Origin of the sequence: Micromonospora sp. NPDC004551 (assembly GCF_040609975.1) — a bacterium.
In the GTDB taxonomy this organism is placed as follows: Bacteria; Actinomycetota; Actinomycetes; order Mycobacteriales; family Micromonosporaceae; genus Micromonospora.
This window is the reverse complement of sequence record NZ_JBEXLM010000020.1, coordinates 1-111,127: the sequence shown is the minus strand read 5'-3', so window position 1 is coordinate 111,127 and position 111,127 is coordinate 1. Positions and strand designations below refer to the sequence as shown.

Sequence of the window (111,127 nt, the reverse complement as noted above, 5' to 3'; positions counted from 1 at the left end):
GTTGCCATTCCATGCGGCGATGGTGCCGCACGGGTACGACGTCAGAGGTCCGTGACGCGGATGCCGGCGTGCGCCTTGTAGCGCTTGTTGATCGCGATGAGGTTGGCGGTGAACGCCTCGATCTGGTGGGCGTTGCGCAGCCGGCCGGCGTAGATGCCCCGCATCCCGGGGATCCGTGCGGCGAGCGCGGCGACCACGCCGACCAGCTCCCGGTCCTCCGTGCAGATGAGCACGTCCAGATCGATGCGTTCGACCTCCGGGTCGGCCAGCAGCGGCGCGCTCACGTGGTTGAACGCGGCGCACACCCGGGAGTCGGGCAGCAGCCCGGCGGCCTGCTGCACGGCGCTGCCCTCGGCGACGGTCAGCGCGTACGGGCCCTGCTTGTCGAAGCCGAGCGGGTTGACGCAGTCGATGACGATCTTGCCGGCGAGCGGGCCGGCCAGCGCTCCGACGACGGCGGCGTGCCCGTCCCACGGCACCGCGATGATCACCACGTCGCTGCGGCGGGCGACCTCGTCGTTGTCCGCGCCGGAGACGGCGGCGCCGGCCGGCACGCCGGGCAGGGCGGCGATCTCGGCGGCGGCCTGGGCGGCCCGGTCGGCGGCGCGGGAGCCGATCAGCACGGTCTGCCCGGCCCGGGCGAACCGGTAGGCGAGACCCCGCCCCTGGTCGCCGGTGCCACCGATGATGCCGACGGTCAGCCCGGAGACGTCGGGCAGCGTGGTCGCGTCGTAAGCCATACGGGTCATCCTCGCAAAGGTCACCGCGCGGCAGCGCGGCCGGGCGCTGTGACAATCCCCGCGCGCCGCCTCACGCCTTCTCGAAGGCGACCTTGCGCTGCGCCGGGTCGGCGACGGTCAGGCGGACCCGGACGCGCTCGCCGAGCGGCAGGTCGCCGGTGCAGCGGGCGCGCACCGGCGGCTCGTCCACGGCGACGGTGCCGCCGGGCGGTCGCCCCGGCCGGCCGTTGCCCGCCGGCCGCGGCTCGTCCACGTCCAGCACGGCCGCCTCGAAGGTCTCCCCCACCCGGTGCGCCAGCAGCACCGCCTCGGCCAGCTCCACCGCGCCCCGGGTGGCCGCGGACGCGGTCCGGTCGGTGGTCGCCATCACCTCGGGCAGCTTCGGCAGCGCGGCGCGGACGTGCTCGGGCACCTCCCGGCCCTCGTGCAGGGCCAGGCAGACCTCGGTGGCGTACCGGTCGGCGAGCCGGCGCAGCGGCGCCGTCACATGCGCGTACGCGGCGGCCACCCCGCCGTGCTCCGGCTGCTCGGGCAGGTCCCCGTCGAACGCCGTGTACGCGGCGCCGCGCATCAGCTCGGCGGCCTGGTCCACGAAGGCCGCCGCGCGGGGCTGCGAGGCGTCCAGCCCGGCGAGGACCGTGCCGACCGTGGCGCCGGCCGGCCAGGGCACCCCGAGCGGGCCGGCGGCCAGCCGCAGCCGGTCGACCGCCTCCGGCCGGGGCGGCGGCATGGTGCGCAGCAGGCCGATCCGGCCGGCCAGCATGAGGTCGGCGGCGGCCATCCCGGTCAGCAGGGAGATCTGGGCGTTGTGCTCCTCCATCGGGCCGGGGCCGCGCAGCACCAGCCGCCAGCCGTCGCCGTCGGGCTCGACGTCCTGCTCGGGCAGCGGCAGGTTGATCGCCCCCCGGAGCAGGCCACGGGCGGTCAGCAGGGCGCCGATCTCGGGCAGCAGGGCGATCGGCTCGGGCAGCCGGCCGGCGTCGGCGTCGCGCTGCACACCGGAGTAGTCGAGCTTGGCCCGGCTGCGCACCCGGGCCCGTTCCAGCGTGACGGCGACCGTGGCGCCGTCGCTGTCGAGGTCGATGGTCCACAGCACCGCCGCCCGGTCGGCGTCGGGCAGCAGGCTCGCCGCCCCCTCGCTGAGCGTGTGCGGGTGCAGCGGCACGTTGCCGTCGGGCAGGTAGACGGTCTGCCCCCGCCGCCAGGTCTCCGCCTCCAGCGCCCCGCCGGGACGGACGTGGGTGAACACGTCGGCGATCGCGTACCGGATGCGGAAACCGCCACCGGGACGGCGGGCGAGGTGCATGGCCTGGTCGAGGTCGCGCGAGGTCGCCGGGTCGACGGTGACGAACGGAACGTCGGTCCGGTCGGCGACGGCCGGCAGCGGCGCGGCGGCGGCCGCGTCGGCCTCGCGCTGCGCCGCGACCGGGAAGTTCTCGGGAAGTCCCAGCTCGCGGCGCAGCGCGCCGAAGTCGATGCGGGGCGCCAGTACGCGTCGGATCACCACGGGGTCAATCCTGACAGCGCCCCGCGTGATCCGCTCACCGGCGCGCGCCGGTCAGCGGCGAGTGGCCGCCGTCAGGCGGTGGCCTTGCGGGCCGGCGCCTTGCGCGCGGTGGTCTTCTTCGCGGCCGTGGTCCTCTTGGCCGGCGCCTTCTTCGCCGCGGTGGTCTTCTTCGCGGTGGTGGTCTTCTTGGCGGTGGCCTTCTTCGCGGGCGCCTTCTTCGCCGCCGTCTTGCGCGCCGCCGGGCGCGTCGAGGCGGTGGTCTTCTTGGCGGGCGCCTTCTTGGCGGCGGTGGTCTTCTTCGCCGCCGTGGTCTTCTTGGCGGGGGCCTTCTTCGCCACCGTGGTCCGCGCCGCCGCGGTCGTCGTCTTCCGCGCCGCGGTGGTCTTCTTCGCCGGCGCCGTCGTCTTCTTCGCGGCGGTCTTCTTCGCCGTGGTGGTCTTCTTCGCCGTGGTGGTCTTCTTCGCCGTGGTCTTCCGGGCCGGCGCCTTCTTGGCGGTGGTCTTCGTGGCCGGCGCCTTCTTCGCGGGCGCCTTCCGTGCCGCCGACACCGCCTTCCGGGCGGTCGCCTTCTTCGCGGCGGCCTTCTTCGCCGGCACCCGGCCGGCGCCGGCGCCGGAGGCGTTCGGGGACGCCTTGGTGACGGTCGTCCTGCCCGCGGTGGTGCTCTTCGCGGTCGTCCGTTTCGCGGCCGGGCGGGTGGCCTGCTGTGCTTCGGCCATCTCGGTTCCCTTTCCTGGGGACGTGCTCTCGCCCTCGCGGAGCACGGATCACCTCGACGCGGGCCGTCCCGCGCCGTCTACCTGTCCTCCCCGGCCCAACGGGCGTCCTCGGCGTCCCACGCTTCGTTGCGCTCCCGCACCTGCTGCAGGGCGTTCTCCGCGTCGGCGGCAGAGGCGTACGGTCCGAGAACGTGCTTCGCGGGACACACGTCGGCATCGGTCTCGACCCGGTGGTGTCGGGTGCACCAGTAGTAGTGCCCGCCACCACGTCCGTCGTCGCTCATGCGATCACTGTGCACCGCGAAGCGCCCGGCCGCCACCGGAACGCCGTAAATAGTCGCCGATGTCCTCCACAGTAGACCTGGTCAGGGCGGTTCTGGGCCGGAACCGCGGAATACGGGGCAGCCGGCAGCCGGGTCGAGGGCGCACAATCCCGGGGTGCGGTTCGGGGGCGGACGGTGGGCAGGCCGGCGACGGGGGCTGGTGGCCGGCATCACGCTGGCCGGCCTCGTGGCGGTCGGGTTGGCGTTGGCGGTCCCGCTGCTGCGCGACCGGTCCCAGCAGCGGCTGGAACGCCGGGCCGACCGGGAGGTGACCGCCACCGCGCAACGCACCCGGGCCGCCCTGCTGGCCGAGCCGTCCGCGCGGGAGGCCGACCTACGGCTCGCCGCCGACACGGTGGACGGCGTCGAGGTCCTCACGGCGGCCGCGGGCGCCGCCGAGGTCCGGCTGGTCTTCCGGGTACGCGTGGCGAAGACCGCCGCGTCGGTGTTCGGCTGGCAGCGGGCCGACGCCACCGGCTGTTTCGCCCAGGTGGTGCGCCCGGGAACCACACCCGCGCCGCTGGAACGGCTGCCCTGCCCCCGCTGACCGGCGCTGTTCGCCACCCATCCCCCGCCCGGCCTGCGCGACCGGATGCTCACCGCACGGTCCTGGCAGGACCCCGCCGTGGTGCTCACCGGGTCCCGGGCCGAGCGGATCGACGCGGAGCTGGCCCGGCACTACGAACGGGCCGGCCGGGCCATGAGCTGGACCGGCTGACGCCGCCCGGTGCGGCTCCTCGCGGGGCGCCCGGCTGGCGTCGAACCGGGCCGGCCCGTCACGCGACGGGCCGGCCCGCGCGGCGTCAGGCGGGTGCGGGCACGGGTTCCGGCATGGGTTCGGCGGCCGGCGCCGGCCGGGCCGCCGCGACGGCGTAGGCCACCGCGTACGGGGTGCAGGCCAGGTAGAAGACGGGCTCGACGAGCACCCGGTCGGTGATCAGGAACCGTTCCCAGGCGGTGGGCCGGGGCAGCCCGAGCGACGAGTCGGTCCAGCAGGTGAGCAGCCACAGCGGAGCGGACACCCGGTCCACCGTGTCCGGCGGCGCCCCGTCGGCGACCGGCCCCACGGGGACCGCCGGGATGGCCGAGACCACCGCCAGGACGACCGCGGCGTCAGCCGCGACCAGCGCGCCGAGCACCCCGACGGCCCAGGCGAGCCGGGTCCGGCCCCGGCGGGCCAGGATGCCCGCGCCCCAGAGGGCCGGCACCAGCAGGGCGAGCCAGAGCAGCAGCCCGGGAACGGTGCCCGGCAGGCCCTGCTCGCCCCGGCCGGCGAACGCGGCGACCACCACCGTCACGGTCAGCCCGATCGGCAGCACGACGCCGAGCGCGGTGGCCAGGGGCCCGGTGCGTACGGTCCGCCGGGCGGACCGGGTGACGAGGAGGGCGAGCAGCGCGCCCGCCCCGGCCGTGAGGCCCGACAGGAACGGCATCTGCAGCGCGGTCGCCCAGGCGACGTGGGCGCCGAGTGCGGCACACGCCAGGCTCGTCAGAGCGGCGAGCACGACGATCGCGGCGCACGCCGGCGGGGCGAGCAGCAGCACCCCGGCGGTACGCCACAGCCGCCGGTGCAGCACGCCCCGGTCGACCACCGGCGCGCCGGCACGGCGGGCGGCGAGGCTGGCCGCGAAGCCCAGCATCCGCCACCGCTCCCCACGCCCGGCCAGGACGTGCAGCTCGGCGTCCCACTCCCGGATCAGCTCGGTGCGCAGCTCCGCCGGCCAGCGCCGCGCCGCCGCGCGCAGCAGGACTCCGGCCAGCCGCGTCACCACGCCGGGGCCCCCGTCGGCTCGGCCCCGCCCCGGGACCCTCCGCCCTCGGGGGCGAGGGCACGCAGCTCGGCCAGCGCGAGCCGGGCGGCACGCACCCCCTCGCCCGTGAGCCGGTAGTACCGGCGCGCGGGCCGTCCCGCGGCGACCGGGTCGACGTCCTCCCAGTCGGCGGCCAGCCAGCCGGCCGCCCGGAGCCGGTGCAGGACGGGATAGAGGGTGCCGCTGGGCAGGCCGGTGAGCTTGATGAGGTCGAGCCCGTAGCGCGCGCCCTCGGGGTCGGCGAGGAGCGCGGAGAGCACCTTCGCCACCGGAATCGTCAGCCGCATGAGAGGGACTATATCGGAACTCTACATAGGTTGCACCGGCCCCGGCGGTCAGCGGAACAGGCCGAGCGCGGCCGCGGCGTCGACGGCCACCACGAGGTCGGCGACGCCGAACGACAGGACGCCGAGCAGCCAGAGGCGGTAGGACGACAGCCGCGCCCACCAGGGCTGGTCGGCCCCCAACCGGACGATGGCCGCGGCGTGCGGCGCCGTACCCAGTCGGCGGTCGAGGCCCAACTCCTGCTCGATCCGCTCGGCCAGCCGGCTGTCGCTGGTCTCCAGCCGCCGGTGCTTGGCCATGAGCTGGGCGCAGAGCCCCGCGAGGGCCGCGCCGAGCAGGGCCGCGACGGACCGGGCCGGACGGCTGCCGTCCGGCCCGAGGGCGATGGTGAGCAGGAACGCCTGCGCCGCCGTGGCCTGCCACATCATCGTGTCGAAGGAGGTCCGGCGCGCGCCGACCAGGGCGTACGCGGCCAGCACCGCCTCCGTCGAGGCGGTCGGGGCGAGCGGGTCGGCCGGTGGGACTGACGCCATGCGGCCATCGTCCCAACCGGCCGCCAGGTGGCCTATCCGACGACCTGGCGAAGGAAGGCGGCCAGGTTGGCGGCGGTCCGGTCGATCTTCTCGGCCAGCGTGATGGACTCGTGGATGCGCCGCCCGGCGTTCTTCCGGCCCCGCAGGTAGAGCGAGCAGGCGAGGTCCGCGCAGAGGTAGCTGCCGACCGAGTTGCCCGCCCGCCCGTCCGGTCCGGCCTTGCGGGCGGTCATCAGCGAGACACCGTCCCCGGTGTGGGTGGTCAGGCAGAGCGAGCACATGCTCCGCCGGACCCGCCCGGTCTGCGAGGCCACCCGCAGGGCCACCCCGAGCAGCCCGGTGCCGGACTCGGCGACCAGGTACGCCCGCTCCGCCGCGGCGGGGTCGCGCCAGCCGAGGAAGTCGAGGTCCGCCCAGGGCCGTTCGGCCAGGTCCCGGGGCAGGCTCAGGCGCTTCACCTCGCCCTTGGTGCAATTGACGAAGGACGCCCGGATGGCGGTCTCGGTGAGGGGTGTCATAGGCGCTAGTCTAGACCCCCTAGGTAAAAAGCTAGAGCGACGAGACGTGGGGTGGAGCACATGGCCCGGACGGGGTTGACGGTCGAACGCCTGACCCTGGCGGCCGCCGAGATGGCCGACGAGGTCGGTTTCGAGAACGTGACCGTGTCGGCGCTCGCCCGCCGGTTCGGCGTGAAGGACGCCAGCCTCTACTTCCACCTCAGGAACGCCCAGGAGCTGCGCGTCCAGGTGGCGATGCTGGCCTTGAAGGAGATGGCCGACCGGGCCGCCGACGCCCTCGCGGGGCGGGCGGGCAAGGATGCGCTAATCGCCTTCGCCAACACCTACCGCGACTACGCCATCCGGCATCCCGGCCGGTACGCCGCCGCGCAACTGCCCCTCGACCGGGAGACGGCCGAGGCGAGCGCGGCCCGGCGGCACGCGGAGATGACCCGGGCCATCCTGCGCGGCTACCAGCTCGCCGAGCCCGACCAGACGGACGCGGTACGCCTGCTGGGCAGCACCTTCCACGGCTACGTGACGCTGGAACGGGCGGGCGCCTTCCGCCACACCCCGCGTACGACGGACGCCACCTGGTCCCGCACCCTGGACGCGCTCGACGCCCTCCTGCGGAACTGGCCGCCGGGGTGACGACGGGTCAGCGCGGCAGCCGGCGGACGGCCAGCAGGGCGATGTCGTCGGCCGGATGCTCGGTGTCCAGGGTGGCCATGACCGTGGCGGCCACCGTGTCGACGGGAGCCAGCGGGACGGCCGCGGTCAGCCGGGCCACGCCGGCGTCGAACAGCTCCCCCCGCCGCTCGACGAGCCCGTCGGTGTAGGCGACCAGGACCGCCCCGGGCGGGAAGTCGACCGTCGTGGTGTGCCGGGCCGGGCTCCGCCGGCCGGTGCCGAGCGGCGGATCGATGTACGCGTCCAGCACGGTGTTCGGGTGGCCGGGCAGGGCCAGCACCGGGCGCGGATGACCGGCCACGGAGACGTGCAGGGTCGCCCGGTCGGGGGAGATCATCGCGTACAACGCGGTGGTCAGGCTGCCGGCCTCGAAGTGGACCACCTTCCGGTCGAGCAGGGTGAGCGCCTCCGCCGGGTCGTCGGCGACCAGGGCGTAGGCCCGCAGCGCGCTGCGGACCCGGCCCATCACCACCGCGGACTGGAGCCCGTGCCCGGAGACGTCGCCGACGACCACGCCCAGCCAGCCGGACGGCAGCGTGAAGACGTCGTACCAGTCGCCGCCGACGCCGGAGGCGTGGCCCGGGACGTACCGGCCGGCCAGTTCCAGGTCGGGCAGCTGGGGCAGTTCGGCGGGGATCAGGCTCCGTTGCAGGGCCAGTGCGGCGGTCTGGTCCAGCGTGTTCGCGCGGGCGCGGCTGGCCAGGCTGACCCGGTCGGCGACCAGTTCGAGCAGGCGGACGTCGTCGAGGGTGAACTGGCGGGGTGACAGCGTGCCCACGTGCAGCACGCCGACGAGTGCGCCCTGGGCCATGATCGGCACGCCCAGGAGGGACTGCACCCCGGTCTCGATCAGCACCGGGTTGACCACGTTGTCGGTGGTGACCGTCTGGAGGATCACCGGCTGCCGGGTGAGCGCGACCTGGCCGGCGAACCCGCGGCCGACGGAGACCCGGAAGCCCTGCCGGACCTCCTCCTCCAGCCCCCGGGCGGCGGTGGCCACCAGCTGCTGGGCGCGGACGTCGAGCAGGAGGATCGCGGCGGTGTCGACCCCCAGCAGATCACGTACGCGGTCGAGCAGCTCGTCGAAGAGGTCGGCGACATCGAGTCGGGACAGCGTGGCGTCGGTCACCGCCTCGACCCGGCGCAACCACTGGTCGTCCCGCAGGACCTCCGCCCGAACCACCCCACGATCCTAGTTGCGCACCGGCAAGTTCCGCTCGGGGCGACCCTTGGGACGGCCGTCTCAGCAGCTGGTCGGAACCGGACATCCGGCGCGGTAGGCGACGGACGAGTCGACCGGTACGCCGGATTCTAGTCCCGGAGCTGGAAAGGTGTCGCCGCCGACCATCTTCTTTGCCGAGGATCGGCCGTGCCGGGTCCCCTCAGCCGGCGCGGGGGGCGTACATGATGACGGCGACCCCGACGAGGCAGATGGCGGCGCCGACGAGGTCGTAGCGGTCGGGCCGGAACCTGTCGACGACCACGCCCCAGGCGAGGGAGCCGGCGACGAAGACGCCGCCGTAGGCGGCGAGGATGCGGCCGAAGTTCGCGTCGGGTTGGAAGGTGGCCACGAAGCCGTAGAACCCGAGCGCGATGACCCCGGCCGCGATCCAGAGCAGCCCGCGGTGTTCCCGCCAGCCCTGCCAGACCAGCCAGGCGCCACCGATCTCGGCGAGCGCGGCGAGCAGGAACAGCAGGATCGAACGGGCAACCGTCATGCGTCGGACCGTAGCGTGACCACCCGGCGGTCCCTTCGGTCACCCGGTTCGCAGGCGCAGTCGCCGCCGCCGCAGCCGCTGGTGTGGCGGCGCCTGGTGGCCCACCACCAGGAAAGGCCGGCCAGAACCGCGAGGGCGACCGCGATGCCGGGCATGAGGCGGTTGGCCGCGGCCCAGCCGGCGCCGCCCAGGACCCCGGCGGCCAGCAGTCCCGGCAACACGCAGCAGGCGGCGCAGGCGGCTCCGGCGAGTCCGGTCAGGCCGGAGGGCAGCAGTCGGCGCAGGCGGTCATCAGGTGTCGGCACGGTCGGTCCTCTCGGCGAGCTCAACGAACGGCAGGGGGCAGCAGGCGCTGCCGGCGCAGGCGACCAGGTCGTCGCAGCCGGCGGAGATGGCGGCGCGCAGGGTGTCGCGGATGACGGTCAGGTCCGCCAGCCTCCGTTCCACCTCGGCGAGCTTCTCCCCGGCTCGTGCCTGGAGGCCGTTGTCGCGTCGGCGGTGTCGGTGGCGGCCGGCGTCGAGCAGGCCCGCCACCTCGTCGAGGGTGAACCCGAGGCGCTGCGCGGTCTTGATGATCCGCAGCAGGGTGACCGCATCGGACGGATAGAGCCGGTGCCCGCCCGGCGATCGTTGCGGGGAGGCGAGCAGTCCCCGGCGCTCGTAGTAGCGCAGCGTCTGCACGTTGACGCCGGCCGCGTCGGCCAGCTCGCCGCTGCGCAGTCCCGATCCGGTCATCCCCGGCCCCGGGCGGACGTCGCCCGCGCGGCGAGGGCGTCGAGCACGTCGACGTACGCCGCCGGCACGCGGACGTCCAGCGTCAGCAGGTCCGGGCCGGGCCGTGCGATGTCGAAGGCGAAGAACGAGCAGCAGGAGGACTCGCGGGCGGTCAGCTCCCGCGCGGTCTGCTCGACCTGCGTCGCGCCGTCGAGCCGCAACCGCAGGTGCTGTGCCGACAGTCGGTCGGCACCCCGCACCGCGGCGCGGAAGAACCCGTCGAACTCGGCGAGCCGCAGCGGCCGCTCGGCGGTCGGCAGGGTGCACACATCCGGCACCCAGGAACCGCTCGTCGTGATGTGGTCGTCGCTCATACTCCGACGGTAAGCCCGTACCTTGGTACCGGATGCAAGCCCGGACGGCGGGCGGTTCCTCGGCCGCGCGGTCCTCCAGCCGGCCGTCAGTTCGAGATGTGGGCTTCGATGCCGTCGACCGCACCCACGCCGATCCTCGCGCCCTGATCGCCGGGCGCGGCCGAGCCTGTCGGAGACCGGTCTGTTGTGCGCACGGTGCGGGTGCGCTGGATCAGCACGACGCAGGTCAGCACGACCAGCGCGACCACGATGGAGGCAGGGGTGACGGTCTCTGCGAGCAGGAGCGCGGACCAGAGCAGGGTGAGTACCGGCTGGGCGAGCTGGATCTGGCCGACCTGGGCGATGCCACCCAGGGCCAGACCGGTGTACCAGGCGAAGAAGCCCAGGAACATCGAGATCGCGGTGAGGTATCCGAACGCCGACCAGGCGACGGCATCAGCGCGCGGCGGGTGAGCCGCCGCGGCGACGAGCGTGATGAGCAGGGTGACGGGCAGCGAGAGGAGCAGCGCCCAGCAGATCGTCCGGGCGCCGCCCAGTTCCCGGGCGAGCGCGCCGCCCTCGGCGTATCCCAGTCCGCACAGGACGACCGCCGCGAGCAGGAACAGGTCGGCGGCCGACAGCGCGCCGTGCACCGTGCCGCTGGTGATGAGGAAGGCGAGCACCGCCAGCAGCCCGCCGAGGCTGGCGACCCAGAACAGCAGCGGTGGGCGCTCGCCGGCCCGCAGCACCGCGAACACGGCGGTCATGGCGGGCAGCACGGTGATGACGACCGCGCCGTGCGCGGAGGTCTGGGTGGTCAGCGCCAGAGAGGTGAACAGCGGGAAGCCGACGACGACGCCGAGGGCGACGACCGACAGCCGCCGCCACTGGCTCCGGGTGGGCCGCGGCGAGCGGGTGAACCGCAGGTAGGCACCCGCCAGCAGCGCCGCACCGACGGCCCGGCCGAAGGCCACGAACCACGGGTCGAGCTGCTGCACGGCGACGCGCGTGGCGGGCAGCGACATGCTGAAGGCGAGCACGCCCAGCGCGCCGAGGGCGAGGCCGAGAACCCGATCCGCCGTTACCGTGGTGGCGTCAGTAGCGCTACTCTTACTCGTCATGGAAAACGGTAACGCAGTGGACCGCGTTATCCAAGATCTGCGCGGACTGGTGGCCGGCTCATCCCCTGGAACACGGCTGCCGTCCGTGCGCGAGTTGACCTCCCGGCACCAGGCCTCGCCGGTCACCGTCGCCGAAGCCGTCCGACAGCTGGTAGCGCAAGGGCTGATCGAGACGCGACCGGGTAAGGGCACCTTCGTGGCCGCCGCACCACACGAGCGGCGCCCACCCGACCTGTCGTGGCAGACCGTCGCGCTCGGCCCCCGCCGATCCGGCGAGCAGGAGATGCAGGCGTTACTGGCGTTACCCCCTGCGGGAGCGATTCCGCTGTCCGGTGGTTACCTGGACGCGGACCTGCAGCCGGCTGCGGCGCTCGGTGCCGCGCTCGCCCGCGCTGCCCGGCAGCCGGCGGCCTGGCTGCGCGGGCCGGTTGAGGGGCGTGCGGACCTGCGCGCCTGGTTCGCCCGTGAGGCGGGGACCGGGCTGCGCGCCGACGACATGGTGATCTGCCCGGGCGGGCAGGCGGCACTGTCGTCCGCGTTGCGCGCACTCGCCGCGCCCGGCGACACCCTGCTCGTCGAGTCCCCGACCTACCTGGGGGCGCTGGCCGCCGCCCGGGCGGCCGGGCTGCGGGTGGTACCGGTGCCCGCCGACGCCGACGGCGTACGCCCTGACCAACTCGCCGCCGCGTTCGCTCGCACCGGTGCGCGACTGTTCTACTGCCAACCGCTCTATGCCAACCCGACCGGTGCCACCCTGGCAACCCACCGCCGAACCGAGGTCGCCGATGCCGTACGCGACGCCGGAGCGTTTCTGATCGAGGACGACTACGCCCGCGACCTCACCATCGACGGCGAGGCTCCGCCACCGCTGGCCGCCGACGACCCGGACGGGCATGTGATCTACCTGCGCTCACTGACCAAGTCGGCCGCCCCCGGCCTGCGTGTTGCCGCGATCGGCGCCCGCGGCCCGGCCGGTGCCCGGCTGCGCTCGGCCAGGGTGCTTGACGACTTCTTCGTCGCCGGCCCGCTGCAGCAGGCCACGTTGGAGTTCGTCACCACTCCGGCCTGGGCACGCCACCGCCGCGCTCTGCGCACCGCGCTGCGGGCACGGCGCGAGGCGTTGCTGACCGCGCTGCGCCGGCACCTGCCGGGACTCGTCCCCCAGGCGATCCCCCGCGGTGGCCTGCACCTGTGGGCTCGCCTGCCGGACGGCGTCGACGACGTCACGCTGGCCGCCGCGGCTGCCACCGAAGGCGTCATCGTCTTCCCCGGCCGCCCCTGGTACGCGGCCGAACCCCCGGCGCCGCACCTGCGCCTGACCTACGCCGCAGCCCCACCCGAGCTCATGGACGAGGCCGTCCGCCGCCTCGCCCGCTCCCTCGCCCTGGATGCCCCGATGCTGATCGGCAGCGAAGGTTGACGAAGCGGTCTGACGTGATCGGGTCTTGGAGGCTGGCCTGGTGGGCGACGGACGAGTCGACCTGTACGCCGGATTCTGTGACCGGCTCGCCCCGGAAGGCGGGCCGGCGGCGGCCATCCATCTCGGCCTACCGTCGCCGGCAGGCTCCAGCGGCCTACCCGCAGACATCGGGCGGGCCGCCCTCAAGCGTCTGCGCGGACCGTCATCTTGCGGTGACGACCCTTTCTTGGCCTTGCTCCGGGTGGGGTTTACCGAGCCATCCCGGTCACCCGGGATGCTGGTGGGCTCTTACCCCACCGTTTCACCCTTACCGTCCCGTTTCGGGGCCGGCGGTCTGTTTTCTGTGGCACTGTCCCGCGGGTCACCCCGGGTTGCCGTTAGCAACCACCCTGCCCTGTGGAGTCCGGACGTTCCTCGGCGGCGGGCCGTGAGCCCGCCGACGCGACCGCCCGGTCGACTCGTCCGTCGCGCCACTCATCCTAACGACGGCGCCCGCGCGCTCATTTCCACCCCGTCAGCGGTGTCGACCAAGAGGTTTGCGTCGTGACGGGGTCGGATTCCGACGCAAACCCCTTGATCAACACGCCCGCAGCCGCCGGCAGCTGCCGAGGGCCGGTGGAGGTGGGTCTGCGCGGGCGTGGAGGGCGGGCTAGCCTGCGGGATCATGGAGCTCGCCGACGTCGCATTGCTGATCGCCGCCGGTCTCGCCGCGGGCACGGTGAACGCGGTGGCCGGAGGCGGTTCCCTCATCACCTTCCCGGCCCTGATCGCGATCGGCCTGCCCCCGGTGCCCGCCAACGTCAGCAACTCGGTGTCGGTCTTCCCCGGCTACGCGGCCAGCGTGGCGGGCAGCCGGATGGACCTGCCCCGCGGGCGGGCGCTCTGGCCGCTGCTGCCCACCGCCGTGGCCGGCACGGTCGTCGGGTGCGTGCTGCTGCTGGCCACCCCGGCGCGCGCGTTCGAGCTGGTGGTGCCGTTCCTGGTGCTGGGCGCGACCGCCGTGCTGGCCTTCCAGGATCCGCTGCGCCGGCTGGTCGGCCACCCGGCGGACCTCAGCCCGCGCCGCCGTACCGTCACCGTGCAGGCCATGGTCGCGGTCGGGACGGTGTACGGCGGCTACTTCGGCGCCGCGCTCGGGGTGATGCTGGTGGCCGGCCTGGCCCTGGTGCTGGACACCACGCTGGCCCGGGTGTCGGCTGTCAAGAACCTGCTCTCGGCCGTCGTGGGCCTGACCACGCTGGTGGTGTTCTCGCTGTTCGGCCCGGTCAACTGGGCCGCGGTGGCGGTGGTCGCACCGGCCACGCTGGTCGGCGGGTACGTGGGCGCCCGGCTGGTCCGCCGGCTCCCGCCGGTGGTGCTGAAGACCCTCATCGTGGTCTTCGGCACGGTGATCGGCCTCTACCTGCTCTACCGCGCCCTGGGCTGAGCGGCCGGGAGGGGCCCCCTCCGGTAAGGGGGCCCCGCACCTCAGTACGCCTCGCCGACCGGCTCCTCGGGGGCGTGCTCGTTGCGCCGGGCGGCGGAGTTCCACCGGGACCAGAGCACCCGCTCGCCGTAGCCGGCGGCCATCACGTGCGCGAAGGCGAGGTAGACCAGCACGCCGACGGCGAGGACCCCGAAGCCGACCCAGAACGGCAGGGCGAGCCCGTGCTCGGCCAGCTTGCCGGAGATGATCGGGGCCGGCGCGGCGGCGCCCCAGCGGACCAGGTTGAACGCGCCGGTGGCGACCCGGCGGTCGCTGGAGCCGAGGCCCAGGGCCAGGTCGGTGAGGTTGGCGTTGGCCAGGCCCATGAACAGGCCGGCGAGGACCAGGACCACCAGCGACATGGCGGTGCCGGTGGAGGTGGCGAAGAGGACCATGCAGACCAGCAGGCCGGCGATGGCGACGCCGACGGTCTGCACGGCGCCGATCCGGTGCGCCAGCCGGTGGCCGACCAGGAGGATGCCGGCGGCCAGGCCGAGGCCCCAGCCGGTGAAGGCCAGGCCCAGCGGGATGACGTCGAGGTGCAGGTAGAGCGGTGTGTAGCCGAGCACCACGAAGAAGACGAAGTTGTAGGCCGCGGTGACCACGCAGAGGGTGATGAACGCCGGCTTGCGGTAGGTCGAGAAGATCGCGCCGAGGCGTACGGGGGGCTGCTTGCGGGCCGGTTCGCGGAGCTTGCGCGAGGCGACGGCCAGCGCCAGCACCATGAACACGCCGCACACGAAGAACGGCAGCCGCCAGGTCACCTCGCCGAGCAGGCCGCCGATCAGCGGGCCGACGGCGAAGCCGAGACCGAGCGCGGTCTCGAAGAGGCCGACCACCCACTCCCGGTCGTTGGCGAGGTTGACCAGCACCACCATGGCGGTGGCGAAGAACATGGCGTTGCCCAGGCCCCAGACGCCGCGCAGCACGGAGAGCTGCACGATGTCGTTGCTGAACGACGCGAGGATGGCGGCCAGGCCGACCACCGAGACACCGGTGATCAGCACCGGCTTGAAGCCGAACCTCCCGCTGGCCAGGGTCGCCGGGATCATGCCGACCGCCATCACGGCGATGTACGCGGTGAAGAGCAGCTCGACCTGCCAGGCGGTCACCCCGATGGCCTCGCCGATGGCGGGCAGGATCGGGTCCACCACGGCGATGCCGGCGATGGCGAGGAAGGCCACCAGGGTGGTGGCGTAGATGGCACTGCGGTTGGGTTCGGATCGCCGATCCACTCCGCGCCTCCAGACAGATAGCTGTATCGTACAGGTAAATCAGTTGTATCATACAGCTATGAGCGACGACGCCAACGCGGAAGAAGTCACACTCGGCAAGATCGAGACCGAGGTCGCGCTGCTGATGCGCCTCGGCGAGGCGACCCGCCGGGCCAGCGGCACGGCCGAGCACCGGGTGCTGGACCGGGCGGCGTACGTGATCCTGCGGCACCTGGCCGCCGCCGGCCCGCAGAACGTCTCCGCGCTGGCCACGAAGCTGAACCTGGACGGCTCCACGGTCACCCGTCAGGTCTCGGCCATGCAGCGCGACGGGCTGATCGCGCGTGCCCCGGATCCGGCCGACGGGCGCGGCACGGTGATCTCGCCCACCCCGGCCGGCCTCCAGCGGATGGCCGCGGTGCGGGCGGCCCGCACCCGGCTCTACGGCGACATCCTGGCCGCCTGGTCCCCCGACGACCGGGAGAGCCTCGCGGACCTGCTGCACCGGCTCAACGAGGCCCTCGAATCGCGCCCCCGCCGCCGCTGAACGCACGGCGGGGCCCCGGCCGCCAGCGCGGCGACCGGGGCCCCGGGGCAGCTCAGGCGACCGGTTCGGGGGCGGCGTCCGCGTCCCGCTCCACGCCGGGGGTGACCCGCGGGTCGCCCTCGTCGGCGAAGTAGTCGTCCGGGGTGGTGCCGTCCACCCCCTCGGCCACCTTCGCCGCACGCAGCACCAGGGTGAGCAGCGCGGCCACCGCCAGGTTCACCAGCACCGCCACGATGCCCACGTAGATCGTCTTCTGGGTGTCGAAGCCGAACTTCTCCAGCGGGAAGGCCGAGCCGGCGAAGTGCTTCTTGCCGGTCGCCGGGTTCCCGATCTGGTAGAGCATCCACATGCCGAGGCCCATGCCGGCCACCCAGCCGGCGATCAGCGCGCCCCGGTGGAACCAGCGGGTGTAGAGGCCCAGCGCCACCGCCGGCAGCGTCTGGAGGATGATCACGCCGCCGATGAGCTGGAGGTCGATGGAGAACTGCGGGTCGAGGAAGACGATGCAGGCCACCGCACCGACCTTCACCACCAGCGAGGTGATCTTCGAGACGTTCGCCTCCTGCGCCGGGCTGGCGTCCCGCTTCAGGTACTCCTTGTAGATGTTGCGGGTGAACAGGTTCGCCGCCGCGATCGACATGATCGCCGCCGGCACCAGCGCGCCGATGCCGATGGCCGCGTACGCCACCCCCGCGAACCAGTCCGGGAACTGGCTGTCGAACAGCAGCGGCACCACGGTGTTGCCGTCGACGCTGCCGGCCTTGGCGCCGGGCAGCGGCTTCACGCCCGCCGCGATGGCCATGAAGCCGAGCAGCGCGATCAGCCCGAGCAGCAGGCTGTACGCCGGCAGCGCGGACATGTTCCGCTTGATCACGTCCCGGTTCCGGCTGGCCAGCACACCGGTGATGCTGTGCGGGTAGAGGAAGAGCGCCAGCGCCGAGCCGAACGCCAGGGTGACGTACTGGAGCTGGTTGTTGGCGTTGAGCAGGATGCCGTCACCCGGTGCCGGTGACGCCTTGAACTTCGCGTCGGCCGCGTCGAAGATCTCGCCCCAGCCGCCCAGCTTGTACGGCAGGTAGATGACCGCCACCAGGATCACGATGTAGATCAGCGAGTCCTTGACGAACGCGATCAGCGCCGGCGCGCGCAGCCCGGACTGGTAGGTGTAGGCCGCCAGGATCGCGAAGGCGATGATGATCGGCAGGTGCCGGGCGAACGCGTTGTCCCCGGTCACCCCCATCGTCTTGAGCACCGCCTCGATGCCGACGAGTTGCAGAGCGATGTACGGCATGGTGGCCACGATGCCGGTGATCGCGATCAGCAGCGCGAGGATCGGCGAGTCGAACCGGTTGCGGACGAAGTCGGCCGGGGTGACGAAGCCGTGCCGGTGCGAGACCGACCAGAGCCGGCAGAGCACCAGGAACACCAGCGGGTAGATGACGATCGTGTAGGGCACCGCGTAGAACCCGAGGGCGCCGGCCCCGAAGATCAGCGCCGGCACCGCCACGAACGTGTACGCCGTGTAGAGGTCACCGCCGACCAGGAACCAGGTGATCCAGCCGCCGAAGCTGCGCCCGCCCAGGCCCCACTCGTCCAGGTGCGCCATGTCGCGCGGTGCCCGCCAGCGGGCCGCCACGAAGCCCATCGCGCTGACCAGCAGGAACAGGAACGTGAAGATGATGATCTCGGTCAGGTGGTCGCGCCACATCAGCGGTCACCTCCCCGCTTCTTCGTCATCTGGTAGACCAGCGTCGTGGTGGCCACGCCGAGGACGATCCAGGCCAGTTGCAGCCAGTAGAAGCGCGGGAAGCCGAACAGCCGGGGCGAGTCGGCGTTGAAGAAGGCCGGGATCAGCGGCACCACGATCGGTATGAAGAGCAACCAGTTCCAGGGGCTGTGGTCCTTCGCCCTGGATCGCGCCGTTGTCGGCGCCTCCGGTTCTGGTGCTGCCATGTGACACACCTCCGGGAAGTCGTAACTTGCCATGTGACGGCCGGAGGCTACGACCCTGTGAACGCGGTCACGTTCTCCCGGAGGACGGCGGTGCGCCGAGCGGCTCCCGTCGTGCGCCGAATGGCGGGACGAAAGCGGTGGGGGTGGTCAGAGGTCGGACAGGTGGGCGGTGTCGTTGACCGAGCGGACCGCGACGCCGCCGTCCGGGTAGAGGTCGAGCACCGAGACGCCCGCGGTGTCCAGGTAGAGCCGGTGCAGGAAGGCGTCGCCGGCCGCGAGGGCGTCGCGCAGCACCAGCTTGATCGGCGAGACGTGGGAAACCACCACGACGGTCTCCCCGGGGTACGCCGTGCGCAGCCGGTCGACCGCCCGGCCGGTCCGCTCGGCGACGGCCGCGAACGACTCGCCCTCGGGCGGGGCGATGCTCGTGGAGGCCAGCCAGGCGTCCAGTTCCCCGGCCCAGCCGTCGCGCACCTCGGCGAAGGTGCGCCCCTCCCAGACCCCGAAATCGCACTCGATCAGGTCGTCATCGGGACGTACCGGCGGGTTGCCGACCAGTGCGGCGATCGCCTCGGCGGTGGCCGTGCACCGGGCCAGCGGGGAGCTGACCACGGCCGCGACCGAGGGCGCGAGGGCGGCCACCCGGACGGCCGTGGCGCGGGCCTGGGCCCGCCCCCGGTCGGTCAGCGGCACGTCACCGCGCCCGGAATAACGCTTCTGCACCGTCCGCTCGGTCTCGCCGTGCCGGACCAGGATCAACCGGGTGGCCTCCTCGGTCGGGCGCGGCTCCCAGGACGCCGGGGTGGTGGCCGGGTCGGTGCCGGTGGCCCGGCCGGTCGCGGCCCGGGCGGCCACCTCGCGCACAGCCGGCTCGGGGGCGGCGAGCTTCCGCGGCGACTCCGCCACCGGCCCGGTCGGTGCCAGGCCCGCCGCCGCGTCCATCGCCGCGTTGGCCAGCGCGTCGGCGTGCTTGTTGCGCTCCCGGGGGACCCAGCTGAACCGTACGCTGTCGAACCGGCCCACCAGCCCCGCGGCCTGCGCGGCGAGCGGCCGCAGCCCGGGGTTCTTGATCTGCCAGCGGCCACACATCTGCTCGACCACCAGCTTGGAGTCCATCCGGGCCTCCACCTCGGCCGCGCCCAGGTCGGCGGCGGCCTCCAGCCCGGCTATCAGGCCCCGGTACTCGGCCACGTTGTTCGTGGCCGTGCCGATGGCCTCGGCGCGCTCGGCCAGCACCTCGCCGGTCGCCGGGTCCCGGACCACCGCGCCGTAGCCGGCCGGCCCCGGGTTGCCCCGGGACCCGCCGTCGGCCTCGACCAGGACCGCGCGCACCGCCACGACGGCTACAGCCCCGACTCGTTGGTCCGGACCATGATCCGCCGGCACTCCTCGCAGCGGACCACGTCGTCCGGGTCGGCCTTGCGGATCCGGGCCAGGTCGGCGCCGGAGAGCTCCAGGCGGCAGCCACCGCAGCGGGCGCCGGTGAGCAGCGCCGCGCCGAGGCCGGTGTCCGTGCGGATCCGGTCGTAGAGGGCGACCAGGTCGGCCGGCAGGTCGCCGGCCAGCGGCTGGCGGGCGCCCCGCTTGAACTCCTCCTCCTTGGCGATCTCGGCGAGGCTGTCGTCGCGGCGCTGCTCGGCTGCGGCGCGCCGGTCCCGGGCCTCGGCGATCCGCCGTTCGACGCCGTCCAGCACGCCCTGCGCGGTCTCCCGCTGCTCCATCAGCTCCAGCTCGGCGTCCTCCAGGTCGCTCTGCCGGCGGTTCAGCGAGGCCAGCTCGTGCTGGAGCGCCTCCAGCTCGCGGGCCGGCCCGGTGCCGGCGGCCAGCCGGTTCTCGTCCTTGGTCTTGCGGGCCCGGACCTGGTCGACGTCCTTCTCCAGCCGGGCGATGTCCCGGTCGAGGTCGTCCACGGCCACCTGGGCGCGGACCCGCTCGTCCTCCAGCGCGGAGAGCTCGCGCGCCAGGGCCTCCAGCTCGGCCAGCTGGGGCAGCGTCCGGCGGCGGTGGGCGAGTTGGGCGAGCGCGGTGTCGATCGCCTGCAGGTCGAGCAGGCGGCGCTGCACCTTCGGGTCAACCTTCACGGTCGGGGCTCCTTGTCGTCCGGTCGGGGCGCGGCGGCGTGCACGGTCCACGGGTCGGTGTCCAGGTCGGACACCACGGTCTCGACGCCCAGCTCGTCCCGCAGCCGGGCGGCCAGGTCGTCCAGCCAGGGTCGCTCGGTCGCCCAGTGGGCGGCGTCCAGGAGGGCCGGCCCGCCGGCGGCGAGGTGCTCGCCGGCGGGGTGGTGGCGCAGGTCGGCGGTGAGGAACGCATCCACTCCGGCGGCGGTCGCCTCGGCGAGGAAGCTGTCTCCCGAGCCGCCGCTGACGGCGAGGGTACGAACCATACGCCCGGGATCCCCGGCGGCGCGAACTCCCCACGCGGTGACGGGGAGCACGGCGGCGGCGTGCCGGGTCAGCTCGGCCAGGCTGAGCGGGGTGGGCAGCTCGCCGATCCGGCCGATGCCCCGGCCGGGGCCGGCGGCGGGCGAGCCGGGGCGGGGCGGGTGCAGCGGGCGCAGCCCGGTCAGCCCGAACCGGGCGGCCAGGGCGTCGGACACCCCGGGGTCGGCGACGTCGGCGTTGGTGTGCGCCACGTACAGCGCCACGTCGGCCTTGATCAGCCGGTGCACGATCCGGCCCTTGTACGTGGTGGCGGCCACCGAGGAGACGCCGCGCAGCAGCAGCGGGTGGTGCGCGACGATCATGTCGGCCCCGGCGGCGAGCGCCTCGGCCACCGTCTCGGGCACCACGTCGACCACGCAGGCGACCCGCCGGACCGGGACGTCGGGCTCGCCGAGCACCAGACCGACCCGGTCCCACTCCTCGGCCCAGGCAGGCGGGTAGCGGCGGTCCAGCGCGGCCGCCACGTCGGCGACCGTGGGCGGCGATCCGGTTGTGCTCACGGCCGGCCAGCTTACCGGCGTCCGGCGACCCGCAGGGCCGATGGCGGACAGGAGGGGCCCTTGTGCGACGGGACGCGTCGACAACGGGCCCCTGCCCGCCCCTCAGCCGACCGGGGCGGCCGGGCGTGGAGCGCCGCGCAGCGCGGCCAGGCCGGCTGCCCAGGGGAAGCCGTCCAGGTGCCGCTCGCCGGTGCCCGGCGGATGCAGCGGCACCACGTGGTCGCCGAAGACCACCCGCACCCCCCACTCGCGCAGCCGGGCCAGGCCGGCCCGGAACGCCGGGTGCGCGGCCATCGCCACGTTGGTGTACGGCACGGCCGCGATCGGCACCCCCATCCCCTGCCCCTCGATCAGCAGGCCGAGGGCGAGGGTGTCGGCGATGCCGGCGGCCCACTTGTTGACGGTGTTGACCGTCGCCGGGCAGACCAGCATGGCGTCCGCCGGGGGCAGCACGTCCGGGTCGCCCGGGTTCTTGTAGTGGGTGCGGACCGGGTGACCGCTCTGCCGGGCCAGCGCCGTCCGGTCGACGAACTTCGCGCCGTCCGGCGTGGTCACCACGCAGACCTGCCAGCCGTCCTGCTGGGCGAGGTCGACCAGCCGGCCGACGTGACGGGCCAGCGGCGAACCGCAGGCGATGACGTAGAGCACCCGACGGTGCCCGTTGCTGGTGTGCGGACCGCTCATCCGACCCGACCTGCGCTCATACTCCGACTCCCATGTGCACAGCCAACTCCGCGATCGGCGGAGGCGGCGCACCCCGTGTGCGACGGAGCACGTCCGACATCACCTCGTGGGCGATGGGCCGGCATCGGATCTCGGAGGGCGCGAGCCGGTCGCCGCGGAGCAGCATGTCCCCGGCGTTGGCGACGTCGCCGATCTGGGCGAAGCCGCGGGCGATGTCGAGCAGGTGGTGCGCGCGCCGCTCGGGCAGCAGCGCGTTGAATGCGGGCTCGGCGAGGCCGTGGTGCGTCTCCACGGCCCGGCCGCCGTCGCCCAGTTCGACGGCCGCGGCGGCCCGGTGCAGCTCCAGGTTGGTCGGGCCGAACGAGGTCCAGTAGTGGTTGTGGTCGCCACCGAGCAGGGTGGCCGCCTCGGCGGCGCCGGACAGCAGGTCGTCCACGGTCGCCGAGTCGCCGATGCGGGCGGCGGCCATGGCGCCCTGGAGCAGCAGCATGCCGTAGACGGAGAGGCGCTCCGGCCGGGCGTCGTTCTCGCCGCCGGGGGCCAGCCGGTTGGCGATCCGCACGTTGAGCTCGAGCGCGGGGCGGGGGCGGCCCATCGCGACGAGCGCGTTGCAGACCCGGGTGGTGGCGATGCCGGCGAGCAGGGGGTCGTCGGCCCGCTGGGCGACCGCCATCGAGCGGTCGGCGGCCAGCCAGGCCAGGTCGCACTCGCCGAGCTTGCGCAGCACGGAGGAGGCGATCTGGTAGACCTGCCCGAGCACGTGGGCGGCCTCGCGGGCCTGATCGCCGTGGTAGCCGGCGTCGGCGGCCTGGGCGTCGCGCAGCAGCTTGGGCAGGGCACGGGTGAGCATCCCGTAGCGGCCGTACTGGTAGGTGAGCCAGGCGTGGTTGACGGCCTTGCGCATGTCGGCCAGCGGCGGGGGGTAGGGCGCCGCGTCGAAGTACGCGCTCATCGAGTCGTAGCGCTCCAGCGCCGCCCGGATCTCCTCGACCTCGACCTGGTCGATGCAGTTGAGGGCGTCGGTGCGCCGCTCCGGGTCCTTGCCGAGCAGCAGTTGCACGTCGACCTGGAGGATGTCGGCGATCTCGTAGACGACGGAGAACTTGTCCAGCCGCCGGACGCCACGCTCCACCTTGTCCACCCAGCTCTTGGACTTGCCGAGCCGGTCGGCGAAGACCTGCTGGGACATCTTGCGCCGACTCCGCCAGTAGGCGACCCGTCGGCCTATGGGTAGCTCGTCCATCTGACCATCCCTCCCCCTGCCCGCATCCGGCTGATCCCCCCGGTCGACCAATTGCGACGGTCCTTCGGTTTTTAGGTTTCGCTGGTCGCACAGTCTGTACGTCGGCCGTACGGCCAGTTCTCCTAGTTTTCGTGCAAGTTGCATCAGCCGTTCGTCAGCACAACGAGTGTGGGTTACGGCAGTGACGGCATTCGACGTGTGGTGTGTGGACGGTCCGGGCCGGCGAGAGGGGATGGGACACATGTGGGGAATTGTCGGACCGCGCGTGGCTCACCTGTCACCGCTGGAACGGGTCCGGCTGCGCCGGATCGCCGTCCGGTACGCCGCGCACGGCTGGGCCGTGACACCCGGCGCCTGCCTGGCCAACAGCCGGTTCGTCTGCGGCCGAGCCGGCTGTCCCACGGTCGGCTGCCATCCCGCCCTGGAGAACTGGGAGCACGCGGCCAGCGCCGACCCGGCCCGGGTGGCCACCTGGTGGCGCAGCCGCCCCCACGGCGTCCTGCTGCCCACCGGGCGCGCGTTCGACGTGCTGGAGGTCGCGGCCCACCTGGGCCGGCGGGTGCTCGACACGGTCGCCACCCATCCGGCCGGCTTCGGCGTACGCGGGCCGGTGCTGGTCACCCCCACCGGCCGCTGGATGTTCCTGGTCCGCCCCGGCGACCCGCTGCGCCCGGAGCTGGAGCACTGCTTCCAGGTGGTCCGGCACGGTCCCGGCTCGTGGATCCCGGCCCCGCCGACCCGGCTGCCGGAAGGGACGGTGCGCTGGGCGGTCGCGCCCGAACAGGCACGCTGGCGGCTGCCCGACTCGTACCTGGTCCAGAACGCCCTGATCGTGGCGTTACGGGCGGCCGGGATCACGCTCACCTCCGACCTGCTCCCCGGTCAGCTCCCCCTCCCCCGGCGCGGCTGCTGACCGGCAGCCCCTCGCAGGCAGCGACCTCACCGGCGTCGCACTCGTTGTGCCTGCTGAGAGGCGCAGGAGCGCGCCGGAGCGGGGGTGGAGGATGTCCGAGGACGACGCGGCCCGCCACAGCGGCGGCACCGAGCCACCGCCGCACCGGCGCCGCCCGTACCGCTGGGTCTTCACCCGCCCGTGGGGCACCCGGCCCCGAGGCTCACGGCCCCGCGGCTCCCGTCCCGCCACCACCCACCGCCCGCTCCGCTGACCATTCGCCAGGCGCGGTCAGGGCGCCAGCGGGAGGCCACGGGAGTGCAGGAGGCGGGCGTCGTCGGTGACCACCGCGTGCCGCCACGGGGCGGGCAGGCGGTCGAGCCAGCCGATGCCCGGCTCACCCATGGCCACGGCGGCCGTGGCGTAGGCGTCGGCGATGCCGAGGTCGGGGCCGACCACGGTGACCGAGCGCAGGCCGGCGGCCGGGGCGCCCCGGCGGGGGTCCACGACGTGGTGGCCGCGCTCGTAGACGCCGGAGGTGGCGACGGCCAGGTCGGTGCCGGTCAGCACGAGGCAGGTGGCGGCCGGGTCCCAGGGGTGCCGGACCCCGATCCGCCACGGGTCGCCGGCGGCCGCGTGGCCGCGTACCCGGACGTCACCGCCGGCGTTCAGGCAGTGGTTCGGTGCGCCGGCCGCGACCAGCCGGTCCGAGGCCACCTGCGCCGCCCAGCCCTTGACATAGCCCGACGGGTCGAGCCGGCCCGTGGCGTACGCGTCGAAGAAGCCGTCGGTGCCGGTCCAGAGGTCGGCGCAGCTCTCCAGCACCGTCCGCAGGTCGGCCGACGCCTCGGCCGGCGGCAGCTCGCCCCGGTCCAGGCGGCACACCTCGCTGTCCGCCCGGTACGTGCTGAACCGGGCGTCCACCTCGCGAAGCCAGGCGAAGGTCTCCTCGGCCAGCCCGTGCAGGGTGGCGGCGGGCAGGTCGTCGGCCAGGTCGAGGCTGATCGCCGTACCCATGATCTGCTCGACCCGGCGCAGGCCCGGCCGGCGCACGGCGGTCACCAGGGTCACGCCTTGTCCAACGCGGCCTGGAGCGACTGCTTGTACGCCGTGCTGGTGTAGGTGGCCCCCGAGACGGTGCTCAGGTTGGCGCTCTGCTTGGCGACCACCTCGCCCGAGCTGCCGCTGTAGCGGGCCTGCACGTCGTCGCTGCGCAGCCCGGACTGCCCGTCCAGCGGCATGCCGAGGCCGGTGGCGTCAACGATCCGGCTCCCGCTCAACGTGATCCGCACCTGGAGCGAGCCGTACCGGTAGCTGACCACCGGACCGGTGACCGTCCGGGTGGTGACCTTCGGCGCGCTCGTGGTGGTCCGCGGCGCGGCGGTCGTGGCCCTGGGGGTGGTCCTGACGGTGGCGGTGCTCCGGGTGCCGGGGGTGCGGCCGGCACCGGGCCGGGCGCTCGGCTTCACCGACCCGCTCGGCCGGGCGGCGGGGGTGACGCCGCCCGGGGTCGCGTCGGGGGCCGCCGGGCCGCCGGGGGCGACGGGGGCCTGGGCGACCGGGCGGTCCGGTGCGGCCTGGCCGGTGCCCGGGGCGCCCTTGAGCACCACCAGCGCGGTGGTGCCGGCGGCCAGGCCGGTGATCGCGAGGAGCGCGCGGCGCATGGGCGGAGCCTCTCTACAGCTCGAAGGTGGCGAGGTGGATCTGCCGGCGCGGCACCCCGGCCCGGCGCAGCGCCCGGACCGCCTCGTCGACCAGGCCGCCCGGGCCGCAGAGGTAGACGTCGCGCCGGGTCAGGTCGGGCACCAACCGGCGCAGCCCCTCCGGACTCATCACCTGGCGGGGACCGGGGTCGTCGCGGGAGCCGACCACGTACCAGACCGAGGTGCGCCGGGCCTGGGCGAGCCAGTCCAGCTCGTTGTGCAGCAGCACGTCGGCCGGGGTGCGGGCGCGGTAGATCAGCGCCGCCCCGGGCGGCAACTCCTCCAGAATGGCCCGCAGCGGGGCGATGCCGCTGCCCCCGGCGATCAGCAGGGCGCGTTCCCGGGTGCGGTGCGCCGCCGTGAAGGTGCCGGACGGCCCCTCGGCCCAGACCCGGGTGCCCGGGGTGAGGTCCCGCAGGTCGGCGGTGTGCCGGCCGACGACCTTCACGGTGAGCCGCAGCCAGCGGCCGTTGCCCGCCGCGGAGAGCGAGAACGGGTGCGACTGCCACCAGCAGCCGGGATTGAGGAAGCGCCAGCGGAAGTACTGGCCGCCGAGCAGGTCGATCTGGTTGAGCCGGTGCCCGGTCAGGTAGATCGAGACGGTGTCCGGACTCTCGGCCACCACGTCGGCGACGCGCAGCCGGTGCCGCAGGTTGAAGCGCAGCGGCGCGATGAGCCGCCCCCACACCAGCGCGGCCACCACCAGCACGTACGCGGCGATCCAGCCGGTGCGCACCGGGCCGGGCTCGTAGAGCTGGGCGCCGTTGCTGAACTGGTGCCCGTAGCCGAGCAGCAGGGCGAGATAGCTGGTCAGGTGCAGGTGGTACCAGAGCTCGTAGGGCAGCCGCCGGCGGACGCCCCGGACCGCGGTGAACCCGACGGCCACCATGATCCCGGCGGCCACGAACGCGGAGACCATGTCCTCGTAGTGGGTCAGCAGGGCACCGACCTGGGCGAGGATCGAGTTCTTCTCCATCCGGGCGTAGCCGACGACCAGCAGCGCCAGGTGGGCGAGGACCGCCACCAGCAGGGTGGCGCCGAGGTCCCGGTGCACCCGGGACAGCCGCTCGCCGCCCAGCCGGCGCTCCAGCACGCCGAGCCGGCTCATCATGAACACCTGGACCAGCAGCAGGTAACCGGCGACCAGGCCGGTGATCCGGCCCGCCGCGGTGAGCACGTCGGTCGTGTCGGCCAGCGACCCGGGCGGGGTGGCGAGCCACCAGGGCAGCACGGCGGCGACCAGGCCGAGCCAGAAGGCGGCGGCCAGCGCGCGCCGCCCGCCGGGCCCGCGGCGCGGCCGTCCCGGGGGTACGGGGGCAGGCGGACGGCCGCCGTACGGGGCGGATGCCCCGCTGCGGCGGCCGGCGGCCCGGGTGTCCTGGTATGTCACGCGTACAGCTTCATGGGGGCGTATTTCTGCCGCGGGAAGACCTTGTCCACCTGCGCGGTCGTCAGTCCGAACCGTCCCTGCGCGACCGAGCCGTAGACGTTGAACATGTTGTTGTACTCGGGTACGTCTCCGCTGTCGAGATCGTTCAATCCGTTCCAGGTACCGAGGAGCGAACCGGCGAGCTTGCGCCCGGACAGGATGGTGACCACCCCGCCGTGCCCGTGGTCGGTGCCGCCCTGGTTCGAGGCGACCCGCCGGCCGAACTCGCTGGACACCATGACCGTCACGTCGGCGGCCCGGTCCCCGAGGTCGGTGAAGAACGCCGCCATGGCGTTGGCCAGCTCGTTGAGCCGGCGCCAGAGCTGGCCGCCGTCGCGGGTGCCCTGGTTCTCGTGGGTGTCGTAGCCGCCCATGCCGACCGTCGCCACCCGGACGTTCGCCCCGCCCTTGATGAGCTGCGCGAGCTGCTGGAAGGCGTTGCCGACGCCCTCGTACTTCACCCCGGCGGCGGCCGCGTACGGCTTCGCGGCCAGCTTCTGCGCGGTGGCCAGCGCGCCCATGCCCTCGATCACCGCCTCCTCCACCGGGTGGTTGATCCCGGTGAAGAGGCCACGGATGGCCTTCTCGGTGGCCGCGCGGAAGCGGTCGTCGCCGTTGAGCCGCAACTCCCCGACGCTGTTCAGGGAGATCGCGCCGTTCACGCCGACCAGCGAGCGGGGCAGGGTGCTGCCGATGCCGACGCTGCGGAACGCGGTGCCCTTGCCGAGGGTGTCGACCAGGCTGTCCAGCCAGCCCCGGCCGCCGGTCTCGCCGGGCAGGCCGCCCAGGTTGCAGGCGTCGGCGGCCTGGAAGTGGCTGCGGGACAGCCGCGGGTCGGAGACCGCCGGCACGAAGCCGAGCTGGCCGGCCGTGAGCCACTTCTCCAGCGGGGCGAACGCGCTCGTCAGCTTGAAGCCGCGGCCGAGGGCCAGCGAGTCGTTGCCGAGCAGCAGATCGGGCCGGGTCCGGGTGAGCACCGGGTCGTCGGCCGGGGCGACCAGGCTCAGCCCGTCCAGCCCGCCGTAGAGGAACACGTGGATGAGCGTGCCGGTCTTCGTCGCCGCGAACGACGCCGAGGTGGTCACGAACTGGGCCGTGGCCAGGGCGGTCGCGGTCGCCGCGGCGCCGGCGACGAAGGTCCGCCGGGTGACGCCCCGGCCGTCCTGCTGCGCCTCCTCCAGTTCCTCCAGCCGGCGGTACCGGTCCGCCTCGGCGGCGTTCTCGGCCGCGACGATGTCGGCCTCGGCGCGCAGCAGCGCCTCGGCCGGGTTGTCGGCCAGACGCCGCAGGTCGGGGCATTCGGGGTCCAGGGGGTACGGGTTCACGGTCATCTCCATCGAATGCCTCACCGGAGGTGGTGCTGGGGGGACGCGAGGATCGTCCGCGCGACCGCGGCGATGGCCCCGTTGAAGGTGGCGTCGACCCGGGTGCCGGCCGACACCCCGGCGACGCCGAGCACGAGGGCCTTCTCCTTGGCGCTCAGCTTCTGGTGCACCAGCCGCTGGGCCAGCGCGTCCACGTACGCCCCGGCGGTCGCCGGCGGCTTCGCCACCAGCTTCTCCGGCTTGACGTAGGTGAACTGCTTGCGCCAGCCGCCCACCAGGTCGCCGGCCTCGTTCCAGCCGTCGACCATGGTCCCGGCGGAGGTCCAGGCCACGTAGACGTCGGCGTAGCCGTCCGGGGTGGGCTTGCCCATCGGGTAGTGGCCCAGCTCGCGCATCTTGTCCTGGATCTGCCGCAGCCCCTGGGCGAACGGGGTGCGCCGCTTGTCGCCCTCGAAGCCCGCGGACGCCTCCGGGCCCACGCCCAGGGAGCGGTAGGTGGCGACCAGGTACTCCATCGGGCGGCGGACCTTCTGGCCGACCGAGGCCCAGAACTCCGAGGAGCTGAACAACGTGGCCAGCACCGGCCGGATCTGGCCCTTGTTGGTGGTGTACGCCTTGGCCAGCCGGTCCACCAGGGACTTCGGTGGCGTGTCGGAGACGAACCGGGTGGCCAGGTTGCGGGCCACGTACCCGGCGGTCGACGGGTGCAGCGCGATGTACCGGATGTAGGCGTCGATCACCTTGTCGGCGGCCTTCGGGTCGGCCGAGTTGTTGGCGTGGCTGAACCCGAGGATCTTCACCTTGCCCAGGTAGTGCCGGTCGGCGTGGAAGACGTACTTCCCGTCGGCCACGCCCCGGCCGGTCTGGAGCAGGGCGGCCTGGCGGACGTCCTTCTCGGTGTAGCCGCCGTCCACCCCGACCGAGTAGAGCTCCAGGTTCTCCCGGGCCAGGTTCTCGTTGACCGCGTCCTTGCGCGAGTCGGTCTGGTTCAGGTAGATGAGCAGCGCCGGATGCCTGTTGGCGGCCACCAGCATCTCCGGGTAGCTGCCGAGCGCGTGCTTGCGGATGACGTCCTGGTCGAAGGAGTTGCGGTAGATCTCGCCGCCATCGAAGTCGGCCGCGACGTGCAGGAAGTCGTTCCAGAAGTCGACCATCACCTCGAAGAGCTGGCGGTCGGACCAGATCTGCCGCGCGATGGTGGCGTCCACCGTCTCCCGCTCCGGCTGGGCGCCCCGCTCGTTGAGCTGGTCCCGCTGGTCGCGCAGCTGGGTGGGGCTCAGCTTGAGGGTGGGGAGTTCGGCCAGCTTCAGCTCCGCCTTCGTCGGGGCGATCTTCTCCGGCTGGAGCTGCTCGCGCAGCCAGTCGTCGATGCCGAGCCGCTTGATGTCGGCGAGCACCCGGGGCGTCGGGCCGAAGGTGACCCGGCTGGCCAGGTGGCGGATCGGGTCCTTGGCGAGCACCGTCTTGACGGTCACCTGGGTGGCCGCCGCGGCGGCCGCCGGGCTGGCGAAGATCCGGCCGCCGGCCGGGGCGTTGCGCTTGAGCGCCGCACCGGCCCGGGAGCCCATGTAGCTCTCGTTCTGCTCGGTGTAGGTGCGCACCGTGCTGGGCTGCTGGCCGCTCGGGCGCGCGGCGGTGCCATCGGTGACCACCGTGCCGGTCGCGTCGCCGGCCACCGGGTCGTCGGAGAACAGGCCGCGGATCTGCGGGGACAGGCCCAGGGCGGCGCCACCGGCGACGACCGCGGCGCCGCCGAGCGCCACGAGGGCGCGCCGCCGGCCGCGGCGCGGCTCGTCCTCGTCGTCCAGATTGGGCAGTCCGGGGCCGGGCGGCGGGGCGTATCCGCCGGACGGCTGGGGGTAGCCGCCGGCGAAGCCGTCGGGCCCGACCCACTGCGGGCCGGACGCCGCAGGCGCCGGGGCGGCGTAGCCGCCGGGACCGGCGTACGGCATGGCGTTGTCGCGGTACCCGTCCGGATGGGGGTGCGGGGATCCGTCCCAGCCGCGGTCGTCCCGAGGTCGACGCGGTGGCACGTTCAGGTCGGCCATGTAGCTGTCCCGTTTTCTTCGAGCGCCGGCACGCCTGCCGCCCAGGGGGGTGGGCGGAGGGGCGGCGACGGTTGCCGGAGGAGTTGCTACGGGAAAGTAGCCACGCGCCTCCGGGCGCTCAAGACGCGCCGGCGGCGCCCGTGAGGGCACTTAAGACGGTGCTCAGGCCGGGTTTCCGGGGGCCGGTGGGACGGGACCGGGGCGGCGGCCCCCGGAGCAGGGGCGACCCGGGCGGTCCCCGCCCCGACGTAACGTTTTGGCCCGTCGCAGCGCTGTTCGCGGCGTTCAACCCCTCAGGGAAACTTAAGTCACGGATAAGCCCGCGCTGAGGTCCCCGACCGGTGCCGCCGGGACCGTCCCACTCGCGGAAACCAGCAGCGGCGGGGCGCGTGACCCGCCCCCGATCCGGGTATGCCGCCGGACCGCTGAAGCCGTGAGGGGAAGGCACCGCCATGCTCAGCAAAGAGGATCAGCGCAGGTTCGAACAGATCACCCGCCAGCTGCGGGAAAGTGACCCGCAGTTCTTCGCCCGGCTCGACCACCGGGCCCGGGGCCGCCGAGGCCGGTACCTGATGCTGCTGACGATCGTGCTGTGGGCCTCGCTGCCGGCGATGACCGTACTGGCCGGGCGGCTGGCGGGCGCGATCTGCGCCGTGGTGCTGCTCGCCAACGCCGGGCTCATGTGGCGGTTCCGCCGACGCTGGCTATGACCCCGGTGACCGCGGTCAGCGCGGGTCGTCCTCCGGCCCCGCCGCCGCTTCGCGGCCGAACTCCCGGTACGCCCGGCGCAGCCGCTCGACGAGGCCCGGGCCGCCGATCGAGGCCCCGGGCGGGCCGAGCTGGCGCAGCAGCAGCTCCGGCCCGGTGGCCAGGGTGGGCGGCCGGTCCGGCAACGCCACCGGGGACACCCAGAACCGGTCGACCTCGTCGTCCGGCGGGACCGCCGGGAGCCCCACCAGCACCCGTCCCGCGCCGGCCACGGGCCGCGCCGACCCAGGCCCCGCGTCCGCCGGCGCGACCGGCCCGTCCAGGGCCGCCTCCGGGCCGGCCGGTGCGCCGCCGGGGGTGGCGGCGCCGCGCAACGTACGCAGCCGGCCGAGCAGGTCGCCCCGGGCTCGCCCGCGCCAGTGCAGGAGCTGGAACGGGTCGGCGTCGAACGCCTCCGCGAGCAGGTAGAAGGTGGCCGCGAGGTGCTTGCACGGCACCGCGAAATCGGGGCAGCCGCAGTGCTGGTCCAGCTCGCCGACGGCGGCCGGGAAGAGCGGCGCACCCGCCGTGGCGAACAGCTCCTCCAGCTCCGCCGGCAGGTCACCGGCGAGCAGGCGGGCGCTGAAGAACGCCTGCCCGGCCAACTCCGCCTCGATCCGCTCCCACACCTCGTCCGGATACGCGGCCAGCCCGATCCGCACCGGGTAGGGATCCGGCCGGGATCCCTGCACGCTGGCGGTGACCAGCCCCGGGGTGACGTCGAGCCGAAGCACCTGCCCCCGGCGCGCGTACGCCCGGCCGCGGGTGAGGCGGGTGCCGAGGGCGAAGGACTCCAGCACCTCCAGGAAGCGGCGGGACCACCAGGAGCGCCCGATCGCGCCCCGGGTGCTGCGGGCCTTCAGCCCGCCCTCCACCCGCCGGGGCGGCCCGAACTCGGCGAAGCGCGATCCTCCGTCCGGTGTGGTCACTCGACCACCGCCCCGGACTCCAGCGCGAACAGCTCGCGCAGCGTGTCGGTGGAGAGTTCGGTGACCCACTGCTCGCCGCTGCCCACCACCCGCTGGGCCAGGCTCCGCTTGTCGGCGATCATCGCGGCCACCTTCTCCTCGACCGTGCCGGCGCAGACGAACTTGCGGACCTGCACCCGGCGGCGCTGGCCGATCCGGAACGCCCGGTCGGTGGCCTGGTCCTCGACGGCCGGGTTCCACCAGCGGTCCACGTGCACCACGTGGTTCGCCGCGGTCAGGGTGAGCCCGGTGCCGCCGGCCTTGAGGGAGAGCACGAACAGTGGCGGGCCCGCCGGGGTCTGGAAGCGGGTCACCATGGCGTCCCGTTCGGCCTTGCCCACCCCACCGTGCAGGAGCAGCACCTCCCGGCCCGTACGCGCCGACAGGTGGCCGCGCAGCATCCCGCCGAACTCGGCGTACTGGGTGAAGAGCAGGGCCTTCTCCCCCGCCGCCAGGACCTCGTCGACGATCTCCTCCAGCCGCTCCAGCTTCCCGGAGCGGCCGGGCAGGGCGGAGCCGTCGTGCAGCAGCTGGGCGGGGTGGTTGCAGACCTGCTTGAGCCGGGTCATGGTGGCCAGCACCAGCCCGCGGCGCTCGATGCCGTCGCTGGACTCGATCTTCGCCATCATGTCGTCGACCACCGCCCGGTAGAGCGCGGCCTGCTCGGCGGTGAGGTTGCAGAGCACCTCCATCTCCAGCTTCTCGGGCAGGTCCGTGATGATCGTGGGATCGGTCTTGAGCCGGCGCAGCACGAACGGGCCGGTGATCCGGCGCAGCCGCTCGGCCACCTCGGCGTCGCCGTGCCGCTCGATCGGCTCGGCGAACTTCTTCCGGAAGGTGGCGGCCGGGCCGAGCAGGCCCGGGTTGGCGAACTGCATGATCGACCACAGGTCGGCGAGCCGGTTCTCCACCGGCGTGCCGGTGACCGCGACCCGGTGCCGCGCGGGCAGCGACCGCACCGCCTCGGCCTGCCGCGTCGAGGCGTTCTTGATCGCCTGCGCCTCGTCCACCACCACCCGGTGCCAGTCGATCCCGGCCAGCTCGTACGCGTCCCGCGCGGCCACCGAGTAGGTGGTCAGCACCAGGTCCGCGGCGTGCACGGCGGCGGTGAACGCCTCGCCCCGGGCCCGTTCGGCGCCGTGGTGCACGTGGATCCGCAGGTCCGGGGCGAACTTCGCGGCCTCTCGCTGCCAGTTGCCGACCAGCGACATCGGACAGACCAGCAGCGTGGGCCCGGCGGCCGGCGGGTCACCGGCCAGCAGCGCGAGCAGCTGCACCGTCTTGCCCAGCCCCATGTCGTCGGCGAGGATCCCGCCCAGCCCGAGGGACTGGAGGAAGGCCAGCCAGGCCAGCCCGCGCCGCTGGTACGGCCGCAGCGTCCCGGCGAACCCGGGCGGCGGGTCGGCCGGGGTGAGCCGCCGCTCCGCCTCGCCGGCCAGCAGCTCGCCCAGCGCGCCGTCGGCGACCACCTCCAGGACCGGCAGCTCACCGGCACGGTCGGCCCCGGAGAGCCCCATCCGCAGCAGGTCGGCCACGGTCAGCTCGCCCGACGAGCGGAGCAGCCGCAGCCCGGCTTCGAGCCGCTGCGGGTCCAGCTCGACCCAGCGCCCGCGCAGCCGCACCAGCGGCGACTTCAGGTCGGCCAGCGAGGCCAGCTCCTCAGCGGTCAGCGGCTGGTCGCCGAGCGCCACCTCCCAGCGGTAGTCGACCAGGGCGTCCAGCCCGAGCCCGCCGGCGGCGACGGCCACCGTGCCGGGCGCGGTCCGGCCGCGCGCCCGCAGCCGCGCGCCGAGGCGGGACGACGAGCGCCGCCACCACGAGGGCAGCAGCACTCCGAAGCCGGCCGCGTGCAGCACCGGCGCGCCCTCCCGGAGGAACCGGTGCGCCCCGTCGGCGTCCAGCTCCATCCCCTCCGGGGCGGCGGTGCGCAGCGCGGCGTCCAGCTCGGGCCAGAGCCGGCTGGCCCGGCCCAGCTCGGCCAGCAGGGTCTCCTGCGGGTCGACGCCGCGGGCGGCGAGCGCGGGCGCGGGCCGCTGCCAGATGTGCGCGGCGTCGACCACCAGCCCCGGCTCGTCGGTCGGGTGCAGGCCGAACTCGACCCGCCAGGCGCCGCCCTCGACCAGTTCGGCCACCGGGTCGACGGCCGGCTCGACCAGGCGGAACGCGGCCCGCACCGGGCCGCCGGCGGCGTCGCGCTGCCAGACGTCCAGCTCGGCCCGCAGGGTGTCCAGGGCGGCCGGCTCGGCGGCGAAGGCCCGCTCCGGGCCGGCGAGCGCCGCCAGCCAGGCCGGCACCGGCCCACCTGGGCGCATGCCCCGGGGCAGCCGGGTGTCGGCGAGCGCGGCCCGGGCCGCGGCGTCGACAAGCGTGTCCAGCGCCTCGGCCACCAGGTCCCCGGGTTCGACGCCGCCCCCGGCCGCCACGCCTCCCGGTTCCACGCTGCCCGCGGCGTCGGCGCCCCGGGCCGCCCCGAGCCGCGCCGGGGCGGCCGGGCTCGCATCTGTGGGTGCATCGGTCGCCGCCCGGGCGACAACCGGTGCACCCGCAGCGGAGGCGACCGGGTGCCATTCGCGCGCGGCGCGGGCGGCCGGGGGCAGAGCGAGGGTCAGCGAGCGGGCCCAGGCCGCGTCCGTGCCGGTGAGCAGCGGACGCCAGAGGGCCCACGCGGTGACCACGTCCGAGTCGTCCACCAGCCGCAGGCGCGGTCGGCCTTCCGCGACGCGGATGGCCGGTTCCGTGCCCCGCCGCCCGTCGGCTCCGCCCGGACTCCGCGCTTCCGCCAGGTCGGCGCGGGTCGCCGGGGCGGCTCCGGTGGCCACGGCGGTCGGGCCGGGATCGGCGACTCCGGGCAGGACCCGGCCGCGGGTGACCAGGTCGGCGGCGAAGTCGGCCAGCTCGGCCAGGTGGCGCAGGCTCGCCCCGGCCACCGCCTCCCCCGGTTCGAGCGCCCGGAGCAGGGCGAACGCGTCGTCCGGCGCGTACACCAGGGTGGGGACCCGCCAGCCGGCGCGGGTGACCCGGCCGCGGGCCGGTTCACCGGCGGCGGTCCGGACCAGCTCGGGTGAGTCGAGCGGCGAGCCGCCCCGGGTGGGCAGGTCGAGCAGGACGGCGGCCGGCACGCCCGGGGGGCCGCCGAGTGCGGCGGCCAGGGTGGCGTGGTCGGCGGCGAAGGGGTGCGGCCGTTCGCGCGGGGCGCGGCCGGGCCGCCGGGGCGCGGAGGCCGGCAACCGGCTGTCCTCACCCCAGACGGCGAGCCCGCGGCCGGACAGCCACAGCCCGTGGATGACCAGCACGCTCTCCCCCTCGACGACGCCCGGGGCCAGGATAGGCGGCCGGCGCGGACTACTGTCGGCGCCATGGTCGATCTGCTCGTGATCGGCGGGCTGGGCGTGGACATCCGCGCCCAGGTGCCCGCCCTGCCGCTGCCCGCCGCCGACTCGCTGGCGGTGCCGCCGATCGAGCTGCGGATCGGCAACACCGGTGCCGGGGTGGCGCTGGCCGCGCACGCCCTCGGCCTGCGGGTGGCACTGGTCGACGTGCTCGGCGCCGACCCCGCCGGCGACGTGGTCCGGGCGGCGCTGGCCCGCACCTCGGTCCGCGCCGTGCTGGCCGACGCGCCCGCCGGCACCCGTCGCTCGGTGAACATGGTCGACCCGGGGGGCCGCCGGATGTCGCTCTACGACCCGCGCCCCTGGTCGGGCCCGGCGCCGTTCGCGGAGGCCGAGCTGGCCGCGCTGGTGCGCGAGGCCGCGCACGTGCACGTGTCGATCATGGACTGGGCCCGGGACGCGCTGCCGGTCCTGCGGGCGGCCCTGCGCGCCGGGGTGCCGCTCTCCACCGACCTGCACGACTGGGACGGCGAGAACGACTACCACCGGCCCTTCGCCGACGCGGCCGACCTGGTCTTCGTCAGCGACGTGCGGCTGGGCGACCGGGCGGGGAAGGTGGCCGCCGGGCTGGCGCCGCGGACGGTGCTGGTGACCGGCGGGGCGGCGGGCGCCACCCTGCACGGTCCGGACACCCCGCCGGTCCACGTGCCCGCGACCACGCCGCCGGCCGCCGTGGTCGACACCAACGGCGCGGGCGACGCGTTCGCCGCCGGCCTGATCGCCGCCCGGCTGCGCGGGGCCACCCCGCTCGACGCGGCCCGTCACGCCGCCCGGGTGGCCGCGGCGGCCTGCACCCACGACGGCATGGAGTATCCGGCGGGCCTGCTGCCCCGGGACTGAGCCGGGTCAGATCGCCCCGGTCTCGCCGTCGGTCAGCTCGCGCAGGATGTCGGCGTGCCCGGCGTGCCGGGCGGTCTCCTCGATGAGGTGCACGAGCACCCAGCGCAGCGACACCTCGCCGAGCTGCGGGTGCGGAACCACGTGGTCGAGGTCGAACCGGGCGGCGACGGCGCGGGACCGGTCGCAGGCGGCCCGGTAGGCCGCGGCCACCCCGTCGACGGTCTCGCCGGGATCGAGCACGAAGCTGGCCTCCGCCTCAGCCTCGCTCGTGAGGTAGACGTCGCCCGGTTCGGGGGCGAACAGGCAGGGCAGCCAGTTGCGCTCCACCAGCGCGAGGTGTCTGAGGAGCCCGGCGAGGGTGGTGCGGGTGGGCACGAGGCGCCGGGTGGCCTCGGCGTCGGAGAGGCCACGGGCCTTGCGCAGCACCGTGGCCCGGTGGAAGTCCAGGAACGATTCGAGGATCGCCCGTTCGTCGCCCGTGCGGGCGAGGACCGGACCGAGGGTGGGGTCGATCGTCGGTTCCGCCATCCCCGGACCCTAGTCGCCGGGACCGCCTGCCCGCTGCCCCGCATCCCGCTGCGCGGCGGCGATCTCGGGGGCAGGATGGGCGCATGGCATCCACGGTGCAGATCCCTCTGGTGGGCGGCACGGCCGACGGTGAGACCGTCACCGTCGAACTGGACACCAACGGCCGGCCCCCGCTGACCCACCACCACCTCGGACCCGAGGGACTCGCGCACGCCCAGATCTACGAGCTGCAGACGGACGACCAGCGCGAGGGCACCTGGGTCTACACCTGGCGGGGTCCGGCCGCCTGACCGCCGCTCAGGCCGTGGCCCGGGTCAGCGTCCGCGACCGGATGCTGTCCAGCACTCCACGGGTGACCTGGGAGGTGCCGTGGGCCTGCTCGCACACGGCGGCCACCCGCCGGGCGGTCTCGTCGGCCCGCGCGTCGCGCTCGTCCCACAACCGGTCCACCTCGGCCAGCAGCGGGCCCTCCACCTCGCGCTCCACGCCACGCAGCGCCGGCACCCCGAGCCGCTGGGCCAGGTCGAAGACCTTTCCGGCGTACGGCAGGGGCAGGAACGGGGTGCCCATCATGGCCGCGAAGATCAGGAAGTGCAGGCGCATGCCGACCGCGAGGTCGAAGTGCTTCATGAGGCCGAGCACCTGCCGGGGCGAGTAGTCGTTGTGCAGGATCCGCCCCCGCTCGGCGGCGACCATGTGCGACATCACGCCGTGCGAGTGCCGGATGTCGTCGCGTTCCATCGGCACGAAGAGGACGTACGCGTCGATCCGGTGCACCAGGAAGTCGCTGATCTGGGCGAGCAGCCGGTGGTAGCCGTCGACGTCGAGGCGTTCGGCCGCCCGGCCGGGTTCGCGCACGCTCAGCCCGACCAGCTGCTTGCCGGCCGGCACGCCCTCCTCGCGCAGCCAGCTCTCCGGGAAGTCCTCCGGCGTGAGCAGGAACGCCGGGTCGGCGGTGACGGTGATCGGGTTCAGCAGCCCGGCCTCCTCCAGCACCATCCGGGACTCCTGGTCCCGCACGGTCACCTCGGTGGCCTTGCCCAGGGTCTCGCGCACCATCCCGGTGTCCACGCCTTCGCTGAGCGGGCCGACCCCCACCGCGTACGTGAGCAGGGGCAGGCCGCGCTCCTGGGCGACCCGGACCACCCGCAGGTAGCGCCGGGCCTCCTTGTCGTAGAGGATCCCGCCGCCGCCGAGGACGAGCAGGTCGAGCTGGGCCAGGACCGCCGCCGAGTCGACCCGGCTGACGCCCTCCCAGGGCACGGCCTCCACGTCCGGGTGCTCCAGCGCCGTGTGGGCCGGGTTCCGGGAGAAGACGATGATCCTGGCGTTCGGCTCCTGCTCACGCAGGTCGGCCAGGAGGCCCGTGAGGATCGCCTCGTCACCGAGGTTGCGACCGCCGTACGAGCCGAGCACACCGATGGTCAGTCCGGTGCCATCCGTCATCGTCGCTCCTCCCCAGGTGCGTCCCGGTCCGCGTTCCCCGTGGGCTGGGGTACATGCCTGGGGCCGCCCGTGCCGAAACCGGACAGCCGGGCGGCAAGTTCTCGGCTAGCGTTTGCGCCCGCGGCGCGGTTCACGGCGGGAACAGGGAGAGCGGAATGGCAAGGCTGTCGGCCTCCGGTCTGCGCCAGGCGCGACTCTGGTTGCTGCTGGTCGGTGTCCGTAGTCGGTGGCAGCTGCGGCTCGCGCTGGCCCGGCACCGGTGGACCTGGTACGCGGCCGTGGTCAGTTTCCTGCTCGGCCTGCTGGGGCTGGTGTCGACTCCGCTCGGCTCGGTGCCGGCGTTGCTGGCCGGGCTGGCCGGTGTGCTGCTGTCCGTGCTCCTGCTGGCGCCGGAATGGGCGGCCCTCCGCCGGGGCAGCGTGGCGCTCGTGCGGAGCCGGACGACGACCACACCACCGGTGGCGGCCCCGGCCGGCCTGGTCCGGCTCCCCACCGATCGGAGCGAGGTGGCCTGGTGCCGGCCCGACGTGGACGAGGCACTGCGCGACGCGCCGGCGGCCGGTCGCTGGTCGGGCGACCGCCACGTGTTGCCGAAGCGGGTGGCCGCGCACAGCGCAGCGATCCTGGCCGCCCGGGTCCGCCGCGGGACGACGTTCAACGGGCGGCTCGTACGCCAGGACGACGAATTGACGCCGGAGCTGCTCCGGAGCGGCGAGGTCCGGTTGAGCGGCACCGACTACTACTCGCTGATCTGCTCCAACTACCTCTTCGGGTGGCGGGTGGTGGACCGCCGGACCGGCACGGTCCACCTGGACGGCAGCCGACTGCCCTACGCGGAGGACGGGCGGCTGTTGACGCTCTCCGAGAGCAGGCTGGCGAACGTCATCGGGGTCTCCACGCTCGCGGTGACCTCCGACCGGAAGCTCGTGCTGGGTTGGCAACAGCCGAAGGCCGCGGTGAGTGGCGGTGGGCTCGCCGCGCCGGCGGGCTCGGGCTCGGTGGATCTGACCGATGTGCACGACCGGCCCCCGGGCGAGACCTTCGTCGAGTTCCTTGCCGCCGCGATGCGCCGGGAGCTGATGGAGGAGAGCCATCTCGCCCCGCACCAGCTCGGGCGGACCTGGGTGCTGGGGTACTTCCGGTGGCTCAACCGGGGCGCCAAGCCGGAGTACGTGGGCCTGACCATGCTCGACGTCTCCTCGGACGATCTCCACGGCACGGACGTGCGGCTGGTGGAGACGCCGTACGTCCAGCGCCTGACCGTCGACTGCGAGGTGGACCTCGAACGGCTCCGCCATGATCCGGACTCGCTGGACTGCCTGCCGGAGGACGTTGCGGCCGCCGCTTCCATGCCGCTCTACATGGGTCTGCGGGCCCTCGGCGCGGCGCTGCACCGGAGCGACGATCTGGCCCGACACCTGCTGGGGCCGTCGACCGGGACGCGGACCAGCGAGCCGTCCCGCGACGCCGGCTAGCCCGGGCGCCCGGCCGCGCCGACCAGACGGGAGACCAGGGCGGACACGACCTGATCGGCGTCGAACCCGGCGTCGATCGAGGTGGTGAGCAGGTCGAGCAGGAGCCCGTCGACCGCGTAGTGCAGCAGGGCGATCTCGAAGGCGCCGCCGGGCAGCCCGGCGGCGACGTGGAAGGCGACGTCGTCGGCGTACCCCCGGCGCAGCACGTCGCCGAGCGCGGCCCGCAGCTCGGGGCGGCGGGACGCCTCCAGCCGCAGCTCGAACAGGGCCCGGGTGAGGTCGGGCTCGCGGGTGGTGCGCTCGACGATGTAGCGCAGGTAGTCGGTGACCAGCGCGAGCGAGGGCTCGCGCCGGCCGAGGTCGGCCAGGACCGCCGGGTCGGGCGCCATCCGGTCGAAGATCCGCTCGGCCAGCCCGGCGAGCAGCGCCGCCCGGGACGGGAAGTAGTTGGAGGCGGTGCCGGTGGGCACGCCCGCCTCGGCGTCCACCGCCCGGTGGGTCAGGCCGCGCGCTCCGGCGGCGGCGAGCACCCGCAGCCCGGCGTCGGCGAGCAGGGTACGGCGTTCCGGGTTCCTGGCCATGGCAGCACCCTAGCAATAACCACGACAGGTGTTGTACATTCGCTCTCGACCACGACAGCCGTCGTGGTTGATCCCGGACATCGGAGTCGGTTTGCGCAAGCTCGTGTACTACGTCGCCAGCACCCTCGACGGCTTCATCGCCGCCCCCGACGGGTCCTACGACTTCCTCCCGCTGGAGCCGGAGGTGGCGGCCTACCTGACCGCCGAGTGGCCCCAGACCTTCCCCACGTTCACCCACGCCCAGTTCGGCATCGCCTCACCGCCGCCCGGCCGCTTCGACGCCCTGCTCATGGGCCGGGCCACCTACGACCCGGCGCTGAAGATCGGCGTGACCAGCCCCTACGCGCACCTCAAGCAGTACGTCTTCAGCCGCTCGCTGCCCCCGTCGGACGACCCGCAGGTCGAGATCGTCGCCGGCGACCCGGTGGCATTCGTCCGCGAGCTGAAGGCCCAGCCGGGCGGCGACATCTGGCTCTGCGGCGGCGGCCAGCTCGCCGGCCAGCTCCTGGACGAGGTCGACGAACTGGTGGTCAAGCTCAACCCGGTGGTGGTCGGCAGCGGCATCCCGCTGGTCGACCGGGGCTTCGCGCCGACCCGGTTCACCCTGACCGAGACCCGGCCGTTCGACGCCGGCGTGGTGGTGCTCCGCTACACCGCCGGGGCGCGGTAATCGGCTTGCCGTGGCCGGGCGGGGTCGCGCACGGTGGGTCGGTGACCAGCCTGACGAAGAGCCGGATCCGCTGGAGCGACCTGCCCGGGCCCGTCCGCGCCGCGGTCGAGGAGATCCTCGGCGACCGGGTGGTGGCCGCCGAGTCACAGCACGGCGGCTTCTCCCCCGGCACCGCCGACCGGGTCCGCACCGCCGGTGGCGGGCGGGCCTTCGTCAAGGCGGTCAGCCCGGCGCAGAACGACCGCAGCCCCACCCTGCACCGGGCGGAGGCGCGCAACGCGGCCGCGCTACCGCCGGCCACGCCGGCGCCCCGGCTGCTCGGCAGTCACGACGACGGCGACTGGATCGCGCTGGTCTTCAGCGACGTCGAGGGCCGCCATCCGGTCACCCCGTGGGAGGCCGGCGAGCTGGCCGCCGTGCTGTCCACCCTGGAGGTGATGGCCGGGGTGCTCACCCCGGCCCCCGCCGCGGTGGTCGCCACCGCGACCGAGCAACTGGGGTACGACTTCGGCGGCTGGCGGCGGCTCGCCGACGACCCGCCGGCCGACCTGGACCCGTGGGCTGCGGCCCGGCTGCCCGAGCTGTGCGCGGCCACCGACCGGGGGCTGGCCGCGCTGGCCGGCGACACCCTCTGCCACGTCGACATCCGGGCCGACAACCTGCTGATCGGCCCGGACGGCAGCGTCACCGTGGTCGACTGGCCCTGGGCCTGCCGCGGGCCGGCCTGGCTGGACAGCCTGCTGGTCCTCGTCAACGTGCAGGTGCACGGCGGTCACGACCCGGAGGCGCTGCTGGCCGCCCGGCCGCTCCTCGCCGGAGTGGACCCGGCCGACCTGACCGGCGTGCTGGCCGGGTTCACCGGTTTCTTCCTGGACGGCGCCCGCCAGCCGCCCCCGCCCGGCATCCCGACGGTCCGGGCGTTCCAGCGGTTGCAGGGCGACGCGCTACTGCCCTGGCTCGCCCGCCGACTCGCCTGAGGACCGCCGCGTAATCCGGCCCGCTTCGCGAAATGACCGCCTCAACCATCCGTCGGGCGGAGCGCGTTCCTAGGGGGCGAGGGGGTGGGTGGGCATGTCGGAGACGTTCCACGAGTTCGTGGTGCAGCGGTCGCCCGCGCTGTCGCGGACCGCGTACCTGCTGACCGGCGACCACCAGCACGCCGAGGACCTGTTGCAGAGCGCGCTGGCCCGGACGTACCGGCACTGGCGGCGGATCCACGACGGTGACCCGGAGGCGTACGTGCGCCGGGTCATGTACCACCAGCAGGTCTCGTGGTGGCGCCGTCGGCGGCTCGCGGAACGGCTGGACGCGACGCCCGTCGAGCGTGGCGGCGGCGACCACACCGAGGACACCGCGCTGCGGCTCAGTGTGGTGGCGGCGCTGCGCCGGCTCACCGCCCGGCAGCGGGCCGTGGTGGTGCTCCGCTACTACGAGGACCTGACCGAGGCGCAGGTGGCCGAGGTGCTCGGCTGCTCGGTGGGCACGGTGAAGCGGCACGGGCACGACGCCGTGCGCCGGCTCCGCGACCTCGTCCCCGATCTGTGGGAGCCGACGCGGGAGAGGAGCGGGCGATGAGCGTACGGCTGCGGGAGGCGCTGCGGGAGGCGGCGGCCGAGGTGCCCGCGTACCCGGTTCACGACCGCGCGGTGCGGACGGCGCGGCGCACCCGGCGGCGGATGGCGGCGGCGGTCGCGGCTCTGCTGGTGCTGGTGGCACTCGTGCCGCCTGCGGTACGGGATGGCGGGCCGGCTGCCCTCGCCCCGGCCGGTGTGGACGATCCGGCGCTGCCCGACCGGATCGGGCTGCCGGCGTGGGGCTCGTTGCGCGCCACCGACCGGCCCCGGCTCGGTCCGGCGTCGGTCGTGTTCAGCGGGCAGGCGCGGGGGCTCACCGGGCTGATCGACGAGGACGGCACCGTGGGCATCGTCGGCGCCGACGCCGACCGCTACCGGACCTGGACGGTCGGCCACGAGGCGCCGGCCGGTGAGCAGGTGCTGCTGTCCCCCGACGGGCGGCGGGTGGCCGTTCCGGCCGGTTCCAGCGAGCACCCCCGGGTCGATCTGGTGGACCTGGTCGACGGGACGGTCGGGCGCCTGGCGAGCACGGTGCCGGGCAGCGTCACCAGCGAGCCGGCCGGCTGGGCGCCGGACGGGACCGCGCTGGTGGTCCGGGACACCACGCCGGCCGACCCGGAGGGCAGCGCCTACGTCAACACGCTCAGCCTGGTCCGGCTGGACACCGGCCGCGCGGTGCGCCTGCTCGAAACCGACCAACTGCCGATCTTCGGCACCCCGGTCGCGTTCACGGCCGACGGGTCCCGGCTGGCCTACCAGGTCGGCGACAAGGTGCTCGTGACCAGCGCCGACGGGCAGTCGATCACGTCGTTCCCGCTGCCGCCGGAGAGCGGGCTGGCCGGCAAGGGGGCCTGGCTGCCCGACGGGACGCTGGCACTGGTCAGCCACGAGCCGGGCAGCGACCGGTGGCGGCTGCGGCGGGTCGACACCACCGGGAAGGACCTCGGCGCGCCGGCGCTGCCCGACGTCGCGGGCGTCACCACGATCCGGCTGCTCGGCTGGCAGGCGGACGGGACCGCCGTGGTGGTCGGGTACCGGCCCGAGCCGAACGCCCCGGCCTCCTTCGAGGGACCGCTGGAGATGGACCAGCGGACCGCGTACGGGAACGTGCGGACGATCCGGGTGCTGGGCCTGGCCCCGGGGGCCGCCGCACCGACCACCCTGCTCACCGCACCGGACCAGGTGCTCGCCATCGACGTCGCGGACGAGGTGGTGCGTGGCGGGCGGGTCCGCGCGGCGGATCCGCCGTCCGGACCGGGCGGCCGGGTCTGGTGGGCGATCGGTGTGGTGGCGCTGATGCTCGGCGGCCTGGTGGCCGGACGGGTGCTCCGGCGGCGACGGGCACGCCGGGTCACCCGGGGGCCCGCACCCCGTGGGTGAGGAAGGGCAGCACGGCCGCGGGCAGGGCGGGTGAGCCCACGATGTCGTAGTGGGTCAGCCCGGGCAGCACGGCCAGCCGGGAGGCCGGCCGGCCGGTGCCGTCCCCGCCGGGGTCCCGGCGGCCGCCGCCGAGCAGCCCGAAGAACTCGGCCGCGTGGCGTACGGGGATCGAGTCGGCGTCGGCGAAGACCAGCAGCACCGGCATGGGCAGGGCGGCCACGTCGGCGGACCAGTCGTACTCGCGGCGCAGCAGCTCGCCGGTCTTCGCCCAGAGGGTCGGCCAGTCCTGGGGGCGGGGCGCGACCCGCTCGTAGCGCTCGTGCGGCGGGGTTCCCCGCATCTGCTCGGCGACCCGCTCATCCTGGGCGGCCATCGCGGCCAGCACCTCCGGGTACCAGCCCTGCCGCCGGTAGGGCGTGGAGACCAGCACGAGGCGGCGGACCAGGGCCGGGTGCTGGATCGCGGCGCGCAGGGCCACCCCGCCGCCGAGCGAGTAGCCGAGCAGGTCGGCCGCCGGCAGGCCGAGGTGCCGCAGCAGGGCCGCGATGTCGTCGGCCATCGACTCGTAGCGCAGCGGCCGGTCCACGTCGGCGGTACGGCCGTGGCCCTGGAGGTCGACCGCGACGACCTGCCGCCGCGCGGCGAGGTCGGGCAGGACGGGCGCGAACATCTCCGTCGAGCCGTAGCCGCCGTGCAGCAGGACGAGCGGGCGGCCCGTGCCGTGGATCTCGTACCAGAGCCGCACCCCGTCGACCTCCGCGTAGCTCACGCCCGTTCAACGACGAACGGCCCGGCGGCGGGTCGCCCCGCCACCGGGCCTGTTCGGCTCGGGCGCTACCCGGCGACGTACCGGTGCAGCAGCCCTTCGTCGCTGTCGACGGTGCCGTCCCGGCGCAGGCCGGCCTTCTCCAGCACCCGCACCGACGGCACGTTGGCCGGGTCGACGGTGGCGAAGACCTCCGCCACCCCGGGTACGGTGCGGGCGAAGGCGACCAGCGCCCGGACGGCCTCGGTGGTGTAGCCCCGGCAGCGCCGGGACGGGGCGACGCCGTAGCCGAACTCCACCGCACCGTCGGCGGCCGGCAGCTTCAGCCCGATGGCGCCGACGGTCAGGCCGGTCTCCCGTTCCATCATCAGGTAGTGCCCGTGCGGCTGGTCCGGGTTCCCGGCGATGATCCCGGCGATCATCCGGTCGCCCGCGGCGGGGAAGTCCGCTGCCCAGTGCGGGAGGCGCTCACCGGCGACGACGGCGGCGGCCTCCTCGGCCGGCCAGGGACGCAGCACGAGACGGTCGGTGGTCAGGTCAGGAAAGGACAACGCGATTCTCCAAGGTCGTGGAGTGACCCGGGCCGCGGTGAGTGCTCGGTCAGGAAGCGCGACCCGGAAGAGGGCATGGCAGGGGAAGCTGACGGCGATCCATGGCCTCATCCCCCTGCGCCCACGACGGTCGCGTGTCCGCGCCCCGGCACTCTAGCCCATGATCCGGATACGCCGCGCCCCCGTTGCCTCGGGCCAACGGGCAACGGGGGCGCGGCGCAGGACCGGTCAGCTGACGCCGGTGACGGCCTTGACCAGGTTGATGGCGAAGTAGACCACGAACGCGACGGCCACCGCCCACATGAGCGGGTGGATCTGCCGGGCCTTGCCCTGCGCCACCCGGATCGCCACCCAGCTGATGAAGCCGGCGCCGATGCCGTTGGTGATCGAGTAGGTGAACGGCATGAGCGTCATGGTCAGGAAGGCCGGGACGGCGACGCCCACGTCGGTGAAGTCGATGTCCTTGACCTGGCGGATCATCAGCGCGCCGACGACCACCAGCGCCGGGCCGGCGGCCTCGCTCGGCACCAGCGACACCAGCGGGGTGAGCAGCAGCGCGCCCAGGAAGAGCACGCCGGTGACCACGCTGGTCAGGCCGGTCCGGCCGCCGTCCGCGATGCCCGAGGAGGACTCGACGTACGTGGTGGCCGACGAGGCGCTGCCCGCGCCACCGGCGACCGCGGCGACGCCGTCGACGAAGAGCACCTTGCCGAGCCGCGGCATGTCGGTGCCGTCCTCGGTGGCCAGGTTGGCCTGCTTGGCGAGGCCGACCGTCGTGCCCATGACGTCGAAGAAGTCGGCCAGCACCAGGGTGAAGACCAGCAGCAGCGCGGTCATCAGGCCGACGCTGGCGAACGCGCCGAACGACACGTTGCCGAGCAGGTGCAGGTCGGGCTTCTGGACCAGCGGGTCCGGCAGGGTCGGCACGTTGAGGCGCCACCCGTCCGGGTTGGGCTTGCCGTCGACGAGAGCGCCGCCGGGCTTGGCGAACGCGTTGACGATCACCGCGACGACCGTGGTGGCCACGATGCCGATCAGGACGCCCGCCTTCACCTTGCGGGCCACCAGGATGCCGGTGACCAGCAGGCCGACCAGGAAGACGACCGTGGGCCAGCCGTGCAGCGTGCCGTTGCTGCCCGAGCCGAGCTGCAGCGGCACGCCGGTGCCGGCCCGGACCAGACCGCCGTCGACGAAGCCGATCAGCGCGATGAACAGGCCGATGCCGGCCGCGATGGCCGCCTTCAGCTCGGCCGGGATGGCCCGGAAGACGGCCTTCCGGAAGCCGGTCAGCACCAGCACGGTGATGATCAGACCCTCGATGACGACCAGGCCCATGGCCTCGGCCCAGCTCATCTGGGACGCGACCGCGTACGCCACGAAGGCGTTCAGCCCGAGGCCGGTGGCCACCGCGAACGGCACCCGGCCGACGATGCCCATCATGATCGTCATGACCGCGGCGACCAGCGCGGTGACCCCGGCGACCGCCGGGATGCCCAGCGTCTTGCCGTCGGCGTCCGGCGCGGTGCCGATGATCAGCGGGTTGAGCACGACGATGTAGGCCATCGTCGCGAAGGTGGTGAGCCCGGCGAGCACCTCGCGCCGGACCGTCGAGCCCCGGCGGGTGATCTCGAAGAAGCGGTCGAGGCGGCTCTGCGCGGCGGGTTCCGCCGGCTCGACCGGGGCAGCAGGATCCTGCGTAGACACGCTCATGGCGTGGCCTTACTCCGTTCCGGGTTGGCCCAGCCGGACACGCCGGCCGGGCGGTGGGGGTGCAGCCGTCCCGTTGCGGTTGGCCCGGAGAACGTCGGGACGGCTGGGCTCCACGGATCCCGTGAAGCACTACGAAGCCGCGCCCCGGGGTCCGGGGAAGCGACTTCGCGAGGCCCACCTTAACCGCCGGGTAACGGCAGGTGACCTGCCCCTGCGCGGGGAGACGGCGCAGGGGTGGCCAAGGTCACTTCCGGGCCCGGCCGATCAGCCTTTTTCCGCGGGGCGGGGGCGGGCGCGGAGGTGGGCGCGTTCGCCCTGGGCACCGAAGAGGCTGAGGAACTCGACCGCCTCGTCGTCGGCGCGGCCGAACCAGTGCGGCACCCGGGTGTCGAACTCCGCCGCCTCGCCGGGCGCGAGCACCAGGTCGTGCTCGCCGAGGACGAGCCGCAGCCGCCCGTTGAGCACGTAGACCCACTCGTACCCCTCATGGGTCTGCGGGGTGGGCTCGGCGGGCCGCCCGCCGGCCGGGATGACCAGCTTGTACGCCTGGATGCCGCCGGCCCGCCGGGTGAGCGGCAGCATGGTCATGCCGTGCCGGGTGACCGGCCGCAGGTGGATGCGCGGGTCGCCGGTGGGCGGGGCGCCGACCAACTCGTCGAGGGTCACGCCGTGCGCCCGGGCCAGAGGCAGCAGCAGTTCCAGGGTGGGCCGGCGGCTGCCCGACTCCAGCCGGGACAGGGTGCTCACCGAGATCCCGGTGGCGGCCGAGAGCTCGGCCAGGGTGGTCTCCCGTTCGCGGCGCAGCGCGCGCAGCCGGGGGCCGACCGTGTCGAGGCCACGGTCCAGGTCGTCATCCATCACCCTAGTTTGCCAGAACAGCAACGAAGTTTGCGGTTACAGCCAGCACCGCCGCATCGTTGCGGCAGGAGGTGGTCAGGATGACCGAAGGGTACGAGGTAGTGGTGATCGGCGGCGGCGCCGCCGGGCTGAGCGGGGCGCTGATGCTGGCCCGGGCACGCCGGTCGGTCCTGGTGATCGACGGGGGCAGCCCCCGCAACGCACCGGCCGACGGGGTGCACGGGCTGCTGGCCCGGGACGGCATGCCCCCGGCCGAGCTGCTGGCGCGCGGCCGGGACGAGGTGCGCCGGTACGGCGGGCACCTGGTGGAGGGCGAGGTCGACACGGTGACCCGCGACGGCGAGGGCTTCACGGTGGCGCTGGCCGACGGCCGCCGGGTCCGAGCCGGCCGGCTGCTGGTGGCCACCGGCCTGGTCGACGAGCTGCCCGAGCTGCCCGGGCTGCGCGACCGGTGGGGCCGGGACGTGGTGCACTGCCCGTACTGCCACGGGTGGGAGGTGCGCGACCGGCCGATCGGGGTGCTGGCCACCGGGCCGCTGTCGGTGCACCAGGCGCTGCTGTTCGGCCAGTGGAGCGACGACGTGCTCTTCCTGCGCCACACCGCGCCGCCGCTCACCGACGAGCAGGCGGAACAGTTGACGGCACGGGGCGTCACCGTGGTCGAGGGCGAGATCGCGTCGGTCGAGGTCGTGGAGGACCGGCTGGCCGGGGTACGCCTGCGCGACGGCCGGCTGGTCGCGCGCGAGGTGCTGGTCGCCGGGCCCCGGATGGTGGCGCGGGCCGGATTCCTGGCGGCGCTCGGGCTGCGGGCGGTGGCGCACCCGTCCGGCGCCGGCGAGCACGTCCCCGCCGACCCGATGGGGCGTACCGATGTGCCCGGGGTGTGGGTCGCGGGCAACGTCACCGACCCGGCCGCCCAGGTCGGCGCGGCAGCGGCGGCGGGCGCCCTGGCGGCGGCCGCGATCAACGGCGACCTGGTGGCCGAGGAGACCCGCCGGGCGGTCGAGGCGCGGCGGCGGGACGTGTTCTCGGCGGAGACCGAGGCGCGGGTGAGTGAACTGGTGGCGGGCGACCGCCGCCACGGACTCGGCTGAGCACGCGGAGGGGTGGCATTCACGAATACGACTTACGTGGCCAAAATTGCCCTTTAGGTTACTGCGGGAGGGTGCAGTCGAAACGGGGGGCGACGTGAGCGAGTATCCGCCGATCGAGGATCACGGGCTCATCGGTGATCTTCAGACCGCCGCCCTGGTGACCTGCGACGGGACGATCGACTGGTTCTGCGCGCCGCGCTTCGACTCGCCCAGCATCTTCGCCAGCCTGCTCGACCACGAGCGCGGCGGCTTCTTCCGGGTCGCCCCCCACGAGACCACGTACGTCACGAAGCAGCTCTACCTGCCCGGCACCCCGATCCTGATCACGCGCTTCATCAGCGCCGACGGGGTCGCCGAGGTCCAGGACTTCATGCCGGTCACCGGCGAGAAGGCCACCGACGTGCACCGCCTGGTGCGCATGGTCACCATGGTCCGGGGCAGCATGCGGTTCCGGCTGGAGTGCCGGCCCCGGTTCGACTACGCGCGCGAGCGGCCCCGGCTGGAGCGGCACCGCAACGGGTACGTCTTCCGCGGCTCGTCCGCCTCGCTCACCTTCAACCCGGTCCAACCGGTCCGCCGCCTCATCGCCGAGGAGGACATGCACCTGGAGGACGGCGACCTCATCGGGTTCGGCACCCTCAACGAGGGCGACACCGGCGGGGTGGTGCTGGAGACGAACTCCCCGATGGAACCCCGGGCCGTCCCGCTCGAAGAGGTGCAGGGGATGTTCGAGTGGACGCGCGACTACTGGCGACGGTGGGTCGAGCGGTCCCGGTACACCGGCCGGTGGCGGGAGATGGTCGAGCGGTCGGCCATCACGTTGAAACTCATGACGTACGCGCCCACCGGCGCGATGATCGCCGCGCCGACGGCCGCGCTGCCCGAACTCGTCGGCGGCACCCGCAACTGGGACTACCGCTACACCTGGGTCCGGGACACGTCCTTCTCGGTGCACGCGCTGCTCGGCCTCGGCTTCACCGAGGAGGTCAGCCGGTACATGGACTGGCTCGACGAGCGGATCCGCGAGGCCGGCGACCACCAGGCCCCGCTGAAGATCATGTACCGGGTCGACGGGTCGTCCGACCTGCACGAGGAGGTGCTCGACCACCTGGAGGGATATCGCGGCTCCCGGCCGGTCCGGATCGGCAACGGCGCCGCCGACCAGCTCCAGCTCGACATCCACGGCGAGGCCCTCTACGCCATGCACGTGGCCGACGAGCAGGGCATCCGGGTCTCCCACCAGGTGTGGAAGAGCACGGTCCGGCTCATCGACTGGCTGTGCCACAACTGGGACCAGCCGGACGCCGGCATCTGGGAGAGCCGGCACCATCCCCGGGACTACACGTTCGGCCGCGTGATGTCCTGGGTCGCCCTGGACCGGGCCATCCGGCTCGCCGCCCGCACCGGCCGCCCCGGGGACGTCACCTGCTGGACCAGCCAGCGGAACCTCATCTACGACCAGGTGATGGCGCGCGGTTACCACCGGGGACGCGGGTCCTTCGTCCAGGCGTACGGCGAGAACGTCCTGGACGCCGCGCTGCTCTCCATGCCGGCGGTCGGCTTCGTGACGCCGTCGGACCCGATGTGGTGCCGCACCCTCGAAGCCATCGAGCGGGAGCTGGTCTCCGACAGCCTGGTCCACCGGTACGACCCGGTCCACTCCCCCGACGGGCTGCCCGGCCACGAGGGCACCTTCAACATGTGCACCTTCTGGTACGCCGAGGCGCTGGCGCGCTCCGGCCGCCTCGACGACGCCCGGCTCACCTTCGAGAAGATGTTCACCTTCAGCAACCACCTCGGCCTGTACGCCGAGGAGATCGCCGCGACCGGCGAGCAGATCGGCAACTACCCGCAGGCGTTCAGCCACCTCGCCCTCATCAACACGGCGCTGGCGCTGAACGGGATGCTCGAGATCGAGGCCGCGGCCCGGCAGCGGCGGTGACTCCTCCGGAACGCCCGCGGGGTTAGCCGACGGCAGGCCGGGTAGCCACACGCGCTGCGTGTGCAGCCCGTTGGACCGGCCTTGCCTGCCGACGACCCAGCCGAGAGGAACGACGGTGTCGCACGAGTACCGGAAGAACCCGGAGGCAGTTTCCCGGTTGTCGCCCGAGCAGTACCGGGTCACCCAGGAGGGCGGGACCGAGCCGGCCTTCGACAATCCCTACTGGGACAGCAAGGATCCGGGCATCTACGTCGACGTCGTGTCCGGCGAGCCACTGTTCGCGTCGGTCGACAAATTCGACAGCGGCACCGGCTGGCCCTCCTTCACCAAGCCGATCGATCCGCGCAACGTGGTCGAGGTCCGGGACGCCACCCTCGGCATGGTCCGCACCGAGGTCCGGTCGGCCCACGGCGACAGCCACCTCGGGCACGTGTTCGACGACGGCCCGATCGCCACGGGCGGCCTGCGCTACTGCATGAACTCCGCCGCGCTCCGGTTCATCCGGCGCGACGACCTGGAACGCGAAGGATACGGCGAGTACCGCGCACTGTTCGAGCACCCGGACGGGGGGCGAAACGATGAGTGACACGACGGAGAAGGCCGTCCTGGCCGGCGGCTGCTTCTGGGGCATGCAGGACCTCATCCGGAAGCGGCCTGGCGTGGTGTCCACCCGGGTCGGCTACACCGGCGGGGACGTGCCGAACGCGACGTACTACAACCACGAGGGACACGCCGAGGCGATCGAGATCGCGTACGACCCGAACAAGCTCTCGTACCGGGACCTTCTCGAGTTCTTCTTCCAGGTCCACGACCCGACCACGAAGAACCGGCAGGGCGGTGACGTCGGCACCAGCTACCGGTCCGCCATCTTCTACTGCAACGACCAGCAGCGGAAGGTGGCCGAGGACACCATCGCCGACGTGGACGCCTCCGGCCTCTGGCCGGGCAAGGTCGTCACCGAGGTCACCCCGGCCGGCCCGTTCTGGGAGGCCGAGCCCGAGCACCAGGACTACCTGGAGAAGCATCCGGGCGGCTACACCTGCCACTTCCCCCGGCCCGACTGGAAGCTCCCCCGCCGGGGAGCGAGCCAGAGCTGATCGCACCCGCCGCCGACCAACTCCGAGGAGAAGGAGGCCCACGTGGCCGTCAAGACGCAGACCCTGGCCCGCGCCACCGACATCCGGCCGTTCACGGTGGAGATCCCCGAGGCGGATCTCCAGGCGCTGCGGCAGCGGATCGCGGCCACCCGCTGGCCCGAGAGACAGACCGTCGGCGACCAGTCGCAGGGCGTACCGCTCGAGACCAGCCAGGCCCTCGCCCGCTACTGGGAGAAGGAGTACGACTGGCGCAAGGTCGAGGCGAGACTGAACTCCCTGCCGAACTTCACCACCGAGATCGACGGCCTGGACATCCACTTCATCCACGTCCGGTCCCAGCACGAGGACGCTCTGCCGCTCATCGTCACCCACGGCTGGCCCGGCTCTGTCATCGAGCAGCTGAAGATCGTCGGTCCGTTGACCGACCCCACGGCACACGGCGGGTCCGCGTCGGACGCCTTCCACCTGGTGATCCCGTCGATGCCGGGCTACGGCTTCTCGGGCAAGCCGACGGAACCCGGCTGGGGCCCGGAACACATCGCCCGTGCCTGGACCGAGCTGATGAAACGCCTCGGCTACGACCGGTTCGTCGCCCAGGGCGGCGACTGGGGCGCGCTCATCACCAACGTGCTGGGTGTGCAGGCGCCACCGGAGCTCGCCGGCATCCACACCAACATGCCGAGCACGGTGCCGCCCGAGCTGGACGCGCTGTTCCAGTCCGACATCACCGGGATCAACAACGCGATGTCCAAGCTGCCGGCCAACCTCTCCGACGAGGAGCGGCGGGCCTGCGAGCAGCAGGACTTCTTCTGGAAGCACGCCGCCTACGCGCTCATCATGGCGACGCGCCCCGAGACGCTGATCGGTCTCGCCGACTCGCCCGTCGCGCTGGCGAGCTTCATGTGCGACCACGACGCGGCCAGCCTGGAGCTGATCTGCCGGGCCTTCGACGGGCAACCCGGCGGGCTCACGCGCGACGACATCCTCGACAACATCACGCTCACCTGGTTGACGAACACGGGTGTCTCCGGCGCTCGGCTCTACTGGGAGAACAAGCTCTCCTTCCTCGGCGCCAAGGACGTCTCCGTGCCGGCCGCCGTCAGCGTCTTCCCCGACGAGCTCTACCAGGCGCCGCGCAGCTGGGCGGAGCGGGCGTATCCGAACCTCATCCACTACAACCAGCTCGACCGGGGCGGGCACTTCGCGGCGTGGGAGCAGCCGCAACTCCTGTGCGACGAGCTTCGCACCGCCTTCCGGTCGCTGCGGTAGATGGCCGTCTCCGAACGGCTGCGCCTGCCCTCGCTCGACGGGGCAACCGGGTGGCTCAACTCCGAGCCACTCGGTCCCGCCGAGCTGCGGGGGCGCCCCGTCCTCGTGAACTTCTGGACGCTGACCTGCATCAACTGGCTGCGCCAGGAGCCGTACGTCCGGGCGTGGTCGCAGGCCTACCGGGACGACGGCCTCGTCGTCGTCGGCGTGCACACGCCGGAGTTCTCGTTCGAGCACGACATCGACGCGGTGCGCGAGGCGGTGCGGGCGCGGGGCATCGACTACCCGGTCGCGGTCGACAGCGACTACAGGGTCTGGAGCGCGTTCGACAACCACTACTGGCCGGCGCTCTACTTCGTCGACGCGGACGGCGTCATCCGCGACCACCACTTCGGCGAGGGCCGCTACGAGCGGTCGGAACGCGTGATCCAGCGGCTGCTCGGCGTCGACCGCGACCTCGTCCCCGTGGCGGGGCGCGGGGTGGAGGCCGACGCCGACTGGGACCACCTGCGTACGCCCGAAACGTATCTCGGCTACGCGCGCTCCGAGCAGTTCGCGTCACCGGACGACGCCACGTACGACGCGAGCCGCGCCTACGAACTCCCCGCGAGCCTGCCCGCCGACCACTGGGCGCTCGGCGGCGAGTGGACGATCGGCTCCGAGAAGGTCACGCTCGACCGGGCCGGCGGCACCCTCGCCTTCCGGTTCGAGGCCCGCGACGCGCATCTCGTGCTGTCACCCGGTACGCGGGGCCCGATCCCCTTCCGCCTCCTCCTCGACGGCGCGGCACCCGGCCCGGCCCACGGCGACGACGTCGACGAGGACGGCAACGGCCTGCTCCGCGAGGGCCGGCTGTACCAGCTCGTCCGCCAGCGGGAGGGAGTCCGGGAGCGGACCCTGGAGCTCACGTTCCGCGAACCCGGCGCCGAGGCGTACGTGTTCACCTTCGGCTAGTCGTAGGCTGCATCTCGCAGGTGACGGGCGGGAGGCTGAGGTGGCCGAGACGACGGTGGCCGAGGTGATGGCTGAGCTGGCCGCGCTCGAGGACCCGAAGGCACGCGCGGTGAACGAGCGGCACGGTGACGATCACGGGGTGAACCTCGGCAAGCTGCGCGCACTCGCGAAGCGGCTGAAGACGCAACAGGACCTCGCGTGCCGGCTCTGGAAGACCGGCGACACCGCGGCCAGACTGCTGGCGCTCCTGATCTGCCGCCCCAGGGCGTTCGGGCGGGACGAGCTGGACCGCATGCTCCGCGAGGGGCGCACACCCAAGGTGCACGACTGGCTCGTGAACTACGTGGTGAAGAAGAACCCGCACGCCGAGGAGCTGCGCCTGGCCTGGTCCGCCGACCCGGATCCCGTGGTCGCCAGCGCCGGGTGGGCGCTGACCACGGAACGCGTGGCCAAGAGGCCCGAGGGCCTGGACCTCGCCCGGCTGCTCGACGTCATCGAGGCGCAGATGAAGGACGCCCCGGACCGCCTCCAGTGGGCCATGAACCACTGCCTGGCGCAGATCGGGATCTCCGACGCCGCGCTCCGCGCCCGCGCCATCGACATCGGCGAGCGCCTGGAGGTGCTCAAGGACTACCCGACTCCCCCGGGCTGCACGTCCCCGTTCGCGCCGGTCTGGATCACGGAGATGGTGCGCCGGCAGCACGCCGGGCAGGCGTGAGCAGCCGACGCACCATCAATCCGTCATGCCGGTTCAACCGGTAGCCACAGCTCGCAGGTCGCGGTGCTGAAGTCGTCCGCCCGGTCGAGGACGGCGACGATCGAGGGTCCGGGCCGGAGCCGCCACGGGTTCGAGGGGAACCACTCGGTCGCGGTCGCGGCCCAGGTCTCCTGAAGCACCTGCGGGTGCGGCCCGGCGGTGCGGAAGACCGCCCACCTGCCGGCCGGCACCTCGATGGCGTCGAGGTCGTCGGGGGCCGGCGTGTCCCCGGAGAGAGCGACCCCGTGCAGGTACGTCAGTTCGCTCCCCTCGGTGCCGTCCGGGTCCAGGTCGTCGCAGACCTGCAACAGGCCCCCGGGCTCGGCGTCGCCGAGGCTCTTGAGCCGGCCGTGCTCCTCCATCGGCAGCGCGGCGATGTGCTGCTGGATGTGCGGGTTGACGCCGTGGTGGATCAGCGGAACCCGGGCCGCGTGTCCGACCAGCCGGAACGCGGGGCGGTCGACGATGCGGGTGTTCATGGGGTTGCTCCCTTCGACGGTCAGGCGGAACCTGAGCTGCGGTTGTGTGCGAAGGGGGCCTCCGTCGCGGCGGACCTCACCCGGCCCGGCACCGTGGACTGCCCGGAACGCGCGCCCGAACGCCTCGGTCGAGCCGTACCCGTGCCGGACGGCGATGCGCAGCAGGTCGTCCTCGCCGCGGACGACCTCGGCGGCGGCGAGGGTCATGCGGCGCCGGCGCACGTACTCCGACAGCGGCATGCCGGCCAACGACGAGAACATCCGCCGCAGGTGGTATTCGGTCGTGCCGACCGCCCGGGCCAGTCCGGTGACGTCGAGTTCCTCGGTGAGGTGCTCTTCGACAAGGTCGACAAGCCGGTTGAGTGCCGAGATCACGAGGGCCTCCCTTCGACGTCAAGCCTGGCCGGAACGACCCCGGCCGCGCCCGACCGCTGTGGCCCGGTTCGATCGGGTCCCCGGGCGCGTGGGGTTTGCCGGCTGCAGCGGCGGGAAAGGCCGCCGCGCTGGAGTCAACCATTTCCACGCCGAGGAGGCCCGAGGTGGCTCGTGGGAAGGTACGAGTAGGTCCGCCCAGGCAGGCCGGAGGGCGACGGTGGAGGTCCCTCGCCTCCCGTCGCCGCGCCACGAGTGACGCCTGACCAGTCGGGCGAAGCGCATGCCCTGGTCTCGCAGCAGCCGTCCGGTGGGTGCGGAGCGGGACCCCGGTCGGGTCGTCACCTTCAGCGACGCGGTCATCGCCATCGCCGTCACGCTGCTCGTCCTGGAGATCCGCCCGCCGGAGGACACTGAGCACCTGTGGACGGGCCTCCGTGAACTCTGGCCCTCCTATGCGGCCTACTTCATCACCTTCCTGCTCATCGGCCAGATGTGGGTGAACCACCACGTCATGTTCGACCACATCCGCTCCGCGGACCGCCTGGTCCTCCTCCTCAATACCCTCCTCCTGATGGAGATCGCGTTCCTGCCGTTCGCCTCGGCCGTCCTGGCCGGCGCCTTCGAGTCGGGTCATGGAAAGCGGACCGCCGTCGTCTTCTACGGGATCTCCTACGAGGTGGCGGCCATCCTGTTCAACGTCATCTGGGAGTACGCGCGGCGCGGCCGCCGCCTGCTGACCGCGACGACCGACGCGGCCACGGCGGCGGCGATCAGCAGGCGCTTCCATCCGGCGCCCGTGTGGATCGCCGCCGGGACCGCGTTGGGCGCCTGGCATCCCGTTCTCGGCGTGGCGGTGCTCGCCGCGTTCGTCCCGTTCTACTGGTGGCCGATCAAGGGCGAGATCGCCAGCCTGAGACGCACCCGCGAACGCGCGGAGAAGTCCGCCCCCTGAGGACAGGAGGGCGTCAGCCGTGAAGCACCTTGCACACCGTGGGGTCCACCCGGGGGTGGAAGGACAGCCGGGTGTCGTCCACCCGTTGATCAACCCTGCGGTCGACGACCGAGCGGGTCCGCCGTTCCTAACATCCATTCAGCAACATGCGATCGCAATCGCGAGACGCAAGCCAAGGAGGAACGACGTGCGGATTTCCCTCTCCCGTATCGCACTCATCACCGCCATCACCGCCAGCGCACTGGCAGGCCTCGGCGGACCGGCCCACGCGGCCGATGCGGGCACGACCGCGACCAGTACGTATTGCGCTGGCCTGAAGGCGAAGTACACCAGCGACTTCAACATGTATTTCAAGTACTACACGTTGTCCTTCAGCAGCACTACCGACCCGGCACTGCGCCCCTACTACGGCAGCTTGGCGAGCCGCTACCTGCTGAGTTACCAGCAGGGCCTCGCCCTCTACCAGGCCAACTGCTGACGCCGGCGGTGCGGACCGAACCTCTGAAGGTCAAGCTCCGTCGGCCGTCCCGCCGCCGGAGCTTGACCTTTTCGTCGCGCGAAGGAACGAGCAACCGCCGATCAGCTGCGCGAGGAGCTGCGCGGACCGTCGAGCGTCAGGCGTATGAACGGGTCCTAAGACCCTGCTTGCGGCCTGGCTGAAAGGCCCCACAGCTCAACGATGCGATCGTCTTCCACGGTGAACATCTCCAGCATGGTTGCCGTCGAGCCATCGGCGAATCCGACCATCTCGGTCCGGGTCGCCACGCGTTGGTCGGCCGCGACCAGATCCATGAGGTTCACCTTCAGGGCCGGATGCTGGTCCCACATACGCTGCCAGGCGCGCTGCACGCACTCCCAGCCGCTGGCCTTCAACGGATGGCTGTAGAAGTCGCTGGCGAAGATGTCTTCGGCGGCACCCGCGTCCCGGCGGTTGAAGGCTTCGTACATTCGCTCAGCGATCCGACGTCCTTGATCCACAGAGCGAGTATGGCGGCCCCCCACGACATCATCTGCGGTCCCGATGTGACCGTCGCGTGCCGTCGTCGTTGCGTCACCGCCCCGAGGAATGATTTCGCGGGGCGGTTTTCGCTGCTGGGTGGTGGGCGCGGCAGGTTTCGAACCTGCGACCCCCCGCTTGTAAGGCGGGTGCTCTCCCACTGAGCTACGCGCCCGGAACGCCCGTACGGCGGGCCGGAGCGGCAAGCTTACCTGCCGGGCTCCGACCCGGTCGAACGACGTGCCCGGGGTGGATCAGGCGGCGACGGCCTCGGCCAGGGCCTTGCGCCAGCCCTGCTGGTCCCGCGCCTCGCCGGGCATGTTCATCTCGGCGAACCGGACCACGCCCGCCTTGTCGATGACGAAGGTGCCCCGGTTGGCGATGCCCGCGACGTCGTTGAAGACGCCATACGCCTGGGCGACCGCGCCGTGCGGCCAGAAGTCGGCCAGCAGCGGGAACTGGTAGCCCTCCCGGTCGGCCCAGATCTTGTGGGCGTAGACCGAGTCGACGCTGACCGTCAGCACCTGGACGTCGTCGTTGACGTACTCGTTGAGGTTGTCCCGCACCTCGCACAGCTCGCCCTGGCAGATGCCGGTGAAGGCGAGCGGGTAGAAGACCAGCAGCACGGTGCGCCGGCCGCGGAAGTCGGCGAGCCGGACCTCCTGGTTGTTCTGGTCCTTGAGCACGAAGTCCGGCGCCTCGGCGCCAACCTCGATGGGCATACGAGCTCCTTGGATCGGGTCTGGAGATGATCAGCCTGCCACACCCGGCGACACCGGCCGCCGGGCGAGCAGCCCCGCCCTACTTCTTGCTCTTCGACCCGCGCCGGAGCACGAGGCGGGCGCCACTCCAGTCGCGGCCCGCGTTGATCGTGGAGGTCTGCTGGAGGCCGGCGGTCTGCGCGCTCTCCGCGACCTCGCTCGGCTCGACGTGGCCGTCCCGGCCGGCCTTGGGCGTCAGGAGCCAGACCACGCCGTTGTCGGCCAGCGGCCCGAGGGCATCGACGAGGAGCTCGAAGAGGTCGCCGTCGCCGTCGCGGTACCAGACGAGAACCGAGTCGACCACCTCGTCGGTGTCCTCGTCGACCAGCTCTCCACAGCGGTCGGTCAGGGCGTCCCGGAGATCCTGGTCGACGTCGTCGTCGTACCCCATCTCCATGACGACCATCCCCGGCTCGATCCCGAACCGGTCCGCCAGGCTGCGTACCCCGTCGGCGGCCTGACCAGCGGTCGCGCTCACTGTCGCGTGCCTCCTCATCTCATCCCTGCTCGTGGCGTCGTCCGACGCCGTCGGGCCCAGTCCACACAGTTGTGGCTCCCCGCGCAAGTGGCGCACCGGGTGGAACGGAATTTACCGTGCCAGCAGCGTACGGGCACCCTCGGTAATGGCTTCCTCGGAGACCAGAACCTGACGTGCCGCCGGACCTAATGGTACAAACGAGTCAAGTCCGGCCACGCGGCGCGCCGTGCCGACATAGCCGGCGTCGACCAGCGCGGCGATCACGCCCTCGCCCACCCCGCCCGAGCGACGGGTCTCGTCGACGACCAGCACCCGGCCGGTGGCCGAGGCCTCCCGGATGATGTCCGCCACCGGCAACGGGGCCAGCCAGCGCAGGTCTACCACCCGGCTGCCGACCCCCTCGTCGGCCAGGGTGGCCGCCGCCCGCAGCGACATCCGGACGCCGTTACCGAAGGTGATGATGGTGAGGTCCTCGGCCGAGCCGACCCCGTACACCCGGGCGCGGCCGATCGGCACGTGGCGGGTGGCCCAGGCGCCGGGCTCGGCGTACTCCGCCAGCCACTCGCCGTCACCCTCCGTGTAGAGGTCGCGGGTGTGGTAGAGCGCGATCGGCTCCAGGAAGACGCTGACCGCGCCGTCCACCGCCGCGGCGGCCAGGCAGGTACGCAGCATCGGCGCGGCGTCGTCCGGGCGGGCCGGCACCGCGATGACCAGCCCCGGCACGTCGCGGAGCACGGCCACCGAGTTGTCGTTGTGGAAGTGCCCGCCGAACCCCTCCTGGTACGCGAGCCCGGCCACCCGGACCACCATGGGGTTGCGGAACGCGCCCCGGGAGAAGAAGCGCATCGTGGCCGCCTCGCCGCGGAGCTGGTCCTCGGCGTTGTGCAGGTACGCCAGATACTGGATCTCCGGCACCGGCAGCATCCCGGCCAACCCCGCGCCGAGTCCGAGCCCGAGGATCGAGGTCTCGTCGAGCAGGGTGTCGAACACCCGCGCCGCCCCGAACCTGTCCCGCAGCCCCTTGGTCACCCCGTACACCCCGCCCTTGGCGGCCACGTCCTCGCCGAAGACGGCCATCCCGGGGTGGCCGAGCATCCCGTCGGCCAGGGCGGCGTTGATGCTCTGTGCCAGGGTGAGCGGCCCGGCCCGCTCCGGCAGCTTGCCGCCGAACACCTCCGCGCGGGCGCCGGCGTCCGGGCCCGCCGCCCGGGCCCCCGCGTCGGCGACCACCCGCGAGATGCGGACCGGCCGGCGCGGGGCCAGCTCGGCCACCACCTCGACCGGCGAGGCCAGCTTCGGCTCGTCCAGCACCTCCTCGGCGAGCCGGCGGATCTGCCAGCCACGCTCGTCGTACCGGGCCAGCAGCTCCTCGCCGGTGGCGTAGCCGGCCTCCACCAGCCGCCGGGCGGTGGCCAGCAGCGGGTCCCGGGCCACGTCAGCGGCGATCTCGGCCGGGCTCCGGTACGCGGTCTCCGCGTCCGCGCCGGCATGCCCCATGAGCCGCACGGTGCTCAGGTGGAGCACGGCCGGCCGCCGGTGCCGGCGCACCCAGGCCGCCGCCTCCCCCGCCACCCGGTACGCCTCGGCCACGTCGGCGCCGTCGGCGGCGAAGTAGCGGATCCCGGGCCGGGCCCGCAGGGTCGCCTCCACCCAGCCCTGGGGCGAGCGCACGCTGATGCCGAGCCCGTTGTCCTCGCAGACGAACAGGACCGGGATGCGCAGCCCGGTGTGGTCGTACCAGCCGGCGGTGTTGAACGCCGCCGTCGCGGTGGCGTGGTTGACCGAGGCGTCGCCGAACGAGCAGACCACGATGGCGTCCGGCGGCCAGGCTGCGGCGTCGGGGCCCCCGTCGGCCCGCCGGCCGCCGCGGCGCAGCCGTTCCAGCGCGAGCCCCAGGCCGACCGCCCGGGGCAGGTGCGAGGCGATCGTGGAGGTGGTGGGGACGACCGCGAGGTCCGCCCGGCCGAAGACCTTGTGCCGGCCCCCGGCGATCGGCTCGGCGGCGGAGGCCACCATCCCGCGCAGCACGTCGCGGGCCGCCGCCGCGTAGGCGTCGTCGGGGTCGAGGCCCGGAAGTTCGGGTACGCCGGCCGTCGCGGCCCCGGCGCTGTCCACGGCCACCGCGGCACCGGCCGGCAGGCTCGCGGCCTCGTCAGCGGCTGGCGGGGACCCGCCCGGCGTGACCGGGCCGACCGCCGTCGCTGGGCCGTCCGTCGCGGACTCGTCCGACGTCGCCGGGCCACCCGGCGTCACCTGGGCGTCCGTTGCCGAGGGATCGTCCGGCACCGCTTCCAGCGGCGGCGTCGCCGCGCCACCGCCGAGTTCGCCCGGGTCACCGGCCGGCCGCCCGGACTCCGGCGACCCGTCCGGCCGGTCGGCGTCCGCGTCCACGGCGCCCTCGGCGGGGGTACGCGGATCCGGGATCCGGGCCGTCGGGGCGTCCTCGATCGCGTCCGGCGCGTCGGCGTCGGTGTCGGGCACCGCCGGGCCGGCCGGGAAGGCGCCGGCCGCCTGGGCGGCACGGAGGCAGTAGAAGGCCCCGGAACGGTAGTGGAGCAGGGCGGGGTCGGTCGGCCGCAGCGCGGCGGCCACGGTCGCGTTGCCCTCGTGACCGGCGGAGCCGATCGTGTAGTACCCCTCGCCGAAGCTGCGCAGCCAGCGCCCGGCGAGATCGAGCAGCCGGCTGGTGAGCTGGGCGTCGAACAGGGCCAGTGCCTGCGCCCCGGTCAGCGGCGCACCACCGGGCAGCGGTTCACCCAGGTCACGCCGCGAGGCGGGGGCGCCGAGCGCGGTCAGGGCCGCCCGGAACCGGTCGTCGAGATCTTGCGGGGTGGTCACGTCGGACAGCATTACCGACCGGAGGGCACCTCGCCCAGTCGGACACGTTCCGGCCGGACCCCGTCAGGCCTCGTCGCACTCCTGCGGGCAACCGCCGTCGGAGACCTTCCAGACCAGCTCACGCAGGGTGGCGAGCTCTGCCGTGGTGAGCCCGCCGAGGAGTCGGGAGTCGGACATCACCCGCCGGACCCGGTCCCGGACCCGCCGGCCCTCCGCGGTCACCACGAGCGTCTTCTGCCGCCGGTCGGCCGGGTCGACCCGCCGCTCCACCAGCCCGGCCTGCTCCAGCTTGTCGACCAGCGCCGTGACGTTGGAGCGGTCGCACGCCAGCCGCTCGGCGAGGTCCCGGGCGGGCAGCGGCCGGTCGGGGTCCAGCTCGTGCAGGGCGCGGGCGGCGGCCGGGGTGAGCCCCAGCCCCGCGATCTCCTCGTCCTGGTAGTGCCGCATGGCCGAGGCGATGTGCATGATCCGGCGCACAGCGTCCCCGGCCAGGCCGGAGCGGTCGCCGGCCTCGGGGGCGGGGGGTCGCGCCATGCCTCACATCGTACGTGCGAAGGCGATCATCTCCGGTGCCGGCCGCGTGGCCACCCGGGCGGCGACGGCGCCCGTCAGCAGCAGCGCGGCGGTCAGGAGCGCCGGGGGCAGGGTGAGCGCCGACCCGTGCCGGCCGGCCGCGGCCAGGGCGAGATACAGGCCGCCGACCAGGGTCACCCCTAGCACGGCCGCGAGCAGCGTGCCGGTGGAGACGGCCGCCGACAGCGCCGCGGCCGCGCCGGCCGGCACCACGCGGGCGAGCCGGGTGACCAGCGGGCTGAACGCCGCCGCGTGCGCCGCGCCGCCGGCCACCAGCAGCGCGCTTCCCGCCGGCCACGGCCAGCCCGCGGCGGCGAGCCCGGCCACCGCCACCACGACCGTCGCGAGCACAGCAGGCCCGGCGACCGGCAGCACCGCCCGCACCCGCTCCGGCAGCCGCGCCACCGCGAGGCCGCACAGGGCGAAACCCGACGCGTACGGGAGGAAGGCCAGTCCTGCCGCCAGCGCGGTGAAGCCCAGCCCGTCCTGGAGCCGCAGGGTGAGCACGAACAGGAAGCCCGCGTAGCAGCCCATCACCACGCAGCAGGCGAGCAGCCCGGCCGGCACCCCGGGGTGGCGCAGCACCGTCACGTCCAGCAGCGGGGCGGCGTCGCGATGCGCGCGCCGGACCTCGTACCCGAGGAAGAGCCGCAGCCCGGCGGCGCCGGCGGCGGCCGCGGCGGCCCGGACCCACCCGGGCCAGCCGAGGTCCCCGCCGAGCACCAGCGGCACCACCAGGGTGAGCATCGCGGCGGCGAGGAGCAGCACGCCCGGCAGGTCCAGCGGCTCGCGGCGGGGCGGGTCGGCCGGCAGGCCGGCGAACGCCCGCCGCCCGACGACCTGGAGCACCACGCCGACCGGCACGTTCACCAGGAACGCGGCCCGCCAGGTGAGGCCGCCCAGGTCGAGGGTCACCAGCAGCCCGCCGAGGACCTGGCCGGCGGCCACGCCGAGGGCCAGCACCATCGAGTACGCGCCGATGGCCCGCGCCCGGGCCGCCGCCGGGACCACCGCCTGGATCAGCGACAGCACCTGCGGCACCATCAGCGCGCCGGCCGCGCCCTGGACCACCCGGGCCAGCACCAGCGTGGCCGGCCCCGGGGCGAGGCCGCAGGCCAGCGAGGCGAGCGTGAACCCGGCCAGGCCGAGCAGGAAGACCCGGGGGTAGCCGTGCCGGGCGCCGAGCCGCGCCCCGACCACCACCAGCACGGCGAAGGTGAGGGTGTAGCCGGCCAGCACGAGCTGCTGCACGGTCGGCGGTCCGGCCAGGTCGGCGCGGATCGCGGGCGCGGCCACTGCCGCGATCGAGGTGTCCATGGAGGCCATCGCCTGCCCGGTGAGCAGGACGGTGAGCAGGGCGGCGGTCCGGCGGGTCGACTCGGTCACGGCCGCCACCCTGCCCGCTTCGGTGGCCCGCGGTCTTGTCGATCCTTGCGGGGCGGTCGGGTCGGCCGGTGGGCCTACGCTGACCGGCATGCGTACCGCGACACCGCTGCTGGCGCACCCCGACTTCGGGATCAGCGCGGTGCGGTGCCGCGACGACCACACCGGCTGGTCCGCGCCCGAGCCGGCCACCGCGTATGGCCTCGTGCTGACGCGGCGGGGCGGCTTCCGCCGGGCCGGGCGCGGCGGCGCCGAGTTCGTCGAGCCGACCGTGGCCTACCTGACCGTGCCGGGTGAGGAGGAGCGCTTCGCCCACCCGGCGGGCGGGGACGACTGCACCTCGCTGCGCCTGTCCGAGCGGCTGTGGCGGGAGCTGTTCGCCGACCGGCCGGTGCCTGCCGTGGTGCACGTCGACGCCCGGGTGGACCTGGCCCACCGGCTGCTGCTGCGCGCCACGGCCGACCCCGACCACGCCGCGGCCGAGCGGCTGGTCCGGCTGGTCGGCGCGGCCACCGGACCGGCGGCCGGCGGAAGCGGGCGGGACCGGCGGCTGGTCGAGCGGGCCCGGGCCGCCCTGCACGACGGCGCGCCCGAGGCGGCCGGGCTGCTGCCGCTGGCCCGGGCGCTCGGCGTCTCGCCCTATCGGCTCAGCCGGGAGTTCCAGGCCCGGGTCGGGGTGCCGCTGACCCGCTACCGCAACCGGCTGCGGGTCGGGTGCCTGCTCGACCGGCTGGAGGAGGGTGCGGACAGCCTCGCCGCGCTCGCCGTCGAGCTGGGCTTCGCCGACCAGGCGCACCTGACCCGCACGGTCCGCGCCCAGCTGGGCCACACCCCCGGCCAGCTTCGGCGGCTGCTCGGCTGACGGCGGCACTGGGTCTCCACCGGGGTCCGCTGCTCGGCAAGGGGTCGGCCACGCCCGCGCCGCGCCCGCCTCAGCCGGGGAGGAAGGAGAAGCGGACCTGCCGTTCGGGGTTGTCGCCGTTGGTGTCGACCAGGCAGAGCGACTGCCAGGTGCCGAGCTGAAGCCGCCCGCCGAGCACCGGCAGGGTGGCGTACGGGGGGACGAAGGCGGGCAGGACGTGGTCGCGGCCGTGCCCGGGTGAGCCGTGCCGGTGCCGCCAGCGGTCGTCGGTGGGGAGCAGGTCGTCGAGCGCGCGCAGCAGGTCGTCGTCCGAGCCGGCGCCGGTCTCGATGATCGCCAGGCCGGCGGTGGCGTGCGGCACGAAGACGTGCAGCAGGCCGTCGCCCTCGCCGGCGACGAACCGCTCGGCCTCGCTCGTGATGTCCCGGACGGTCGGCCGGGACCCGGTCCGGACGGTGATCACCTCGCTCCGCATACGGCGCATTCTGCCGGAGCGGGACGCCCGAGCGCCGCCGGTGTGGCCGGACGGCCGCCGGCGGAGCCGGTGATCGCACAAAGTTACCGGCGAGTACCTGTGTTCAGCATCGCGTCTGGGGGAGGGAGACGTGACGACATGCGCCACCAGGGGGCAGGATGGCGCTAGAGACCTATCCCACACAGAACCGAGGGAACGCCTGTGGCTACGGAACGCAAGCGCCCGGTGATCACCGCTGGTCTGCCGAGCCAGCTTCCGGACATCGACCCTGAAGAGACCAGCGAATGGGTCGAGTCGCTTGACGGTGTCATCGACGAGCGCGGAACCAAGCGCGCCCGCTACGTCATGCTGAGCCTGCTGGAGCGGGCCCGCGAGCGCCAGGTCGGGGTGCCGTCCCTGACCACCACCGACTACATCAACACCATCACGCCGGAGCGCGAGCCCTGGTTCCCCGGTGACGAGCACATCGAGCGCCGGCTCCGGGCCTACATCCGGTGGAACGCCGCCATGCTGGTGCACCGGGCGCAGCGGCCCGAGATCGGCGTGGGCGGCCACATCTCCACCTTCGCCAGCTCCGCGTCCCTCTACGAGGTGGGCTTCAACCACTTCTTCCGGGGCAAGGACCACCCGGGAGGCGGCGACCACATCTTCTACCAGGGCCACGCCTCCCCCGGCATGTACGCGCGGGCGTTCCTGGAGGGCCGGCTCAGCGCCGACCAGCTCGACGGCTTCCGGCAGGAGCTGTCGCACCCGGGCGGCGGCCTGCCGTCGTACCCGCACCCGCGGCTCATGCCGGACTTCTGGGAGTTCCCCACCGTGTCGATGGGCCTCGGCCCGATGAACGCGATCTACCAGGCCCGGTTCAACCGCTACCTGCACCACCGTGGCATCAAGGACACCTCCCAGCAGCACGTCTGGGCCTTCCTCGGCGACGGTGAGATGGACGAGGTCGAGTCGCTCGGCGCGATCGGCGTGGCCGCCCGCGAGGAGCTGGACAACCTCACCTTCGTGATCAACTGCAACCTGCAGCGGCTGGACGGCCCGGTGCGGGGCAACGGCAAGGTCATGCAGGAGCTGGAGGCGTTCTTCCGGGGCGCCGGCTGGAACGTGATCAAGGTGGTCTGGGGCCGCGAGTGGGACCCGCTGCTCGCGGCGGACACCGACGGCGCCCTGGTCAACCTCATGAACACCACGCCCGACGGTGACTACCAGACCTACAAGGCGGAGTCCGGGGCGTACGTCCGGGAGCACTTCTTCGGCCGCGACCCGCGGACCCGCAAGATGGTCGAGCACCTCAGCGACGACGAGATCTGGAACCTCAAGCGGGGTGGCCACGACTACCGGAAGCTCTACGCGGCCTACAAGGCGGCCATGGAGCACACCGGCCAGCCGACGGTGATCCTGGCCAAGACCATCAAGGGCTGGACGCTGGGCTCGCACTTCGAGGCCCGCAACGCCACCCACCAGATGAAGAAGCTGACGCTGGAGGACCTCAAGCTCTTCCGCGACCGGCTCTACCTCGACATCCCGGACAAGCAGCTGGAGGACAACCCGTACCTCCCGCCGTACTTCCACCCGGGCGAGAAGTCCGACGAGATCGAGTACCTGCACGAGCGGCGCAAGCAGCTCGGCGGCTACCTGCCGACCCGCCGGGCGACCGGCAAGGCGCTGCAGATCCCGGGCACCGAGCGCTTCTCCGACGTCAAGCGCGGCTCGGGCAAGCAGAAGGTCGCCACCACCATGGCCTTCGTCCGCCTGCTCAAGGACCTGATGAAGGACAAGGAGTTCGGCAAGCGCTGGGTGCCGATCATCCCGGACGAGGCCCGCACCTTCGGCATGGACTCGCTCTTCCCGACGGCGAAGATCTACTCGCCGCACGGCCAGCGGTACACCTCGGTGGACCGGGAGCTGTTCCTGTCGTACAAGGAGGCCACCACCGGCCAGATCCTGCACGAGGGGATCAACGAGGCGGGCTCGGTCGCCTCGTTCACCGCGGCCGGCACGTCGTACGCCACGCACGACGAGCCGATGATCCCGCTCTACATCTTCTACTCGATGTTCGGGTTCCAGCGGACCGGCGACGGGCTCTGGGCCGCGGCCGACCAGATGGCGCGGGGCTTCCTGCTCGGCGCGACGGCCGGCCGGACCACGCTCAACGGTGAGGGCCTCCAGCACGAGGACGGCCACTCGCTGCTGCTCGCCGCCACCAACCCGGCGGTGGCCGCCTACGACCCGGCGTTCGCCTTCGAGATCTCGCACATCGTCGAGAACGGCCTGCACCGGATGTACGGCGAGGCGCAGGAGAACATCTTCTACTACCTGACCGTCTACAACGAGCCGATCTTCCAGCCGGCCGAGCCGCAGGGCGTGGACGTCGAGGGCATCGTCAAGGGCATCTACCGCTACTCCCCGGCCCCGCAGGTCGACGGGGACGCGCCGAAGGCCAACATCCTGGCCTCCGGCACGGGCATGCAGTGGGCGCTCAAGGCCCAGAAGCTGCTCGCCGAGGACTGGGGGGTGGCCGCCGACGTCTGGTCGGTGACCTCCTGGACCGAGCTGCGCCGGGACGCGGTCGAGTGCGAGGAGCACAACCTGCTCAACCCGGGTGGCGAGCAGCGGGTGCCCTACATCCAGCGGAAGCTGGCCGACGCCGACGGGCCGAAGGTCGCGGTGAGCGACTGGATGCGCGCGGTGCCGGACCTGATCGCCCGCTGGGTACCCGGCGACTACACGTCGCTCGGCACCGACGGCTTCGGCATGTCGGACACCCGGCACGCCCTGCGCCGCCACTTCCACGTGGACGCCGAGTCCGTGGCCGTCGCGACGCTGCGCCAGCTCGCCCTGCGCGGCGCGGTGCCGGCCGACGTGCCGGCCGAGGCCGCCAAGAAGTACGCGCTGGACGACGTCAACGCCGCCCCGGTCGGGGAGACCGGCGGCGACAGCTGACCCATCGGGTACGACAGGGGCCCGGCGCGCGAAGCGCCGGGCCCCTTCGCCGTCTTCTGCCGTGACTCACGCCGGCGCGCGCGCCGGGGTGAGGGCGGCGACGAAGGGCTCGACGGCGGCCCGCCAGCCGGCGGGGTTGTCGTAGTGCAGGACGTGCCCGGCGTCGGGGACCAGTGCGAAGCGGCCGTCGGGCAGCAGCGCGGCCATCTCCCGCTGCCGGTCGACCGGCTGGTCGCTCTGCGCTCCGGCGACCACCAGCGCCGGGCAGCGCACGGCGGTCAGTTCGGGCCGGTGGTCGCGGTCCGCCCAGTGCGCCAGGGAGGCGAGCAGGTGCTCGGGGCGGGCCAGCGGCCGCCACCCGTCCGGGGCGCCGGCCATCACCTCCACGAAGGAGTCCCCCTCGGTCCGCCGCTGCACCCCGAAGAAGTCCCGCACGTCCGCCAGGGTCGGGAAGGGCACCGGCCACGTCGCCAGCCAGTGCCGCCACCGGTCGACCAGATCGGGCGGGGTCACCGGGTTCATGTCGGCGATCACCACGCCCCGGACCAGATCCGGCCGGGCGCCGGCGAGCTGCCAGGCGGTGAGCCCGCCCATCGAGTGCCCGACCACCAGCGCCGGCGCCAGATCGAGCGCGTCGATCACGGCGACCGCGTCACCGACGTACGCCGGGCGGTCGTACGGGCCGTCGGGCTTGTCGCTGTGGCCGTGCCCGCGCGCGTCGTAGCCGACGACCCGGCCGTAGCGGGAGAGCCAGCGGGCGGTGGCCGTCCAGTTCGCGGCGCGGCCGGTGAGCCCGTGCAGCAGCAGGATCCCCGGCCCGTCGCCCCCGAAGTCGACCACGTTGAGCCCGGTCCCACCGTGTCCCATGACGCGCATGCGATCCTCCTGTACCTCGAAACGAGGTACACCGTATCGAGGTACCCGGACGGCGGGCAAGGCAGAATGCGAGGGTGCTGGAGTTGGCGATCCTGGGGTTCCTCGGCGAGGAGCCGCTGCACGGGTACGAGCTGAAGAGCCGCATCACGCGCCTCGCCGGGTACGCCCGGCCGGTGAGCGACGGCAGCCTCTACCCGGCGATCAACCGGTTGGAGCGGGCCGGGCTGGTCAACCGGCAGCGGGAGCCCGGCGCGGCGGCGGCGCCGCGGCACACCCTCTCGCTCACGGCGGCGGGACGGGAGGAGTTGCGGCGGCGGCTGCGGGAGCCGGCCGAGCTGGATGTCACCGACCAGAACCGGTTCTTCACGCTGCTGGCCTTCCTCGGCCAGCTCGACGACCGGGCCGCGCAGGCCACGGTGCTCGAACGCCGGCTGTCCTTCCTCGACCAGCCGGCCAGCTTCTTCGCCACCGGCGAGCGGCCGCAGCGGGCCGCCGAGCAGACCGATCCCTTCCGGCGCGGGATGCTGGTGATGGCCCGGGAGATCAGCCGGGCCGAGCGGACCTGGCTCCGCGCCACGATCGCGGAGCTGCGGGCGACCTGAGTGCGAGAGAGGTGACAATGGTCCGGCGTCCCTGGCGGGGACGCCGGACCATCACCATCGCGGGCGACGCCGGGACGGGCTCGGTCAGCCGACGGCGGCCAGGTCGGTGAGCCGGGCCAGCGAGTCCTCCAGATCGGCGCCGACCCGGCGCAGGCCGAGCCGGAGCAGGGCGGCCTTGACGGGGCCGGCGGGCCACCGCACGACGATGAGCCGCACGACCGTCCCGCCCTCCTCCTCGTCCGCGGTCAGCTGCACGTAGATCTCGGTGCGCGCCTCGGCCCGCGCGCCGGCCCCCCTGGCCCGTTCGCGCCAGCCGATCAGGGTCGGCTCCTGGTAGGCGATCACCTCGGCCTCGTGCGCCGCGCCACGCCCGGCCTGCACCAGTTGTCGCCGGCCGAACCCCTCCCCGGAGAGGACCTCGGCCGCGCGGACCCCCGCCAGCCAGGCCGGCAACTGCTCGGCCCGCTGCACGACGTCCCAGACGGTCTCCACCGGCGCCATCACGTGCGCACTGCGCTCCACGAGGATCATGTCTATCTTTCCCCCACTTAAAACACATCCGCGATATTCGGCACTCTATGTGTAAATCGGACTTAAGCGGACGGGTTCGGAGAAGACACGCCGAAAACCCTTGCCTACCTGCGGTTTCGGGCCTATGGCGCGACGGCCGCCCGGGCCCTAGAGTCGCGAACACGCTTCGCGTTTCTGGGAGGGCGAATGACGAACGCGCCGATGCCCGAGTTCCCCGCCGGCTTCCGGTGGGGGGTGTCCACGTCCGCGTACCAGATCGAGGGGGCGGTCGCCGTCGACGGTCGCGGCCCGTCCATCTGGGACACGTTCGCCCACTCCCCGGGCCGGATCGTCGACGGCAGCACCGGCGACGAGGCGTGCGACCACTACCACCGGTACGCCGAGGACGTCGGGCTGCTGGCCGGGCTCGGGGTGTCCGCGTACCGGTTCTCCGTCGCCTGGCCCCGGGTGCAGCCCACCGGCGCGGGCCCGGCGAACGCGGCCGGACTGGACTTCTACGACCGGCTGGTGGACGCCCTGCTGGCCGCCGGCGTGGACCCGGTGGCCACCCTCTTCCACTGGGACCTGCCGCAGTCCCTCGAGGACGCCGGCGGCTGGCTGAACCGGGACACCGCCCACCGCTTCGCCGACTACGCCGACCTGGTCGCCACCCGCCTCGGCGACCGGGTGAAGCTCTGGATCACGCTCAACGAGCCGTTCATCCACATGAGCCTCGGGCACGGCATGGGCGTGCACGCACCCGGCCACATGCTGCTCTTCGACGCCTTCCCGGTCGCCCACCACCAGCTCCTCGGGCACGGCCTCGCGGTCTCCGCGCTGCGCGCCCGCAGCACCGGCCCGGTGGCCATCGCCAACAACTACTCACCGGTGCGGCTGGCCGGGGAGACCGATGCCGACCGGGCCGCCGGAGCGGCGTACGACGCGCTGCACAACCGGCTCTTCACCGATCCGCTGCTCGGCCGCGGCTACCCCGAGGAGCCGGGCTTCGACCCGGCCGTGGTGCGCGCCGGCGACCTCGACGTGATCGCCGCCCCGATCGACGTGCTCGGGGTGAACTACTACAACCCGACCGGCATCCGCGCCCCTGCCGACGGCGACTCGCCGCTGCCGTTCGAGATCGTGCCGCTGGACGGCCACCCGCGTACCGCCTTCGACTGGCCGGTCGTCCCCGACGGGCTGCGCGAGCTGCTCGTCCAGCTCCACCACCGGTACGGCGACGCGCTGCCCCCCGTCCAGATCACCGAGAGCGGCTGCGCGTACGACGACGTGCCGGACGCCGACGGCCGGGTGGCCGACCCGGACCGGATCGCGTACCTGGACGGGCACCTGCGGGCGGTGCACGAGGCGATGGCCGCCGGGGTGCCGGTGACCGGGTACTTCGTCTGGTCGCTGCTGGACAACTGGGAGTGGGCCGAGGGCTTCACGAAGCGGTTCGGCCTGGTGCACGTCGACTACGCGACGCAGCGGCGCACCCCGAAGTCGTCGTACGCCTGGTTCCGGAATCTGGTCCGGCGATGACCACCGTCAACCCGACGCCGGCCTCGCTGCCGGCGGCGCTCGCCGAACCCACCGTGCCGGTGCGGCGGAGCTGGATCGCGCTGATCTTCGCGGCGAACCTGGGCGTCTGGATGGCCTTCTTCACGCCGATCCAGGTGCTGCTGCCACAGCAGGTGGAACGGATCGCGCCGGGCGACAAGGAGGCCATGCTGGCGGTGGTGACCGGCCTGGGCGCGCTCGCCGCCGTGCTGGCGAACCCGCTCGCCGGTGCGCTGTCCGACCGGACCTCGCTGCGCATGGCGAACCGGCACCTCGGCCGCCGGCACGTCTGGACCGCCACGGGCGCGGTGGTCGGCGCGTTCGCCCTGGTGGTGCTGGCCCGGCAGGACAGCATCGCCGGGGTGGCCGTCGCCTGGGTGGCCGCCCAGGTCTGCTTCAACGCCATGCTGGCCAGCCTCACCGCCGCCATCCCGGACCGGGTGCCGGTGGCGCAGCGGGGCGGCGTCTCCGGCTGGGTGGGCATCCCGCAGGCGCTCGGCCTGGTGGTCGGCGCGGTGCTGGTCACCGCCGTGGTCACCGGCAATGCCGCCGGGTACGCCGCCATCGCGCTCGCGGTGCTGCTGCTGTCCCTGCCGTTCGCGCTGCTCACCCAGGACGACCCGCTGCCCCGCGAGCACCGGTCGCCGCTGCGGGCGCGGGCGCTGCTCGCCTCGATGTGGATCAGCCCGCGCCGGCACCCCGACTTCGCCTGGGCCTGGTTCACCCGCTTCCTGGTGCAGACCGGCAACGCGCTGGGCACGCTCTACCTGCTCTACTTCCTCACCGACGGGGTGCGAGCGGCCGACCCCGAGGGCGCCCTGCTGGTGCTGATCCTGCTCTACACGGTCGGCATGATGCTCACCGCCGTGGTGGCCGGCCGGCTGTCCGACCGCTCGGGCCGGCGCAAGGTCTTCGTGATCGTCTCCGGCTTGATCATGGCGGTCGCGGCGGTGCTGCTCGCGGTGGCCCCGACCTGGCCCATGGCGATCGTCGCCGCGCTGCTGCTCGGCGCCGGCTACGGGGTCTACCTGGCCGTGGACGCCGCGCTCATCACCCAGGTGCTGCCGGCCGCCACCGACCGGGCCAAGGACCTCGGCGTGATCAACATCGCCAACTCGGCGCCGCAGGTGCTCGGCCCGGCGCTCTCCGCCCCGATCGTGGTCCACCTGGGCGGCTACCCCACCCTGTACGCGGTCACCGCCGCGGTCACCCTGGTCGGCAGCGTCCTCGTCCTGAAGATCAGGTCGGTGCCCTGAACCGGCCCCCTGCCGGAAAGCGCGTGCGGGCCGCCGTAGGCTGGGGGACGTGACGGTACGTGTACGCTTCGCCCCCTCCCCGACCGGAATGTTCCACGTCGGCGGCGCCCGCTCCGCCCTGCAGAACTGGATCTACGCCAAGCAGCAGGGCGGGGTGTTCGTGCTCCGCATCGAGGACACCGACGCGGCCCGCAACAAGCCCGAGTGGACCGAGGGCATCCTCTCCGCGCTCGACTGGATCGGCATCGCGCGGGGCAGCTACGAGGGCCCGTACTTCCAGTCCTCGTACGCGGGCGAGCACCGGGCCGCCGCGCAGCGGCTGTACGAGGGCGGCCGGGCGTACTACTGCGACTGCACCCGGGAGGACGTGCAGGCGCGCACCGGCTCGCAGTACCAGGGCTACGACGGTTACCACCGCGACAAGGGCCTCGGCCCCGGCGAGGGCCGGGCGCTGCGGTTCCGCACCCCGGACGAGGGCGAGACCGTGGTGGTCGACCTGATCCGCGGCGAGCCGACCTTCGAGAACAAGCTGATCGAGGACTTCGTCATCGCCCGCGGTGACGGCTCGCCGGTCTTCCTGCTGGCCAACGTCGTCGACGACATGACCATGGGGATCACCCACGTGATCCGGGCCGAGGAGCACCTGCCCAACACGCCGAAGCAGCAGCTGCTCTGGGACGCGCTCGGGGTCAAGCCGCCGATCTGGGCGCACGTGCCCGTGGTGGTCAACGAGAAGCGGCAGAAGCTGTCCAAGCGGCGGGACAAGGTCGCCCTGGAGGCGTACCGGGACGAGGGCTACCTCGCCGAGGCCATGCGCAACTACCTCATGCTGCTCGGCTGGGCCCCCTCCGGCGACCGGGAGATCGTGCCCTGGTCGGTCATCGAGGAGGAGTTCCGGCTGGACGAGGTCAACCCGTCTCCGGCGTTCTTCGACGAGAAGAAGCTGCGCGCGTTCAACGGCGACTACATCCGGGCACTGCCGGTCGAGGAGTTCGTCGCGGCCTGCCAGCCCTGGCTGACCGGCACCGACACCATCGCCCCGCCGCCGTGGCAGCCGGACGAGTTCGACCCGGCCGCGTTCGCCGCGGTGGCGCCGCTCGCGCAGACCCGGATCGCGGTGCTCAGCGAGATCGTGCCGAACGTCGACTTCCTCTTCCTGGCCGACCCGCTCATCGACGAGGCGGCCTGGGCGAAGGCCATGAAGGAGGGCGCGGCCGACCTGCTGGACGCGGCGATCGCCGCGTTCGAGGCGCTGGAGTCCTGGGACGCCGAGTCGCTGAAGTCCACGCTGGAGGCGGTCGGCGCGGAGCGCGGCCTGAAGCTGGGCAAGGCGCAGGCCCCGGTCCGCGTCGCGGTCACCGGCCGGACCGTCGGGCTGCCGCTGTTCGAGTCGCTGGAGGTGCTCGGCCGCGACCGCACCCTGACCCGGCTGCGCGCCGCCCGGGTGCGCCTGTTCTGACCCCGGATCGTCAGGGCCCGCCGGTCGTCCGGCGGGCCCTGACGCGTACGCGGGATCAGCCGCGGGCGGACCGGCGACGCAGCAGCAGGCCGCCGCCCAGCGCGACCAGCACCACGGCGGCGCCCACGGGCCACAGCCAGCTCGTACCCCCGTCGGAGTCGGCCTGGTCCGCGGCGGGCGCCGGGCTCGTCGGGGTGCTCGGTGCGGCGCTCGTCGGGGCGGCGCTCGCCGGGGTGCTCGGTGCGGCGCTGGTCGGGGCGGCGCTGCTCGGTGGGGCGGCGGCCGTGCCGGTGGTCAGGGTGAAGCGGATCTCCCCGCTGACCGGGTGGCCGTCCGCCGAACCGACCCGGTAGGCCACGATGTAGAGGCCGGCCGCGCCCGGGGTGAACGGCAGGCTCACCCGGTTGCCGGCGAAGGTCGGCGCGCCACCGACGGCGGGCACGTTGTCCGGCCCGGTAATGGTGATCTTCGTGTTGGCGGGCGCCGGCGAGGCGAGAAAGCGGAGCTCGACCCGCTTCGGCGCGGTCGCCAACCGCGCCCCGTTCTTCGGATCGCTGCCGGTCAGCGAGTTGTGCGCGGCGGCCGGCGCCGCCGGCAGCAGCAGCGACACCCCGGCCACCACCCCGAGCACCACCGACCAGCCCCGCGCCGTGCGAGCGACCCTGCCCCCCATGAAACCCTCCATCCAGGTACGATCCGGCCGCTGATCATCGGCCGTTCTGTTGGTCGGTCACAGATCGCACATAGTTCCAAATACTCTTCCAGCGAGTGCAACCCAGCGCCGTTCTGCGGAGTCTTTGAGGTGGACGCCGGTCCGCGCCCGGCGGCCACCCCTCGGCCGGTCCAGCGCGGAGCCACCCATCGAACGGGGCGAGGAGGCGGCGATGGTCCGGAAGGTGAGGCGGCTGCTGGCAGCCGTGGCCGGGATGATGGTGGCGACCGCGTGCTCGCTCGCCCTCATCGGCGCGAGCCCGGCGCAGGCGGCGCCGAAACCCAAGCTCGCACCGGCCGGAGTGGACATCACCGGCGACCGGCTCGACCAACCGTTGAAACTGCGCGCCGACACCCGGCCCGCCGAGGTCAACATGGTCGTCGATCAGGTCAAGTGGCTGGGCCCCACCGGCCAGCAGCGCGGCCCCGCGGCCAAGGACCTCGGCCCCCGGTACACGGTCGTGCTGTTCGTCGCCGGCACGCCGATGAAGACCTACGACCTCTACCCGCTCGCCAAGGGCGGCCCCCGGGTCTACCGGCCGGCCAAGCAGCCCGACCTGAGCAAGACCCGGGCCGGCTGGTTCTTCGGCCGCCTCAACATGTCCGAGACGCTGCGCACCGTGGGGGTGCCGCTGGAGCGGCAGTTCGACACGATCAGCGGCGGCATCGGCGGTGGCGAGCGGGTCATCCCCGAGGAGGCGCTCGACCCGGTGGAGGACATCGACGCCGCGCTCGGCGAACTCCAGCGGCTGCTGCTGCTCAACGTCGGGGTGATGGTGGTCATCACCGCCGGGCTCGCCGGCATCGCGCTGCTGGTGCGCCGCCGCACCCGCTGAGCCGGGGGCCTCACACCTCCAGCACGACCTTGCCCCGGACGTGTCCCGCCGCCACCAGGCGCTGCGCCTCGGCCGCCTCGGCCAGCGGGAACGTCCGGGCCACGTGCACGGCGAGCCGGCCGGCGTCGACCAGCCCGGCCAGCACGCTCAGGTCGGCCGTGGAGGGCTTCACGAAGACGTAGCTGCCGCCGAGCCGGGTGACGTGCTCCGGGTCGGCCGTGGAGATCAGGCGCGCCGGCCGGGCGATCAGCTCGGCGGAGACGTCCAGCGCGTCGCCGCCGAACAGGTCCAGCGCCACGTCCACCCCGTCGGGCGCGACCGCGCGGACCCGGTCCAGCAGGCCGTCGCCGTAGCTGACCGGCTCCGCGCCCAGCGACCGGACGAAGTCGTGGTTGGCCTCGCTCGCCGTGCCGATCACCCGCCCCGCGCCGAGCGCCCGGGCCAGCTGCACCGCCAGGTGCCCCACCCCGCCGGACGCGCCGTGCACCAGCACCGTGTCACCCGCGCCGGTGCGGGCCAGCTGCAACGCCTGGTAGGCCGTGAGCCCGGCCAGCGGCAGCCCGCCCGCCTCGGCCCAGGACGCCTGCACCGGCTTGTCGGCCAGGCAGCGCTCCGGGGCCGGCACCAGCTCCGCGTACGTGCCGTGCTGGACGTCGTCGCGCCGGACGTAGCCGATCACCTCGTCACCGACGGCGAATCCGGCGACCGCCGGTCCGACCGCGTCGACCACCCCGGCCGCGTCCCAGCCGGGCACCAGCGGGAAGTGGCTCGGCAGCATGGCGGCCAGGCGGCCCTCGCGGATCTTCCCGTCGACCGGGTTCACCCCGGCGGTCCGCACCCGCACGAGGACCGTGTCCGGCCCGACCGGCGGGGTGGGCACCTCGCGCAGGGTCAGCCGGTCGACCGGGCCGTACGCGTCGATCGCGATCGCCTTCACCCCGCTCACGCTAGCGGGCGGACGGCGGCCGCGGGGTCAGCACCAGCGGCGCGGGGGCCGCTCCCGGCGCACCGCGCGGCTGCGCGGCCGGACCGCCCCGTGGCGGTGGGCGCCCGCCCAGCCGGGCAGGTCGCTGCGGCAGCCCTGGGCCGGCTCGGCCTCTCCGGCCGGGGGCACCGGCTCGGCGGCCCGCTGGCGGGGCACCTGCGCCTCGTCGTCCACCCGCTCGGGCGCCCAGCCGGTGGCCGGCTCCGGGTGGCTCAGGCCCGCCCGGCGCGGGTGCTTGGCGGGCGGCGGCTGGTCGTGGTGGCCCGGCCGGCAGGGCTCGCCCTGGGCGCAGCCGTGCTCGGCCTCCCCGTGCGCCATCCCGGTCTCCTCACGTTCGCCTTCGCCCGTCGGGCGGTCGTCACCCCGACGTGCTCTGACACCGTACTGGCCGGGTCCGACGGGCTGTTCGGCGCGTACCCGTGGAGATCGTCGGCAGACCGGAACGGGTCAGGCCCGGCGGGCGGCGTCGAGATCGCCGCGGGTGAGCAGGGCGCGTAGCGCGACACCGTGCCCGGCGAGCGCCTCCGTGCCGCCCTCGCCCCGGTCGATCACGCAGAGCGCGTGCTCGACGGTGGCGCCGAGCTCGCGGAGCTGGCCGGTGGAGATCGCCACCTGACCGCCCGAGGTCACCACGTCCTCGACGACCAGCACCCGCCGCCCGGCGACGTCCGCGCCCTCGGCCAGCCGGGCGGTCCCGTACGCCTTGGCGGTCTTGCGGACGAACGCACAGGGCAGGCCGACGTACCGGGCCAGCGCGGTGACCACCGGGATGCCGCCCAGCTCCAGGCCGGCCAGCACCTCGGTGCCGGGCGGCACCAGCGCGGCCAGGCCGGCGGCGACCCGGTCCAGCAGCACCGGATCGGCCTCGAACCGGTACTTGTCGAAGTACTCGTCGGCGATCCGCCCCGAACGGAGCACGAAGCGTCCGGTGAGTCGGCAGGTGGCGTCGATGTCGCGGGCGAGGTCGGCGAGTGCGCGCGGGGTGTCGGTCACGGGAGATGATTGTCACCGGCGGCGGCCGTCGCCCCGCCGCCGGGCGGGCACCGGGGTGGAGCCGCTGGTCAGGGCGTGTCAGGCTGGTGCGGTGAGCGAACCGGGCGGGACCGAGCTGTCGGCGACGCTGCGCCGCATCGAGCGGGCGGCGGGCGCGCTGTCGACGGCCAGCGTGGCGCGGATGGACGAGACGCTGCCCTGGTTCCGGGAGCTGCCGGCCGACCAGCGCTCCTGGGTCATGCTGGTCGCCCAGGCCGGCGTCCGGTCGCTGGTGCAGTGGCTGCACCAGGGCGGCGGCGCGACCGACAGCACCCAGGAGGTGTCGGACGAGGTCTTCGCCGCCGCGCCGCAGGCCCTCGCACGCTCGATCACCCTCCAGCAGACCGTGGCCCTGATCAAGGTGACCATCGAGGTCGTCGAGGAGCAGGTGTCGCACCTCGCCGTGCAGGGTGAGGAGCAGTTGCTGCGGGAGGCGGTGCTGCGCTTCTCCCGGGAGATCGCCTTCGCCGCCGCCCGGGTCTACGCCCGCGCCGCCGAGACCCGCGGCTCCTGGGACGCCCGGCTGCAGGCGTTGCTGGTGGACGCGCTGCTGCGCGGCGACTCGCCCGACGTGCTGGCCAGCCGGGCGGCGGCGCTGGGCTGGTCGGACGCGCCGCCGGTGGCGGTGGCGGTGGGCCGCTCCCCCGGTGGTGAGGTGGCCGCCGTGCTGCACACCGTCTACCGGCAGGCCCGCCGGATCGGCGTCGAGGTGATCGGCGGTGTGCACGGCGACCGCCTGGTCATCGTGCTGGGCGGGGCGGCCGACCCGGTGGCGGCCACGGAGAAGCTGCTCACCGCCTTCGGGGAGGGCCCGGTGGTGGTCGGACCGGCCGTGCCCAGCCTCGACGAGGCGACGGACTCGGCGCGCGCCGCGCTGGCCGGCTTCCGGGCCGCGCCGGCCTGGCCGACCGCGCCCCGCCCGGTCTCGGCCGCCGACCTGCTGCCCGAGCGGGCCCTGGCCGGCGACGCCGAGGCCCGCCGTCGGCTGCGCCACGACGTGTACGCCCCGCTCGCCCGCGCCGGCGGCGAGTTGCTGGAGACGTTGGACGCGTTCTTCGCCGCCGGGGGCACCCTGGAGAGCGCGGCCCGGGCGCTCTTCGTGCACCCGAACACGGTGCGTTACCGGCTCAAGCGGGTCGCCGAGGTGGCCGGCTTCTCGCCGCTCACGCCGCGCGACGCGTTCACCCTCCAGGTGGCGCTGACGGTGGGCCGGCTCGACCCGGTGGTCCCGGGCGCCGCACCGGTCCCGAGCCAGACATTGAGCCCAGCAGCCGGCAAAACACCACAGACAGGTGATGATCGGCGCCGATCTTTGTAGGGATCCTCCAAACCTTCTAGTGCGGTTTCGTGCCGTGCGTTACAGCGCGACCCGCGAGTATCCGTCACAGTCGTAGACGTGCTCGCCGTACTCTCACCCGGACAGGGTTCGCAGAAGCCCGGTTTCCTGACCCCCTGGCTCGACCTGCCGGGTGCGGCGGAGCGCCTGCGCTCGTGGTCGGAGCTGGCCGGGGTCGACCTGCTCCACCTGGGCACCGAGGCGGACGCGGACGAGATCAAGGACACCGCCCGCACCCAGCCGCTGCTCGTCGCCGCCGCGCTGCTCGCCGCCGACCACCTCCCGATGCAGGACGTCGGGCTGGTCGCCGGCCACAGCCTCGGCGAACTGGGCGCCGCGGCCCTCGCCGGGGTGCTGCCCGCCGAGGCGGCCGTGACGCTCGCCGGCGCACGCGGCCGGGAGATGGCCGCCGCCTGCGCGCTGGAGCCGACCGGGATGGCCGCCGTCCTCGGTGGCGACCCGGACGAGGTGCTCGCCGCCCTCGAGTCGCACGGGCTGCACCCGGCCAACCGCAACGGCGCCGGCCAGATCGTCGCCGCCGGTGCGCTGGGCGGGCTGGAGAAGCTCGCGGCCGAGCCGCCGGCCCGGGCCCGGGTCATCATGCTCAAGGTGGCGGGCGCCTTCCACACGCCGTACATGGCCCCGGCCGAGGCCGCGCTGGCCGGGGTGGCCGCCGGCATCACCCCCGCCGACCCGGCCCGCATCCTGCTCTCGAACCTCGACGGCACCGCGGTGGCGGACGGCGGGGAGATGGTGCAGCGGCTGGTCCGGCAGGTGACCGCTCCGGTCCGCTGGGACCTGTGCATGCGCACGATGGCCGACCTCGGCGTCACCGGCGTCATCGAGCTTCCGCCGGCCGGCACCCTGGCCGGCCTGGTCAAGCGCGAACTCAAGGGCGAGGGCGCGCCGGAGATCGTCACCCTGAACACCCCGGACGACCTGCCCGCCGCGCGGGACCTGATCGCCCGGCACAGCGGGCAGCAGGCATGAGCGCGAAGAACGAGCCGATCCTGCGGGTCCCGCAGTCGCGAACGGAAGGTAATCACTGATGGCCGGCAGCCGGATCGTCGCGATGGGGCACTACCAGCCCTCCCGCGTGGTCACCAACGACGACCTCGCCCAGATGGTCGACACCAACGACGAGTGGATCCGGGACCGGGTCGGCATCGTCACCCGGCGGATCGCCGGGGACGAGACGGTGGCCGACATGGCCACCGCCGCCGCCGGCAAGGCGCTGGCCAACTCGGGCCTCACCGCCGCCGACATCGACCTCGTCGTGGTGGCCACCTGCACCTCGGTGGACCGCAGCCCGAACGTGGCCTGCCGGGTCGCGGCCAAGCTGGGCATCAACGCGCCGGCCGCGTACGACGTCAACACCGCCTGCTCCGGCTTCGCGTACGCGCTGGGCACGGTGGACCACGCCATCCGGGCCGGTGCGGCGCGCAACGCGATCGTCATCGGCGCCGAGAAGCTCTCCGACTTCACCGACTGGACCGACCGCTCGACCTGCATCATCTTCGGTGACGGCGCCGGCGCGGCAGTGGTCACCGCCACCGCCGAGGGCGAGCCGGCCGGGGTGGGCCCGGTCGTGTGGGGCTCGGTGCCGGAGAAGAGCGACGCGGTCCGGATCGAGGGCTGGCGGCCGTACATCGCGCAGGAGGGGCAGGCGGTCTTCCGCTGGGCCACCACCGCGCTGGCCCCGCTCGCGCTGGAGGCCTGCGAGAAGGCCGGGGTGGCCCCGTCCGAGCTGGCCGCGTTCGTGCCGCACCAGGCCAACGCCCGGATCATCGACGGCATCGCCAAGCGGCTCGACATCCCGAACGCGATCGTCGCCAAGGACATCGTCGAGTCCGGCAACACGTCGGCGGCGAGCGTGCCGCTGGCCCTGTCGAAGATGGTCGAACGGCGCGAGGTGCCCTCCGGCGCCCCGGTCCTGCTGTTCGGCTTCGGCGGCGGCCTGACCTACGCCGGTCAGGTCGTCCGCTGCCCCTGAAGACCCCCTCGGGCGCGAGCGCCGAGGTGTGACGGCCGGTGTCGCCGGCCGTCGAGTGAACCCCCGATGAGAGGAACCAACCGCAATGACCCGTGACGAGATCACCGCCGGCCTCGCCGAGATCCTCGAAGAGGTTGCCGGGGTGAACCCGGACGACGTGGCCGAGGGGAAGTCCTTCACCGACGACCTCGACGTCGACTCGCTCTCCATGGTGGAGGTCGTGGTGGCGGCCGAGGAGAAGTTCGGCGTCAAGATCCCGGACAACGAGGTGCAGAACCTCAAGACCGTCGGTGACGCCGTCACCTACATCGAGGCGCAGTCCTGATCATGAGTCGCCCCGACGTCGTCGTCACCGGGCTCGGCGCGACGACCCCGCTCGGCGGGGACGTCGCGTCGACCTGGGACGCCATGCTCGCCGGCCGCTCCGGGGTGAGTGCGCTCACCCAGGAGTGGGCCGAGCAACTGCCCGTCCGGATCGCCGCGCAGCTCGCCGTCGAACCGTCGACGGTGCTGGACCGGGTCAAGCTGCGTCGGCTGGACCGGTCCGAGGCGATCGCGCTCGTGGCGGCGCAGCAGGCCTGGGCGGACGCCGGCCTGGCCGACTCCGGGCTCGACCCGGAGCGGCTGGCGGTCAGCGTCGGCTCCGGCATCGGCGGCGCCACCACCCTGCTCGCCCAGGACGACATCCTGGAGGCGTCCGGCCCGCGGCGGGTCTCCCCGCACACGGTGCCGATGCTGATGCCGAACGGTCCGGCCGCCTGGGTCGGTCTGGAACTCGGCGCCAAGGCCGGGGTGCACTCGGTGGCCAGCGCCTGCGCGACCGGCGCGGAGGCGATCGCGCTGGGGCTGGACATCATCCGCTCCGGCCGGGCCGACGTGGTGGTGGCCGGCGGCACCGAGGCGGTCATCCACCCGCTGCCGATCGCCGGCTTCGCCTCGATGCGGGCCATGTCGACCCGCAACGACGAGCCGGAGAAGGCGTCCCGCCCCTGGGACAAGGGCCGCGACGGCTTCGTGCTCGGTGAGGGCGCGGGCGTGGTGGTCCTGGAGCGCGCCGACCACGCCGCCGCCCGCGGCGCCCGGGTCTACGCGCGCCTCGCCGGCGCCGGCATCACCTCGGACGCGTACGACATCGTGCAGCCGCACGCCGAGGGCGAGGGCGCCATCCGGGCCATCGCCAAGGCGGTCGCGGACGCGGACGTCGCGAAGACCGACATCCGGCACGTCAACGCGCACGCCACCTCGACCCCGGTCGGCGACATGCTGGAGATCGGCGCGCTACGCACGGCGGTGGGCGACCACCCGCTGCTGACCGCCACCAAGTCGATGACCGGGCACCTGCTCGGCGCGGCCGGCGCGCTGGAGTCGATCGCCACCATCCTGGCCATCCGGGACGGCGTCGTGCCGCCGACGATCAACCTGGACGACCCGGACGACGGGCTCACCCTCGAGGTGGCCGCGCACAAGGCGCGCCACCTGGAGATCCCCGCGGCGCTGAACAACGCGTTCGGCTTCGGCGGGCACAACGTGGCCCTGGTCTTCACCCGGCCCTGAGCACCGCGTAGCCGATCCGGGCCCGCGTCCACAGCAGGACGCGGGCCCGGACCGTGTCTCAGCCCCGGTTGCGGGGATGCTGCCGGGCGGTCCGCTCGTTGCCCCGCCGGTAGTTGCCGGTCCACCGGGCCATCACCAGTTGCGGGTCGTCGCCGACCTCTGCGAGGAACTGCGCGGCGCGCCCGCCGCGCAGCGTGCCGGCGACCCGGCCGTGGTGCGTGATCACCACGGAGCCGTCGGCCCGTTCGTCGTAGCGGAAGCCCTGCGCACGCTCTCCCATGGGCGCCCACCCTGCCAGCGCCCGCGCCGGGCCGCACCCGGATTTGCCGGCGGCCCGGTTCGAGCCCGCCGGGGCCGTTAGGGTGAGGGCCGCCGAGCCGTCGAGGAGCACCACCCGTGGAAGCGACCGAGATCCGCAAGCTCGCCGCGCTGGAGGACACCCACTGGTGGTACCGGGAGCGGCGGGTCCTGCTGGGCCGGGCGCTCCGCCGGCTGGCCGCGGCCGGCACCCGCCCGGGGCGGGCGCTGGACATCGGCGCGGCCGGCGGCGGGAACACCCGGGTGCTGCGGGCGCACGGCTGGCGGCCCCTCGCCCTCGAATACAGCGCGGAGGGCGCCGGGGTGGCCCGGGAGCGCGGCCTTCACGTGGTCCGGGCCGACGCCCGGCACCTGCCGGTCCCCTCGGCCGGCCTGGGCCTGGTGGTCGCCTTCGACATCCTGGAGCACTTCGACGAGGACCACCTCGCGGCCGCCGAGATCCGGCGGGCGCTGAGTCCCGGCGGGACGGCCCTGATCGCGGTGCCGGCCGACATGCGGCTCTGGTCGGCGCACGACGTGGCGGTCGGGCACGTGCGCCGCTACGACCGCGCCGGGCTGCGGGCCGTGGTGGAGAAGGCCGGCCTGGTGGTCGACGAGCTGTGGAGCTGGAACGTGCTGCTCCGCCCGGTGGCGGCCTGGCGGCGGCGCCGCTCCACCGGCAGCGACCTGGACGACCCGCACCCGCTGGTCAACCTCGGGCTGCGGACGGTCGTCACCGCCGAGCGCCACCTGCCGGTGCGGGCGCTGCCCGGCGTCTCGCTGATGCTGCGGGCCCACCGCCCGGCCTGACGTCCCCCCGGCCGGGCGGGCCGCACGCGGCCGGGGCGACCGGATGCTCACCCCGCACCCACCGGCGCCGTCAGCGGGGCGCGGGCACCGCCTCGCGGGCCAGGGTGAGCGCGCCGAGCAGCGCGGCGTCGTCGGCGAACCGGGACAGCACCACGTCGGGCCGGTGCGGCAGCACCTCGGTGAGCCGGTCGACCAGCAGCCCGCGGATCAACGCGTTGCTCGCCACCCCGCCCACCAGCACCACCCGCTGCGGATCCAGCAGCAGGCAGCAGGTGACCAGGTGACGGGCCACCTCGTCGACGCGGGCGGCCAGCGCGTCGCGCGCCGGCCCGGGGCGCTCGGCCGCGGCGGCGAGCCCGGCCGCTCCGTCCGGCAACCCGAGGTCCTCGGCGAGCCGGTCCAGGGCCCGGCCGGAGAAGTCCAGCTCCAGCATGGTGCCCGGCCAGGGGCCGCCGGCCACGGCGTACCCGATCTCGCCGGCCGCACCGCGGTGTCCGGCCACGACCGCGCCCCCGACCGTGACGGCCGCCGCCACGCCGGTGCCGATCCCCACGACGAGGCCGGGATCGGCGTCGCGCAACGCGCCGAGCCGCAGCTCGGCCAGGGCGGCCGCGTTCAGGTCGTTGTCCACCGCCACCCGGGTGACGTCGAGCGCGTCCCGGACGGCGTCGGCCAGCCGCAGCCGCTCCCAGCCGGGCACGTTGGGGGCCAGGTCGATGCCGTCCGGACGGACCACCCCGGGCGACGCCACGCCGGCGGCGACGAGCGGCCCGCCCACCCCGGCGAGCAGCTCCCCGGCGAGGTCCAGCGCCCGTTCCAGGGCCTGCGGCGCACCCCGGTCGGCGAGCGTGGGGACCCGCCGTTGGGCGAGGAGCCGCCCCTGCGCGTCGGCCACCCCGACGGCCATCTTGGTGCCGCCGAAGTCGATGCCGAGCAGCAGCCCGTCGACGCGCGTGCCGGGCACGCGGGGCCCCGAGAGCCGCACGGTCACCGGGCCACCAGCTCGGCGGCGACGGCGTCGAGCGCGGCGTCGGCCCGGCCGAGCCGGTCGCGTACCCCGGCCAGCCGGTCGGCGACCCCGGCGAAGGCGGCGCGGAGCGTGCCCACCTGGGCGCGGACCGCGGCGGCGCCGGGACCGTCCGCCTGGGCCCGGTTCAGCACCAGGTCCGGACGGACCGCGGCGGCGATGAGGTCGTCGACCGCGGCGTCGTCGAGCGGGCCGGTGAGGCCGTCGGCGGCGGCCCGGACGCCCTCGGCGGTCCAGGTGTCCGGCGCGCCGGCCCGGACCAGCCGGCCGACCACCGAGTGGGCGGCCCGGAACGGCACGCCGTGCCGGGTCAGCGCGTCGGCCGCCGCCGTGGTGGTGGCGCCGGAGGCCACGATCTCCTCCCGGCTCGGCGGGGACAGCGGCGCGATCTCCGCGAGGAAGCCGCCGACCAGGGCGAAGAACCGCGCCGCCCGGTCGTTGCTCTCCCACAGCCGGACCTGCACGTCGGTGGTGGCGTTGTTGGAGTCCTCCCACCAGGCGGCGCCCACGTTGTTGAGCACGGAGGCCGCGTCGGCGGCGGCCTGGCCGGCGTAGGACACCAGGTGCTCCAGCACGACCGGGTTGCGCTTCTGCGGCATGATGCTGCTGCCCTGGGTGAAGTCCCCCGGGGTGGTGACCCAGTTCCAGCTCAGCCAGTCCATCAGGGTGCGGGCCAGCCGCGCCCCGGTGGCCAGCGCCTGCGCGTTGAGGGTGCCGACCCGGACCAGGTGGTCGGCGCCCGCGACGGCCTCGTACGAGTTGGTCACCAGGCCGGCGAAGCCGAGCAGCTCCGCCACGCGGGCCGGGTCGATCTCCAGGTCGGTGCCGGCGAAGGCGCAGGAGCCCAGCGGCGAGATGTTGAGCTGGTCGATCACGTCGGCGTAGGCGGCCGCCTCACCGGCCAGCGCCTCGGCGTACCCGGCGAGGGCGTGCCCGATGGTGGTGGGCTGGGCCGGCCGGCGGTGGGTGTAGCCGGTGATGACCACGTCGGCGTACCGGTCGGCGGCGTCCAGCGCGGTCCGCCCGGTGGCGAGCACCCGGTCCAGCACGCCGAGGAGCTGGTCGCGCAGCAGCATCCGGAACACGCCGGCGTCCAGGTCGTTGCGGCTGCGGGCCATCTGCACGTCCAGGTCGGACGTCGGGATGCCGCACGCCGCGGCGAGCCGCTTCTCCAGCAGGTAGTAGGTGTCCTCGAAGGTGCCGTCGTACGCCGGGGCCGGGGTGGTGTCGGCGCGCAGGTCGGCCAGCCCGCGCAGCAGCCGGGCACCGCGCTCGGCGGGGATCAGCCCCTGCTCGGTCAGCATCACGACGTGCGCCTGGCTGGCGCGCACCATCGCCGGGTAGAGGTGAGCGACGTGGTGGTCGTACGTGGGCGCCAGGTGGTGCCGCTGGTAGGTGGTCAGCGCGGGTGTGCTCATCGGAGTTCCTTCCAGTCCGCGGGCGTCCGGTCGGGCGGCCCTGCGGGTTCGGCCGGTCAGTCGGTCAGGCCGAGCAGTCGTTCGGCGTTGCCGGCGAAGATCGCGCGCAGGTGGTCGTCGGGCATTCCCAGCTCGCGGCAGACCCGGAGCTGGTGGTCGAGGTAGCGGGTGACGTAGCCGCGCGGGAACCACGACGAGTCGCTGCCGAAGACGATCCGTTCCGGGCCGATCGTCTCGTAGCAGCGGCGGAAGAGGTCCTCCAGCGTCAGCCTGTACGGCATCCAGCGCACCCACTGGTTCGAGCCGGACGTGTCGACGTGGATGTTGGGGCAGCCCCAGGCGGCGAAGAAGAGTTCCTGCACGTGCTGCACGCCGAAGTGGGGCACCACCACGGCCAGCTCCGGGAACCGGCGGGCCATCCGGGCCAGCTCGTCCGGGCCGCCGTACCGGCCGAAGCTCAGGCCACCGGCGCTGCCGTAGTGCCCGATGTGGATCAGGACGGGCACGCCGAGGCGCTGGGCCGTGCCCCACAGGGGGTCGAGGTCCTCGTGGTCCAGCGGCCCGCGCAGCAGCGGGGCGAACAGCTTCAGCCCGCGCAGGCCGCGCTCGGTCACCGCGCGGTCCAGCTCGCCCGCGGCGTCCGGGCCGTACGGGTCGTGGTGGGCGAAGCCGAGCAGCAGGTCCGGGTGGCGGTCGACCACGTCGGCGAGGGTGTCGTTGCCGCCGCCGGTGACGAAGACGGCCTTGCGGATGCCCGTCGCGCGCAGCTCGCCGGCCCAGCGGTCGGCCTCGTCCTGCCAGCGCTCGGCGGGCGGCTCCGGGTCGGGGAAGCCCCATGCCCGGCGCCACTGCCGGGCGTACGGCGCCGAGCCGGCGGCCCGTACCGCCCGCTCGTGCTCGCCCCCCGGGTGCATGCCGGCGGCCTGCTCGCAGGCGTGGATCGTCTCGTCGGAGCCGATTCGGAAGTGCAGGTGGAAGTCGACGACGTCCAGTTCCCGGTCGACGGTCATGACTCTCCCCCGGTCGGCAGCGGATCGGCGGTGGGCGGGGACGGCGGCGGGGCGGCCAACCAGGCGGCGACGGTCTCCCGCAGCCGCTCGGCGGCGAGCGCCCGCACCGTCCGGCCGGCCTCCTCGCTGGCCAGCGAGATGTGTCCCGACCAGCCCTGCCAGGGATCGGGGCGGGATTCGACCAGCACGTACGGGTGGGCCACCGGCAGCTTGGGCTTCGGCGGCAGGTCGGTGGCGGCGTCGAGGCGTACCGCGCCCGGGTCGAAGCCGAGCACGCCCGAGGTCTCGTACGCCCCGCCGTGCCCGCGGGCCGGCGGCGTGCCGTAGAGCTCCGCCGTCTCCGCCGGGGTGACCAGCTGGAACCAGTTGACCAGCAGCAGGCTGGCGGTGCGCCGGCCGGAGACCCATTCCATCGCGGCCCGGACCGTGGACATGTTGGCGTCGTGGCCGTTGACGACCAGCAGCCGGGGGAAGCCCGCCGCGACGATGCCCTCGATCACGTCGGCGAGATAGCCGACCGCGATCTCCGGCCGGATCGCGACCGTCCCCGGCCAGGGCCGGGTCTGCCCCGGGCAGGCGGCGTACGCGACGGCGGGGAAGAGCACGCCGCGCGGCCCGGGGCCGGCTGCGGCGCTCTCCCCGGCGAAGCCCTCGGCGAGGATCAGGTCGGTGCCGAGCGGCAGGTGCGGGCCGTGCCACTCGACCGCGCCCACGGGGAGCACCGCGAAGTCCGCCTCCTCGGCGACCGCGGCGAGGTCCCCGCCGGGGATCCGGGCGGCGGCGAGCAGCCCGCCACCCGCCGGCCAACGGTCCGTCACGCCGTCCACTGCGCCGCCTCCCGGCTGGCCTTCCGGCCGCTCTCCAGCCGCCCGGAGACCACCATCACCACGAAGATCAGGACGATCTGGAGCATGCCGTACGCGGCGGCCGTGCCCACCTCGAACGAGTACATCCGGTTGTTGATCTCGACGGAGATCGGCGCGGTCTCCGAGGTGTAGATGAGCACCGAGGCGACGAACTCGCCGACGCCGTGCACGAAGGCGAGCAGCGCGCCGGCCAGGACGCCCGGCAGCATCAGTCGCAGGGTGACCGAGCCGAACGCCCGCCACCAGGACGCGCCGAGGTTGCGGGCGGCCTCCTCCAGCGACGGGTCGAGCTGCGCCAGCGTCGCCGAGCTGGAGCGGAACACCAGGGGCAGGAACCGCACGAAGTACGCCAGCGGCATGATCCAGAAGGTGCCGATCAGCACCTGGCCGAAGCTGAACGCGTTGCCGGTGCTGAACGACGAGATCAGGTTGATCGCCACCACCGTGCCGGGCAGCGCCCAGGCCAGCATGACCGCCACGTCGAGCAGGCCGCGGCCGCGGAAGTCCAGCCGGCGCACCGCGTACGCGATGAGCACGCCGACCACCACGCAGCCGATCGTGGCGATCAGGCTCATGTTCAGCGAGTTGACGATCGGCCGGTATGCCTCCGGGTCGGAGAAGATCGTGACGAAGTTCTGCGTGGTGTAGGCCGACGGGATCACCTCGGTCGTCCACGAGCCGTCCTGGGAGAACGCCACCAGCGCGATCGTGCCCACCGGCGCGAGCAGCACCACGGTGGCGAGCACCGAGGCGAGCAGGGCGAGCCAGCGGCCGAACGGGTTGGTGATCTCCCGGCGGTGCGAGGCGACGCCCTTGGACTGGGAGCGGTAGCTGCGCCGCCCCTCGTACCAGCGCATGCCGAGCAGGAAGAGCACCGACACCACGCCCAGCACCGAGGCGTACGTGGAGGCCATCGGCAGGTCGCCGTTGGTGCGGTTGATGTAGATCTGCATGGTCATCGTCTGGTCCACCCCGAACAGCAGCGGGGCGGTGTACGACGCCAGCGACGTCATGAACACCAGCAGCGAGGCGGACACCAGCGCCGGGGTGAGCATCGGCAGCAGCACGGTGCGCCAGACCCGGACCCGGCCGGCGCCCAGGTTGTACGCGGCCTCCTCCACCGACGGGTCCATGCCGACCAGCGCGGCCGAGGTCGCCAGGTAGAAGAACGGGTACATGGTGAAGGTGTGCACCACCAGCACCCCCGCGATGCCGCTGAACGGCAGCACCGGGTTCTCCGTGCCGAACAGGTGCTGGAGCCCGCGCGGCAGGATGCCGGTCTCGCTGTAGAGCAGCTGGAACGAGATCGCCCCGATCAGCGGCGGCAGCGCCGCCGGCACCAGGATGATGGCCTCGATCAGCCGGCGGCCCGGGAACGAGAAGCGCTTGAGCAGGAACGCCATCGCCACCCCGACGATGCCGCAGAGCACCACGCTGGCCGCGGAGATCACCAGCGAGGTGACCAGCGAGGAGCGGGCGACCCCGTCGCCGCTGAGGAAGACGGTGTAGTTGTCCAGCCCGTCCGCCCCGACGCTCTCCGCGAAGGTGGCGAACATCGGCTGCACCACGTACCCGAAGAGGATCAGGGCCAGCGGGAAGACCAGCAGGTACGGGAACCAGCGGGAGTTGGCGCCGCCGGCGAGCCGGGGGGACCGGCGGGCCCGGGGTGGCGTCGGGTCCTCGGTGACCGGCGGGACGGTGGCCGCGTTGGGCGTCGCCGGGATGGTGCTCATGGGCGCACCACCCACATCCGCTCCCGCGGCAGGCGCAGCCCGACCTGGTCGCCGGCGGCCAGCCCGGTGGGCACGTCGATGGCGGTGACCTGCACCGGCTCGCCCGCCACGTCGACCAGAAGGTTGGTGGACATGCCGGTGAACTCCAGCTCGGTCACCCGGCCGGTGAGTGCGCCGGCCTCGGTGGCCGAGGTCAGCCCGATGTGCTCGGGCCGGACGGAGACCAGCGCCGTGCCGCTCGCGCGCAGCCCGTGGTCGGCGGGCGCGGCCACGGCCACCTTCTCGCCGCCGGGCAGCGCCACGGTGACGGTCTCCGGCCCGGCGTCGGCCACCGGCAGGCTGAGCACGTTGCTCCGGCCGATGAACCGGGCCACGAACGCGTTGGCCGGCCGGTGGTAGATCTCCTGCGGCGCGCCGATCTGCTGGACCCGGCCGGACTCCATGACGGCGATCCGGTCGGACATCGCCATCGCCTCGGCCTGGTCGTGCGTGACGTAGATGGCGGTGGTGCCGCTCTCCTTCTGGATCCGGCGGATCTCGACCCGGGTCTCCTCGCGCAGCTTGGCGTCGAGGTTCGACAGCGGCTCGTCGAGCAGCAGGGTGCGCGGCCGGATGACCAGGGCCCGGGCCAGCGCGACACGCTGCTGCTGGCCGCCGGAGAGCTGGTCGATCCGGCGCTCGCCGTAGCCGGCCAGGTGCACCTGGCCCAGCGCCTCCTCGACCCGCCGCTTCGACTCGGCCCGGCCGACCTTGCGGATCTTCAGGCCGTAGGCGACGTTCTGCGCCACGGTCATGTGCGGGAAGAGCGCGTAGTTCTGGAACACCATGCCGGTGTCGCGCTTGTTCGGCGGCCGGTTGGTGACGTCCTCCTGGCCGAAGCGGATCCGGCCGGAGGTGGGGAAGTAGAAGCCGGCGACCATGCGCAAGGTCGTGGTCTTGCCGCAGCCGCTCGGGCCGAGCAGGGTGAAGAACTCGCCGGCGGCGATCCTGATGTCGACGTCGTCGACGGCCGCGGTGTCGCCGGTGCGCGCGAAGCGCTTGCTCACCGACTCCAGCGTGACATCGATCATGATGTCTCTCCTTGCGTCCGGTACCGGGTCCGACCGGTGGTGGGTGGGGCCAGACCCGGTCTGGCGGTGCGTACGAGCGGCGGGGTGCCGGGTGCGGTCAGGCACCCGGCACCCCGGAAGGTCAGCCCTTGTTCTTGATCTGGCTGTTCCAGTGGTTGATCCACTCGGTCTCGTTCTTGCCGATCACGTCCCAGTCGACGTCCAGCGGCTTGAGGTTGAGCTGGTTCAGCCACTCCGGCTTCTGGGCGATGTCCACGGCCGGGATCTGGTAGTAGTCCTTGGCCAGGTCGGCGCGGAGCGAGTCGTCGAACAGGAACTCGATGAACTTCTGCGCGCCGGTGGTGTTGCCGCCCTTGACCGCGGCCAGGCCGTCGACCAGGACCGGGGCGCCGGAGGCCGGCATCACGTACCCGAAGGGCATGTTGGACTGGTTGGCCTGGAGCAGGATGTCCTGCAGGTTCCACGCGCTGAGGACACCCTGCTGGCGGGACATCTTCAGGTAGAGGTCGGTCGGGTTGGCCGCGTACGCGCCGGTGTTGGCGTCGAGCTTCTTCAGCCAGTCGTAGCCGGGCTGCGGGTTGCTGCCGTCCGGCGACTGCCGCTGGATCATCGAGGCGTAGATCGACCGCATCGTGCCGGAGGCCGCCACGTCACGGATGATGATCTTGTCCTTCCACTCCGGCTTCAGCAGGTCGTCCCAGTCCTTCGGGGCCTGCTCCGGGGTGAGGGCCTTGTTGTTGTACATGATGACCTCGGGCAGCAGGATCTCGCCGAACCAGCGACCCTCGGGGTCCTTGTACTTGGCGTCCATCTTGCCGGCGAAGGACGGCTGCCAGGGCGCGAGAAGGTCCTCGGTGGCCCCGGCGGCCAGCCCCTGCTGGGTGCCGCCCCACCAGACGTCCGCCTGCGGGTTGGCCTTCTCGGCCCGGACCCGCTCCAGGATCTCCTGCGCGCCGAGGTTGAGCACCTCGACCTTGCCCTTGTACTCGGGGTACTTGGCGGTGAACTTGTCGACGACGAAGGTGGCGACCTTCTTGTCGCGGGCCGTGTAGATCGTCAGCTTCTCGGTGCCGCCCGCGGCGGCGTCGTCCGAGCCGCCACCACCACAGGCCGTGCCTGCGGCGAGGACGGCGGCGAGCGCTCCGGCGAGAAGAAGTCGACGTCTCATGTGGTACCTCCGAGGGGTGTGGGGGGAACTACGTTGTTCTGAAGAGAGAGGTCAGGGGGGCGGCAGCAGGGTGGACAGTCCCGCCGCGGCGGCGGAGAGCGCGTAGCTGACGGCGCCGTGCAGCACCGCCCGGTCGCCGAGGACCGCCCGGCGCACCTCGGTCGGGCTCGGCGCGGCGGCGGAGACCAGGGCCTGGAGCCGCTCCACGGCGGCGTCGTCCAGCTCGGCGGCGGCCCCGCTCAGCAGGACCCGGCCGGGGTCGACCACGCAGGCGCAGGAGACGATGAGCCGGGACCAGGCGGTGAGCACCTCGTCCAGGTAGGCGGCGGCCCGGTCGTCGGCGGCGGCCAGGGCCACCAGCGCCCGGACGGGCGACTCGGGACGGCGGCCCGGGGCCAGGGACACCACCCGCTCGGCGATGGCGCTCGCCGACCAGCGGGCCTCGAACGGGCCGATCCCGTCGTGGCCCCGGTCGGCCGGATCGAGCGGCAGGAAGCCGACCTCGCCGGCCGCCCCGCCGGCACCCCGGCGGACCTGCCCGTCCAGCACCAGGCCGGCGCCGACGCCGTCGGCCACGTGCAGCAGGAGAAGGTCGGCGACGTCCGTGCCGGCACCCGCGGCGAGCTCTCCGGCGGCCATCAGGTTCACGTCGTTGTCCACCACCACCGGCACGCCGAGCCGCCGCTGGACCGACTCCCCTATCGGCTGACCCTCGAGCAGGCCGACCGACGGGGCGAGCCGGACGGCGCCACCGGAGGAGACACCGGGTGCGGCGATGGCCACCCCGCGCAGCGCCGGCAGTCCGTCACCGGCGAGCTCGGGCACCGCCGTGCAGATCAGCTCGACGATGTCGCCGGTGAGCCGGACCGTCCGGTGGGCGACCACGGCACCGTCGCTGTCGGCGATCTCGTAGCTGATCCGGGACGGCTCCAGGGAGACGGCCGCGACCAGTTCGGCGCGGGGGTTGAACTCCAGCATGGCCCGCGGCCGTCCGGCCCGGGAGGCGCCGGGTCCGCGTTCGATCAGGTAGCCCTCGGCGATGAGGTCGCGGACCAGCGGGGTGAGCGTGGCCGGGCTCAGCCCGGTGAGCTCGGTCAGCTCGGCACGGGAGAGCAGCCGCACCTGGCGGGCGGCGGAGATCACGGAGAGCCGCTTGATCTCCTTCGACCGCTCCCGGCTCACCGGGCTCGTCGGTGGCGTCACCACGTCAGTCACACTTCCTTCCTACGGCGAACGAACTATCTAGTCAAGTAACGAAAGCGTCTCGGCTGCCTGACAAGGCGGTGATGAGCTGCGGAAATGTCGGGGAATCCGGTCACCACGGGACAGCGCCCCGCGGCGAGAGGCATGATCACAAGCGCTCATGATGGCGACTTAGTTTCTTTCGCAAATTAAGAAAGATCTTGCACAGCATTGACGGGCCGCCGCGCCGGTCCCTAGCGTCACCGGGCGAAGGCCTTCCAGTGTGTACGGCGACCCCGTGCCGCTGCGTACCCGGTGACCCCGTGCGCCCGTCGGCGCCCGCCGTCCCGTCGCTCACTCCACCACTGTCCGAACGCGACCACCACGTCGGCGCGGCACCGCGTCCGACGGCGATGGCCGCTGCCCGGACCCCGCCACAGCCGGAAGGATCCGCATGCGACTCAAGGCGTTCCTGCTACCCACGGCACTCGCCCTGGCCCTCTCCGGGGTCCCGGGCCCGGCCCTCGCCGCCCCCGCCCGCCCGGCCGACACCGTCGACCTCGACGTGCTCTTCGTCAGTGCCCACCCGGACGACGAGGCGGGCAGCCTCGCCACCCTGGGCCAGTGGAAGGAGCGCTACGGCGCGAAGGCCGGCGTCGTGACCATCACCCGGGGCGAGGGCGGCGGCAACGCCGTCGGCCTCGAGGAGGGCCCGCCCCTCGGCATCATCCGCGAACGCGAGGAGCGCACCGCGATCGGCAAGGCCGGGGTGGAGAACCTGTACAACCTGGACCGCGTCGACTTCTGGTACACCGCCTCCGCGCCGCTGTCCGAGCGGATCTGGGGGCACGACGACACCCTCGCCCAGATCGTGCGGGTGATCCGGCAGACCCGCCCGGAGATCGTGATGACGATGAACCCGTCGCCGACCCCGGGCAACCACGGCAACCACCAGCAGGCCGCCCGGTTCGCCGCCGAGGCCTTCTACGCCGCCGCCGACCCGACCGCCTTCCCCGAGCAGCTCTCGAAGGAGGGCCTGCGGCCCTTCCGGCCGGCGAAGTTCCTGCGTACGGGTGGCACCGGCACCTCGGCGGCCGGCCCGGCGTGCGCCACGAGCTTCGTCCCGACGGTGCCGACCGACCAGGTCTTCGGCGTCTGGGAGGGCACCCCGAGCAGCACCGGGAAGACCTGGGCGGAGATCGAGGTGGACGCCCGCCGCGACTACGTCACACAGGGCTGGGCCGGCACCGCCGCCGCCCCCACCGACCCGGCGAAGATCCGCTGCGACTTCTACACCCTCGTCGACAGCCGGGTCCCGTACGACCCGGCGGACACCTCGCCGGAGGCGATCCTGCGCGGTTCGGTGCTTCCGGCCGCTGCCGGTGGGCTGCCCCGGGGAACCGAGCTGTACCTGACCACCGACCGGTTCGACCTCGCCCCCGGCGAGACCGTCGAGGTCACCGCCCACGTCCGGGCGCCCCGCGACCGGGCCCTGACCTCGCCCCGGGTCGCGCTGCGGCTGCCGGAGGGCTGGACCGCCACCGGCTCCGGCGCCCTGCGCGGCGCGGTGCCGGCGGGCGCCGAGCGGACCGCCACCTTCACCGTCACCGTGCCGGCCGGCGCCGACACCAACCAGCAGCAGCTGGTCGGCGCGACCCTGACCACCGGTCAGGGCGCCGGGCGTACCGACCGGGCGGTCCGGGTGGTCGCCGACGTGCGGGGCACCCTGGAGCCGCTGCCCGAGGTGGGCATCTTCCGGGACTGGGCCGGCGCGAGCGGCTACCCGCAGCTGGACACGCTGATCAAGCCGGTGCTCAGCCTCGGCTCCGGTCAGAGCCGTACCGTCCGGGTGGACCTGCGCAACCACGGCGAGACCGCGCAGCACGGCGAGGTCACCCTCGGCCTGCCGGAGGGGTTCGCCGCCGACGCCGCCACGAAGAGCTACCCCGACCTGGCCCCCGGCGCGACCGGCGCGGTGACCTTCACCGTCACCAACACCGACGCCACCCTGCCCACCGCCAACTCCGGTGGCACGGACGGCGACTACGGGATCACCATCACCACCACCAGCGCCGCCGGCCGCACGGTCGAGACCGGTGCCCTGGAACTCGTCCCGACCAGCGAGGTGCCGCACGCCGGGACCGGTCACGCGGTGGACGGGGTCGCCGCCCCCGGCGAGTACCCCGGCCCGGAGCTGGACCTCTCCCGGATCTGGGAGGGCGAGGCCACCACGCCGCAGGACGCGTCGGCGACCGGGCGGATCGCCTGGACCGAGGACGCCCTGAAGGTCTACGTGCAGGTCACCGACGACGTGCTCGGCAAGAAGGTGGTGTCGCAGGACTGCAAGCGGCAGCGCCGCACCGACAGCGTGGAGATCATCGTCGACCCGAAGGGGAACTCGGCGGACACCTCCACCGTGTTCAAGGCGGGCATCTTCCCGGTCACCGACGACCCGGCGAAGGGTGACCCGCCCTGCTGGCAGCGGGACGCCGACAACCGCCAGGGCCCGGGCGCGACGACCGCGCCGGGGATGACCGTGGTCAGCAAGGTCAGCGCGCCGTACACCGGCTACACCATCGAGGCGAGCATCCCGTTCGCGGTGCTGCCGGACGCGGTCGACCCGGCCCGGATGGGCTTCAACGTGCTGGTCTACGACTCGGACACCCAGGACCTCACCTCCCAGTCCCGGCTGGGCTGGTCCACCTTCACCGGCGTACGGGCCGACCCGTACCGGTACGGCCTGGTCACCCTGCCCGGGTACGCGCCGGCGGCCCGCCAGCCGAGCGCACCGGTCTTCCCGGACACCGCCGCGCGCAGCGTGCACAGCCCGCAGACCATCGCCCAGTCGGCGGCGGACGGCGTCGCCCCGGCGGCCGTGCCGCAGCTGCCTGCGGAGGCGCTGCGGCTGACCGACGCCCGTGCGGTGGACGGTGGTGTCTCGGTCACCCTCCGGGCCGACCGGGCCGGCACCGCGTACCTGTACGGCTGGGACGGTGACCGGCCCACGGGCGACCGCACGGTGACCCTGGCCGCCGGCTCGCCGGTGACCGTGGTGGTGCCGGTGACCGCCGGTACGCCGACGTCGCTACTGGCCGCGTTCGAGGCGGACGGCAAGGCGGTGGCCAGCCGGCTCGCCCTGTCCTGACGCGGACGACCGGCAGGGCCCCTCGTCGACGAGGGGCCCTGCCGCTCACCGCAGGCGGTAGACGGCCAGCCGGCCGTTCTCGAAGCGCAGGTCGGCCAGCGTCCGCAGGGCGGGCGCCTCCGTGCCGACCTGCCGGTCCACCACCAGCCAGCGGACGCCGTACCGGTCGCGCAGGGCGGCCAGGCCGGCGGCCTTGGGGGCCGTGAAGGCCGCGTCGTTGGCGCGCTGCCGGCCGGCGTCCCAGAACGGCGCGTACGGGCCGTCCGGCCGGCCCACCATCCGGGGCGCGAACGCCCACCCCTCGACCAGCACCGACCGCTCGGCGTAGCCGCTGAGCCAGAACGACCGGGCGTCGCACCACCCGTCCACCACCTCCCGGCAGTGCACGTTCGTGGCGAGCACGTCGCCCGGGGCGCTGTGCGCCCGCACCCAGCGGGCCGCCTCGACCCGCGAGGCGGGCATCGCCACCACCGGGTACGCGCCGCCGTTCGGGTAGATCCGGGTCGCGGCGGCGTCCATGACCAGCCCCGGCGCGCCGGCGGTCAGCACGGCGGTGAGCAGCACGAGCCCGCCCCGGCCGGCCAGTCCCGGCCAGCGCCCCGCGAGGGCCGGCCAGCACAGGAACACCAGCACCACCGGCACGGTCAGCACGGCCGCCCAGCGCAGCAGGGGCAGCACCGGCGCGTACGCGGGCACGGCCGGCGAGCTGATCGCGGAGTCGAGCTGCACCGCGGTGAGCAGCACGGCGAACGCGGCGGCGCCCGCGCCCAGCAGCCACCGGCCCCGGGCGGAGAGGGCGGCCCGCTCGGCCACCTCGGACCAGCCCCAGGCGGACAGCAGCACCCCGAACGCGAACCCGGTCCGCGTGAAGTACTGGTTGCTGCTGCCGGGATGCCCCACGAGCAGGTAGATCGCCGGGCCGGCGAGCGCGCCGCCGAGCAGGAACACCTGCACCGGCTCCAGCCGCCCGCGGCGCACCCCGAGCAGGGCCGCCGCGCCGGCCACCCGGAGCTGGAGGTTGAGCAGGAACGCCACCGCGACCAGCACCCACCACAGCGCGGTCACCCCGGCCGCCCGGCCGGTCGGCACGTAGGGGCGCAGCCCGGAGAAGGGGTCCAGGACCACCCCGTGGCTCTCGAAGGCGAACAGCATGGCGGTGGCGAACACCTGCGCGGCCAGTGCCAGGCCGGCGGCGACCAGCACACCCCGGGGCAGCCGACGGCGGACGATCAGGGTCGCCGCGGCGGTGAGACCGAGCGCCGCCAGCACCACCGGCAGGGTGCTGGCCTTCGCGCCGGTCGAGGCGGCCAGGAAGAGGACCGCCAGCACCCAGGCGCCGCGGCCCAGCGCGGGCACGGCCACCCCGCGGGCCCGCCCGACGATCTCACCGAGCGCGGCGATCAGCGGCAGCAGCAGCACCCAGCTGTACGTCATCGACGGGCTGCCCCAGACGATGAAGGTGGCCTGGCTGCCGAAGAGCTGGCGCCAGCCGTTCTCGAAGCCGAACTCGCCCACGGTGAACAGCAGCGCGGCGGCCACCACCCCGGCGTACGGCCGGCCGGTGATCCGCCAGCCCACAACGGCCACCAGCACGGCGGCGAGCGCGCAGAGCGCGGGCACGGCGAGCCGGAACAGCACCGTGGGCAGGTCCACCCCGCTGACCAGGCTGGTGGCGGCCAGGTGGGCGAAGCCGAACCAGTGGTAGTGCAGCGGCTCCCCGGCGACCTGCGGCACCTCGGGCGGCATCTGGTGGGTGGCCGCACCGGCGATGGAGAGCTGGAAGGCCAGATCGATGTACTGGGCCTGCCCCTCGTCGGCGGGCAGCACCGGGTTGACGGCGAGGAACGAGCCGTACAGGTAGAGGGTGAAGCCGGCCACCACCCCCGCCAGCGACCAGGCCCAGCCGGCCGGGACGACGGTGTGGTGGCGGACGCGCCAGTGCCGGCGCAGCCGCGGCACGGCGGCGAACGGCGCCACCACGGCGAGCGGCCAGAGCCGCAGCCAGCCGGGCAACCCGGCCGCGGTGAACGCGGCCCACGCGACCAGCTCCAGCACCAGGCCGACGGCCGCGCCCATGGCCAGGTCCTCGACCAGGGTGTGCGGGCGGCGGCGCAGCGCGCGGAACACCAGCGTGCCGGGGAGCAGCACGGCCAGCGCGGCGTACGCCGTCCAGCGCGCGATCGCGCCGGCCGGGGTGCCTGCGGCGAGCAGCACGGCGGCCACGGCGGCGTACCCGGCGACGGCCGGAGCGAAGCGCAGGGCGGCCGGACGGCGGCGCGGGTCGACGGCCGCCGGGGCGGCGCCGGTGGCGACGGCGGTCACCGCAGGCTGTCGGCCAGCTCGGCGGGATCCGGACGGGCGGTGGCGCTGTCGGCGGCCACCAGGTACGCGGGCCGGCCCTGCACGGCGGTGTAGATGCGGGCCACGTACTCGCCGAGCAGGCCGAGGCAGAGCAGCTGCACGGCGCCGAGGAAGAGGATCGCCACGTAGAGCGAGGGCCAGCCGCTGACCGTGGCGCCGGCGAACCAGGCCAGCACGGCCACCACCACGAGCACCCCGCAGACCGCCACCCCGATCAGCCCCAGCCAGGTGGCCACCCGCAGCGGGGCGGCGGAGAAGCTCGTGACGCTCTCGGCGGCCAGCCCGGCCATCCGGGACAGCGGGTACTTCGTCCGGCCGGCGGCGCGTTCCTGCCGCTCGTAGGTCACCTCGGCGCTGGGGAAACCGAGCCAGGGCACCACCAGCCGGAGCACCGGGCCGCGCTCGGGCAGCTCCCGCAGCGCCTCCACGACCGCCCGGCTGAGCAGCCGGAAGTCGCCGGCCTGAGCGGGGACCTGCTCGCCGACCACCCGCCGGACCAGGCGGTAGTAGCCGGCGGCGCTCCACCGCTTGAACCGGGTGTCCCGGCTGCGGTCGGCGCGCACGGCGTAGACCACGTCGAGGGCGTCGGCGCGGGCCCGGCGCAGCAGCTCGGCGATCACCTCGGGCGGGTCCTGGAGGTCGGCGTCGATGCTGACCACGTACGCGCCCCGGGCGCGGAGCAGGCCGGCGTGCAGGGCGGCCTGGTGCCCGCTGTTGCGGCGCAGCCGGAGCACCCGCAGCTCGGGCCAGCCGACCCGCAGCGCGGCCAGCGCCGCCGGGGTGGCGTCGGTGCTGCCGTCGTCGACGGCCACCACCTCGTACGCCTCGCCGAGCCCGTCCAGCACGCCGCGCAGCCGGACCGCGAGCAGCGGGAGGACGGCCTCCTCGTTGAACATCGGCACCACCACGGACAGGGCCGGCTGCGGCGCGGTCACGGCACTCGACCCCCCGGACTCCCTGGCGGCGGACGGGGCCGACGCTACCAGTCGGGCCGGTCGGGACCGGGTCGCTCGCCGGGCATCGCCCCGGTCAGGTGCCGCAGGTGGTGGCGGGCAGGCCGGACACCTGCACCGGGGAGCGGCCGGTGGGGCGGGCCTTGCCGGCGAGCACCTCGGCCAGCGCGGTCATCGACGCCCGGGTGGACGAGTAGGTGGCCAGCAGGGTCGGTGACTTCGCCCCGGCCAGCACGTACGGGGTGTCCATGGCCACCGTCACGGTCGCGTCGGCGCGCAGGTCCTTGCTGCCGTCGCCGTAGCCCACGAGGTGCACCACCGTGCCGCCGCTCGGCACCACCTTCACCCCGGCGGCGGTGAGCGCCTCGGCCAGCGCGGCCCGGGTGCGGTCCCGTCCCCCGGAGGCGGTGACGGTGACCGGACCGGCCACCGGGCTGCCGCAGCGGCCGCGCAGCATGGTCACCGCGGCGGCGGCCAGGTCGGCGGCGGCCTTGCGGTGCGCGGCGCTGTCCAGCGTCGACAGGGCCGGCGCCGGCCGGTCGGCCAGCTTGAACTTCATGGTCAGCACCCGGGTGACCGCCTCGACCAGCCGGGTCCGGGGCAGCGAGCCGTCCTTGAGCGCGGCGCGCAGCCCGTCGTACGCCTGGCCCACGTTCGGAGTCATCAGGATGAGGTCGTTGCCGGCGTTCAACGCCCGGACCGCGGCCTCCCCAGGCGACCACCGCTTGGCCGGCGCCATGTTCATCCCGTCGGTGATCACCACGCCCTGGAAGCCGAGCTGGCCGCGGAGCACGTCGGTGAGGAGCTTGCGGGAGAAGGTGGCCGGGACGCCCGGGTCGACCGCCTTCACGTCCAGGTGCGCGGACATCACGGCCATGGCCCCGGCGTCGATCCCGGCGTGGAACGGCGGGAACGCGGTGCGGTCCAGCACGGCGCGGGACTGCCCGACCACCGGCAGGTCGGTGTGCGAGTCGGCGGCGGTGAGGCCGTGCCCGGGGAAGTGCTTGACGGCGGCGCCGACCCCCTCGGCCTGGAGGCCACGGACCGCGCCGGCCACCTGGCCCGAGGCGGTCTTCGGGTCGGCGCCGAAGGAGCGGGAGCCGATCACCGTGCTGCGGGTGGCCAGCACGTCGGCGACCGGCGCGAAGTCCAGGTTCACACCCATGGCGGCCAGCTCGGCGCCGGCGGCCCGCCAGGCGGCCTCGGTCAGCGCCGGGTTGCCGGCGGCACCGGCCGCGAGCGGGCTGGGCAGCAGGGTCACCCCGTCGGTGATCCGGGTGACCACGCCGTACTCCTGGTCGGTGCCGACCAGGAAGGGGGCGGAGCCGGCGGGCAGCCGGCCGGCGGCGGCGCGCAGCCCGTCGGTCAGCGCGCGCACCTGCTTCGGGTTGTCGACGTTGGTGGTGGCCTGGTTCTCCGAGGTGGGGTCGTCGGCGCTGAAGCCGACCAGGATCACGCCGCCGAGGCGGTACTTCGCGACCATCTCGGCGGGGGTGTCGACCCCGGCCAGGGCGCGGTTGCCGGCCGCCGACCCGGGCGAGACCTTCGTGGCCGAGCTGCCGTACGCGTACGGCATCAGCACCTGGCCGACGAGATCCTCGTCGGAGAGCGTCGCCACCAGGGCGGCCGCCCGGGCGGCCGGGTCGGCGCCGGTCGGGGCGGGGGCGGCCGACGACGGGGCCGGCGCCGGGCTCGACGGGGCCGGCCGGGGCCGTTCGGGCTCACCCGAACACCCGGTGACGAGCAGCGCGGTCAGTGCGGCGAGCGCGACGCAGGTGCGACGCGGGGAAATCGACACGCGCCCCACCGTATCGGGGCAACTTGACCTTCCGTCAGCCCACCCGGGTGAGCAGCGTCACGGGCGCGCCGTCCCCGGCGTAGCGGTAGGGCTCCAGTTCGGCGTCCCAGGCGGTGCCGAGGGCCTTGTCCAGGGCGTGCGCGAGCGCCTCCGGGGCCCGGGCGGACGCCATGATGGTGCGCAGCCGGTCCTCGCCGAGCTGGATGTCACCGGCCGCGCCAACGGTGGCCCGGAACAGGCCGCGCCCCGGGACGTACATGAAGCGCTCCCCGTCGACTCCGGGGCTGGGCTCCTCGGTCACCTCGAAACGGATCATGGGCCACTGCCGGAGGGCAGCAGCCAGCTCGGCGCCCGTCCCCGGGCTGCCGGTCCACCCGCACTCGGCGCGCCGCGCCCCCGGATCGACGGGCTGGGCCGTCCAGTGCAGGTTGACCGGCGCGGCGAGGACGCGCGCGATCGCCCACTCGACGTGCGAGCACACGGCGAGCGGGGTCGAGTGGACGTATACGACGCCACGCGTTGGCACGGTGACCTCCCGGTGAGCCGAGGTGCGTCTTCCCCTACGACCTCGTCACCCGAGTGGCCTCTGCAACACATAATTACCTGTGTGACGGATGGTGCGCCAGCGAATCGGAAAATTCGCCGGTGCCGGTGACCGGGAAATACCCGGGAGGCTGACCTGGTTGTGCTCCCTGACGGCGCGACGACCAGCCAGGCGTCGAGGTCGTGTACAGTTCTCTGGGCGGTTCTGTGCCGCCGCACGTCTTCGCGGGCTGACGCTCACCCCGGGCGTCAAACCGCACATCAGCCCCCGGACGGTTTCCGTCCTCCCGTACGTCTGCAAGGAGTACCTCCGTGGCGAGCAACACCTCTAAGACCGCGCGCGCGTCAGTCCGGGCCGGCCAGGCTGGCCAGGGTGGCGCCCTCAGCGTGCTGGGCGAGTTCAAGTACCTGATCCCGCTCAACGGCGGCAAGCACGCCTACGTGCGCAACCTGACCAACGGCAAGACCGCGCACCTGCGCACCGACTCCGAGGCCTTCGTCGAGGAGATCCGCGTGCTGGCCGCCGCCGGCCACGCCGCCAAGGTCCGCGCCGAGATCAACGCTCTCGCCGCCACCCACCCGGACCACGGCTGGGACAAGACCGAGAAGCGTCTCGTCGAGGCCGGCGTCTTCGAGGGCTGAGCGCACTCACCCGCGACACCACGAACCGCCCGCCGGGGTCACCCGGCGGGCGGTTCTGTCTTCTCACTCCTCCGGGAGCAGCGCCACCTCGCCGGTGGCCAGGTCGTAGAGGGCGCCGACCACGGCCACCTGCCCGGCCGCCACCGGGCCCGCCAGCAGGTCGTCGGCGCGCAGGGCGGCCACCGTGCGCCGGACGTGCCGGCGGACGGCGAGCGGGTGGGCGTCCGGGTCGTCCACGCCGACCTCGTGGACCGCCGGCGCGATCCGGTCCACCACGTAGCCCAGCGCGCCACCGGGTCGCGTCCCGGTGCGCAGCGCGTCGACCGCCGAGGCCACGGCGCCACAGCGCTCGTGCCCGAGCACCATCACCAGGCGCACGCCGAGCTGCCCCACCACGTACTCGATCGAGCCGCAGACCGCGCGGTCGAGCACGTGCGCGCCGGTGCGGATCACGCAGATCGAGCCGAACGTCTGGTCGAAGATCGCCTCCAGCGGTACCCGCGAGTCGATGCAGCCCAGCACCACGGCGTACGGCTGCTGGTCGCCCGAGGCCACCGCCGCGGCGGCGGTGACGTCGTGGCCGTGCACCGGCTGCCCGCTCACGAAGCGCCGGTTGCCGGCGAGCAGCTCGGCCAGGGCGGCCCGGGGCGTCCGGGCGGCGAGGGTGGGCGGCATGTCTCCAGCCTGGTCGCCGATCCGACCCCGCGAGGCGGGGTTGGGAATCTTCTCACCACCCCGGTTGCCGTGCTGTGATGGCGGGTACGCCGGTGTTACCGCCGGGTCACTCCGGTGTCACGACACCGGTCGGCCCGGGGAGGTGGAACTGTGCCGCAGCACCTGGAGGTGCGGCTTCCCGACGGCGTACGCCTGCACGTGACCGCGACCGGGCCGGTCGACGCCGAGGTCACCGCGATCCTGCTGCACGGCTGGACGCTGGACGGGCGCAGCTGGCACCACCAGCTCGCGGGCCTGCGCGACCGCTTCGGCGACCGGGTCCGGGTGCTCACCTACGACGCCCGCGGGCACGGCCGGTCGAGCTGCATGGCGCTGCGCACCGCCACCCTGGCCCAGCTCGGCGACGACCTGGCCGCCGTGGTCGACCAGCTCGTCCCGTCCGGCCCCATCGTGCTGGCCGGGCACTCGATGGGCGGAATGACCGTGATGGAGTACGCCCACCGCCACCCCGACCGGTTCGCCGGCCGGGTGGCCGGCCTGGTCTTCGTCTCGACCACCGCCGAGGGGCACACCCACACCGTCTACGGGCTCTCCCCCCGGATCGCCCGGTTGATCCGGCTCGCCGAGACCACCGGCGCCGGGGTGCTGGCCCGCTGCGGCGCCTGGCGCCCGCCGCACGCGCTGCTGCGCGCGCTGCGCCCGAGCATCCGCTGGATGCTCTTCGGCGACCGCTGCGACCCCGCCGACATCCGGCTGGTCACCTCGGCGGTGGCGCGCGCCTCGCTGCGCTCGATCGGCGGGTTCCGCGCCTCGATCGGAGCCCAGCACCGGCTGGACACCCTCGCGGCACTCGGCCGGCTGCCGGCCGCCGCCCTGGTCGGCGACCGGGACCGGCTCACCCCGCCGCCGTGCGCCGAGTCGATCGCCGCGGCGCTGCCCACCACCGAGCTGACCGTGTGCCCGGGCGCCGGTCACATGCTCATGATGGAACGCCCCGACGAGGTGACCACGGCCGTCGCCGGGGTGCTGCACCAGGTGCTCACGGGGACGGACGCGGGCACGTCCGGGCAGCGGGTGGGAACGCCCGGATAACGGGCAACCCGCACGGGCGGGCGGCGGGCAGCGGCATGGCCCCGACACGGGCCGGGTGAGCGGCCCGTACCCTCATTCAGCCCGCCGTCTGACCACAGGAGCCCCCGCGTTGAGCGACCAGACCACCCTGGAACGGGAGATCGCCGTCGAACAACGGCATCTCGACCGGGTGTACGCCCGGCTGGCCGAACTGCGTCGGTCGGCCGCCGACGCCGAGCGGGAGGGCTACCGGCTGGCCCGGGTCGGCAACTTCGGCGCGCTGGTCGAGCGGGACGCCATGGTCTTCCACGCCGCGCAGCGCCGGCACGTGCTGGACGCCGAGCACGAGGGGCTGGTCTTCGGGCGGCTGGACCTGCGTACCGGGCAGGTGCTGCACGTGGGGCGGCTCGGCGTGCGCGGGGAGGACGCCGAGACCCTGGTGGTGGACTGGCGGGCGCCGGCCGCGGCGGCGTTCTACCAGGCCACTCCGGCCGAGCCGCAGGGCGTGGTGCGGCGGCGCACGATCCAGTCGTCGGCGGAGAAGGTCACCCGGATCGAGGACGACCTGCTGGATCCGGAGTCGGCGCCGCCGGACATGGCGGTGGTCGGCGACGGAGCGCTGCTGGCGACCCTGTCCCGGGCCACCGGCCACGGCATGCGGGACATCGTCGCCACCATCCAGCGCGAGCAGGACGAGGCGATCCGCTCTCCGGGCAACGGGGTCACGATCGTCTCGGGCGGCCCGGGCACCGGCAAGACGGCCGTCGCCCTGCACCGGGCCGCGTACCTGCTCTATTCCGACCGCGCCCGCTACGCCGGCGGCGGCATCCTGGTGGTCGGCCCGTCGAGCGTGTTCGTCCAGTACATCGCCTCGGTGCTCCCCTCGCTCGGCGAGGAGACGGCAACCCTGCACTCCCTCGGCTCGCTCTTTCCCGGCGTGTCGGCGACCCGGACCGACCCGCCCGAGGTGGCGGCCGTGAAGGGCTCGCTGCGGATGCGCCGAGTGCTGGAGCGGGCGGTCCGGGACGCGGTGCCCGACTCCCCCACCGAGCTGCGCCTGCTCTACCGGGGTGAGCTGCTGCGGCTGGAGCGGGCCGAGCTGGACGGAATCCGGGACCGGACCCTGTCCCGGGGCGCGCGCCGCAACGAGGTGCGCCGGGCGGCCTTCGACGCGGTCCTCGCCGCGCTCTGGGCGCAGGCCCGCACGCTGCGGATCGGCCGGCTTCCGGAGCAGCCCGCGTTCGAGGACGAGATCATCGAGCGGCCGGAGTTCCGGGAGTTCCTCAAGGCCTGGTGGCCGCGGCTGCACCCGCGCCACGTGCTGGGCTGGCTGGCCCGCCCGGAGCGCCTGCGGCGGTACGCCGGCGGCGTCCTGTCCGGTGCCGAGATCCGGCTGCTGACCGGGGCGTACCGGAGCCTGGCCGGCGAGGGGCCGACCATCGCCGACGTGGCGCTGCTGGACGAGCTGGACGCACTGCTCGGCCAGCCGGTGCGGCGGGCGAAGCCGAAGCGGGACCCGTTCCAGCTGGCCGGCGGCGTCCGCGAGCTGAGCACGGCCGCGGACCGGCAGCGGGCCGCCCGGGCCGCCGCCCGGGAGCGCCCGGAGGACTACCGCGACTACGCCCACGTGGTGGTCGACGAGTCGCAGGACGTCTCGCCGATGCAGTGGCGGATGATCGGCCGGCGCGGCCGGCTGGCCTCCTGGACGGTGGTGGGCGACCCGGCGCAGACCGCCTGGACCGGCGACCCGCAGGAGCTGGCGCGGGCCCGTGATCAGGCGCTGGGCCGGCGCCGCCGCTACCGGTACGAGCTGACCACCAACTACCGCAACTCGGCGGAGATCTTCGCGGTGGCGGCCGCGGAGATCCACCGCGTCCACCCCGATCTCGCGTTGCCCACGGCGGTCCGGTCCACCGGCGTGGCGCCGGTCGAGCGCACCGTGCCCGCGACCGACCTGCCGGCCGCCACGGCGGCGGCGGCCCGCGCGCTGCTGGCCGAGGTCGAGGGCACGGTCGGCGTCATCACGCCGGTGCCGCGCCGGGACGAGGTGGCCGGCTGGCTGGGCGACCTGGGCGGCCGGCTCCAGGTGGTCACCAGCCTCCAGGCCAAGGGCATGGAGTACGACGGGGTGGTGCTCGTCGCACCGAGCGAGATCCGGGCCGATCCGGGGTCGGGCGTGCGCACCCTCTACGTGGCGCTCTCCCGGGCCACCCAGCGGCTCACCACGCTCGACCCGGTCGGCTGACGCCGGGCGCCGCGATCCGGGTTCACTTGCATACATAGCGATGTGAGCATAGATTGAGCCCAGCCGGTGCGGCGGACGAGAGGGTGTGGGCGTGGGCGCAGGTCATGACCACAGCGGCACGGTGGCCAACGCGGCGCAGCGTCACCGGGGCCGGCTCTGGGCCGCGTTCGCGCTGCTCAGCGCCCTGATGGTGGTCGAGGCGGTGGCCGCGTTCGCCACCGGCTCGCTGGCCCTGCTCTCCGACGCCGGGCACATGTTCACCGACGTCCTCGGCATCGGCATGGCGCTCGCCGCGATCACGGCCACCCGGCACGCCGACACCGACCCGCAGCGCACCTTCGGGCTCTACCGGCTCGAGGTGCTGGCCGCACTGGCCAACGCGGTGCTGCTCGGCGCCGTGGCCGTCTACGTCCTGGTCGAGGCGGTACGCCGGTTCGGCGAGCCGCCGGAGGTGCTGGCCGGGCCGATGCTCGCCGTGGCGGTGCTCGGCCTGCTCGCCAACATCGCGGCGTTCGCGCTGCTGCGCCCCGGCGCCGAGGAGAGCATCAACCTGCGCGGGGCCTACCTGGAGGTGCTGGGCGACCTGCTCGGGTCGATCGGCGTGATCGTCGCCGCCGTGGTCATCGCGCTCACCGACTGGTGGTGGGCCGACCCGCTGGTCGCCGTGGCGATCGGCCTGTTCATCCTGCCGCGCACCTGGCGGCTCGGCCGCGCCGCCGTCCGCATCCTGGTGCAGGCCGCCCCCGAGCACCTCCAGGTGACCGCCGTGCACGACCGGCTGGCCGCGGTGCCGGGCGTCGCCGAGGTGCACGATCTGCACGTCTGGACCCTCACCTCGGGCATGGACGTGGCCTCGGCGCACCTCACCATGACCCCGGGCGCCGAGGTCGGCGAGGTGCTGACCGCCGCCCGGACCGCCCTGCACGAGGACTTCTCGATCGACCACGCGACGTTGCAGATCGAACCCGGAGCGTCGCCGGGAGCCTGTGGCGCGGTCGAGTGGTAATTAGGGCAATCTTAAATCCAAGTGGCTATTGTGCACTTGTGCCGGTTTTGACCGGGACACCGGCCCCCACCAGCGGAGCCGGCCCGGCACAGCGCCGGTAGGCTCGACCGCGGCCTCCGCCGGGCGGCGCCCACCGGCGCCTGCGGCGGCCAGCGCCTAATCGCCCGCAGGGGCGAGCCGGGGAACCACGTTCGTGGGGTGCATCCGCGTCAGCGGTAGGGATCTTCCGTCCCGAACCCGTCAGCTAACCCGGTCGGCGGTTGACGGAAGGACACGTGAATGCCCCCAGTGGCACCTGTACGACGGACGGTCGCCCGGTTGGCGGCCCTGCTCGTCGCGACGCTCGCCCTCGGCGTCGTGACCACGCCGGTCTCCCCCGCCTCGGCGGGCGCACCGACCGGCCTGCTCGCCGCCGCACCCGGCGACGACGAGGGCGGCACCCCGGCGCTGCGCGCCCAGCTCGACGCGGCCAGCAAGGGCTGGCTCGACGCGCGCACCGCGTTGAACCGCTCGGTGACCCGGCAGAAGCAGCTCAGTGCCCAGCTCAAGACGATCAACGCCGAGTTGACCGTCCGCGACGCCAAGGTCGGTGAGATCGCCGGGGTGGCCTACCGGGCCGGGCGGCTCGGCACCGCCGCGGCGCTGCTCGGCAGCAGCAGCCCGGAGGGCTTCATGGACCGCGCGGCGGCCCTGGAGCAGGTGGCCGCGCACGAGGACCGGGCGCTGCGCGACCTCATCGACACCCGGGACGAGGCCACCCGTACGCAGGCCGCGCTCACCGGTGAGATCCAGGAACAGCGCAAGCAGGTCGCGGTGATGGCCAAGCGCAAGCAGCAGGCCGAACGCGCCCTGGAGGTGGCCAACGACCGCGCCTCCAGCAGCGGCGGCGGCAGCGTGCAGGGCACCTCGTCGGCGAACGCCACGCCGGCCAAGCGCAACGCCGACGGTTCCTGGCCACCCGAGTCGTGCAGCGTCGACGACCCGACACCGGCCGACGGCTGCATCACCCCGCGCACGCTGCACGCGCTCCAGCAGGCCAAGGCGGCCGGCTTCACCCGCTACGTCTCCTGCCACCGGCCCAGTGGCTCCGGCGAGCACCCGAAGGGACGGGCGTGCGACTTCGCCGCCCAGAAGGACGGCTTCGGGGGCGTGGCCACCGGCGGCGACAAGACGTACGGCAACAACCTGGCCGCCTACTTCATCCGCAACTCCGACGCGCTCGCCGTGCTCTACGTGATCTGGTTCAAACAGATCTGGCTGCCCAGCAGCGGCTGGAAGGCGTACAGCGGGGGCAACGGCGACCCGTCGAGCGACCACACGAACCACGTGCACCTGTCGGTGTACTGATCGCGCCGGCGGCACCCGGGCTACGCCCCACGACGTACACCGGGTGTCGCCGCGCGGCCCACGACGCGGCGCCGCCGACGGCCGAGCATCGGGGCATGACTCGACTCTCCCCCACCGGACGCAAGGCCCTGCTCACCCTGCACCTGGTCACCTCACTGGGGTGGCTCGGCGCCGACCTGGTGCTGCTGACCCTCGGCGTGGCCGGGCTGCGCGGGGCCGACCCCGAGGTGGTCTACCCGGCGGCCGCGCTGCTGGTCACCTGGCTGTTCGCCCCGCTGAGCGTGCTCGTCTGGCTGGTCGGGCTGGCCAGCGCGCTGCTCACCCCGTGGGGGCTGCTGCGCTGGCGCTGGGTGCTGGTCAAGTTCGCCGTCACCACCGTCGTGCTCACGCTGGTGCTGCTCCTGCTCACCCCGCGGGTCCGGCACCTCGGTGCGCTGGCCGCGGCGGCCGACACCCACCTGCGGGTCGACCTGGTGGTCGCGCCGACCGTATCCAGCACGCTGCTGCTCGTGGTCACGGTGCTGTCCACGTACAAGCCGTGGGGACGGCTCCGGCCGGCTAGCCCGGCGGCGCGGCGAGCGGTGCCCGCCGGCCGGCGGGGGTGACTCACGTGATCCGCCCCTCCAGGGTGGCGCCGAGCCGGCTGGCCAGGCCGAGGTGGGCCGCCCGGGCCTGCCGGAAGGCGTAGCCGAACAGCGGCGCCGGCGCGGACAGGGTGATCTCCACGTCGATGCGCACCACCCCGTCCGGCTCGTCGCGCAGCCGGGTGTGGTTGCGCACCGTGGTGGCCGGCTGCTGCCGGGCCACGGTCACGACCTCGTCCTCGTTGGCGATCAGCACGTCCGCCTGATAGGTCACCGGGAAATGCAGCGGGCCGAGCGCCAACCGGTCGGTGATCGCGTAGCTCGCCAGCGCGCCCGGCCGGGGCGGCAGTTGGCGGACCCGCACGATCAGCGGATGCAGCTCGCCCTGCCGGCTCAGGTCGCCGAGCAGGGCCACCGCGTGCGCCCTCGTGCACCGGGCCTGCACGGTGTAGCTGAAGCTGTCGCTACTGAGCAAGCGGCACCCCTTCGCCGTCGTGGGTCCGCACGATCGTCCCGTACCGGAGCCGGGCTGGCAACGGGTCGAAAGTCCCAGGCCGCGACGCAGGTCGGCGGCCGGAAGTCGGAGCAGCGGGGGTGGGGCGATCAGGCGCCCGGAAGCACCTCGGGGGTGGTGTCGGCGAACCAGGGCTCGGGCGCGCCGAACAGGCCCAGGAGGCCGGTCACCCAGAGCTGACGGTGCACGAACCGGCTCGGCTCGGTGACGACCAGCTTGACGCCGCTGACCTCGCAGGTCTGGAAGCCGGCGACCATGGCGCTGATGCCGACGGAGTCGATGAAGGTGACGAGCCGCATGTTGAGCTCGATCCGGGAGGGGCGGCCCTTGGCGAGCACCTCGGCGATCGCTTCCCGCACCTCGTACGCGGTGTCGACGTCGATCTCCCCTCGCGGGGCGATCTGGACCACACCACCCGGCAGCACCGACTTCACGATCGACAGGCTCACGCGAGCACCTCCACTCGCCCGTACGGGCGCCTCATCAGTACGCGGGCCGCGACCGAGAGTATTCCTCCGACGGCCTCGGTCGCCACCCCTCGGGATGGGCAATTCGCGCACTGGGCACACCTGGGCATCCCTATCCGGACCTTCGGGCTCCTATTTTCCCCGCGGCGCGGGGCCCGACCGGTCGACCGGCCGGGCTGGCCCCGGCCGATCCGCCGATCCAGGGTAGCGGGCCGGCGCACTCCCGGGGGGCATCCCGCCCCGGCGCGTTCGGGCGGTTCGTCCGGCGGCGCGCCGACCGGCCCGGACATGATGGTTTGCGCCGGGTCCGGCCGGGGCACTGCCCCGGTGAGCGAACCGTCACGCGCCGGATGACACCGGAGTCCGAACTGGCCGACGGACTTCGGCACCCCGAGGAGGTAACACGATGTTCGGATCCACCCTGCTGGACCGCCGCAGCAAGCCCGAGCGGGTCGCCGACCAGGCGTGGCAGCACCTGCTCTCCGCCGTCGGCTCGGCCGGCGACAGCGTCCGGGACGCCGCCCGGTCGGCCCGCCGCAACTCCTCCGGCTTCGCCGACGACGCCACCGACCTCGTCGGCTCCGCCGCCGAGGAGGCCCGCCGCCGGGCCGGCCTCGCCTTCGATGCGCTCGCCGGCCGCCGGCCGGCGCTGCCCTGGACGCTGCTGATCGCCGCGGCGCTGGCCGGGGCGGCGATCGGCTGGGCCGCCGGCACCGCCGCGCGGGCCGCCGGCAGCCGGGAGGTCGACGAGATCGAGTTCGTCGACGTGGACCGCCCCAACTCCCCCGCCGGCCTCGACGGCTGAGCGCCAGACCTTGCCCATCTGGAGAACGGCGACCGGGTCGGGGAATCCCTTGGCGTTCGTGATGACGTTGACGCGCTGGCGGCTGATGCC

The 111,127-nt window shown here is 74.0% G+C and carries 111 protein-coding genes, 1 tRNA gene, 1 other RNA gene, 2 pseudogenes and 1 riboswitch (1 of these 116 cut by a window edge); of the genes and pseudogenes, 45 read left to right on the top strand and 70 right to left on the bottom strand.

The genetic code is table 11. The annotated features are described in order from the left end of the window. The 5 genes from ABZW14_RS22875 to ABZW14_RS22855 all read right to left on the bottom strand — a co-directional run. Positions 1 to 13, bottom strand: partial view of a VOC family protein gene (locus tag ABZW14_RS22875; protein ID WP_355349923.1) — the 5' end (the start) only. It extends 431 nt beyond the left edge of the window; only the first 13 of its 444 coding nucleotides appear in the window; the start codon lies at positions 11 to 13; its stop codon lies beyond the left edge, outside the window. 28 nt (positions 14 to 41) lie between these two features. After that, positions 42 to 740, bottom strand: a complete 699-nt coding sequence (npdG, locus tag ABZW14_RS22870) for an NADPH-dependent F420 reductase (protein ID WP_355349920.1) — start codon at positions 738 to 740, stop codon at positions 42 to 44. A 70-nt stretch (positions 741 to 810) separates the two neighbouring features. Next, a complete protein-coding gene (locus ABZW14_RS22865) occupies positions 811 to 2,247 on the bottom strand; it encodes an RNB domain-containing ribonuclease (protein ID WP_355349917.1) in 1,437 nt (478 codons plus the stop codon). A gap of 71 nt (positions 2,248 to 2,318) precedes the next feature. After that, positions 2,319 to 2,966 carry a histone gene (locus ABZW14_RS22860; protein WP_355349914.1) on the bottom strand — a complete coding sequence of 216 codons (648 nt, stop codon included), beginning with the start codon at positions 2,964 to 2,966 and terminating at the stop codon, positions 2,319 to 2,321. A 77-nt stretch (positions 2,967 to 3,043) separates the two neighbouring features. Next, positions 3,044 to 3,250, bottom strand: coding sequence for a hypothetical protein (locus ABZW14_RS22855; RefSeq protein WP_091269261.1), 207 nt, complete (start codon positions 3,248 to 3,250; stop codon positions 3,044 to 3,046). Positions 3,251 to 3,449: 199 nt separating this feature from the next. Here ABZW14_RS22855 and ABZW14_RS22850 point away from each other — a divergent pair, with 199 nt between their 5' ends. Continuing rightward, positions 3,450 to 3,836: a hypothetical protein gene (locus tag ABZW14_RS22850; RefSeq protein WP_355349911.1), complete on the top strand. Its 387-nt coding sequence runs from the start codon at positions 3,450 to 3,452 to the stop codon at positions 3,834 to 3,836. A 45-nt stretch (positions 3,837 to 3,881) separates the two neighbouring features. Beyond that, complete coding sequence (locus ABZW14_RS22845; protein ID WP_355349908.1) at positions 3,882 to 4,007, top strand: hypothetical protein; 126 nt, start codon at positions 3,882 to 3,884, stop codon at positions 4,005 to 4,007. Positions 4,008 to 4,092: 85 nt separating this feature from the next. Here the strand turns inward: ABZW14_RS22845 and ABZW14_RS22840 are convergent, their stop codons facing one another. The 4 genes from ABZW14_RS22840 to ABZW14_RS22825 are packed head-to-tail and all read right to left on the bottom strand — an operon-like array spanning position 4,093 to position 6,436. Further along, positions 4,093 to 5,061, bottom strand: a complete 969-nt coding sequence (locus tag ABZW14_RS22840) for a hypothetical protein (protein WP_355349905.1) — start codon at positions 5,059 to 5,061, stop codon at positions 4,093 to 4,095. Beyond that, positions 5,055 to 5,387 (bottom strand): PadR family transcriptional regulator, encoded by a 333-nt coding sequence (locus ABZW14_RS22835; protein WP_355349902.1) that lies wholly within the window; start codon positions 5,385 to 5,387, stop codon positions 5,055 to 5,057. The genes ABZW14_RS22840 and ABZW14_RS22835 overlap by 7 nt, the downstream gene beginning before the upstream one ends. A gap of 48 nt (positions 5,388 to 5,435) precedes the next feature. Beyond that, positions 5,436 to 5,918 (bottom strand): hypothetical protein, encoded by a 483-nt coding sequence (locus tag ABZW14_RS22830; RefSeq protein ID WP_355349899.1) that lies wholly within the window; start codon positions 5,916 to 5,918, stop codon positions 5,436 to 5,438. A 32-nt stretch (positions 5,919 to 5,950) separates the two neighbouring features. Beyond that, positions 5,951 to 6,436: an FBP domain-containing protein gene (locus ABZW14_RS22825; protein ID WP_355349896.1), complete on the bottom strand. Its 486-nt coding sequence runs from the start codon at positions 6,434 to 6,436 to the stop codon at positions 5,951 to 5,953. Positions 6,437 to 6,496: 60 nt separating this feature from the next. On the opposite strand from ABZW14_RS22825, the gene ABZW14_RS22820 reads away from it, so the two are divergent. Then, positions 6,497 to 7,066, top strand: coding sequence for a WHG domain-containing protein (locus tag ABZW14_RS22820; RefSeq protein WP_355349893.1), 570 nt, complete (start codon positions 6,497 to 6,499; stop codon positions 7,064 to 7,066). Between the two features lie 7 nt (positions 7,067 to 7,073). Here ABZW14_RS22820 and ABZW14_RS22815 read toward each other — a convergent pair whose 3' ends face one another. From ABZW14_RS22815 to ABZW14_RS22790, 6 genes are all read right to left on the bottom strand, one after another. After that, a complete protein-coding gene (locus tag ABZW14_RS22815; protein ID WP_355349890.1) occupies positions 7,074 to 8,288 on the bottom strand; it encodes a GAF domain-containing SpoIIE family protein phosphatase in 1,215 nt (404 codons plus the stop codon). Between the two features lie 199 nt (positions 8,289 to 8,487). Beyond that, the gene (locus ABZW14_RS22810; protein WP_355349887.1) at positions 8,488 to 8,823 is read right to left on the bottom strand and encodes a YnfA family protein; all 336 of its coding nucleotides are present in this window, start codon (positions 8,821 to 8,823) and stop codon (positions 8,488 to 8,490) included. After that, entirely contained in the window at positions 8,820 to 9,128 is a 309-nt protein-coding gene (locus ABZW14_RS22805) for a hypothetical protein (protein ID WP_355349884.1), read from the bottom strand. Before ABZW14_RS22805 ends, ABZW14_RS22810 begins: the two co-directional genes overlap by 4 nt. Next, positions 9,115 to 9,558: a MerR family transcriptional regulator gene (locus ABZW14_RS22800; protein ID WP_355349881.1), complete on the bottom strand. Its 444-nt coding sequence runs from the start codon at positions 9,556 to 9,558 to the stop codon at positions 9,115 to 9,117. The genes ABZW14_RS22805 and ABZW14_RS22800 overlap by 14 nt, the downstream gene beginning before the upstream one ends. After that, the gene (locus tag ABZW14_RS22795; protein ID WP_355349878.1) at positions 9,555 to 9,911 is read right to left on the bottom strand and encodes a hypothetical protein; all 357 of its coding nucleotides are present in this window, start codon (positions 9,909 to 9,911) and stop codon (positions 9,555 to 9,557) included. Before ABZW14_RS22795 ends, ABZW14_RS22800 begins: the two co-directional genes overlap by 4 nt. 86 nt (positions 9,912 to 9,997) lie before the next feature. Next, positions 9,998 to 11,011 (bottom strand): DMT family transporter, encoded by a 1,014-nt coding sequence (locus tag ABZW14_RS22790; protein WP_355349875.1) that lies wholly within the window; start codon positions 11,009 to 11,011, stop codon positions 9,998 to 10,000. On the opposite strand from ABZW14_RS22790, the gene ABZW14_RS22785 reads away from it, so the two are divergent. Next, positions 11,010 to 12,431 (top strand): PLP-dependent aminotransferase family protein, encoded by a 1,422-nt coding sequence (locus tag ABZW14_RS22785; RefSeq protein ID WP_355349872.1) that lies wholly within the window; start codon positions 11,010 to 11,012, stop codon positions 12,429 to 12,431. The genes ABZW14_RS22790 and ABZW14_RS22785 overlap by 2 nt on opposite strands. Before the next feature lie 48 nt (positions 12,432 to 12,479). Here the strand turns inward: ABZW14_RS22785 and rnpB are convergent. After that, an RNA gene (rnpB, locus tag ABZW14_RS22780) (RNase P RNA component class A) lies at positions 12,480 to 12,892 on the bottom strand. 203 nt (positions 12,893 to 13,095) lie between these two features. On the opposite strand from rnpB, the gene ABZW14_RS22775 reads away from it, so the two are divergent. After that, complete coding sequence (locus tag ABZW14_RS22775) at positions 13,096 to 13,857, top strand: sulfite exporter TauE/SafE family protein (protein WP_355349869.1); 762 nt, start codon at positions 13,096 to 13,098, stop codon at positions 13,855 to 13,857. A 41-nt stretch (positions 13,858 to 13,898) separates the two neighbouring features. Here the strand turns inward: ABZW14_RS22775 and ABZW14_RS22770 are convergent, their stop codons facing one another. After that, positions 13,899 to 15,131 (bottom strand): MFS transporter, encoded by a 1,233-nt coding sequence (locus ABZW14_RS22770; protein WP_355349866.1) that lies wholly within the window; start codon positions 15,129 to 15,131, stop codon positions 13,899 to 13,901. A 58-nt stretch (positions 15,132 to 15,189) separates the two neighbouring features. Here ABZW14_RS22770 and ABZW14_RS22765 point away from each other — a divergent pair, with 58 nt between their 5' ends. Further along, the gene (locus ABZW14_RS22765; protein ID WP_355349863.1) at positions 15,190 to 15,657 is read left to right on the top strand and encodes a MarR family transcriptional regulator; all 468 of its coding nucleotides are present in this window, start codon (positions 15,190 to 15,192) and stop codon (positions 15,655 to 15,657) included. Positions 15,658 to 15,709: 52 nt separating this feature from the next. On the opposite strand, the gene mctP is transcribed toward ABZW14_RS22765, so the two are convergent. The 7 genes from mctP to ABZW14_RS22730 form a co-directional block, all read right to left on the bottom strand. After that, entirely contained in the window at positions 15,710 to 17,365 is a 1,656-nt protein-coding gene (gene mctP / locus ABZW14_RS22760; RefSeq protein ID WP_355349861.1) for a monocarboxylate uptake permease MctP, read from the bottom strand. After that, positions 17,365 to 17,610, bottom strand: coding sequence for a DUF3311 domain-containing protein (locus ABZW14_RS22755; RefSeq protein WP_355349858.1), 246 nt, complete (start codon positions 17,608 to 17,610; stop codon positions 17,365 to 17,367). The genes mctP and ABZW14_RS22755 overlap by 1 nt, the downstream gene beginning before the upstream one ends. A 147-nt stretch (positions 17,611 to 17,757) precedes the next feature. Further along, a complete protein-coding gene (locus tag ABZW14_RS22750; RefSeq protein ID WP_355349855.1) occupies positions 17,758 to 18,948 on the bottom strand; it encodes a bifunctional RNase H/acid phosphatase in 1,191 nt (396 codons plus the stop codon). Positions 18,949 to 18,953: 5 nt separating this feature from the next. Continuing rightward, the gene (locus tag ABZW14_RS22745) at positions 18,954 to 19,691 is read right to left on the bottom strand and encodes a C4-type zinc ribbon domain-containing protein (RefSeq protein ID WP_355349853.1); all 738 of its coding nucleotides are present in this window, start codon (positions 19,689 to 19,691) and stop codon (positions 18,954 to 18,956) included. Continuing rightward, entirely contained in the window at positions 19,688 to 20,554 is an 867-nt protein-coding gene (locus tag ABZW14_RS22740; RefSeq protein WP_355349850.1) for a Nif3-like dinuclear metal center hexameric protein, read from the bottom strand. The genes ABZW14_RS22745 and ABZW14_RS22740 overlap by 4 nt, the downstream gene beginning before the upstream one ends. A gap of 102 nt (positions 20,555 to 20,656) precedes the next feature. Beyond that, entirely contained in the window at positions 20,657 to 21,238 is a 582-nt protein-coding gene (locus ABZW14_RS22735; protein WP_355349847.1) for a flavoprotein, read from the bottom strand. A gap of 16 nt (positions 21,239 to 21,254) precedes the next feature. Then, positions 21,255 to 22,481 carry a helix-turn-helix domain-containing protein gene (locus ABZW14_RS22730; protein ID WP_355349844.1) on the bottom strand — a complete coding sequence of 409 codons (1,227 nt, stop codon included), beginning with the start codon at positions 22,479 to 22,481 and terminating at the stop codon, positions 21,255 to 21,257. Positions 22,482 to 22,713: 232 nt separating this feature from the next. Here ABZW14_RS22730 and ABZW14_RS22725 point away from each other — a divergent pair, with 232 nt between their 5' ends. Continuing rightward, entirely contained in the window at positions 22,714 to 23,394 is a 681-nt protein-coding gene (locus tag ABZW14_RS22725; RefSeq protein WP_355349841.1) for a bifunctional DNA primase/polymerase, read from the top strand. 270 nt (positions 23,395 to 23,664) lie between these two features. Here ABZW14_RS22725 and ABZW14_RS22720 read toward each other — a convergent pair whose 3' ends face one another. Genes ABZW14_RS22720 through ABZW14_RS22700 form a run of 5 tightly spaced genes read right to left on the bottom strand, consistent with a single transcriptional unit; the run spans position 23,665 to position 29,878 of the window. Continuing rightward, positions 23,665 to 24,390, bottom strand: a complete 726-nt coding sequence (locus tag ABZW14_RS22720; RefSeq protein WP_355349969.1) for an FAD:protein FMN transferase — start codon at positions 24,388 to 24,390, stop codon at positions 23,665 to 23,667. A 50-nt stretch (positions 24,391 to 24,440) separates the two neighbouring features. Beyond that, entirely contained in the window at positions 24,441 to 25,037 is a 597-nt protein-coding gene (locus ABZW14_RS22715) for an FMN-binding protein (RefSeq protein ID WP_355349838.1), read from the bottom strand. Positions 25,038 to 25,050: 13 nt separating this feature from the next. Beyond that, the gene (locus ABZW14_RS22710) at positions 25,051 to 26,466 is read right to left on the bottom strand and encodes a ferric reductase-like transmembrane domain-containing protein (protein ID WP_355349835.1); all 1,416 of its coding nucleotides are present in this window, start codon (positions 26,464 to 26,466) and stop codon (positions 25,051 to 25,053) included. Next, positions 26,463 to 27,836 (bottom strand): DUF1501 domain-containing protein, encoded by a 1,374-nt coding sequence (locus ABZW14_RS22705; protein ID WP_355349966.1) that lies wholly within the window; start codon positions 27,834 to 27,836, stop codon positions 26,463 to 26,465. The genes ABZW14_RS22710 and ABZW14_RS22705 overlap by 4 nt, the downstream gene beginning before the upstream one ends. A gap of 14 nt (positions 27,837 to 27,850) precedes the next feature. Continuing rightward, positions 27,851 to 29,878, bottom strand: coding sequence for a DUF1800 domain-containing protein (locus ABZW14_RS22700; RefSeq protein WP_355349832.1), 2,028 nt, complete (start codon positions 29,876 to 29,878; stop codon positions 27,851 to 27,853). A 452-nt stretch (positions 29,879 to 30,330) separates the two neighbouring features. On the opposite strand from ABZW14_RS22700, the gene ABZW14_RS22695 reads away from it, so the two are divergent. Then, the gene (locus ABZW14_RS22695; protein WP_355349829.1) at positions 30,331 to 30,588 is read left to right on the top strand and encodes a DUF3040 domain-containing protein; all 258 of its coding nucleotides are present in this window, start codon (positions 30,331 to 30,333) and stop codon (positions 30,586 to 30,588) included. A 15-nt stretch (positions 30,589 to 30,603) separates the two neighbouring features. On the opposite strand, the gene ABZW14_RS22690 is transcribed toward ABZW14_RS22695, so the two are convergent. Continuing rightward, positions 30,604 to 31,554 (bottom strand): SWIM zinc finger family protein, encoded by a 951-nt coding sequence (locus tag ABZW14_RS22690; RefSeq protein ID WP_355349826.1) that lies wholly within the window; start codon positions 31,552 to 31,554, stop codon positions 30,604 to 30,606. Further along, complete coding sequence (locus ABZW14_RS22685; protein WP_355349823.1) at positions 31,551 to 34,886, bottom strand: DEAD/DEAH box helicase; 3,336 nt, start codon at positions 34,884 to 34,886, stop codon at positions 31,551 to 31,553. The genes ABZW14_RS22690 and ABZW14_RS22685 overlap by 4 nt, the downstream gene beginning before the upstream one ends. Before the next feature lie 63 nt (positions 34,887 to 34,949). Here ABZW14_RS22685 and ABZW14_RS22680 point away from each other — a divergent pair, with 63 nt between their 5' ends. Next, positions 34,950 to 35,822 (top strand): carbohydrate kinase family protein, encoded by an 873-nt coding sequence (locus tag ABZW14_RS22680; protein WP_355349820.1) that lies wholly within the window; start codon positions 34,950 to 34,952, stop codon positions 35,820 to 35,822. Positions 35,823 to 35,828: 6 nt separating this feature from the next. Here the strand turns inward: ABZW14_RS22680 and ABZW14_RS22675 are convergent, their stop codons facing one another. Next, a complete protein-coding gene (locus tag ABZW14_RS22675; RefSeq protein ID WP_355349817.1) occupies positions 35,829 to 36,350 on the bottom strand; it encodes a DinB family protein in 522 nt (173 codons plus the stop codon). Between the two features lie 83 nt (positions 36,351 to 36,433). Between ABZW14_RS22675 and ABZW14_RS22670 the strand changes: the two genes are divergently transcribed. Continuing rightward, on the top strand, positions 36,434 to 36,640 hold the full coding sequence (locus ABZW14_RS22670) for a hypothetical protein (RefSeq protein WP_355349814.1): 207 nt from the start codon (positions 36,434 to 36,436) through the stop codon (positions 36,638 to 36,640). Between the two features lie 7 nt (positions 36,641 to 36,647). Here the strand turns inward: ABZW14_RS22670 and ABZW14_RS22665 are convergent, their stop codons facing one another. Beyond that, positions 36,648 to 37,796, bottom strand: coding sequence for a polysaccharide pyruvyl transferase family protein (locus tag ABZW14_RS22665; RefSeq protein WP_355349812.1), 1,149 nt, complete (start codon positions 37,794 to 37,796; stop codon positions 36,648 to 36,650). A 155-nt stretch (positions 37,797 to 37,951) separates the two neighbouring features. On the opposite strand from ABZW14_RS22665, the gene ABZW14_RS22660 reads away from it, so the two are divergent. After that, complete coding sequence (locus ABZW14_RS22660; RefSeq protein ID WP_355349809.1) at positions 37,952 to 39,271, top strand: hypothetical protein; 1,320 nt, start codon at positions 37,952 to 37,954, stop codon at positions 39,269 to 39,271. Here ABZW14_RS22660 and ABZW14_RS22655 read toward each other — a convergent pair. Next, positions 39,268 to 39,852, bottom strand: coding sequence for a TetR family transcriptional regulator (locus ABZW14_RS22655; RefSeq protein WP_355349806.1), 585 nt, complete (start codon positions 39,850 to 39,852; stop codon positions 39,268 to 39,270). The two genes, ABZW14_RS22660 and ABZW14_RS22655, sit on opposite strands and share 4 nt — an antisense overlap. Before the next feature lie 91 nt (positions 39,853 to 39,943). Between ABZW14_RS22655 and ABZW14_RS22650 the strand changes: the two genes are divergently transcribed. The 4 genes from ABZW14_RS22650 to ABZW14_RS22635 all read left to right on the top strand — a co-directional run bounded on the left by ABZW14_RS22650 (position 39,944) and on the right by ABZW14_RS22635 (position 43,476). Next, positions 39,944 to 40,522 (top strand): dihydrofolate reductase family protein, encoded by a 579-nt coding sequence (locus ABZW14_RS22650; protein WP_355349803.1) that lies wholly within the window; start codon positions 39,944 to 39,946, stop codon positions 40,520 to 40,522. 41 nt (positions 40,523 to 40,563) lie between these two features. Further along, a complete protein-coding gene (locus ABZW14_RS22645; RefSeq protein WP_355349800.1) occupies positions 40,564 to 41,499 on the top strand; it encodes a phosphotransferase in 936 nt (311 codons plus the stop codon). Between the two features lie 94 nt (positions 41,500 to 41,593). Beyond that, positions 41,594 to 42,097 carry a SigE family RNA polymerase sigma factor gene (locus ABZW14_RS22640; RefSeq protein WP_355349797.1) on the top strand — a complete coding sequence of 168 codons (504 nt, stop codon included), beginning with the start codon at positions 41,594 to 41,596 and terminating at the stop codon, positions 42,095 to 42,097. Then, on the top strand, positions 42,094 to 43,476 hold the full coding sequence (locus tag ABZW14_RS22635; RefSeq protein WP_355349794.1) for a hypothetical protein: 1,383 nt from the start codon (positions 42,094 to 42,096) through the stop codon (positions 43,474 to 43,476). Before ABZW14_RS22640 ends, ABZW14_RS22635 begins: the two co-directional genes overlap by 4 nt. Here the strand turns inward: ABZW14_RS22635 and ABZW14_RS22630 are convergent. The 4 genes from ABZW14_RS22630 to ABZW14_RS22615 form a co-directional block, all read right to left on the bottom strand. Next, positions 43,448 to 44,245, bottom strand: coding sequence for an alpha/beta fold hydrolase (locus ABZW14_RS22630; RefSeq protein WP_355349791.1), 798 nt, complete (start codon positions 44,243 to 44,245; stop codon positions 43,448 to 43,450). The two genes, ABZW14_RS22635 and ABZW14_RS22630, sit on opposite strands and share 29 nt — an antisense overlap. A 65-nt stretch (positions 44,246 to 44,310) precedes the next feature. Then, positions 44,311 to 44,793: a GNAT family N-acetyltransferase gene (locus ABZW14_RS22625; protein ID WP_355349788.1), complete on the bottom strand. Its 483-nt coding sequence runs from the start codon at positions 44,791 to 44,793 to the stop codon at positions 44,311 to 44,313. Positions 44,794 to 45,021: 228 nt separating this feature from the next. Next, positions 45,022 to 46,503: an NCS2 family permease gene (locus ABZW14_RS22620; RefSeq protein ID WP_355349785.1), complete on the bottom strand. Its 1,482-nt coding sequence runs from the start codon at positions 46,501 to 46,503 to the stop codon at positions 45,022 to 45,024. Between the two features lie 264 nt (positions 46,504 to 46,767). Beyond that, on the bottom strand, positions 46,768 to 47,361 hold the full coding sequence (locus ABZW14_RS22615; protein ID WP_355349782.1) for an XRE family transcriptional regulator: 594 nt from the start codon (positions 47,359 to 47,361) through the stop codon (positions 46,768 to 46,770). 80 nt (positions 47,362 to 47,441) lie between these two features. On the opposite strand from ABZW14_RS22615, the gene ABZW14_RS22610 reads away from it, so the two are divergent. From ABZW14_RS22610 to ABZW14_RS22580, 7 genes are all read left to right on the top strand, one after another. After that, positions 47,442 to 48,455 carry an NAD(P)/FAD-dependent oxidoreductase gene (locus ABZW14_RS22610; protein WP_355349779.1) on the top strand — a complete coding sequence of 338 codons (1,014 nt, stop codon included), beginning with the start codon at positions 47,442 to 47,444 and terminating at the stop codon, positions 48,453 to 48,455. Positions 48,456 to 48,549: 94 nt separating this feature from the next. Then, positions 48,550 to 50,397, top strand: coding sequence for a glycoside hydrolase family 15 protein (locus tag ABZW14_RS22605; protein ID WP_355349776.1), 1,848 nt, complete (start codon positions 48,550 to 48,552; stop codon positions 50,395 to 50,397). A 115-nt stretch (positions 50,398 to 50,512) separates the two neighbouring features. Beyond that, on the top strand, positions 50,513 to 50,983 hold the full coding sequence (gene msrB, locus ABZW14_RS22600; protein WP_355349773.1) for a peptide-methionine (R)-S-oxide reductase MsrB: 471 nt from the start codon (positions 50,513 to 50,515) through the stop codon (positions 50,981 to 50,983). Continuing rightward, positions 50,976 to 51,494 (top strand): peptide-methionine (S)-S-oxide reductase MsrA, encoded by a 519-nt coding sequence (gene msrA / locus ABZW14_RS22595; protein ID WP_355349770.1) that lies wholly within the window; start codon positions 50,976 to 50,978, stop codon positions 51,492 to 51,494. Before msrB ends, msrA begins: the two co-directional genes overlap by 8 nt. Before the next feature lie 42 nt (positions 51,495 to 51,536). Continuing rightward, a complete protein-coding gene (locus ABZW14_RS22590; RefSeq protein WP_355349767.1) occupies positions 51,537 to 52,763 on the top strand; it encodes an epoxide hydrolase family protein in 1,227 nt (408 codons plus the stop codon). Continuing rightward, positions 52,764 to 53,717 (top strand): redoxin domain-containing protein, encoded by a 954-nt coding sequence (locus ABZW14_RS22585; RefSeq protein ID WP_355349764.1) that lies wholly within the window; start codon positions 52,764 to 52,766, stop codon positions 53,715 to 53,717. Between the two features lie 40 nt (positions 53,718 to 53,757). Continuing rightward, positions 53,758 to 54,435, top strand: a complete 678-nt coding sequence (locus ABZW14_RS22580; RefSeq protein WP_355349762.1) for a DNA alkylation repair protein — start codon at positions 53,758 to 53,760, stop codon at positions 54,433 to 54,435. Between the two features lie 23 nt (positions 54,436 to 54,458). Here the strand turns inward: ABZW14_RS22580 and ABZW14_RS22575 are convergent, their stop codons facing one another. After that, complete coding sequence (locus ABZW14_RS22575) at positions 54,459 to 55,328, bottom strand: AraC family transcriptional regulator (RefSeq protein WP_355349759.1); 870 nt, start codon at positions 55,326 to 55,328, stop codon at positions 54,459 to 54,461. A gap of 307 nt (positions 55,329 to 55,635) precedes the next feature. On the opposite strand from ABZW14_RS22575, the gene ABZW14_RS22570 reads away from it, so the two are divergent. Together ABZW14_RS22570 and ABZW14_RS22565 are read left to right on the top strand one after the other, a co-directional pair. Then, on the top strand, positions 55,636 to 56,280 hold the full coding sequence (locus ABZW14_RS22570; RefSeq protein ID WP_355349756.1) for a TMEM175 family protein: 645 nt from the start codon (positions 55,636 to 55,638) through the stop codon (positions 56,278 to 56,280). Between the two features lie 187 nt (positions 56,281 to 56,467). After that, on the top strand, positions 56,468 to 56,758 hold the full coding sequence (locus tag ABZW14_RS22565; protein ID WP_355349753.1) for a hypothetical protein: 291 nt from the start codon (positions 56,468 to 56,470) through the stop codon (positions 56,756 to 56,758). Positions 56,759 to 56,913: 155 nt separating this feature from the next. Here ABZW14_RS22565 and ABZW14_RS22560 read toward each other — a convergent pair whose 3' ends face one another. The 8 genes and pseudogenes from ABZW14_RS22560 to ABZW14_RS22525 all read right to left on the bottom strand — a co-directional run bounded on the left by ABZW14_RS22560 (position 56,914) and on the right by ABZW14_RS22525 (position 63,313). Continuing rightward, on the bottom strand, positions 56,914 to 57,228 hold the full coding sequence (locus tag ABZW14_RS22560) for a nuclear transport factor 2 family protein (RefSeq protein ID WP_355349750.1): 315 nt from the start codon (positions 57,226 to 57,228) through the stop codon (positions 56,914 to 56,916). A 149-nt stretch (positions 57,229 to 57,377) separates the two neighbouring features. After that, positions 57,378 to 57,452 (bottom strand) — tRNA-Val (locus ABZW14_RS22555). 79 nt (positions 57,453 to 57,531) lie between these two features. Further along, positions 57,532 to 57,999, bottom strand: coding sequence for a peroxiredoxin (locus ABZW14_RS22550; protein WP_091269137.1), 468 nt, complete (start codon positions 57,997 to 57,999; stop codon positions 57,532 to 57,534). Between the two features lie 79 nt (positions 58,000 to 58,078). Continuing rightward, complete coding sequence (locus ABZW14_RS22545) at positions 58,079 to 58,516, bottom strand: DUF3052 domain-containing protein (protein ID WP_154228026.1); 438 nt, start codon at positions 58,514 to 58,516, stop codon at positions 58,079 to 58,081. Positions 58,517 to 58,627: 111 nt separating this feature from the next. After that, positions 58,628 to 60,565 (bottom strand): annotated as a pseudogene (locus ABZW14_RS22540) (thiamine pyrophosphate-dependent enzyme); the annotation flags it as partial. A 384-nt stretch (positions 60,566 to 60,949) separates the two neighbouring features. Then, positions 60,950 to 61,366: pseudogene (locus ABZW14_RS22535) on the bottom strand (transketolase); the annotation flags it as partial. Positions 61,367 to 61,417: 51 nt separating this feature from the next. Beyond that, entirely contained in the window at positions 61,418 to 61,888 is a 471-nt protein-coding gene (locus tag ABZW14_RS22530; protein WP_355349746.1) for a MarR family winged helix-turn-helix transcriptional regulator, read from the bottom strand. Between the two features lie 3 nt (positions 61,889 to 61,891). Further along, complete coding sequence (locus ABZW14_RS22525) at positions 61,892 to 63,313, bottom strand: MFS transporter (protein ID WP_355349743.1); 1,422 nt, start codon at positions 63,311 to 63,313, stop codon at positions 61,892 to 61,894. An 88-nt stretch (positions 63,314 to 63,401) separates the two neighbouring features. Here ABZW14_RS22525 and ABZW14_RS22520 point away from each other — a divergent pair, with 88 nt between their 5' ends. Next, complete coding sequence (locus tag ABZW14_RS22520) at positions 63,402 to 64,172, top strand: helix-turn-helix domain-containing protein (RefSeq protein ID WP_355349740.1); 771 nt, start codon at positions 63,402 to 63,404, stop codon at positions 64,170 to 64,172. 70 nt (positions 64,173 to 64,242) lie between these two features. On the opposite strand, the gene ABZW14_RS22515 is transcribed toward ABZW14_RS22520, so the two are convergent. Next, complete coding sequence (locus ABZW14_RS22515; protein WP_355349737.1) at positions 64,243 to 64,647, bottom strand: YjbQ family protein; 405 nt, start codon at positions 64,645 to 64,647, stop codon at positions 64,243 to 64,245. A gap of 201 nt (positions 64,648 to 64,848) precedes the next feature. Between ABZW14_RS22515 and aceE the strand changes: the two genes are divergently transcribed. Further along, a complete protein-coding gene (gene aceE, locus ABZW14_RS22510; RefSeq protein ID WP_355349734.1) occupies positions 64,849 to 67,593 on the top strand; it encodes a pyruvate dehydrogenase (acetyl-transferring), homodimeric type in 2,745 nt (914 codons plus the stop codon). A gap of 66 nt (positions 67,594 to 67,659) precedes the next feature. Here aceE and ABZW14_RS22505 read toward each other — a convergent pair whose 3' ends face one another. Continuing rightward, positions 67,660 to 68,469, bottom strand: coding sequence for an alpha/beta hydrolase (locus ABZW14_RS22505; protein WP_355349731.1), 810 nt, complete (start codon positions 68,467 to 68,469; stop codon positions 67,660 to 67,662). A 74-nt stretch (positions 68,470 to 68,543) separates the two neighbouring features. On the opposite strand from ABZW14_RS22505, the gene ABZW14_RS22500 reads away from it, so the two are divergent. After that, positions 68,544 to 69,071, top strand: coding sequence for a PadR family transcriptional regulator (locus tag ABZW14_RS22500; RefSeq protein WP_355349728.1), 528 nt, complete (start codon positions 68,544 to 68,546; stop codon positions 69,069 to 69,071). A gap of 84 nt (positions 69,072 to 69,155) precedes the next feature. Here the strand turns inward: ABZW14_RS22500 and ABZW14_RS22495 are convergent, their stop codons facing one another. Beyond that, positions 69,156 to 69,602: an SRPBCC family protein gene (locus tag ABZW14_RS22495; RefSeq protein WP_355349725.1), complete on the bottom strand. Its 447-nt coding sequence runs from the start codon at positions 69,600 to 69,602 to the stop codon at positions 69,156 to 69,158. Between the two features lie 186 nt (positions 69,603 to 69,788). On the opposite strand from ABZW14_RS22495, the gene ABZW14_RS22490 reads away from it, so the two are divergent. From ABZW14_RS22490 to gltX, 3 genes are read left to right on the top strand one after another with little or no spacing between them, the layout of a single operon-like run. Then, positions 69,789 to 71,120 carry a GH1 family beta-glucosidase gene (locus tag ABZW14_RS22490; RefSeq protein ID WP_355349722.1) on the top strand — a complete coding sequence of 444 codons (1,332 nt, stop codon included), beginning with the start codon at positions 69,789 to 69,791 and terminating at the stop codon, positions 71,118 to 71,120. Beyond that, complete coding sequence (locus ABZW14_RS22485; RefSeq protein WP_355349719.1) at positions 71,117 to 72,394, top strand: MFS transporter; 1,278 nt, start codon at positions 71,117 to 71,119, stop codon at positions 72,392 to 72,394. Before ABZW14_RS22490 ends, ABZW14_RS22485 begins: the two co-directional genes overlap by 4 nt. A 49-nt stretch (positions 72,395 to 72,443) precedes the next feature. Beyond that, entirely contained in the window at positions 72,444 to 73,853 is a 1,410-nt protein-coding gene (gene gltX, locus ABZW14_RS22480) for a glutamate--tRNA ligase (RefSeq protein WP_355349716.1), read from the top strand. A 55-nt stretch (positions 73,854 to 73,908) separates the two neighbouring features. Here the strand turns inward: gltX and ABZW14_RS22475 are convergent, their stop codons facing one another. Next, a complete protein-coding gene (locus ABZW14_RS22475) occupies positions 73,909 to 74,526 on the bottom strand; it encodes a copper resistance CopC family protein (protein WP_355349713.1) in 618 nt (205 codons plus the stop codon). 211 nt (positions 74,527 to 74,737) lie between these two features. On the opposite strand from ABZW14_RS22475, the gene ABZW14_RS22470 reads away from it, so the two are divergent. Continuing rightward, positions 74,738 to 75,400, top strand: a complete 663-nt coding sequence (locus ABZW14_RS22470; RefSeq protein ID WP_355349710.1) for a hypothetical protein — start codon at positions 74,738 to 74,740, stop codon at positions 75,398 to 75,400. 10 nt (positions 75,401 to 75,410) lie between these two features. Here ABZW14_RS22470 and ABZW14_RS22465 read toward each other — a convergent pair whose 3' ends face one another. The 3 genes from ABZW14_RS22465 to ABZW14_RS22455 form a co-directional block, all read right to left on the bottom strand. Continuing rightward, on the bottom strand, positions 75,411 to 76,337 hold the full coding sequence (locus ABZW14_RS22465) for an NADP-dependent oxidoreductase (protein ID WP_355349707.1): 927 nt from the start codon (positions 76,335 to 76,337) through the stop codon (positions 75,411 to 75,413). 36 nt (positions 76,338 to 76,373) lie between these two features. Continuing rightward, positions 76,374 to 76,703: a hypothetical protein gene (locus ABZW14_RS22460; RefSeq protein ID WP_355349704.1), complete on the bottom strand. Its 330-nt coding sequence runs from the start codon at positions 76,701 to 76,703 to the stop codon at positions 76,374 to 76,376. Between the two features lie 129 nt (positions 76,704 to 76,832). Then, positions 76,833 to 77,378, bottom strand: a complete 546-nt coding sequence (locus ABZW14_RS22455; RefSeq protein WP_355349702.1) for a phosphoribosyltransferase family protein — start codon at positions 77,376 to 77,378, stop codon at positions 76,833 to 76,835. A 91-nt stretch (positions 77,379 to 77,469) separates the two neighbouring features. Between ABZW14_RS22455 and ABZW14_RS22450 the strand changes: the two genes are divergently transcribed. The 5 genes from ABZW14_RS22450 (at position 77,470) to fabF (ending at position 82,300) form a co-directional block, all read left to right on the top strand. After that, on the top strand, positions 77,470 to 78,735 hold the full coding sequence (locus tag ABZW14_RS22450) for a helix-turn-helix domain-containing protein (RefSeq protein ID WP_355349699.1): 1,266 nt from the start codon (positions 77,470 to 77,472) through the stop codon (positions 78,733 to 78,735). Between the two features lie 78 nt (positions 78,736 to 78,813). Further along, the gene (locus tag ABZW14_RS22445; RefSeq protein WP_355349696.1) at positions 78,814 to 79,743 is read left to right on the top strand and encodes an ACP S-malonyltransferase; all 930 of its coding nucleotides are present in this window, start codon (positions 78,814 to 78,816) and stop codon (positions 79,741 to 79,743) included. 58 nt (positions 79,744 to 79,801) lie between these two features. Next, the gene (locus ABZW14_RS22440) at positions 79,802 to 80,746 is read left to right on the top strand and encodes a beta-ketoacyl-ACP synthase III (protein WP_355349693.1); all 945 of its coding nucleotides are present in this window, start codon (positions 79,802 to 79,804) and stop codon (positions 80,744 to 80,746) included. Positions 80,747 to 80,831: 85 nt separating this feature from the next. Continuing rightward, on the top strand, positions 80,832 to 81,071 hold the full coding sequence (locus tag ABZW14_RS22435) for an acyl carrier protein (RefSeq protein WP_089013151.1): 240 nt from the start codon (positions 80,832 to 80,834) through the stop codon (positions 81,069 to 81,071). 2 nt (positions 81,072 to 81,073) lie between these two features. Further along, positions 81,074 to 82,300 (top strand): beta-ketoacyl-ACP synthase II, encoded by a 1,227-nt coding sequence (gene fabF / locus ABZW14_RS22430; RefSeq protein WP_355349690.1) that lies wholly within the window; start codon positions 81,074 to 81,076, stop codon positions 82,298 to 82,300. 58 nt (positions 82,301 to 82,358) lie between these two features. Here fabF and ABZW14_RS22425 read toward each other — a convergent pair whose 3' ends face one another. Beyond that, positions 82,359 to 82,580 carry a hypothetical protein gene (locus ABZW14_RS22425; RefSeq protein WP_254337909.1) on the bottom strand — a complete coding sequence of 74 codons (222 nt, stop codon included), beginning with the start codon at positions 82,578 to 82,580 and terminating at the stop codon, positions 82,359 to 82,361. A gap of 116 nt (positions 82,581 to 82,696) precedes the next feature. Between ABZW14_RS22425 and ABZW14_RS22420 the strand changes: the two genes are divergently transcribed. Further along, on the top strand, positions 82,697 to 83,407 hold the full coding sequence (locus ABZW14_RS22420) for a class I SAM-dependent methyltransferase (RefSeq protein WP_355349687.1): 711 nt from the start codon (positions 82,697 to 82,699) through the stop codon (positions 83,405 to 83,407). A 70-nt stretch (positions 83,408 to 83,477) separates the two neighbouring features. Here the strand turns inward: ABZW14_RS22420 and ABZW14_RS22415 are convergent, their stop codons facing one another. From ABZW14_RS22415 to ABZW14_RS22380, 8 genes are all read right to left on the bottom strand, one after another. Continuing rightward, positions 83,478 to 84,371: an ROK family protein gene (locus ABZW14_RS22415; RefSeq protein WP_355349684.1), complete on the bottom strand. Its 894-nt coding sequence runs from the start codon at positions 84,369 to 84,371 to the stop codon at positions 83,478 to 83,480. A gap of 23 nt (positions 84,372 to 84,394) precedes the next feature. Next, on the bottom strand, positions 84,395 to 85,852 hold the full coding sequence (locus ABZW14_RS22410; RefSeq protein ID WP_355349681.1) for a lyase family protein: 1,458 nt from the start codon (positions 85,850 to 85,852) through the stop codon (positions 84,395 to 84,397). Positions 85,853 to 85,908: 56 nt separating this feature from the next. Next, the gene (locus ABZW14_RS22405) at positions 85,909 to 86,862 is read right to left on the bottom strand and encodes an amidohydrolase family protein (RefSeq protein WP_355349678.1); all 954 of its coding nucleotides are present in this window, start codon (positions 86,860 to 86,862) and stop codon (positions 85,909 to 85,911) included. Next, on the bottom strand, positions 86,859 to 87,680 hold the full coding sequence (locus ABZW14_RS22400; RefSeq protein ID WP_355349675.1) for a creatininase family protein: 822 nt from the start codon (positions 87,678 to 87,680) through the stop codon (positions 86,859 to 86,861). Before ABZW14_RS22400 ends, ABZW14_RS22405 begins: the two co-directional genes overlap by 4 nt. After that, complete coding sequence (locus ABZW14_RS22395) at positions 87,677 to 89,461, bottom strand: iron ABC transporter permease (protein ID WP_355349672.1); 1,785 nt, start codon at positions 89,459 to 89,461, stop codon at positions 87,677 to 87,679. The genes ABZW14_RS22400 and ABZW14_RS22395 overlap by 4 nt, the downstream gene beginning before the upstream one ends. Then, positions 89,458 to 90,531: an ABC transporter ATP-binding protein gene (locus tag ABZW14_RS22390; protein WP_355349669.1), complete on the bottom strand. Its 1,074-nt coding sequence runs from the start codon at positions 90,529 to 90,531 to the stop codon at positions 89,458 to 89,460. The genes ABZW14_RS22395 and ABZW14_RS22390 overlap by 4 nt, the downstream gene beginning before the upstream one ends. Positions 90,532 to 90,652: 121 nt before the next feature. After that, positions 90,653 to 91,699: an extracellular solute-binding protein gene (locus ABZW14_RS22385; protein ID WP_355349666.1), complete on the bottom strand. Its 1,047-nt coding sequence runs from the start codon at positions 91,697 to 91,699 to the stop codon at positions 90,653 to 90,655. A gap of 51 nt (positions 91,700 to 91,750) precedes the next feature. After that, positions 91,751 to 92,914, bottom strand: coding sequence for an ROK family protein (locus ABZW14_RS22380; protein WP_355349663.1), 1,164 nt, complete (start codon positions 92,912 to 92,914; stop codon positions 91,751 to 91,753). Between the two features lie 421 nt (positions 92,915 to 93,335). On the opposite strand from ABZW14_RS22380, the gene ABZW14_RS22375 reads away from it, so the two are divergent. Beyond that, complete coding sequence (locus tag ABZW14_RS22375; protein ID WP_355349660.1) at positions 93,336 to 96,026, top strand: sugar-binding protein; 2,691 nt, start codon at positions 93,336 to 93,338, stop codon at positions 96,024 to 96,026. A gap of 45 nt (positions 96,027 to 96,071) precedes the next feature. Here the strand turns inward: ABZW14_RS22375 and ABZW14_RS22370 are convergent, their stop codons facing one another. The 4 genes from ABZW14_RS22370 to ABZW14_RS22355 form a co-directional block, all read right to left on the bottom strand. Continuing rightward, a complete protein-coding gene (locus tag ABZW14_RS22370) occupies positions 96,072 to 98,348 on the bottom strand; it encodes a DUF2298 domain-containing protein (RefSeq protein ID WP_355349657.1) in 2,277 nt (758 codons plus the stop codon). Then, complete coding sequence (locus tag ABZW14_RS22365; RefSeq protein ID WP_355349654.1) at positions 98,345 to 99,322, bottom strand: glycosyltransferase family 2 protein; 978 nt, start codon at positions 99,320 to 99,322, stop codon at positions 98,345 to 98,347. Before ABZW14_RS22365 ends, ABZW14_RS22370 begins: the two co-directional genes overlap by 4 nt. Positions 99,323 to 99,416: 94 nt before the next feature. Next, complete coding sequence (locus ABZW14_RS22360) at positions 99,417 to 101,147, bottom strand: glycoside hydrolase family 3 protein (RefSeq protein ID WP_355349652.1); 1,731 nt, start codon at positions 101,145 to 101,147, stop codon at positions 99,417 to 99,419. Between the two features lie 25 nt (positions 101,148 to 101,172). Further along, positions 101,173 to 101,664 (bottom strand): DUF3145 domain-containing protein, encoded by a 492-nt coding sequence (locus tag ABZW14_RS22355; RefSeq protein WP_355349649.1) that lies wholly within the window; start codon positions 101,662 to 101,664, stop codon positions 101,173 to 101,175. A gap of 329 nt (positions 101,665 to 101,993) precedes the next feature. On the opposite strand from ABZW14_RS22355, the gene ABZW14_RS22350 reads away from it, so the two are divergent. After that, entirely contained in the window at positions 101,994 to 102,323 is a 330-nt protein-coding gene (locus ABZW14_RS22350) for a hypothetical protein (protein ID WP_151463449.1), read from the top strand. 63 nt (positions 102,324 to 102,386) lie between these two features. Here ABZW14_RS22350 and ABZW14_RS22345 read toward each other — a convergent pair whose 3' ends face one another. Beyond that, positions 102,387 to 102,998, bottom strand: coding sequence for a carbonic anhydrase (locus tag ABZW14_RS22345; protein WP_355349645.1), 612 nt, complete (start codon positions 102,996 to 102,998; stop codon positions 102,387 to 102,389). A 150-nt stretch (positions 102,999 to 103,148) separates the two neighbouring features. On the opposite strand from ABZW14_RS22345, the gene ABZW14_RS22340 reads away from it, so the two are divergent. The 5 genes from ABZW14_RS22340 to ABZW14_RS22320 all read left to right on the top strand — a co-directional run bounded on the left by ABZW14_RS22340 (position 103,149) and on the right by ABZW14_RS22320 (position 109,272). Then, on the top strand, positions 103,149 to 104,090 hold the full coding sequence (locus ABZW14_RS22340; RefSeq protein ID WP_355349642.1) for an alpha/beta hydrolase: 942 nt from the start codon (positions 103,149 to 103,151) through the stop codon (positions 104,088 to 104,090). 109 nt (positions 104,091 to 104,199) lie between these two features. Then, positions 104,200 to 106,314, top strand: a complete 2,115-nt coding sequence (locus ABZW14_RS22335; RefSeq protein ID WP_355349639.1) for an AAA family ATPase — start codon at positions 104,200 to 104,202, stop codon at positions 106,312 to 106,314. A 91-nt stretch (positions 106,315 to 106,405) separates the two neighbouring features. Next, positions 106,406 to 107,320 (top strand): cation diffusion facilitator family transporter, encoded by a 915-nt coding sequence (locus ABZW14_RS22330; RefSeq protein ID WP_355349637.1) that lies wholly within the window; start codon positions 106,406 to 106,408, stop codon positions 107,318 to 107,320. 143 nt (positions 107,321 to 107,463) lie between these two features. Continuing rightward, a riboswitch (cyclic di-AMP (ydaO/yuaA leader) is annotated at positions 107,464 to 107,595 on the top strand. Between the two features lie 4 nt (positions 107,596 to 107,599). Further along, a complete protein-coding gene (locus tag ABZW14_RS22325) occupies positions 107,600 to 108,667 on the top strand; it encodes a hypothetical protein (protein WP_355349634.1) in 1,068 nt (355 codons plus the stop codon). A 95-nt stretch (positions 108,668 to 108,762) separates the two neighbouring features. Next, positions 108,763 to 109,272, top strand: a complete 510-nt coding sequence (locus tag ABZW14_RS22320; protein ID WP_355349632.1) for a hypothetical protein — start codon at positions 108,763 to 108,765, stop codon at positions 109,270 to 109,272. 1 nt (position 109,273) lies between these two features. Here the strand turns inward: ABZW14_RS22320 and ABZW14_RS22315 are convergent, their stop codons facing one another. Both ABZW14_RS22315 and ABZW14_RS22310 read right to left on the bottom strand, forming a co-directional pair. Further along, the gene (locus ABZW14_RS22315) at positions 109,274 to 109,726 is read right to left on the bottom strand and encodes an SRPBCC family protein (protein ID WP_355349629.1); all 453 of its coding nucleotides are present in this window, start codon (positions 109,724 to 109,726) and stop codon (positions 109,274 to 109,276) included. A gap of 128 nt (positions 109,727 to 109,854) precedes the next feature. Further along, positions 109,855 to 110,214, bottom strand: a complete 360-nt coding sequence (locus ABZW14_RS22310) for an STAS domain-containing protein (protein WP_355349626.1) — start codon at positions 110,212 to 110,214, stop codon at positions 109,855 to 109,857. 424 nt (positions 110,215 to 110,638) lie between these two features. On the opposite strand from ABZW14_RS22310, the gene ABZW14_RS22305 reads away from it, so the two are divergent. Next, positions 110,639 to 111,037: a hypothetical protein gene (locus ABZW14_RS22305; RefSeq protein ID WP_355349623.1), complete on the top strand. Its 399-nt coding sequence runs from the start codon at positions 110,639 to 110,641 to the stop codon at positions 111,035 to 111,037. Positions 111,038 to 111,127 lie beyond the last annotated feature (90 nt).

Excerpts from the sequence above, each read along its gene's own strand:
- npdG (WP_355349920.1), bottom strand. The coding sequence starts at position 740 with ATGGCTTACGACGCGACCACGCTGCCCGACGTCTCCGGGCTGACCGTC.
- ABZW14_RS22860 (WP_355349914.1), bottom strand. The coding sequence starts at position 2,966 with ATGGCCGAAGCACAGCAGGCCACCCGCCCGGCCGCGAAACGGACGACC.
- ABZW14_RS22855 (WP_091269261.1), bottom strand. The coding sequence starts at position 3,250 with ATGAGCGACGACGGACGTGGTGGCGGGCACTACTACTGGTGCACCCGA.
- ABZW14_RS22845 (WP_355349908.1), top strand. The coding sequence starts at position 3,882 with ATGCTCACCGCACGGTCCTGGCAGGACCCCGCCGTGGTGCTCACCGGG.
- ABZW14_RS22835 (WP_355349902.1), bottom strand. The coding sequence starts at position 5,387 with ATGCGGCTGACGATTCCGGTGGCGAAGGTGCTCTCCGCGCTCCTCGCC.
- ABZW14_RS22830 (WP_355349899.1), bottom strand. The coding sequence starts at position 5,918 with ATGGCGTCAGTCCCACCGGCCGACCCGCTCGCCCCGACCGCCTCGACG.
- ABZW14_RS22825 (WP_355349896.1), bottom strand. The coding sequence starts at position 6,436 with ATGACACCCCTCACCGAGACCGCCATCCGGGCGTCCTTCGTCAATTGC.
- ABZW14_RS22820 (WP_355349893.1), top strand. The coding sequence starts at position 6,497 with ATGGCCCGGACGGGGTTGACGGTCGAACGCCTGACCCTGGCGGCCGCC.
- ABZW14_RS22810 (WP_355349887.1), bottom strand. The coding sequence starts at position 8,823 with ATGACGGTTGCCCGTTCGATCCTGCTGTTCCTGCTCGCCGCGCTCGCC.
- ABZW14_RS22800 (WP_355349881.1), bottom strand. The coding sequence starts at position 9,558 with ATGACCGGATCGGGACTGCGCAGCGGCGAGCTGGCCGACGCGGCCGGC.
- ABZW14_RS22795 (WP_355349878.1), bottom strand. The coding sequence starts at position 9,911 with ATGAGCGACGACCACATCACGACGAGCGGTTCCTGGGTGCCGGATGTG.
- ABZW14_RS22785 (WP_355349872.1), top strand. The coding sequence starts at position 11,010 with ATGGAAAACGGTAACGCAGTGGACCGCGTTATCCAAGATCTGCGCGGA.
- ABZW14_RS22790 (WP_355349875.1), bottom strand. The coding sequence starts at position 11,011 with ATGACGAGTAAGAGTAGCGCTACTGACGCCACCACGGTAACGGCGGAT.
- ABZW14_RS22775 (WP_355349869.1), top strand. The coding sequence starts at position 13,096 with ATGGAGCTCGCCGACGTCGCATTGCTGATCGCCGCCGGTCTCGCCGCG.
- ABZW14_RS22765 (WP_355349863.1), top strand. The coding sequence starts at position 15,190 with ATGAGCGACGACGCCAACGCGGAAGAAGTCACACTCGGCAAGATCGAG.
- mctP (WP_355349861.1), bottom strand. The coding sequence starts at position 17,365 with ATGTGGCGCGACCACCTGACCGAGATCATCATCTTCACGTTCCTGTTC.
- ABZW14_RS22755 (WP_355349858.1), bottom strand. The coding sequence starts at position 17,610 with ATGGCAGCACCAGAACCGGAGGCGCCGACAACGGCGCGATCCAGGGCG.
- ABZW14_RS22735 (WP_355349847.1), bottom strand. The coding sequence starts at position 21,238 with ATGAGCGGTCCGCACACCAGCAACGGGCACCGTCGGGTGCTCTACGTC.
- ABZW14_RS22730 (WP_355349844.1), bottom strand. The coding sequence starts at position 22,481 with ATGGACGAGCTACCCATAGGCCGACGGGTCGCCTACTGGCGGAGTCGG.
- ABZW14_RS22725 (WP_355349841.1), top strand. The coding sequence starts at position 22,714 with ATGGGACACATGTGGGGAATTGTCGGACCGCGCGTGGCTCACCTGTCA.
- ABZW14_RS22720 (WP_355349969.1), bottom strand. The coding sequence starts at position 24,390 with ATGGGTACGGCGATCAGCCTCGACCTGGCCGACGACCTGCCCGCCGCC.
- ABZW14_RS22715 (WP_355349838.1), bottom strand. The coding sequence starts at position 25,037 with ATGCGCCGCGCGCTCCTCGCGATCACCGGCCTGGCCGCCGGCACCACC.
- ABZW14_RS22705 (WP_355349966.1), bottom strand. The coding sequence starts at position 27,836 with ATGACCGTGAACCCGTACCCCCTGGACCCCGAATGCCCCGACCTGCGG.
- ABZW14_RS22700 (WP_355349832.1), bottom strand. The coding sequence starts at position 29,878 with ATGGCCGACCTGAACGTGCCACCGCGTCGACCTCGGGACGACCGCGGC.
- ABZW14_RS22695 (WP_355349829.1), top strand. The coding sequence starts at position 30,331 with ATGCTCAGCAAAGAGGATCAGCGCAGGTTCGAACAGATCACCCGCCAG.
- ABZW14_RS22680 (WP_355349820.1), top strand. The coding sequence starts at position 34,950 with ATGGTCGATCTGCTCGTGATCGGCGGGCTGGGCGTGGACATCCGCGCC.
- ABZW14_RS22675 (WP_355349817.1), bottom strand. The coding sequence starts at position 36,350 with ATGGCGGAACCGACGATCGACCCCACCCTCGGTCCGGTCCTCGCCCGC.
- ABZW14_RS22670 (WP_355349814.1), top strand. The coding sequence starts at position 36,434 with ATGGCATCCACGGTGCAGATCCCTCTGGTGGGCGGCACGGCCGACGGT.
- ABZW14_RS22665 (WP_355349812.1), bottom strand. The coding sequence starts at position 37,796 with ATGACGGATGGCACCGGACTGACCATCGGTGTGCTCGGCTCGTACGGC.
- ABZW14_RS22660 (WP_355349809.1), top strand. The coding sequence starts at position 37,952 with ATGGCAAGGCTGTCGGCCTCCGGTCTGCGCCAGGCGCGACTCTGGTTG.
- ABZW14_RS22655 (WP_355349806.1), bottom strand. The coding sequence starts at position 39,852 with ATGGCCAGGAACCCGGAACGCCGTACCCTGCTCGCCGACGCCGGGCTG.
- ABZW14_RS22640 (WP_355349797.1), top strand. The coding sequence starts at position 41,594 with ATGTCGGAGACGTTCCACGAGTTCGTGGTGCAGCGGTCGCCCGCGCTG.
- ABZW14_RS22635 (WP_355349794.1), top strand. The coding sequence starts at position 42,094 with ATGAGCGTACGGCTGCGGGAGGCGCTGCGGGAGGCGGCGGCCGAGGTG.
- ABZW14_RS22620 (WP_355349785.1), bottom strand. The coding sequence starts at position 46,503 with ATGAGCGTGTCTACGCAGGATCCTGCTGCCCCGGTCGAGCCGGCGGAA.
- ABZW14_RS22615 (WP_355349782.1), bottom strand. The coding sequence starts at position 47,361 with ATGGATGACGACCTGGACCGTGGCCTCGACACGGTCGGCCCCCGGCTG.
- ABZW14_RS22610 (WP_355349779.1), top strand. The coding sequence starts at position 47,442 with ATGACCGAAGGGTACGAGGTAGTGGTGATCGGCGGCGGCGCCGCCGGG.
- msrA (WP_355349770.1), top strand. The coding sequence starts at position 50,976 with ATGAGTGACACGACGGAGAAGGCCGTCCTGGCCGGCGGCTGCTTCTGG.
- ABZW14_RS22585 (WP_355349764.1), top strand. The coding sequence starts at position 52,764 with ATGGCCGTCTCCGAACGGCTGCGCCTGCCCTCGCTCGACGGGGCAACC.
- ABZW14_RS22560 (WP_355349750.1), bottom strand. The coding sequence starts at position 57,228 with ATGTACGAAGCCTTCAACCGCCGGGACGCGGGTGCCGCCGAAGACATC.
- ABZW14_RS22550 (WP_091269137.1), bottom strand. The coding sequence starts at position 57,999 with ATGCCCATCGAGGTTGGCGCCGAGGCGCCGGACTTCGTGCTCAAGGAC.
- ABZW14_RS22530 (WP_355349746.1), bottom strand. The coding sequence starts at position 61,888 with ATGGCGCGACCCCCCGCCCCCGAGGCCGGCGACCGCTCCGGCCTGGCC.
- ABZW14_RS22520 (WP_355349740.1), top strand. The coding sequence starts at position 63,402 with ATGCGTACCGCGACACCGCTGCTGGCGCACCCCGACTTCGGGATCAGC.
- ABZW14_RS22515 (WP_355349737.1), bottom strand. The coding sequence starts at position 64,647 with ATGCGGAGCGAGGTGATCACCGTCCGGACCGGGTCCCGGCCGACCGTC.
- ABZW14_RS22505 (WP_355349731.1), bottom strand. The coding sequence starts at position 68,469 with ATGCGCGTCATGGGACACGGTGGGACCGGGCTCAACGTGGTCGACTTC.
- ABZW14_RS22495 (WP_355349725.1), bottom strand. The coding sequence starts at position 69,602 with ATGATCCTCGTGGAGCGCAGTGCGCACGTGATGGCGCCGGTGGAGACC.
- ABZW14_RS22490 (WP_355349722.1), top strand. The coding sequence starts at position 69,789 with ATGACGAACGCGCCGATGCCCGAGTTCCCCGCCGGCTTCCGGTGGGGG.
- ABZW14_RS22485 (WP_355349719.1), top strand. The coding sequence starts at position 71,117 with ATGACCACCGTCAACCCGACGCCGGCCTCGCTGCCGGCGGCGCTCGCC.
- ABZW14_RS22475 (WP_355349713.1), bottom strand. The coding sequence starts at position 74,526 with ATGGGGGGCAGGGTCGCTCGCACGGCGCGGGGCTGGTCGGTGGTGCTC.
- ABZW14_RS22470 (WP_355349710.1), top strand. The coding sequence starts at position 74,738 with ATGGTCCGGAAGGTGAGGCGGCTGCTGGCAGCCGTGGCCGGGATGATG.
- ABZW14_RS22460 (WP_355349704.1), bottom strand. The coding sequence starts at position 76,703 with ATGGCGCACGGGGAGGCCGAGCACGGCTGCGCCCAGGGCGAGCCCTGC.
- ABZW14_RS22440 (WP_355349693.1), top strand. The coding sequence starts at position 79,802 with ATGGCCGGCAGCCGGATCGTCGCGATGGGGCACTACCAGCCCTCCCGC.
- ABZW14_RS22435 (WP_089013151.1), top strand. The coding sequence starts at position 80,832 with ATGACCCGTGACGAGATCACCGCCGGCCTCGCCGAGATCCTCGAAGAG.
- fabF (WP_355349690.1), top strand. The coding sequence starts at position 81,074 with ATGAGTCGCCCCGACGTCGTCGTCACCGGGCTCGGCGCGACGACCCCG.
- ABZW14_RS22425 (WP_254337909.1), bottom strand. The coding sequence starts at position 82,580 with ATGGGAGAGCGTGCGCAGGGCTTCCGCTACGACGAACGGGCCGACGGC.
- ABZW14_RS22410 (WP_355349681.1), bottom strand. The coding sequence starts at position 85,852 with ATGAGCACACCCGCGCTGACCACCTACCAGCGGCACCACCTGGCGCCC.
- ABZW14_RS22405 (WP_355349678.1), bottom strand. The coding sequence starts at position 86,862 with ATGACCGTCGACCGGGAACTGGACGTCGTCGACTTCCACCTGCACTTC.
- ABZW14_RS22395 (WP_355349672.1), bottom strand. The coding sequence starts at position 89,461 with ATGAGCACCATCCCGGCGACGCCCAACGCGGCCACCGTCCCGCCGGTC.
- ABZW14_RS22390 (WP_355349669.1), bottom strand. The coding sequence starts at position 90,531 with ATGATCGATGTCACGCTGGAGTCGGTGAGCAAGCGCTTCGCGCGCACC.
- ABZW14_RS22385 (WP_355349666.1), bottom strand. The coding sequence starts at position 91,699 with ATGAGACGTCGACTTCTTCTCGCCGGAGCGCTCGCCGCCGTCCTCGCC.
- ABZW14_RS22375 (WP_355349660.1), top strand. The coding sequence starts at position 93,336 with ATGCGACTCAAGGCGTTCCTGCTACCCACGGCACTCGCCCTGGCCCTC.
- ABZW14_RS22345 (WP_355349645.1), bottom strand. The coding sequence starts at position 102,998 with ATGCCGCCCACCCTCGCCGCCCGGACGCCCCGGGCCGCCCTGGCCGAG.
- ABZW14_RS22325 (WP_355349634.1), top strand. The coding sequence starts at position 107,600 with ATGCCCCCAGTGGCACCTGTACGACGGACGGTCGCCCGGTTGGCGGCC.
- ABZW14_RS22320 (WP_355349632.1), top strand. The coding sequence starts at position 108,763 with ATGACTCGACTCTCCCCCACCGGACGCAAGGCCCTGCTCACCCTGCAC.
- ABZW14_RS22305 (WP_355349623.1), top strand. The coding sequence starts at position 110,639 with ATGTTCGGATCCACCCTGCTGGACCGCCGCAGCAAGCCCGAGCGGGTC.